This is a genomic window from Brucella tritici (assembly GCF_902825325.1).
Taxonomy (GTDB): Bacteria; Pseudomonadota; Alphaproteobacteria; order Rhizobiales; family Rhizobiaceae; genus Brucella.
Genome location: NZ_CADEAR010000012.1, coordinates 1 through 113,946 on the forward strand (window position 1 = coordinate 1; position 113,946 = coordinate 113,946).

Genomic DNA, 113,946 nt, shown 5'->3' on the forward strand with positions numbered 1-113,946 from the left:
CGTACAGGCGGCTATCGACAAAGCGGAGCCGGGCGATGTCGTCCGGCTTCTGAAAGGCAAGCACAATGGCGCGGTTATGATCGACCGCGCCATTGAACTGACTGGCGAACCGGGCGCCGTTGTAGACGGACTTGGCTCGGGCAATGCCATAACGGTCAGCGCACCAGACGCTATCGTGCGCGGGCTGGAAGTGCGCGGCTCGGGCGATAATATGCCCGACCTCAATTCCGGGATTTTCGTGGCAAAAACCGCCACGGGCGCACGCGTCGAGAACAATCGCCTTATCGATAATCTCTACGGGATTTATTTGCACGGCGCTGCAAATTCCATCGCAAGTGGCAATGAGATCATTGGCCGTCGAGGCGTGCGCATGGCGCAAACCGGCAGTGGCGTTTCCATATGGAATGCCCCCGGTGCACAGGTTATCGGCAACGTCATTCGCTACGGGCGCGACGGCATCTATACCAATGCCAGCCGCAAAAACGTCTTCCGCGACAATGTGATGGAGGATGTCAGGTTCGCCGTCCATTACATGTACACGGACGACAGCCAGGTCGTCGGCAATGTTTCGCGCAACAATTCTGTCGGTTTCGCGATCATGTACACCAATCGCCTCAAGGTGATGGATAACCTGTCTGACGGTGATCGGGATCACGGCTTGTTGCTCAATTATGCAAACAGCTCGGTCATTTCCGGCAATCGCGTGATCGGGCGAATGCAATCGATAGACCGCTGGCTTGATGCCGGTGTTCAAAAAGCTGAACATGGCCTTCCGGCGGAAGACAAGACGGAGACGCTGGTGGGCGAGACCTCGCGGCTCGGCCCGGAAAAATGCGTGTTCATTTACAATGCCAACAAGAACAAGTTCACCGAGAACAGTTTCGAGAACTGCAGCATAGGCATTCACTTTACCGCCGGTTCAGAGGGCAATGCCATGAGCGGCAATGCCTTCATCAATAACCGCAATCAGGTGAAATATGTTGGCACGCGCAACCTTGACTGGTCGGTCAATGGGCGTGGCAATTACTGGAGCGACAATCCGGCCTTCGATCTCAATGGCGATGGTATCGCTGACAGCCCTTACCGACCCAATGATCTGATCGACAAGGTTTTGTGGACTGCGCCACAGGCAAAAATTCTCATCAATAGTCCGGCAATCGAGACTATCCGCTGGGCGCAGACCCAGTTCCCGGCGCTTCTGCCGGGCGGTGTTGTCGATAGCCATCCCCTAATGAAGCCGCCGCATCCGGCCGATCCGGCGAAAGGAAAACCAAATGACTGAGACTGTCATTCTTGATCAGGTCACGAAGTCCTATGGCGGGTTCAACGCTATAAGCGATGCGAGTTTCAGCCTTCACGCTGGAGAAAGCATCGCGCTGGTCGGCCATAATGGAGCAGGTAAGACCACGATGATAAAGCTCATGCTTGGGCTGATCCGTCCAACCAAGGGTGCGGTTCGTGTGCTGGGTGAGGACCCGGCGACGGGTGCTTTTGCCGCCAGATTGCGCCTTGGTTATCTGCCTGAGCACGTCTCTTTCAATCTGGCGCTGACGGGCGCGGAAACGCTTGGCTTCTATGCGCGGCTCAAGAGAATGCCGGTTGCTCAAAATATTGAGCTGCTCGAGCGCGTTGGTCTCGCCCATGCTGCGAACAGGCGGGTTGGCACCTATTCGAAAGGGATGCGCCAGCGACTGGGGCTTGCTCAGGCATTGCTTGGGCAACCATCCGTTCTGCTGCTAGACGAACCGACAACTGGTCTCGATCCCGCCTTGCGCCAGAGCTTCTATGAAGTTCTCGAAGAACTGCGGAGCAAAGGTACGACAATCCTCATGTCGTCCCATGCATTGACCGAACTGGAAACCAAGGTCGGGCGCGTCATCATCGCGAACAAGGGCAAGATCATTGCCGATGGCTCCATCGATACGTTGCGCCGGATTTCACAACTGCCGCTTCGCATACGCGTGCAGACGCCGGACGTCTCCCGGTTGCCTTCGACAACCGCCAATGCAGCATTGCGCTGGCATCGTCTCGGCCCGGATATCTTCGAAACAGAAGCTCCGACGGAAGGCAAGATGGCGCTTGTTCGCGAAATCGTGGCCATGAATGACAATCTGACGGAACTCGATCTTGTTCCGCCGACGCTGGACGAACTGTACGCCCATTTTCTCAATGCCGGAGAAGCGGCTCGCGCGGAGGCAGCGGAATGAACAATATTCTCATTATTGCTTCCAAGGAAATACAGGAAGGCCTGCGCAATCGCTGGGTTCTGGCGACCACGTTACTGCTTGCAGCATTGGCTCTGAGCATGACTTTTCTCGGTAGCGCACCCACTGGCAGTTCTGTTGCAGCAAGCAGGTTGGACGTGGTGATCGTTAGCCTCTCCAGCCTGACCATCTTCCTCATTCCTCTCATTGCTCTTCTCATTTCGCATGATGCAATCGTCGGTGAGATGGAACGCGGCACGATGTTGCTGCTTCTAAGCTATCCGATAAGCCGGATTCAGCTGGTTCTGGGCAAGTTCATCGGCCAGCTTGCCATTCTCGCTTTCGCGACATTGTTTGGTTACGGCGTGGCGGCTGTAGCGCTGATCGTGACCGGATCTGGCGTGGATGCGGGGAGCTGGCTCTCGTTATTGAAACTCATCGTCTCGTCGGTCCTGCTGGGAGCGGTGTTCATCGCCATCGGCTTTCTCGCAAGTACGCTGGTGCGGGAGCGGAGCACGGCAGCAGGTATCGCCATCGGCGTCTGGCTGTTTTTCGTGCTGATCTATGACGCAGCACTTCTTGCTCTGCTGGTTTTCGATCAGGGCCGTATTGTTGGCGGTGGCATACTCAACAGTCTGCTTCTTCTCAATCCAGCCGATTCCTACCGGCTTCTCAATTTCGGTCTCGGACAGGCCGGATCTCTGACCGGCATGGGTGGTATAGCCGGTAACGCTACGCTCTCGGCTCCGGCACTGACACTGGCGCTCGGTCTTTGGGTCATGCTGCCGTTGTCCCTTTCCATGTTGGTTTTCTCGAGGAAAGAATTATGAAACGCGCTTTGTTTCTGGCCCCTCTGTTTCTTGTTTTGCTTGCCGGATGTTCTCCAGATGAAAAGAAAGATGCCGTCATTGCTCCTTTCGCCCTGACAGAAAGCGCTATGGGCCGCTATTGCGGGATGAATGTTCTGGAACATCCTGGCCCCAAGGGCCAGATCATTCTCGAACCAGCAAATGAGGCGGTATGGTTCTCCTCCGCCCGCGACACACTCGCCTTTACAATGCTGCCCGAAGAGCCGAAGGGGATTGCAGCAATCTACGTTTCGGACATGGCGAAAGCGCCAAGCTGGGAGGAGCCGGGAGCGGAAAACTGGGTCGATGCACATAAGGCATTTTTCGTGATTGAAAGCGCTGCTGTGGGTGGAATGGGGGCACAGGAGGCCGTGCCGTTTTCAACACGGGAAGCAGCAGAGAAGTTCATCGCGGAAAAGGGTGGGCGTATCAGCACTTTCACCGAAATGCCGGAGAGTTACGTTCTCGGTGGACAGTCTGTACAGACCACCGATCTTGGAGCCGAAAGCCATGCGCATTGAAAGGGGACGGCGTGTCAGTCGCCGCCTGGTACTTGCTGGCGGTGCGGCTGGAGTAATGCTCTACGCTATTCCAAAAAGTGCAGCTTCACTTGAGCTTCCCGAGCCCATCGTCTGGCGCGGCCAGGCGATGGGAGCGCCTGCCAAGATCATACTCTATCATCCTGATCGTTCGACCGCCGAACGCCTGCTACGTGCAACTGCTCAAGAGGCGGAAAGGCTGGAGAACATCTTCAGCCTATATCGTACAGATTCAGAACTCACCAAACTTAATCGCAATGGGGCGCTGGCATCGCCTTCGCCCGATCTGATTGAGGTCTTGCGTATCTGTCATGAATGCTGGCAGGCCAGCGATGGCCTTTTCGATCCGACGGTACAGCCCCTTTGGAACTGTCTGAAGAAGCATTTTTCACAAGAACATCCGTCTGCTGACGGACCATCGCGACAGCTTTGGGATGAAGCGCTGGCAAAGGTCGGGTTCGGTCACGTTCTCTTTGATGAGAACCGGATTGCCTTCTCCAAGCCGTCAATGGCTCTGACCCTGAACGGTATTGTTCAGGGCTACGTCACCGACCGTGTGACGGCTTTGTTGCAAAGGGAAGGGGTCAAACATGCGCTGGTCGATATGGGGGAGTATCGCGCGCTTGGCTCGGGGCCGGACGGCACGGCATGGCGCATTGGCATCGCCGATCTCGAAGCCGGAGCTAGAACCGAAGAACATGTCGATATCCGCGACCAGGCGCTCGCGACGTCCAGCTTCAGCGGGTTTCAATTCGAAGAATCCGGACGCTTCAACCATTTGCTCAACCCAAAGACCGGATTTTCAGCAGCACTTTATGGTTGGTTGACTGTTGTGGCACGCGATGCAGCGAGAGCGGACGCCTGGGCAACCGCATTCAGTTTGATGGATGAGAATCAGATCAAGGCGACCATTCTCGGCCAAGCGGAGATGTCCGTCATTGCGCAGAAACGCTCAGGCGAAAGACTAGTTTTCGGCTCGTAGCATACCGCCCGCCTGGATGGGCGGTTCGGTCATGGCTGCGTTTATGGCCCGCCGCCGCAGATGCCGAACAAAAAGGACTGCGGCGAAAGCAGTTGACCTATCTGACGGTTTCAAATGCCCCTTAGCTCCCTAAGAAAGGCCATTATACATCACTGCATGTTCCTACTGCGCAGAGATTATCGGGAATTACTGGTCCATCCGCTAACAGTCGCACAATTTGTCTCCGCATCGTGCGTTTGATGGTTTTCTCGAAGTCCTTGGTCAGTCTGCGACACCGTCCCAGCCATGCAAATGTGCGTTCGACAACCCATCGACGCGGGAGTAGTTGGAAACCTTCAGCGCGATCAGACCGCTTGACGATTTCCAGTGTAAACTTCCCGACCTTTTCCAGCCTGCCTTTGAGCTTTGGTCCTGCGTATCCGCCGTCAGCAAAGATATGCCGCAACCACGGCCAAGGTTTGAGAATGGTTTTCAAGACATCTGGCGCGCCGTCTCTGTCCTGAATGCCCGCAGAATGGATCACGAGACCAACCATCAGGCCGAGAGTATCAACCACAATATGACGTTTGCGACCGTTGATCTTCTTCCCCGCATCAAAACCTCGTATTCCGCCGCTTTCCGTGGTTTTCACCGACTGGCTATCGATCACACCAGCCGTGGGGCTGGGCTGCTTGTCGGCCTGTTCACGCGCAATCATCACAAGTGTGTTGTTGATGGTCCGCAGCATGCCATCATCTCTCCAGCGGTAGAAATATTTCTGCACCGTGGAGAATGGTGGGAATTCAGTAGGCAAAAGCCGCCACGCACCACCCGAAGAAGCTATATAAAGAAGCGCGTTCACCACTTCTCGCAGGTTTGTCTTTCGAGGGCGACCGAGATGTCGTGGCAAAGGCATCAGCGGTTCGAGCACAGACCATTCCGCATCCGTTAAATCGCTTGCATAACGCGAATTGCGACGCTCATACTGTCGGCGAGCGGTTTCAGTCCAGGCCATCGTGATCTCCATCGTATGTCAGAAATCCGATTGAATCATAACCTGCTGAAATCGCTCAACCCTTTTTGGAACAGGCTCTTACAGATAGCGCTGGTCGCCGCCAGTTTCGGCGTCCCACACGGCGCGAGCGCTCAGGATAAGACCGAATCTGAAAGGAATCTCGAAGCTTTTCCGGCAGCCCCATCCGGTTCCTACCGTTATGTCATCCATCTTCCCCCGCTTGAGAAGGAACAGGATGCCAAAGTCGAGATTATCGCAGGACGCAACGCAACGGTGGACTGCAATATCAGCTGGTTCGGCGGAAGTTTGACCCCTGGCACCGTCGAGGGGTGGGGATTTGACTATTTCACTTTGACAGCAAGCGATCGCATGTCAGGCACGCTGATGGCTTGTCCGGAGGACAGCAAGCGGACTGATTTCGTTCCGGTTCGCGGCGAAAATTTCATGCTGCGCTACAACAGCCGGCTTCCAATCGTCATCTATGCGAAAGATGGCCTCGAAATCCGCTACAGGATCTGGAAGCCGTCCAACGAAACGCACAACGCGCAACGCGGATAGCCCGCGCCGCAAAGTTACTTTGATTGACGATATAATGCCCGGATGCAGAGAATCCGGGCATTATTTCTATCCAGTTTACTGGCTGAAGTTTCGCCCATCGGCGCGTTTTGCGAAACGCAGAACGGTGAAGCCGGCCAGTCCGGCAATGAGCGAGCCAATCAATATCCCGATCTTCGCTTCGTTCTGGAGCAGCACGTCATCGAAAGCCAGAAGAGAGATGAACAGGCTCATAGTGAAGCCGATGCCGCATAGAAGCGTCGTTCCGAGCATTTGCGGCCAGCTTGCCCCGGCAGGCAGATCAACGATTCCACTTTTCACCAAAAGCAGCACCGCGCCGAAAATACCGACGAGCTTGCCGATGGCCAGACCGGCAGCTACGCCCAAGGTCACTGGCGCGAAGAGTGCTTCCATGCCAAGGCCGGAAAAGCTGACACCCGCATTGGCGAAGCCGAATATGGGTACGATGACGAACGAAACCGGCTTGATAAGGCTGTGCTCGAGCAGATGCAGCGGGCTTTCGGAGACGGTCGCTTCAGGCTTTGCGGGGGTGCGCTTGATCGGAATGGTCAGCGCAAGCAAAACGCCTGCAATGGTGGCGTGAACGCCGGAGCGATAGGTGAAGAACCACAGTGCAAGACCGAGCAGCAGATAAGGCGTCAGGCGCTTCACGCCGCTGAGGTTCAATGCGATCAGGGCGGCGACGACTGCCGCAGCCAGTCCCAGATTCATCAGGGAAACACCGGTTGTATAAAACAGGCCGATAACGATCACCGCGCCGAGGTCGTCAATGATGGCAAGGGCAGCGAGAAACACTTTCAGAGAGGTGGGAACTCTTGGCCCCAGCAGCGAAATGACGCCAAGCGCAAATGCGATATCGGTTGCAGCCGGGATAGCCCAGCCGTGGGAAGCGCCGCTATTGAGGTTGAAGGAAAGATAAACCAGAGCCGGTACTGCCATACCCGCCGCAGCAGCTACGCCCGGCAGGATGCGGCGGGGCCAGGACGAGAGATGGCCATCAACCATCTCGCGCTTGATCTCCAGTCCGACCATCAGGAAGAATATCGCCATCAGCGCATCATTGACCCAATGCTGGACAGAAAGTGGTCCAAGATAGGCATGAAGAGCGCCGAAATAGGCTTCGGAAAGCTGCGAGTTGGCTACGAGCAATGCTGCTATAGCTGAAGCTATAAGCAGCAAGCCGCCTGAAGACTCGCTATCAAGAAAATTGCGAATAGTATTGTGAATGCGACCAGCCATGGCAGCTCCCTGACAGAAACAGTTAAAAACAGTCTCCGTATTCAGGGTAGTCCCTGGGCGCACGCAGCACACGCCATAAGGCCAAGATAGCGACAAATTCCGCAGTTTCAAGTCGCTTTGTGAAGTTATCATTCGATTGTTGAATAGGATTGCAATTTATTTAATCGTGTCAATTATCATTTCTATTTCGTTGGTTTTAATATGAAATAATTTTCCTGTAACATCTTATCTGAATTAAATATTACAATAGATACTCGGAATTGAGCCTAAAGTAATCTGCATTTTTTATCTACATTATAGATCGTTTCAGAGGGTATACACAGAGTTGGAAGGAATGCTTGACAAGCCGCGCCCGGCTTTCCATGCTCGGCAACACAATTTGAACAAAATCAATCAGGGAACGGAGAGCAGATATGACAATGGGAAAGTTTACCCGGCGTGGTGTGGTTGCTGCATTTGCAGGCATCGTTGCCGTAGGGGCCAGTATTGCCTTTGCGCAGGCTCCGGCCTTCTTTCGCATCGGCACCGGAGGGACAGCGGGCACCTATTACCCGATTGGCGGGTTGATCGCCAACGCGATTTCCGGAGCAGGGGATAAGGGCGTTCCCGGTCTGGTGGCTACGGCGGTTTCGTCGAACGGTTCGGTGGCTAATATCAACGCTATCCAGTCAGGATCGCTCGAATCTGGCTTCACCCAGTCGGACGTGGCTTACTGGGCGCATACCGGCACCGGTCTTTATGACGGCAAGGGCAAGGTCGAGGATCTGCGCCTGATTGCCACCCTTTATCCTGAAACCATTCATCTGGTCGCTCGTAAAGGGGCTGATATCAAATCCGTTGCCGACCTCAAGGGAAAGCGCGTTTCCATCGATGAGCCGGGATCGGGTACGATCGTTGATGCCCGCATCGTGTTGGAAGCATACGGATTGAGCGAAAGTGACATCAAGGCCGAACATCTGAAGCCGGGTCCTGCGGGAGAACGTCTGAAGGATGGCGCACTCGACGCCTATTTCTTCGTTGGCGGATATCCGACCGGCGCGATCTCGGAGCTGGCCACATCGAACGGCATTTCGCTGGTTCCGATTTCCGGTCCTGAAGCGCAGAAGATTCTCGAAAAATATTCGTTCTTCTCGAAGGATGCCGTGCCAGCCGACACCTATAAGGACGTAGGCGAAACCGAAACGCTGGCGGTTGCAGCACAGTGGGTTACGAACGCCAAGCAGCCGGATGAACTCGTCTACAACATCACCAAGACCCTGTTTAACGAGGACAGCAGAAAGGCACTTGATGCCGGGCACGCAAAAGGCAAGCTCATCAAGCTTGATACGGCGACGACCAGTCTCGGCATTCCGCTGCATCCCGGTGCAGAACGCTTCTACAAGGAAGCTGGCGTTCTGAAATAGGTTGTCCATTCCGGTTCTGATGAAAAATGCACGGGGCTTCAGCAGAACTCCGTGCATTTGCTTCCAGTCCGAATAAAGCATCTTTCAGGTGTATAATTTTGTTAAAACAAATGGTTAGAGCGATTATTTGATTCAAATGGATCAGCTTGCGCTCTGAGTGGAGAGGGCCCTATGGTGAGCGAGCAAGAGGCGAAAACTTCGCCCATGGAACTGGACGAAGCCAAAGCGCGCGAGCTTGAGGAAAAGTTCGACTCCGAGATTCGCTTTCGCCCACTAGGACCGCTCGCGGCACGCATTGTCGGCGCGCTGCTGATCATACTTTCCATCTTCCACTATTACACGGCGGGCTTTGGCCTTCTCTCGGAAATGGTGCATCGCGGCATTCACCTTTCCTTCGTGCTCGGTCTGGTCTTTCTTGTTTTCCCGTTCTCCCGCAAGGGTTACGATCAGCCCACCACATCGTCATGGTTGAGGCCGCTTGGCATTTCCGTCATCGACTGGGCGCTGGCGATCATAGCGGTCGTGTCCGTCGCCCACGTTCCAATGATACCGCTCGATGATCTTGCCTTTCGCGTTGGTAATCCGACGACGACAGATGTTGTCCTCGGCGGTCTTCTCATTCTGGTTCTGCTGGAAGCGACGCGACGGTCGGTCGGCTGGCCACTGCCGATCATATCAATCCTGTTCATGCTCTACGCCATTTTCGGGCAGCATATGCCGGGCATTCTCGTCCATCCCGGCGCGACCGTCAGCCAGCTTGTCGATCATCTTTATCTGACGACACAGGGCATCTACGGTATCGCTCTTGGTGTGGTGGCAACGTATGTTTTCCATTTCGTGCTGTTTGGCGTTTTTGCAACCCGCATCGGTCTCGGTCAGCTATTTCTGGATTGCGCGGCTTGGGTAGCAGGCCGTTTTGCTGGCGGTCCGGCAAAAGTCTCCATTTTCGGCTCCGCATTGTTCGGCATGATTTCAGGCTCGTCGGTCGCCAATACGGTGACCGTCGGTTCGCTGACCATTCCGGCGATGATCCGGCTTGGTTACAAGCGCCACTTTGCCGCCGCCGTGGAGTCAGCATCATCAACAGGCGGGCAGATCACGCCGCCGATCATGGGGGCAGCCGCGTTCCTGATGATCGAATTCCTGAACCTGCCTTACACAACCATTATTCTGGCGGCTATCGTGCCAGCCTTCATGCATTTCTTCGGCGTTCTGATGCAGGTCCATTTCGAAGCCAAGCGCAATGGTTTGCGCGGCATGACGAAGGAAGAGCTGCCTGACCTGAAGGAAGCTTTCAAGCGTGACTGGCCGACTGTCATTCCATTGATTGTGCTGATCGGCGTTCTGCTGTCGGGCTATACGCCTTATCTGGCTGCATTCTGGGGCATTACGCTCTGTATCGCAGTGGGATTGCTCAATCCGCGCAAGCGCATGTCGATAGGCGAGATTTTTGACGGACTGCGCGATGGCGCCAAATATGCGCTCGCCGTGGGCGCTGCTGCGGCGACTGTCGGCATTATCGTCGGCGTGGTGACGCTCACAGGCGTCGGCTTCAAGATTTCCTATATCGTGACCTCGACAGCAGGGCAGCTCGCGACATATTTCGGTACCATTCTGCCCGCTGCATGGTTTGGCCCGCAAACACTGACGCTGCTTTTCACGCTCATAATGACGGGGATAGTCTGTATTCTGATGGGCTGTGGCATTCCAACGACCGCCAACTACATCATCATGGCTACGATTGCCGCGCCCGCGCTGGGGCTGTTGGGGGTTGAGCCGATCGTAGCTCACTTCTTCGTCTTCTATTACGGGGTGTTGGCGGATATCACACCGCCTGTCGCGCTCGCGGCCTATGCGGCGGCGGGTATGGCGGGCGCCGATCCGTTCAAGACCGGCAATACGGCCTTCCGGCTCGGTCTCGGCAAGGTACTTGTGCCATTTGTCTTCGTATTCTCTCCGTCGCTTCTGTTGGTCACATCTGACTTCAATTGGCCGGATTTCTTCGTGGCATTCCTCGGTTGTGCCATCGGCATCACAGCACTGGGTGCTGCACTGTCGGGCTTTTTACTGGTGCGTACGAAAGCCTGGGAAAATATCCTGATGATCGTCGCCGCGGTTTTGCTGGTTGCCCCGGAGATTTATTCGTCGCTTCTGGGACTGGTGTTGCTGGTGCCGGTTGTGGTTCGCCATCTTTCGTCGGTGCGACAACCTCAACCTGCCTGAAGCGCATCCCGAAACGTGTGAAACGGTTTCCGGGTTGCGCGAGAAACAATAGCGGCTGCCATGCACTTCGCACTCTTGTCGGACAGGCTTGGTAGCCCGCCCGATTCACCCGGTCATCATTCGATAGATTGCCGGTAGAGCGACGGGCAGTTTCGACAGCTTGGCGACGAGTGCATAGTTTCTCCGGCCGAAAAGTGCTGGAAGATAGGCGCTTGCCTCCCGGTCGACCGTCACGGCAAAGACGTTGACGCCTGTGGCGCGCGCTTCGCTGACTGCCCTGCGGCTGTCCTCAAGCGCGAACCGGCCTTCATAGTGATCGACATCGTTCGGCTTGCCGTCTGTCAGAACCAGCAGAAGCTTCTTTCGGTTCGGCTGTTCGGCAAGCTTTGCCGTTGAGTGGCGAATGGCGGCTCCCATGCGTGTGTAGAAGCCCGGCTTCAGCGCCGCAATCCGGTGTTCTACGGCAGAACCGAAGGTTTCGTCGAAGTCCTTCACGGTTTCAACCCGCACCCATGAGCGGCGGCGTGAGGTGAATGTCTGGATGGAGCAGCGGTCGCCACAGGCGGCGATGCCGTTAGCAAGAACCAGAAGCGCTTCCTTTTCCACATCCAGCACGCGTCGATTGTCGATCCATGCATCGGTGGATAGGGAGACATCGACCAGAATGGTGACCGCAAGGTCGTTTGCCTTGGGCCGGCTCATCAGGTGCACATGGTCGCTGCCCTGTCCTCCGGCGGCAAAGTCGCATCGTGAACGCACCACGGCATCAAGATCGAGATCGTTGCCATCAAGCTGCGCCCGCATCAATTCGCGGCCCGGCCGCAGTATCTCGAACTGGCGGCGCACCCGACGCACCAGGCTTTGCGCTTCGTCATCCAATTCCATAGCTTCTTCACGGCCCTGTGCTGGTCCTGCCAGAACACTGCAATGGTCGGGAAGATAAACACCTTTCCGGTAATCCCATTCCGGATAGGTCAGTTTGGCGGTAAGAGCCGTTCGGTCGACGGCTTCGGGCGGCAGGTCGAGATCGAAACGGAAACGGGCGGCGGGTCTGCCCTTGCGCTCGCCCAATGTCAAATCATCAAGCTCATCGGCGGATTTTGCGTTCTGCTCGTCGCTATCGTCCGTTGGCCTGTCGACGCTCACCATTTCTGCCATGGCAAGGATTTTCTCGAAGCGATTGAGAATGAACGGGCTTCTGTCGGCCAGTTTCGGGTCCTGCTTCTCGCGGTTGGCAATCTGCCGCCCGGTTTCGACACCTTCCGCCTTGCTGTTGAGCACCGGCTGGTCGTCGCTGTCACGCGGTGCAGTTTCCTCGCGCCTTATCAATTCCGGCCAAAGCGGGACGGGCAGGGCGGGCAGATAGCCTGCGGGGGCGCAATGCGGGAAGATTGTAGCGAGACTGTCATCCGGCAGTCCTGCGCCCTGTTTCAGAAGCGCCAGAATGCGCTCTTCCACTTGCTGTTCAAGACCATAGAGCGAGCGTTTGGGACGTACAGCCAGCATCGCTTCGCACAGGCGCGCATAACGTTTCTGAAGGCCGGGAAATACCCGGCAAGTCTTCGCAACCGTATCCGATGCCAGTGCAAGGGCTGCAAGGTTGCGGCGCAAAGGGTCACGGGGAAGCTCATTCACTTCGGTCGGCATGACTGCCATATAACCCGCAAGCCAGACATAGAGATCGTAATTGAGCGTGCGATCGGGGAAAAGCGCGATCTCCGGCGGCAGCATCAATGTCGCTTCGTCCCGCAACGGCTGGCTAAGCTTCTCTTCGCCCAAAGCCATGCGCTGCCGCAATCCCAGCCTGTGCCCGGAAGTTCGGGCACGGGCCGGGGCAATCTGTACGGCAACATCGCCACCAAAACCACGAAAGCAGATGGCGAGTTTCTGGCGAATATCGCCAAGCTGCACGGCGTGCTGGGGATAATGCGGCCACGATCCGGTCTTGCCGATCAGGCGATGCCAGGCCCGGCCAACGGTTTCTTCCAGTTCCAGAAAGTCCAGCATTGTGCGTCCGCCTATTTCAGCATTGCATCGGCAACTTCAATCAAAGCGGCTTTGACATCCGGCTCATCGGTCAGCGGCTCGATCATCGCGGCGCGTGCGGCTTCGCGTTGCGACATGCCTGCGTCGATCAGCGTGGCGCAGTAGACCAGCAGACGGGTTGAAACGCCTTCCTCCAGATCGTGGCCTTTCAGCCCGCGCAGCCGGTGAGCCAGCGCCACCAGTGGCGCAACCTTTGGAGCCGCAAGGCCGCTTTCATCGCTGACCACCGCGATTTCCTGTTCCTTGGGCAGAAAGTCGAACTCGATGGCGACGAAGCGCTGGCGCGTGCTTGGCTTCAGGGATTTCAACAGGTTCTGGTAACCCGGATTATAAGATACGACGAGCATGAAGCCGTCAGGCGCTTCGAGCAGTTCGCCGGTGCGTTCCAATGGCAGAAGGCGGCGGTCGTCGGTCAGCGTATGCAGAACCACGGCCACGTCCTTGCGCGCCTCGACGATCTCGTCGAGATAGCAAATGCCGCCTTCGCGTACGGCGCGGGTCAGGGGGCCATCGACCCATATGGTATCGCCGCCTTTCAGCAGGTAGCGCCCGGTCAGATCAGCAGCCGCCAGATCGTCATGGCAGGAAACTGTCGAGAGCGGCAGGCCGAGTTTTGCGGCCATATGGCTTACAAACCGCGTCTTGCCGCAACCGGTCGGTCCTTTGAGAAGCAATGGCAGCTTGCGCGTCCAGGCCATTTCGAAGAGCGCGCATTCATTGCCGGACGGGCTGTATGGTGGGATCGAGACATCGGCATTTTCTACATTTCTGAGAATGGGGTTCATGGCCGTTTTCCTTTGTATCATGCAATGAAGCCCCGCCATGAGGCGGGGCCTGGTGTCGATCATTCAGCGGGTTGAACGAAGCCGGAGGTGTTTTCGCGGCGTTCCTTGCCTGGAACCAGGACGGCCCAGATGAACATGAAGGCCGAAATCACCACCACGACGCCGGAGCCGAGGCGTATCCAGTAGAACAGCGCCAACTGGTCCTGCACGACCATGAAGCTCTCACCCAGAACACGTTGCAGATGGGTCTGGACAACACCTGCGAATGTGAGCGCAAAGGTCATCACGGACATGGCCGTGCACATGGCCCAGAAGCTCACCATGGAGAGCATCTGGTTATACGGCGCCCGTCCACGCAGTTCGGGGATCGCATAGGCCATGACTGCGAGATTGAGCATGACATAGGCGCCGAAGAAGGCGAGGTGCCCGTGGGCGGCGGTAAGCTGCGTGCCGTGGGTGTAGTAGTTGACCGACGACAGCGTGTGCAGGAAGCCCCATACGCCCGCCCCGAAGAAGGCCATGACCGAACAACCGATGGACCAGAGAAGAGCCGCACGGTTTGGATGTTTGCGACCGGCTTTCCATGTCATCACGAAGGTAAAGATCACCATGGTGAAGAACGGAGCGACTTCCAGTGTCGAGAACAGCGAACCGATCCACTGCCAGTAGCCCGGTGCGCCGATCCAGTAATAATGGTGACCTGTTCCGAGAATGCCGGAAAACAGCGCCAGACCGACGATGACATAGAGCCACTTTTCGACGACTTCGCGGTCGATGCCGTTCAGCTTTATCATCAGGAAGGCGAGGATCGACGCCATGATGAGTTCCCACACACCTTCAACCCACAGATGGATGACGTACCACCAGTAAAGCTTGTCGAGCGCGAGATTGATCGGATTATAGAAGGCGAACAGGAAGAACAGGGCAAGGCCCCACAGGCCGAACAGAAGAATGTTGGTCACCGTGGTCTTGCGGCCCTTGAGCGCCGTCAGCGTGATGTTGAACAGGAAGATCAGGCAGACGACAACGATGCCGACCTTGATGATGAATGGCTGTTCGAGAAATTCACGCCCCTCGTGAATATGGAACAGATAGCCGACAACGGCGACACCGGCCGCCACGAAGAACAGCCAGAACTGGATGACGGCGAGTTTGGTGCTGTAAAGCTCGGTTTCCGTTTCTTCCGGCAGCAGATAATAAGTCGAACCCATGAAGCCCATCAGCAGCCAGACGACCAGCGCATTGGTGTGGATCATGCGAACGATGTTGAAGGGCAGCAGCTCGGAGAGCGTATTGGGCAGAACATAGATCGTACCAGCGAGAACGCCGAATGCGACCTGCGCGATGAACAGCACGAGCGCTCCATAAAAATAGAGCATCGCGACCTTTTGGCTTTCATATTTCATATTGTGTAACTCCGTTCATCCCGCGCTCAGCCGGCCTCGTTGGGCGGCCAGTCCTGCGTCTTGATGCGGCTGGTCCATTCAAGGAAATCAGCCAGATCGTTGAGTTCCTGTTCGCTCAGGTTGAACTGGGGCATCTGGCGACGCCCTTCGATCCCGGTAGGTTGTGCCTGCATCCACGCTTTCATCGTTTCGCGTGCGCCTTCGGGGTCTTCTTCGCCGCCCCAGCGCTTCCAGACATTGCCAAGCTCGGGTGCAAAATAGGCCCCTTCGCCAAGCAGCGTGTGGCAGTTGATGCAGGAGTTTTTCTCCCAGATGTGCTTGCCGCGGGCGACCGAGGCCGTCAGCGTGGATTCATCCGTGGAAGTTGTTTTCATGTAGTAGTGACTGTGCGCCGTCAGCCCCACGAAGATCGCGAAAAAGAAAATAGACCCGCCATAGAAGACGTTTCGTGCGCCGGTCTTGGTTAGGCGTTCTGCCATCCCTTCGTCCTTTCATCTGCCGGGGGACAAGCCCCGGCAACAAATCCCCCCGTCAATAATGCGGCTGGTCGATCCCCTCGCCAGCATCACGGGACAGGACTGTTCTATCGGTCGGGGGAAAGGCTTCTTTGCGATTTGGCAAACACCAACACGGTTGTTCAAAGGAGAACGCGAACAACGATGGAACGTGTCAGGGCAAGCGCCAGCAGAAGGGCAGGCCAGGCCAGCAAAGCGGGCTTCAATGTGCCGCTGGTTCCGCGCATTTCCATAAAATCGAGGATGACGAACCAGCCTTTTGCAAAAGCGAGAATCAACACGATGATTATGGCTGCGAACATTCCGGCGCTGGTGCTTGCGATGAATGCACCGCTTAGAGCGAGGAGAATCAGAATGATGAATGTGCGGATCAGGGAAGAGTGGTTGCGATCAGACACTGCGGGCCTCAAGCGAGATAAAGAACAGGGAACATCACCAGCCATACAAGGTCGATGGCGTGCCAGAGTGTCGTAATCAGCAGAATATTCGAGCGTGTCGGTCGCCATGCGACGAGAGCAAGCACGACAGAGCCGAACGCCACATGCATCAGGTGAAAACCTGTCAGGAGAAAATAAAGCTCGAAGAACGAGCCTGCGCTTTCATCGCTCGCAAACTGGATTTCATGCGAATATTCGATGAGCTTGATCGCAACAAACACGAGGCCGAAAAAGGCAGCATATAAAAGCGGTCGGCGAGCCTGATTGATATCGTTGCGCCTGCGCACGGCTATTGCTGCCTGCCAGCCGCTCATCAGCAGCACGACGGTGTTGGTTGCAGCGAGACCGGGGCTCAGATGCGCACGTAATTGCGCGACGCCTTCTACATTGACGATCGACATCACCATGAACGCGATCAGCAGGATCGCGAAGGCAACGAGTTCGCTCCAAACGAGAATCCAGAGCAGAAGATCGTCTTCCGCGCGATCCCCTGAATTCATTGCAGCTATGGACAAATCTTCGGTTCCAGACATGGCACATGCCTAGCGCCCGCAGTTCGGGCTTTCTTTGCGTTTTGACAAAGAAGAAATGCACTGGCGGCGACATTGTATCCCCGACAAAGCAAAGGAAATTTCAATGACGGATGCACAGATCGGACTCATGGTCGCGACACCGGCGATCATCGGCTTTTCGCTGGTTCTCTACCGTATGGGAGCGTTGCAGGGCGCGGGCACGCTATCCGCCGTTGCTGCATCCATCGTGATTGCAGCCGTTCTTTTCTTGGGTCAGTAGGTTGGGAAAAGAGCGATGGACACGCCGCCAGTCTTGCATGCCACTGATATCAGTCGCCTTGAGGCCCACCATCACGACCTGCTGGAACTATGCCTGCAGTTGGAAGAAATCGCCGATGACCTCGAAACCGGCGCTTCAATGCAGGAGTATCGGCGAATCGCCATGCTCATTCCCCGCCTAGTGGGTGAAACCCATGCGCTGGAAGAAGAGGTTCTTTTCCCCGATTTCAGCCGACAGGCTCATTCCCATTTTGCCACCGCCATCATCGAACGATTGAAGGCCGAACATCGTTGTGACCGGCTGGCCGCCGAGGAGTTGTCGCAGACATTGATGGCTATTGCAGAAGGTCGTTGCAGCCTCGCTCGTGACACGATCTCATACATGGTGCGCGGCTTTATGGAGAGCGTGCGTCGTCATATTCTGTCGGAAAAGCTGATGATAGAGGCATTGCTGGCAGCGAAATCCGAAGAACGGGAAGTTTTCGGATAGCAAAACGACGCTATCCGAATCTCTTTGGAAGAAAACCAGATTATCCAGTTGTTTTTATTGTATTTTGATTGTCTTGTGCAGAGCGTTTTCCGCTTGGAAATTCCGGCTTTTTACTGAGTTTATTGCTCGCCGTCGGCAAGTCGCCTCACACCCGACATATTGAGAACGGTCAGTTTCTGGCGACCGCCGCGTACAAACCCCAGTGCCTCCCAGCCGGTGAGAATGCGTGACACTGTATGCAGCGTCGTCCCGGTCATTTCGGCAATATCCTGTTTCGTGATCGGAAAATCGATCCGGATGCCGTCATCTTCTTTCCGTCCGGCCTGACGCGCAAGGCGCAGCACCGTGTGTGCGACACGCCGTTCCACTTCTTCCGTCGACATTTCACGGATACGCGTATGGGCTTCTTCCAGCCTTTTGCCGATTGTCTGGATGGCATTCATTGCCAGACCGGGATTCTGCTCGACAAAATAGTCCCAAAGCTCAGTCGGCCAGGCCAACACGATGCTTTCTGCGACGGCGATCGCTGTTCCGGGGTAGTCGCTTCTTTGCAGGGCTTTGGCAAATCCGAAAAGATCACCCGGATGCACCATGCGGACAATGATCTGCTGCCCGTCCGGCGTTACCTGATTGACCTTCAATCGCCCATGCAGGAGGAGGTAGAATAGAACGGCTTCATCGCCCTGTTCGAAAATCGCCTCTCCCGGAGGAACACGCTTTGTAGTTGCATACGAAACGAGTTTGTCGAGTTCGCCATCACTCATTTTGGCGAACAAGGACAGTTTCCTGACAAGTCCGCGATCTATCATGGACATTGCGTTTCTCACACTCCAAAATCCTGCATCTACTTTAGCACAGCAAAGCAGGCTTGGAATTGTTTTCGGGGCCGGGGATCGGGCATTCACAGCTAATCCCTCATGCGCCGATGTTCTGGATGCGCTTCCACACCACAGCATACCAGCGGTTGTCGCGAACCAGCCGGAAACCGAGATTGTCGGGCGGAACGCCGACGCTGCATCCTCCGGTTTTCGGGTTGCGAATGAACGAGCTCATTGCAGCGCGGTGCTTGCCATTGACGACGTAAACGCCGCACGAAGGTGTTTCTGCAATCTGTTTGCCATAGGCATCGATATTGACGCGACGGTGGCAGGTCTGGGTCCATTCCCACACGTTGCCAGCGATATCGGCCACGCCCAGTTCATTGACACCGAAAGCACCGGCAGGGCGTCTGGCAGGGTTTCTGTCCTGCTTGCGGGCACTTTGTTTTTCATAATCTCTCAGCCAACGCAGCGCGGGATTGGCAGCAGAATCGTCATCGACGCCAAGGGCGTCGTCAGGAAAGCGTGAGCCTGCGGCGAATGCCCACTGTTCGTCTGTTGGCAGATGCCAGATTTCGCCGGTTTTGCGTGAAAGCCAGTCGGCATAGGCCTGCGCATCATCATAGCTGACGCCGACGATGGGGCCATCGGCTGCGGATGCATCATGATTGTGCGGCAAGGTCTCGGCAGGCTGACAGTCGCCATCGGCGACGCAGTGCGCGTATTCGGTCGTACTGACCTGATACTTCATGATCTCGAATGCCCGTTGCAGCTTGCGGGTCATCAACGGGGCATCGACGGGATAATTGTTCTTCTGAAAGTCGCCATCCGCCCGATAAGTCATAGTGCGCGGCGCGAGAACAATCATCTCGGGACCGACAGGTGATGCGCCCGATATTGCGTGGTTCGAACGCCCGACGGCGTCAACGACAAACAACCCCGCGACGACTGCCAGCACGACCGCCGGAACGGCTACGGCAAGCTCACGCAGGCGCTTTTTTCCTTTGCCTTCGTTCATCGGATATCAAGGGACCGCAGCCATATGGGAGGCAAATGGATGCAGCCCCGAGCCTTTCTTCGTAAAGCACGATTCAGGGAAGGTTTGCCGAAGGCACCCTGGGAGTTGAGGCGCCTACAAACATTTGCTTTACGTGCCGGATGGCGCGAGAACCGATGTCATCAGATCGTCGTTCCATTCACCCGTGACCTTGAAATGAGCCGCAGCGCCGAGTTCAAAGGCCTCGATCAGATTATGGTTCACATAGGCATAGATGCCGGGCTGCTGGAACGTATAGAAAGCTGCTCCGGCCGCGCCGCCCGGAATGAACCAGGTTTCCTGATCGACATCCGGCGGCGTGTTGAACTTGCCGGTCGACCAGACATAGTCCCCGTGGCCCCCGATCAGATGCGGTCTCGTATCGCGGTTGGCCTGCGAATGGACGATCAGGACTTTCTCGCCGACCGCCGCCGTCATGGCCTTGTCGCCGGTCAGTGCTCCAACAGCGCCGTTGAACACGACATGGGTTGGGGTGAGGGTGCGCATGACCTTGACCGTGTCTTCATAAGCGTCACCGGGCGCATCATATTTCTTGAACTTCCCGTCCTCGTCACGCGGCACATAGAAATCCTGTTCGCCGACATAATAAATTTTGTCATAGGTCAGGGCTTTTCCCTTGCCGTCATGCAATCCCTCGCGCGGCAGCACCATAATGGCACCATTCATGCCCGATACCACGTGCCATGGAACCATTCCGGGAGGTGCGCAGTGGTAGACGAAGACGCCGGGCTTGGTCGCCTTGAAGCGCAGGATGGTCTTCTCACCCGGATTGATTTCGGTCAGCCCGCCGCCGCCCAATGCACCTGTTGCCGCGTGGAAATCGATATTATGCATCAGCGTGTTGGTTTCAGGGTTGATGAGGGTCAGTTCGACATAATCGTCCTGATGCACGACCATGAGCGGTCCCGGAACGGTGCCGTTGAATGCCATGGCGTGAACTTCGGTTCCCGCATCATCAATGACGATCTTCTTTTCCTCGATCACCATGGTGAATTCGACCACCTTTGGTCCGCCTTCTGCAACCTGACTGTGGGCATGCACGAAGGGAGGGGCCACCAACTCCACTTTCTGGCGCGGGAGTGCCGCTATTTCTGCCGCACTTGCCTTCCTCACCGCGCCTTGTCCCCAAGCGGATGTGGTTGCCAGAACCGGCGCAAGCGCCCCGGCGAGGGCGGCTCCTGCCAATATGCTGCGGCGGCTGATTTGCATCTGGTCGACCATCGATACTCTCCTTTACGATAGGACCGAGCATTTCCTGCTCTGTCATGCCGACTATAGAAAGAGACGCTTTGGTGGTCCTTGACTGCGATCAAGGTGGCGCAGAAAGTTGAGTAATAATTATTATTTAATATCAATCACTTAATATATTTAATTGATGTATGTTTCCCTTTGTTTGCGCTGGAACAAAGGGGTTTGGCCAAAAGAGAAACCAGCGAACAGATTGGCACTGTTCGCTGGTTTCCCTGATGCGGATATGTGCGGGAGATCAATCTCCAAACCGAGCCTGCACCTCAGGCATCGCCATCTCCGGAATCCACTCCGGTTCATAGGTCAGTTCGACATTCACAGCATGAACGCCTTCAACAGATTCGGCGCTCGCACGAACGGCATCGGTCAGATAACCGGCAGCCGGACAACCGGGTGTCGTCGTTGTCATGCTGATATCGACATTCCCGCCTTCACGAATGTCGATACTGTAGATCATGCCAAGGTCAACGAGATTGAACCCAAGTTCGGGGTCGAGCACCAGACGCAGGTTTTCGATGATCTGTGTCTCCATCCGGGCATGTGTTTCGTGTTGCATGACGACTACCTCGCGTCTCCGACGCGGATCATGATACGATAGGCAGCCCCGGTCTCATCGAAGTTGCCGACCCATTCATGACCGCGGTTTTCCAATTCGGGAAAGAGGAACAACGGCTCGCGGTGCAGCAATGCGAACAGGACCGTACCCGCAGACATATCTTCCACTTCGGCAAGAATGCGCACCATCGGTTCCGGTGGCTGCATGTCCGAACAATCAAGATAGCGCGATGGTTCAGGCCAGACATCCGGCGATACGACATTGTCCGAGAACCGCAGTTCCGGCGTGGCATCCATCACCGGACTGAACAGGACTTGCCAGTCACCATTATCCAGAGGCTCTGCCTTTGCAGAAAAGCCTTTTCGCTCCATGACACTGAAAAGCGGCGCCGGTTTGAACGGGGCGATCAGCAGGAGGCTTTGTCCCGGCGAAAGACCATCGACTGCTTCCATGATGGCATTGAAGGGTTCCACGCCGCCCTTGATCAGCGGGCGTACGTCCAGCACATGGTGCGTGATGTCCTGAACTGAGAGTGTCATTTCGATCTCCTGAGAATTGGTTCACCGGCATAGATGAGATGCGGCAGGGTTGCCCCTTTTGGCAGGCGTAGGCCGTTCGGTACATCAAGAAGCCGCCGGGCGCGAAAGAAGTGCACGATCAATGCAAGGATCGCCATGAGATTCAGCATAATGGCCAAACGAAATACGGTTGGATATTCGGCAATCAAAGCCAGCGTCGCGACTGCAACGCCAATATAATAAAGAGCGAACCACTGTCGTGCGCGGCGTTCGCTGACCATATCCTGCACACGTGGTGTCGGTGCACGCCCCATGACGGGGCCATAACATTCGAGCCAGGTCAGAAACGGTACGATCTTGTAGAGTTGGGCAAGGCTGAGGCCGGTCAGCCAACCGAAGGTAAACAGATAGACAAGGGCTGCAATCATCGCATCGGTGGCGCCCGTCCAGAAGAGGGCAATTGCCAGAAGAATTGAAAGCCCAAGCGCGATGAAGGCTGGAATGCTGGCGGCGCTGTTCAATTCTATCGTCTTGCGTTTGCGCTGCCGGTAGATCGTCTGGATATCGACGATATAGAGCGCGATGCAGGCGATGCCGGGAATGAGGGCCGCTGTCACGGCTATCTCGATTGCCCCCATTTCCAAGGCGACAACAACGATTCCGATTGCGAGGATGGTCAGGGCAGCAGCGCCTTCCCACCAGATAATTCTGGTTGTCTGCCGCGCAGCATCGGGGGACAGCATGAACATTGTCAGCAATCTGTAGCTCACGCCCATAGCCGTGAAAGTCATCCAGCCGCCAAGGCCAAGTGCGACGTGAACCGGCAATGCCGCACCGGCAATATCGAGCAGAACGGCTTGCTCCGTGAAGCCGGACAGCACGAAGGTGAAAATACTGCCAAGCAGTGCTGTTATCAGAAGACAACAGATGCCTGCCGCAACAAACCGTGCGGGCAGGGTGATCGGGCGAGCAAGCCAGAGCGTCATGCCCAATATTGCGAAAATGACGGAAAATCCGCAGGTCAACAGGATGCCGGAGACCGGGAGCAGCCATGCCGGATTTTCCGTCATTCCGGCCATGCCTGCAAAGCCAACGAGCAGACCGGAAAGTCCTGCTACCAGCAGAAGCAAGGCGGGGAGGCTTGCCCGGCTTCCCCACAGGGATCTGTTGACCAGAACCGGCACGAATTGCAGAAGTGCGCCACTCATAAGCAGTGCAAGCCATCCTATACAGATGGCGTGCACGATTATAAGTGTTTCAGCCGCGCGAATGCCGTGACCGGGATAGCCGAAACCGCCCGCCATCAAGGCAAGTCCAAAGACGAGGAAAGCCAGCGAAGCGGCAAAGTAGGAGAGGGTCCAACGGGAAAGCGTCGCGCCGATCATCTCAGTTCGTCCCGGACGTTGTGCCTATAAGACTTCAGTGATTGCCGCAGGTACACTCATGGTCAGCGCCATGATGGCCTTTCCGGCGACCGATCTCGACCCGCCATAACGGACCAGTTTCCTTGTAGACCCACGAGAATGCGCCCGGATTACGGGTTTCAAGCTGGTGGCGCAGCGGTACGGGATCGTGATCGTTGACGATTTCCAGCGCTTCGCCGGGTTCAAGCGAATCGATCATCGAGAAGATCGTCGCATGCCGCGAAATCGGCGGTATGGTGCGGACATCGATTACGGGGGATAGTGAGACAGGTTCTGCCGACATCATATTGTTCCGTGGCTGTCAGGCTTCGAAGCATGATGATGACAGCCGCATCATCATTCGAGCCATTCTAGAGTGACAGGCGCAAACCGGATTTGTTGTATCTCAAAGAAGATCGGAAATTTCTGGCAGATATTCATTCAATCGACGAAGCGGGGGCGGCATCTTCTGCTGACCAGCCCCGCGCTTCATTGTCGAAACAACATTACTGGTTGATTTCGGGCTCAACGAGCTTTTTCAATTTCTCCAGGGATTCCTGCCAGCCGAGATAGCAGGCTTCAGCGGGAATGATATCAGGCACACCTTGCTGTTCGATGTTGATTTCCGTTCCGACCGAAACGGCTTTCAGGGTTATCGTGACTTTCATTTCGCCGGGCAGGTTCGGGTCGTCGAAACTGTCCGTATAGACCAGCCGTTCTCCCGGAACGAGTTCGACATATGTGCCGCCGAAAGAATGGCTGTGGCCGGTCGTGAAATTCCGGAACGACATTTTGTGTTTGCCGCCGACCTTTGCGTCCAGCTCGTGGACGGTGCAGGTGAAGCCATATGGCGGTAGCCAGCTGGCTACGGCATCCGGCTCGATAAATGCGCGATAAACCTTCTCCGGCTTGGTGGCGAAGACACGGTGCAGGCGAATAGTGCTGGGCATGGTTTCCTCCCTTTGTCGGTTTTCAGTTCAGTGGGTGTTGGCAGGCTTTTTGAAAAGCAGGCTTATATATCGCTTGAGATGGTCGACGCTTTCGACCGCATGCAGCGGGTCGCCGCTTGCCTTGGCGATGATAAAAGCGCCCTGAATGACCGCCTGCGTATGAAGAGCAAGGCTTTCAGCGGTGAAATCACCTGCAACCGCATAGCGCTCCATCGCGGCCGCGATATCCGGGACAAGCGTGTCCGCATGGCTTGAAATGCTGTCCCAGCAGGCATTCCGGATCACGGAATTGGTCTCATAGACTTCCTGCGTCATGGTGCCGACGAGACAGGTGAAGTCAGGCAGTTCGCCTTGAACGAGCTGCTTCCGCAACTCGACATAGGCCAGCACGCGCTCAAGCGGGTCTTCAGGAGCATGATAGGCGGCATCGGCAAAGAGCGCGCCTGTCGTTTCCGACCAGTAGTTCGCGGCGGCAACCGCGAGGTCTTCCTTGCTGGAAAAATGATGAAAGAAAGCGCCCTTTGACAGGGATGCCTTCGTGCAGATGTCATCGACCGTCGTTGCGGTGTAACCCTTGGTGCGAATAACGCTCAACGCTGCATCAAGCAGGTTGGAACGGGTCTGCGGGTTCTGTCTACGTGCCATGATCTTGCTCCTGATCAAAACAATACCAACCGGTTGGTATGAAATCAAGCAACTAATTGGAGTTTGCTAGTTGCCGTAAGGCGCGGCTTTCGGAAGGCGCGATGTGGATGATTCTGAAAATTGCTTCGATTCCGGGGGGCTGGCCGGGTTTGTGGATAAGTTTGATGTCATTGAAAAAGCCCGGAAATCGGGCGTTCGACAGCAAAATCGAAAATTCTTATTCTTTCTTCGTGACCCTTGCTTGACACTTGTTCGAGAACCCCTTAAACGACCGCTCACACCGGACGGAAACGCCGGTGCGACGCAGCCGCAAGGTTGCCGAGAAATGCGCGGGTGTAGCTCAGTTGGTTAGAGTGCCGGCCTGTCACGCCGGAGGTCGCGGGTTCGAGCCCCGTCACTCGCGCCACTTTCCTCTCAACAAATCAATAGATTGAACGTTGACACGAAAGTGGCGCCTACCGCCATTTTTACTTTTTCTCAAGCCAGAATTGCTGATCGTGAAAGGGCATTGAAATGCCCTGTGAATGATTTTTACAATATTCCAATTCTTCTCCAAACACGCGCTTGACACTTGTTCGAGAACCCCTTAAACGACCGCTCACACCGGACGGAAACGCCGGTGCGACGCAGCCGCAAGGTTGCCGAGAAATGCGCGGGTGTAGCTCAGTTGGTTAGAGTGCCGGCCTGTCACGCCGGAGGTCGCGGGTTCGAGCCCCGTCACTCGCGCCACTTTCCTTTCAACAAATCGATAGATTGAACGTTGACACGAAAGTGGCGCCCACCGCCTGTTTTACGGTGCCGTCTTCTCTTCAAAAAACTTCATGGGAATTGCCGGGGCGCAGCCGCTTCGCCGAACCGTATGTCTGCTATTTGGAAAATTGCTTCCAGGACAGATAGGCGACCGACAGAATGATCGCTGCAATGACGAGAAGATCGCCGCTGGCGAGCAGGTAATGGCTCATGCGTGACCTCCTTGTGATGCTTCGGCCGACATATGTTTCATGATAGCCGGGGCGAATGCGATCTGAAGGCATGGCTTCGCAAAGCTTTCAGCATTTGGAACGTTTCCATTCCAACTTTACCCGTAAATGAGAACGGAATTTTCACTCGCGGACGGTCGGCCCTCTGGAGTGGTTCGCATTGCAAAAAGCCAATGGCAGCGCCAATGCATTGCCATGGAGCGAATTTCCTGTTTTCAATCGCGTGGATCGGATGACAGGAACGGATCGCTGCGACGATGACCCGACACGCTTATCTTGCTGTGCTTGCAACGTTCTTGATTCTTGCCGGGTGTGGCTCGCCCCGCGCCGTGCTGTGGCACGGGCCGCATTCAAGCCCGCAATCGGTGGCCGCAGCGCAAGCCGCCATCGTCAAGCCTGCGAAGCCGGCGGCGGTGGTTCCCATCTATGTGGCGACGAGCCGCCAGCGCTCGGATAATTTCTCGCAGCCGTATAATTCAAAGCGCTCTGACACGCTGAACTTTGCGCAGGTCGATGTCGGCATTCCGGCGGCTCATGTCAAAGGGCAGGTCGAGTCGACCGGCTACAAGCCTGATCCCGCCAAAAATTTCGCTGCGACCGCATTCCAGCCTTACGACAATGCAGAACAGTTTCTCGCACAATTAAATGCAGCGCTTGCGAAGCAGGGACCGAAGGACAAGGAAATCCTGATCTTCGTGCATGGCTACAACAATAATTTTGCCGACAGCACATTCCGCACTGCGCAGTTTGTCCATGATTACAAGATGAAGTCGGTGGCGGTCGAATATGCCTGGCCGTCGGGCGGCGATCTTGGGCTTTATGTCTATGATCGTGATAGCGCGGACTTCGCACGTGACGGTCTGGCACGATTGCTGCAGCTTGTCGCCCGCAGCAAGGCTGAGCGCATCGTTCTTGTCGGTCACTCCATGGGCAGTTTCGTCACCATGGAGGCCTTGAGGACCCTGTCGCTGCGCGGCGAAAAGAATGTGCTGCGCCGCATCAGTGCGCTGTTGCTCGCCGCACCGGACATTGATCTCGACGTCTTCGAAAAGCAGATCAAGGATATCGATCCCATGCCGCATCCGACAGCGGTGATGACATCGCGCAGCGATCGTGCGCTTGGTGTCTCATCCTTCATCACTGGCGGCCATGCGCGGGTAGGGGACGGCACCAGCATTCCGACGCTTCAGAAATATGGAATCGCGGTGATAGACGCGACCGACTTGGATGGCGGCGAACATAATGTCTTTGCCTCCTCGCCATCGCTCATGGCTTTGGTTAGCGACGGCACTCTGTCGCTGGGCGCTTTGAACGGACAGGAAAACCAGACGACGGGACAGGCGGTGCTGGCAGACGGTGCTTCCGCAATCAAGGGCGCCGCTTCGCTTGTGCTTTATCTGCCGGGCAGGCTGGTTGGGGCAGGGGCTTCGGCTGCTCCATGAGTTCATTTTAAAGCGAGTGCTGAAACCCACAACTTTCATTGCCAGGTTGCAGGCAATTGATTCTCGCTGCAATTGCCAGTGGATTGAATTTGACGTTTGATATCTGCCCGATATCAACCTCGTTTCAAACGTCAAATTCCAAAAAATTCACTGGATATATAGAGTGGCCAGTGGTCGTTTTGATTCCGCCATTTGCTCGACGCTCATATCCGGCGGATGCAAATGTCGGAATCAGACCACTTGGCCGACCAGTCCGTGCGACTTTTCCTCACGAAATTATGATCTTTTCATGTTATAGGGGTTTTCAGTGGGATAAGCGGGCTTGATGCCATAGCTTGTTAAGCATCTTGGCTCGTCTTTGCCCAATAGATCATGCCGGAGGGGTTGCGCTTGCGCACGTGCTGCGATAACCGTCCCGGCGAAAAGCGCTTAGTTCGCACGGCATGCCTTTTGAAGCTGCTTGGGGCGACGAGGTTGCACAGATGCAATGTGTCGCATGGTCGTCAGCTCCAAAAAGCTTATGACAGGCGGCGCAGCCTCGTATTCAAGCCGGATAAAGGACCATGAACGAGCTTTTAAGTTCCTACCTGCCGATCGTCATCTTTCTCGGCATTGCGATGGTAATTGGTGTAGCCCTCCTGGTTGCGCCGTTTCTTGTCGCCTATAGACAGCCCGACCCCGAAAAGCTTTCTGCTTACGAGTGCGGCTTCAATGCCTTCGATGACGCCCGTATGAAGTTCGACATCCGTTTCTATCTGGTGTCGATTCTCTTCATCATCTTCGACCTGGAAGTCGCCTTCCTTTTCCCATGGGCTGTGTCCTTTGGTGAAATCGGCTGGTTCGGCTTTGCGTCGATGATGGTGTTCCTTGGCGTTCTGACCATCGGCTTCATTTATGAATGGAAGAAGGGAGCGCTGGAATGGGATTGACCTCAGCCAACACAACGCTCGTGGCTCCGCAGCCGAAGGGCATTCTTGACCCGCGCACGGGCAAGCCTGTCGGTTCCGACGATGCATTCTTCAACGATCTGAACAGCGAGCTTTCCGACAAGGGGTTCATCGTCACATCTGCTGACGCTCTGATTACCTGGGCGCGTACCGGCTCGTTGATGTGGATGACCTTCGGTCTCGCATGCTGCGCCGTGGAAATGATGCACATTTCCATGCCGCGCTACGATGCCGAACGTTTCGGTATTGCACCGCGCGCATCACCGCGTCAGTCCGACGTGATGATCGTTGCCGGCACGCTGACCAACAAGATGGCGCCTGCTCTTCGTAAGGTCTACGACCAGATGCCGGAGCCGCGTTACGTTATCTCGATGGGTTCCTGCGCCAATGGCGGCGGCTATTACCACTATTCCTATTCGGTGGTGCGTGGCTGCGATCGCGTGGTTCCGGTCGACATTTACGTTCCGGGCTGCCCTCCGACTGCTGAAGCGCTGCTTTATGGCATTCTTATGCTTCAGAAAAAAATCCGTCGCACGGGTACGATTGAGCGCTGAGCCGTTATCGACCGGTTCGCGCAAGACAAGTTTTGTTAGGGTTCGACTGTCTGCCATCCCCTGAAAAGGGGCTCCCAATGGCAAGCCGGTGTGAGTTCTAAAGAAGGAAGTTAGGAAAATGAGCGAAGAAGCTCTCGGTGAACTTTCCGGCTATATCAAGGAACGCCTCGGCGACGCGATCGAAGAGGCGAAACTTGCTTATGGCGAGTTGACGCTTTCGGTTCCGGCTGCGAGCATCATCAGCGTTCTGACTTTCCTGCGTGACGACGTGCAGTGCCAGTTCGTCAACCTGACGGATATTTCGGGCGTCGACTATCCGCAGCGCGCCAAGCGTTTCGATGTCGTCTACCAGTTGATGTCTCCACGCCAGAACCAGCGCATCCGCGTCAAGGTTCAGGCTGATGAAGATACGCTGGTGCCTTCCGCAGTGCCGGTCTTCGTCGGTGCCGAATGGTTTGAGCGCGAAACCTACGACATGTACGGCGTTCTGTTCTCCGGCCATCCGGACCTGCGCCGCATCCTGACCGACTACGGTTTCGAGGGTCATCCGCTGCGCAAGGACTTCCCGCTCACCGGCTTCGTTGAAGTTCGTTACAACGACGAGCTGAAGCGTGTCGTTTACGAGCCTGTGCAACTGCGCCAGGAATTCCGCAATTTCGATTTTCTCTCGCCATGGGAAGGAACGGATTACGTTCTGCCGGGCGATGAGAAAGCAAAGACGAACTGAGCGACAGGAAGCTGAACATGGCTGAGACTCAGGTCCGCAATTTCAATATCAACTTCGGTCCGCAGCACCCTGCCGCGCACGGCGTGCTGCGTCTGGTGCTTGAACTCGACGGTGAAGTCGTCGAGCGCGTCGATCCGCATATCGGTCTGCTGCATCGCGGCACCGAAAAGCTGATGGAAGCCAAGACCTATCTTCAGGCTGTGCCTTATCTCGACCGCCTCGATTACGTGGCGCCGATGAATCAGGAGCACGCCTATGCGCTTGCCGTCGAACGCCTGCTGGGCATCGATGTGCCGAAGCGCGGTCAGGTTATCCGCGTTCTCTATTCGGAAATCGGCCGTATCCTGAACCATCTTCTCAACGTGACCACGCAGGCCATGGACGTTGGCGCACTGACGCCGCCGCTCTGGGGCTTCGAAGAGCGCGAAAAGCTGATGGTGTTCTACGAACGCGCTTGTGGCGCGCGTATGCACGCAGCCTATTTCCGTCCGGGTGGCGTCCATCAGGACCTGCCGGATCAGCTCGTTGAAGACATCGGCAAATGGATCGATCCGTTCTTCAATACACTCAACAATCTTGATGACCTCATCACGCCAAACCGTATTTTCAAGCAGCGTAACGTCGATATCGGTGTCGTGAAGCTGGAAGATGCATGGGCATGGGGCTTCTCGGGCGTCATGGTTCGTGGTTCGGGCGCTGCATGGGATCTGCGCAAATCGCAGCCTTACGAGTGCTACAACGAGATGGAATTCGACATTCCGATCGGCAAGAACGGCGACTGCTATGATCGCTACCTGATCCGCATGGAAGAAATGCGCCAGTCGGCACGCATCATGCGCCAGTGCGTTGATCTTCTGCTCGGCAAGGAGCGCGTCGGCCCGGTTTCCAATGCCGACAACAAGATCGTGCCGCCGAAGCGCGGCGAGATGAAGCGCTCAATGGAAGCGCTCATCCACCACTTCAAGCTTTATACGGAAGGCTATCACGTGCCTGCCGGTGAAGTTTACGCAGCAGTTGAAGCCCCGAAGGGCGAATTTGGCGTCTTCCTCGTGTCGGACGGCTCCAACAAGCCTTATCGCTGCAAGCTGCGCGCTCCGGGCTTTGCCCATCTTCAAGCCATGGATTTCCTGTGCCGCGGCCATATGCTGGCTGACGTGTCGGCAATTCTTGGCTCGCTCGATATCGTGTTTGGTGAGGTTGACCGCTGATGTCCGTTCGCCGTCTCGCAGATGATGCCGTCCAGCCAGCCGCTTTCGCGTTCAACGCGGAAAATCAGGCCTGGGCGCACAAGACGATCGCAAAATTCCCTGAAGGCCGCCAGCAGTCGGCTGTTATTCCGTTGCTCATGCGTGCGCAGGAGCAGGACGGCTGGGTCACGAAGGCAGCTATCGAACATGTCGCAGGCATGCTCGAAATGCCGCTGATCCGCGTTCTGGAAGTCGCGACTTTCTATACGCAGTTCCAGCTTAAGCCGGTTGGCACGCGCGCTCACATTCAGGTTTGCGGCACCACGCCATGCATGTTGCGTGGTTCGGAAGCGCTGATGGATGTCTGCCGTCACAAGATCAACCACGACCCGTTCGAGCTCAATGCCGACGGAACCCTGTCGTGGGAAGAAGTGGAATGCCAGGGCGCTTGCGCCAATGCACCGATGGTCATGATCTTCAAGGACGCCTATGAAGATCTGACGCCGGAGCGTCTTGCCGAGATCATCGACGCTTTTGAAGCTGGCAAGGGCGACACCGTCAAGCCGGGTCCGCAGATCGACCGCGTGACGTCCGAGCCGCTCAGCGGCCTGACCGCTCTGACCGAAGATCTCGACTACAAGAAGGTCGGTCTTGAGACCCGCAAGGCATCCGATGCCGCCGCAGCCAAGGCGAAGGCCGAAGCAGAAGCAAAGGCCAAGGCGGAAGCCGCTGCAAAAGCAGCCGAGGAAGCGAAGAACGTCGCTCCGTCCAATGCTGCAAAGCCTGTGACCAACGCACCTGAAACCGATCCGGCGCTCAAGACGCCTTCGGATGTCAAGGTGTCGAAGGCTGCCGAGAAGGCTGCTTCGGTCGAAGCCAAGCAAAACTTCAAGCTCGACGATGCCAATCGTCCGGTTTCTATCGAGCGCCCGGAAGCGGTTGACGATCTGAAGCTGATCTCCGGCGTTGGCCCGAAGATCGAGGAAACCCTGCATGAGCTGGGTATCTTCACCTTCAAGCAGGTCGCTTCCTGGAAGAAGGCTGAGCGCGAATGGGTCGACGGCTATCTCAGCTTCCACGGTCGCATCGAGCGTGAAGACTGGGTGAAGCAAGCCAAGGCTTTGGCCAAGGGCGGCGTCGAGGAATACATCAAGGTATTCGGAAAGAAGCCGGTATGATGACTTCGATATTGGCAAACACGAACGGAAACAGGTGAGACATGCTGGCTGATAAAGATCGCATCTTCACCAATATTTACGGCTTCAAGGATCAGTCCCTGAAGGGTGCCATGGCGCGCGGCCATTGGGACAACACCAAGGGTCTGATCGAAAAGGGCCGTGACTGGATCATCGACGAGATGAAGGCTTCGGGTCTGCGTGGCCGTGGCGGCGCTGGCTTCCCGACGGGTCTCAAGTGGTCGTTCATGCCGAAGCAGAGCGACGGTCGCCCGCATTATCTGGTCGTCAATGCCGACGAATCCGAGCCGGGCACCTGCAAGGACCGCGAAATTCTGCGCCACGATCCGCATACGCTGATCGAAGGCTGCCTGATCGCCGGTTGCGCCATGGGCGCACACACCGCCTATATTTATATTCGCGGCGAGTTCATGCGTGAGCGTGAAGCCCTTCAGGCTGCAATCGACGAGTGCTACGAAGCCGGTCTGCTCGGCAAGGGCAACAAGTGCGGCTGGGATATGGATGTTCTCGTATCCCACGGCGCTGGCGCTTACATCTGCGGTGAAGAAACGGCTCTGCTCGAAAGCCTTGAAGGCAAGAAGGGCCAGCCGCGTCTGAAGCCTCCATTCCCTGCGAATATGGGCCTTTATGGCTGCCCGACGACCGTGAATAACGTGGAATCGATTGCGGTTGCGCCGACGATCCTGCGTCGTGGTGCAGCATGGTTCTCGTCCATCGGACGCCCGAACAATGTCGGCACCAAGCTGTTCCAGATCTCGGGCCACGTGAACACGCCTTGCGTCGTGGAGGAAGGCCTTGGCATTCCGTTCCGCGATCTGATCGAAAAGCATGGCGGCGGCATTCGCGGCGGCTGGGACAATCTGCTTGCGGTCATTCCCGGCGGTGCATCGTGCCCTGTCATCAAGGCTGAGGACATGATGGATGCCATCATGGATTTCGACGGAATGCGCGACAAGAAATCGTCGTTCGGCACCGGCGGCCTGATCGTCATGGACAAGTCCACCGACATCATCAAGGCGATTGCCCGTCTGGCAGCGTTCTTCAAGCATGAGAGCTGCGGCCAGTGCACGCCGTGCCGTGAAGGCACCGGCTGGATGTGGCGCGTGATGGAACGCATGGTCAAGGGTAACGCGCAGAAGCGTGAAATCGACATGCTGTTCGACGTGACCAAGCAGATTGAAGGTCACACGATCTGCGCGCTCGGCGATGCTGCTGCATGGCCAATTCAGGGCCTGATCCGCAATTTCCGTCCGGAAATTGAAAAGCGCATTGATGATTATACACGCAACGCCGTTCAGAGCCGCAATATCCGTCTGGAAGCAGCGGAATAAGGCTTAACGAGTTGCAAGCGGTTTGAAGAAGACTGCTCGAAAGTTTGAGATCTGGAAGATGCGGCATAAGCCGCAGGTTTGGATAAGCGATGGCAAAGATCAAGGTTGACGGCACAGAGATCGAAGTACCCGATCACTATACGCTCCTTCAGGCTGCCGAAGCCGCGGGCGCGGAAGTGCCACGTTTCTGTTTCCACGAACGGCTTTCCATCGCCGGAAACTGCCGTATGTGTCTGGTTGAAGTAAAGGGCGGACCGCCGAAGCCGGCGGCATCCTGCGCCATGGGCGTGCGCGATCTGCGTCCCGGCCCGAATGGCGAAGCGCCTGAAATCTTCACCAACACACCGATGGTCAAGAAGGCCCGCGAAGGCGTGATGGAGTTCCTGCTTATCAACCATCCGCTGGATTGCCCGATCTGCGATCAGGGCGGCGAGTGCGATCTGCAGGATCAGGCAATGGCCTTCGGCACCGACGGTTCCCGCTATCGCGAGAACAAGCGTGCTGTTGAAAACAAATATATCGGCCCGCTCGTCAAGACGGTGATGACGCGTTGCATTCACTGCACGCGCTGCGTCCGCTTCACGACGGAAGTTGCAGGCATTTCCGAACTCGGCCTCATCGGTCGTGGCGAAGACGCCGAGATCACCACCTATCTCGAACGCGCCATGACGTCGGAACTGCAGGGCAACGTTATCGATCTTTGCCCGGTTGGCGCTCTGACCTCACGTCCTTATGCGTTCCAGGCCCGTCCGTGGGAACTGAACAAGACCGAAACCATCGACGTGATGGATGCGGTCGGCTCGAACATCCGCGTTGACACCCGTGGCCGCGAAGTGATGCGCGTCATGCCGCGTGTCAATGAAGCGGTGAACGAAGAGTGGATTTCCGACAAGACCCGCTTCATCTGGGATGGCCTGCGCACCCAGCGCCTCGACCGCCCATATGTTCGCAAGGATGGCCGTCTGGTCGCAGCATCGTGGCCGGAAGCTTTTGCCGCTATCGCCGCCAAGGTTTCTGCAACCTCTGCCGACAAGATTGGCGCTGTTGCAGGCGATCTGGCTTCGGTTGAAGAAATCTATGCGCTGAAGGGCCTGATGGCTTCGCTCGGCACCGCCAATATCGACAGCCGCCAGGATGGCGCTGCACTCGATCCGGCTCTGGGGCGCGCAACCTATCTCTTCAACTCCACGATCGAAGGCATTGAAAACGCTGATGCTCTGCTCATCATCGGTTCCAATCCGCGCGTTGAAGCTGCCGTTCTGAACGCACGTATTCGCAAGCGCCAGCGCATGGGCCATTTCCCGGTCGCCCTGATCGGCGAACAGGCTGAACTGCGCTACGAATATGAATATCTGGGTGCTGGCGCTGAAACACTCGCCGCCGTTGCTGCTGGCAAGAACGCTTTCCGCGATGTGCTGGCCAAGGCTGAACGTCCGCTGATCATCATCGGTCAGGGCGCGCTCACCGGTGAGAATGGTGCTGCGGTTCTGTCGACCGCCGCCAAGCTCGCTCAGGATGTCGGCGCGATCAAGGATGAGTGGAACGGCTTCTCCGTTCTGCACGCTGCTGCTTCGCGCGTTGGCGCTCTGGATCTCGGCTTCGTGCCGGGTGAGGGCGGCAAGGTGGCTGGCGACATGCTGGGCAATCTGGATGTCGTGTTCCTGCTCGGTGCAGACGAACTCGACATGACCAAAAAGGGTTCGAGCTTCGTCGTTTACATCGGCACGCACGGCGATGCCGGCGCACATGCTGCCGACGTTATCCTGCCGGGCGCCGCCTACACGGAAAAGTCGGGCACCTGGCTCAACACCGAAGGTCGCGTGCAGCTTGGCAGCCGCGCCGGTTTCGCACCGGGCGAGGCAAAGGAAGACTGGGCAATCCTGCGCGCTCTTTCCGACAGCCTTGGCAAGCGCCTGCCGTTCGATTCGATGCAGCAGCTTCGCGCCAAGCTCTATGCGGACTATCCGCATATGCTGGCCATCGACACCATCACGCCTGCTTCCGCCGACGATCTCGTCGCGCTGGCAGCGAAAGCATCCAACCTGGGCGGCGGCGCTGCGTTCGTCTCTCCGGTCAAGGACTTCTACCTGACGAACCCAATTGCGCGCGCTTCCGCCGTCATGGCCGAATGCTCGGCGCTCGCGGCTGGCGGCTTCCAGCAGGCTGCCGAGTAAGCGAGAGAGAGACGGAACAATGGAAGGTATTTTTGCAGCTTACGTCTTGCCCGCGCTTATCATAGCGCTGAAGTCGGTCGTTCTGCTCGTCGTATTGCTGATCGTCGTCGCTTACCTGCTTTACGCAGATCGCAAGATCTGGGCAGCAGTACAGCTTCGTCGCGGCCCGAACGTTGTCGGTCCCTGGGGTCTGTTCCAGGCTTTTGCTGACTTGTTGAAGTTCGTCTTCAAGGAACCGATCATTCCGTCTGGCGCAAACAAGGGTGTTTTCCTCCTTGCGCCTTTCGTTTCCGCCGTTCTCGCAATGGCAACCTGGGCGGTCATTCCGGTCAATGAAGGCTGGGCCATCGCCAACATCAATGTCGGCATTCTCTATATCTTCGCCATTTCTTCGCTCGAAGTTTACGGCGTGATCATGGGCGGCTGGGCATCGAACTCGAAATATCCGTTCCTCGGTGCGCTTCGTTCCGCTGCGCAGATGGTTTCCTACGAAGTCTCCATCGGCTTCGTGATCGTCACGGTTCTGCTGACGGTTGGCTCGCTCAACCTCACCGACATTGTGCTTTCGCAGAATACCGGCCTCGGTACCATGCTTGGCCTGCCGGCTTCGTTCCTCGACTGGAACTGGCTCTGCCTGTTCCCGATGTTCGTGATCTTCTTCATTTCGGCACTTGCTGAAACGAACCGTCCGCCATTCGATCTGGTCGAAGCTGAATCCGAACTCGTGGCCGGTCACATGATCGAATATTCGTCCACGCCGTTCCTTCTGTTCTTCCTCGGCGAATATGTGGCGATCACGCTGATGTGCGCCCTGATGACGACCCTCTTCCTTGGCGGCTGGCTGCCTCCGGTGGACGTGTGGTTCCTCAACTGGGTTCCGGGCATCATCTGGTTCATGCTGAAGCTTTGCTTCTGCTTCTTCCTCTTCGCAATGGTGAAGGCTTTCGTTCCGCGTTATCGCTACGACCAGCTGATGCGCCTTGGCTGGAAAGTGTTCCTGCCGATCTCGCTCTTCATGGTTGTCGCAACCGCGACCTTCCTCAAAGTCTTCGGTCTGGCGTAAGGAGTAATAACTATGGCTTCATTCGCTCAAGCAGCCAAATCGCTCCTGCTCAAGGAATTCGTCGGCGCGTTCTTTCTTTCCATGCGCCAGTTCTTCGCGCCCAAGGCGACGTTGAACTACCCGCATGAAAAGGGCCCGGTTTCGCCGCGCTTCCGTGGAGAGCACGCACTGCGCCGTTACCCGAACGGTGAAGAACGCTGCATCGCCTGCAAGCTTTGCGAAGCGATCTGCCCGGCGCAGGCCATCACCATCGAGGCCGGTCCGCGCCGCAATGACGGCACTCGCCGCACGGTGCGTTACGATATCGATATGGTGAAGTGCATCTATTGCGGTTTCTGCCAGGAAGCATGCCCGGTGGATGCCATCGTGGAAGGTCCGAATTTCGAATTCGCGACCGAAACCCGCGAAGAACTCTACTACGACAAGGACAAGCTCCTTGCCAATGGCGACCGTTGGGAACGCGAAATCGCGCGCAATATCGCGATGGATGCGCCATATCGCTGATTGGTTTTGCTGAAACCTCGTTTCGGCATCCGGTTTGAAAAGCGGCAACAGGAAGGGGCGGCCCATCTTGTTGCTGGAATTTAAGTTTCGCGATTATTCGCGGCAAACAAAGACTAAAGCGAGCGAGGCAATAAGGCTTTGCTCACGGAAAGGTGTTGGGGGATCCCCATGCTGACAGGTATTGCGGCAGCGTTCTTCTATCTGTTCGCCTTCATCATGATCGCCAGCGCGTTCATGGTGATTGCGGCACGCAACCCCGTGCATTCGGTGCTGTTTCTGATCCTCACATTCTTCAATGCGGCAGCTCTGTTTCTGCTGACCGGGGCCGAGTTCCTCGCCATGATCCTGCTCGTCGTTTACGTCGGAGCAGTGGCGGTTCTCTTCCTCTTCGTCGTCATGATGCTGGATGTGGATTTCTCCGAGCTGAAGCGCGGCGCATTGCAATATGCACCGGTCGGCGCTCTCGTCGGCCTCATTTTGCTCGGCGAACTGATCTTCGTGTTCGCAAGCAACATGTTTGCGCCGAAGCTGGGGCAGGGCGCTGTGCCAATCCCGAATATCGCCGAGCGGTCCAATACCGCTGCTCTGGGCGACATTCTCTACACCGACTTCGTCTTCTACTTCCAGGTTGCTGGTCTCGTCCTTCTGGTCGCGATGATCGGCGCCATCGTTCTGACGCTGCGGCACAAGCCGAATGTCAAGCGCCAGTCCATCCCGACCCAGGTAGCTCGCACGCCGGAAACGGCGATCGAGATCAAGAAGGTCGAAACGGGCAAAGGCATCTGAGGATAAGCATATGGAAATCGGTATCTCCCATTATCTCACCGTTTCGGCCATCCTGTTTACGCTTGGCGTCTTCGGCATCTTCCTGAACCGCAAGAACGTCATCGTTATCCTGATGTCGATCGAATTGATCCTTCTGTCGGTCAATCTCAATTTCGTGGCGTTCTCCAGCCAGCTCGGCGACATGGTCGGGCAGGTCTTCGCCCTTTTCGTTCTGACTGTTGCGGCTGCTGAAGCGGCCATCGGTCTGGCAATTCTCGTTGTTTTCTTCCGTAATCGCGGTTCCATCGCGGTGGAAGACGTCAATGTTATGAAAGGTTGACGGGCAAATGCTCTACTACGCGATCGTCTTCCTTCCGCTTCTCGGCTTCCTGATTGCCGGTCTCTTCGGCAATCAGATCGGAGCCAAGGCGAGCGAATACATCACTTCCGGTTTCATGGTCATCGTCGCGATCCTGTCCTGGGTCGTGTTTTTCCAGATTCCGCTCGGCCACGACGCAGAAACCGTCCGCATCCCGGTTCTTCACTGGGTGACGTCGGGCACGCTTTCCTTCGACTGGGCATTGCGCATCGATACGCTCACCGGCGTCATGCTGGTGGTGGTGAACTCGGTGTCGGCTCTCGTGCACATCTATTCCATTGGATATATGCACCACGATCCGCACCGTCCGCGCTTCTTCGCCTATCTGTCGCTGTTCACCTTCGCCATGCTCATGCTGGTCACGTCGGACAATCTGGTCCAGATGTTCTTCGGCTGGGAAGGCGTGGGTCTGGCTTCCTACCTCCTGATCGGTTTCTGGTTCCAGAAGCCTTCGGCCAATGCCGCCGCCATGAAGGCGTTCGTCGTCAACCGCGTTGGTGACTTCGGCTTCCTGCTCGGCATCTTCGGTGTGTTCGCGCTGTTCCAGTCTGTCGACTACAACACGATCTTCGCTGCCGCAGCCAATTATCTGCCGGCTGAAGGCGCTGCCGATGCCAATCAGGTCGTTCTGAACTTCCTCGGCTACCAGCTCGACAAGCAGGGCGCGATCACAATCACCTGCCTGCTGCTTTTCATGGGCGCGATGGGCAAGTCGGCGCAGTTCCTGCTGCACACCTGGCTTCCGGACGCCATGGAAGGCCCGACCCCGGTTTCGGCGCTCATTCACGCCGCTACCATGGTTACCGCGGGCGTGTTCATGGTCGCCCGCATGTCGCCGATCTTTGAACTGTCGCAGACCGCACTTCTGGTCGTGACGATCATCGGCGCAACCACTGCCTTCTTTGCAGCAACGGTCGCTCTCGTGCAGAACGACATCAAGCGCGTGATCGCCTATTCGACCTGTTCGCAGCTCGGCTATATGTTTGCGGCACTCGGCGTCGGCGCTTATGGCGCGGCTGTGTTCCACCTGTTCACGCACGCTTTCTTCAAGGCGCTTCTGTTCCTTTGCGCCGGCTCGGTTATACATGCCGTTTCGGAAGAGCAGGACATGCGTCGCATGGGCGGCCTGCGCAAGCTGATCCCGATCACCTACTGGATGATGGTCATCGGTACGGTTGCCATTACGGGCCTCGGTATTCCGGGCACGATCATCGGCACCGCCGGTTTCTTCTCCAAGGATGCGATCATCGAATCCGTCTTCGCTTCGCACAGTGCTGCCAGCGGCTACGCTTCGACGCTTCTCATCGTTGCAGCGCTCTTCACGAGCTTCTATTCATGGCGCCTGATTTTCATGACCTTCTACGGCAAGCCGCGCGCTTCCGCCGAAGTCATGCATCACGTCCATGAATCGCCGGCTGTCATGTTCGTTCCGCTGCTGATCCTCGGCGTTGGTGCACTCTTTGCCGGTGTCGTGTTCAAGGAACTCTTCTTCGGCCATGAATATGCCGAATTCTGGAAGGGTGCGCTGTTTACCTCGGCTGCCAACCAGATCCTTGAGGAATACCACCATGTTCCTCTGTGGGTTAAGCTGTCGCCGTTCATTTCGATGGTTCTCGGCTTCATCGTCGCCTGGATCTTCTACATCCGCTCGCCGGAAACGCCGAAGGCGCTGGCTGCCCGTCACCGTGGCCTCTACCAGTTCCTTCTCAACAAGTGGTACTTCGACGAACTGTACGATTTCCTCTTCGTACGTCCGGCTCGTTGGCTTGGCCGCTTGTTCTGGAAGGGTGGCGACGGCTGGCTTATTGACGGCTTCGGCCCGGATGGCATCTCGGCTCGCGTGCTCGATGTCACCAACCGTGTCGTCAAGATGCAGTCCGGATACCTTTATCACTACGCATTCGCGATGCTGATCGGCGTCGCCGCGCTCGTCACTTGGATGATGCTCGGGAGCTCTTTCTGATGACCGACTGGCCAATTCTCTCAACGGTCACGTTTCTGCCGCTCGTCGGCGCGTTACTGATCCTTCTGATCAAGGACGACAGCGAGGCTTCGCGTCGCAATATCCGCAACGTCGCTTTGCTGACGACGATATTCGTCTTCATCCTGTCGCTCGTCGTCTGGGCAGGGTTCGATAATTCGAACTCTGGTTTCCAGATGGTCGAGCAGGTCGACTGGATGGGTGGCGGCATTAGCTATCACATGGGCGTGGACGGTATCTCCGTCCTGTTCGTGGTGCTTTCCGCTTTCCTCATGCCCTTCTGCATTCTCGCAAGCTGGGTGTCGGTGGAAAAGCGCGTCAAGGAATACATGATCGCGTTCCTCATTCTGGAAACGCTGATGATCGGCGTGTTCTGCGCGCTCGACCTGTTCCTGTTCTACGTGTTCTTCGAAGCAAGCCTTATCCCGATGTTCATCATCATCGGCGTGTGGGGCGGCAAGCGTCGCGTCTATGCAAGCTTGAAGTTCTTCCTTTATACGCTTCTGGGCTCCGTGCTGATGCTCATCGCCATCATGGCCATGTACTGGCAGGCTGGTACGATGAATATCGTCGAGTTGCTGAAGTACGACTTCCCTGCGGGGATGCAGACATGGCTATGGCTCGCCTTCTTCGCGTCCTTTGCGGTCAAGATGCCGATGTGGCCGGTCCATACCTGGTTGCCGGACGCGCACGTTGAAGCGCCGACGGCAGGCTCGGTCATTCTGGCCGGTATTCTCCTGAAGCTCGGCGGTTACGGTTTCATCCGTTTCTCGCTGCCGATGTTCCCTCTGGCTTCGGCTGACTTCGCACCCTTCATCTTCGCGCTGTCGGTCATCGCGATCATCTACACCTCGCTCGTCGCGATGGTGCAGGAAGACATGAAGAAGCTGATCGCCTATTCGTCGGTTGCGCACATGGCCTATGTGACCATGGGTATTTTTGCAGCCAATGAGCAGGGTATCCAGGGCGCCATCTTCCAGATGTTGTCGCACGGCATCGTGTCGGCTGCGCTCTTCCTCTGCGTCGGCGTGATCTATGATCGTATGCATACCCGTGAGATTGCTGCGTTTGGCGGTCTGGTGAACAACATGCCGAAATATGCGGTGGCCTTCCTCATCTTCACGATGGCGAATGTCGGCCTGCCGGGTACTTCGGGCTTCATCGGTGAATTCCTGACGCTGTTCGGTGTGTTCCGGGTCAATACCTGGGTGGCACTGTTCGCAACCACGGGCGTCATCCTCTCGGCGGCTTATGCGCTCTGGCTCTACCGTCAGGTAGTGTTCGGCGCATTGACCAAGGAAAGCCTGAAGGCGCTCCTCGACTTGAGCCCGCGTGAGAAGATCATTCTCTACCCGCTTGTGGCGCTCACCATCTTCTTCGGTGTGTATCCGACCCCGGTCTTCAATGTGACCGCCGGTGCCGTGAACGCCCTGGTCCAACATTACGACGCAGCACTCGCGGGCACCGCGAGCGCCGTGCTGGCACAGTAAGAAATAAAGGCGTAGGTCATGCAGACTGATCTGATAGCTCATCTGACCCTTGCAGCACCGGAGGTTCTCCTTGCTGTAGGCGCCTTGGCACTGCTCATGATTGGCGTGTTCTCCGGCGAACGGGCGACCACGCTCGTCAACGGATTATCCGTCGCGGTGCTTATTGCGGCGCTGGCATTGGTTGTCCTTTTCCCGACGAACGGCGCCGCATTCGGCGGTGCCATCGTCATTGACAGCTTCAGCCGCTTCATGAAGGTGCTGACGCTGATCGGCTCCATCGTGACGCTGATCATGTCGGTTGGTTTCGCCAAGGCAGAGAAGTTCGACAAGTTCGAATTCCCGGTCCTGATCGTAATTTCCACGCTCGGCATGCTGCTGATGGTTTCAGCATCCAACATGCTGTCGCTTTATCTCGGCCTCGAACTGCAATCGCTGGCGCTTTACGTTCTGGCAGCGTTCAACCGCGATAGCGTCCGTTCGACGGAAGCTGGCCTGAAATACTTCGTTCTCGGTTCGCTTTCCTCGGGCATGCTGCTTTACGGTATTTCGCTCGTCTACGGTTACACCGGCCATATCGGCTTTACCGAAATCGCCCAGGCCGTCTCCGGCGGTCAGCGTGAACTCGGTCTGGTGTTCGGTCTCGTCTTCATTCTGGCCGGTCTGGCATTCAAGATTTCTGCCGTTCCGTTTCACATGTGGACGCCGGACGTCTATGAAGGTGCACCGACCCCGGTAACGGCATTCTTTGCCGCCGCTCCGAAGATGGCCGCCATGGCGCTCATCATCCGCGTCGTCTCGGAAGCCTTTGCTCCGGTCACCCATGACTGGCAGCAGGTCGTGATCTTCATCGCGCTTGCCTCGATGATCCTCGGCGCCTTCGCCGCTATCGGCCAGCGCAACATCAAGCGCCTGATGGCTTATTCCTCGATCAGCCATATGGGCTATGCGCTCGTTGGTCTGGCCGCCGGAACGGTGATCGGCGTGAAGGGTGTGATGATCTACATGGCAATCTACCTCGCCATGACGCTCGGCACCTTCGCGTTCATTCTCGCAATGCGCACCAAGGACGGCAATGTGGAGAGCATTGAAGATCTGGCTGGTCTGTCCCGCACCAATCCGGTGCTGGCAACGATCATGACCATCTTCCTGTTCTCGCTCGCCGGTATCCCGCCGCTCGCTGGCTTCTTCGGCAAGTGGTACACCTTCCTTGCTGCCGTTGAAGCGGGTCTCTATCCGCTTGCCATCATCGGTATCGTGGCTTCGGTCGTGGGCGCGTTCTATTACCTGCGCATGATCAAGATCATGTGGTTCGATGAGCCGACGGGTGGTTTCGTTCCGGTCGCAGGCGAGCTTCGTCTCGTTCTCGGCGTAACGGGTGCCTTCGTGCTCTTCTACGTCTTCCTTGCTGGCCCGATCGGCGGATTTGCCGAAGCCGCAGCCAAGACGTTTTTCTAAAGCATGTCTCCCAAAAGTGGGAACCGCCTTCGCGGGGAAATCAGTTCACTGGACTGATTTCTGGTCCCGCTACGATAGGATGAAGACATGCGTAGGAATATAATGAGAGAGCAAAAGGCGGAAGCATAAATGAGTTTTGCGCTTTCGCCTGTTGCGGCAAATGAGGGCTACCGTCTCGAAGCTTTCGAGACGGTAGGGTCCACCAATGCGGTTGCTCTCGAACGGGCAGCCAGCGGTGATCCGGGCAAGCTCTGGCTTGTTACGAAGAGACAGGAAAGCGGTCGCGGAAGACGGGGCCGTGCCTGGTCTACGCCGGAAGGCAATCTTGCCTCCACGCTGCTTCTTGTTGAATCCTATGAAATGAAAATGGCGGCAACGCTTGGTTTTGTTGCCGGTCTGTCGCTCGCCGATGCACTTGATGCGGTATTCGCTGCAACGGGGCCTGCCGTGCCGCCGACAATCGGCCTCAAATGGCCGAACGATGTCCTGCTCAATGGCGCCAAACTCACCGGCATCCTGCTGGAGTCTTCTATTCTGGCGAAGAATTTGTTCGCCGTTGCCATCGGTATCGGGACCAATGTGGTCGCCTTTCCCGATGATCTGCCTTATGCAGCAACGTCGTTGCAAGCTCTTGGCAGCAAATGCGACGCCGAGACATTGTTTGCAGCCCTGTCGGATGCATGGTCGGTCAATTATCGCGTCTGGAATGAAGGGCGTGGACTTGATGACATTCGCAAGCGCTGGCTGCAGCGCGCGCATGGCCTTGGCCAGCACGTTACCATGCAGGTTGAAGGCCGCATTGTCGAAGGTCGTTTTGAGACAATCGATGAGGCGTGCCGTTTTGTTATTCGTGAAGATGAAGGTTCGCGGGTTGCAGTAACGGCTGGCGATGTCTATTTCGGAACTGCTGCAACAATACGCATATAATTGCTTTGTTTTGTCTTACTAGTGGATTGAATTTGACGTTTGATACCTGTCCGATATAAATCTCGTTTCAAACGTCAAAATCGAAAAATCCACTAGATTCATAAAGTTACTAGTGGTCTTTTTGCTTCCGACATTTGCTCAGCGCTCATATCCGAGGGATGCTAATGTCGGAATCAGATCACTAGGGTTGCAACTGGACAACTTTAGGTCCAGTTGATGCCGCAAGGCGGGATTAATCACAGAGGAAATTTCATGGCCCGATCCAATACTACTGAACTCGTCTTTCTGCCGCTTGGCGGCGTAGGCGAAATCGGCATGAATTTGGCTATGTACGGCTTTGGTCCAGCGGATAACCGTGAATGGCTGGTCGTGGATATGGGCGTGAGCTTTGCGGGGCCTGAACAGCCGGGCGCCGATCTTATCCTGCCGGATATCCGCTATCTTGAAGCTGAAAAGCATAATCTGCGCGGTATCGTCATCACCCATGCGCATGAAGACCATTTCGGTGCTTTGCTCGATCTGTGGCCGCGCCTGAAGGTTCCGGTCTATGCGACGCCGTTCACTGCCGGTCTGCTCGAAGCCAAGCGGCAGTCGGAGGACGGCGCGCCCGAGATTCCGATCACGATCTACAAGGCAGGCGAGAAATTCGAAGTCGGCCCGTTCAAGGTCGAGGCTGTCGCGGTAACGCACTCTATTCCCGAGCCGGTTTCTCTGGCTATCACGACGCCGCTCGGCACGGTCGTGCACACGGGTGACTGGAAGATGGACCCGGAACCGTCGCTTGGACCGGTTATCGACGAGGCTCGTTTCCGTGCTATCGGTGATGCAGGCGTTCTGGCGCTGATCTGCGACTCCACCAATGCTTTGCGCGAAGGCGAGTCTCCTTCCGAACGTCAGGTGGGCGAGAGCCTGCGCGAGTTGATTGAAAATGCGCGTGGCCGCGTGGCCATCACCACTTTCTCTTCCAATGTCGGTCGTATCCGGTCGATTACGGAAGCAGCACGCGATGCAGGCCGTCAGGTGCTGGTGGTCGGTCGTTCGATGAAACGCGCCATCTCGGTTGCAACCGAACTTGGCTATATGGAAGGCTTGCCGGAATATCTCAGCGAAGAGGATTACGGCTATATTCCACGCGAAAACGTGGTGATGATCCTCACCGGAAGCCAGGGCGAACCGCGCGCGGCACTCGCCAAGCTGGCACGTGACGAAATGCGCAGCCTCGCGCTGACGGCGGGCGATACGGTCATCTACTCATCGCGCGCCATTCCGGGCAATGAAAAGTCCATTCTCGACATCAAGAACCGCCTGATCGATCGCGGCATCAAGATCATTGGTGATGAGGATGCACTGGTCCATGTCTCGGGCCATCCACGGCGCAGCGAATTGCGTCGCATGTATTCCTGGGTTCGCCCGCAAATTCTGGTGCCGGTGCACGGCGAAGCCGCCCATCTGGTTGCTCAAGGCTCGCTTGGCGCGATGGAAGGCATCGAGCAGGTCGCGCAGGTGCGTGATGGCGACATGCTGCGTCTGGCGCCCGGCAAGGCCGAGATTATCGATGAAGCGCCGGTTGGCCGCATCTACAAGGACGGCAAGCTGATCGGTGACGAGGAAGAAATCGGCATGGTCGAGCGCCGCAAGCTTGCCTATGTCGGTCATGTCGCCGTTTCGGTGCTGCTGGACCGTGAACACAAGATCATCGATGAGCCCGATCTCGTAACTTTCGGCGTGCCGGAAGAAAACGCGCAGGGCGACCTGTTGGAAGACATCCTGCTGGATGCGGCCATCGAGGCCATCGACAGCATTCCGCGCGTTCGCCGCAAGGATATCGAGATCGTTCGGGAATCCGTTCGCCGTGCAGTTCGCGCTGCGGCAAATGAGGCATGGGGCAAAAAGCCGGTAGTGACCGTATTCGTGAATAGGATACGGTAGTCATACGGATTGCAGAATGACCGGCATGGGAGGTGCTGATGCTCGAACGCTTGAACCACGTGGCGATTGCCGTTCCGGATATTGATGCCGCGGCAGCGCTTTATCGCGGCAAGCTCGGTGCGAATGTCACCGAGCCGCAGGCATTGCCCGAACATGGCGTAACCGTGGTTTTCATCGACGTCGGCAACACCAAGATCGAATTGCTGGAGCCATTGGGCGAGGGCTCTCCCATCGCGGCATTTCTGGAAAAGAACCCCTCCGGCGGGATGCATCATCTCTGTTACGAGGTTGCGGACATTATTGCCGCTCGTGATCGCCTCAAGGCGGAAGGTGCGCGTATCCTCGGGGATGGCGAGCCGAAGACCGGCGCCCACGGCAAGCCGGTTCTGTTCCTGCATCCCAAGGATTTCAACGGCACGCTGATCGAACTGGAAGAGGTGTAATCATGTCGCTGGTTTCAGGAATCGCGATCTATTTCATCATCTGGTGGACGACGCTGTTTGCTCTCTTGCCTGTCGGCTTGCGCACGCAGGCCGAAGAAAATGAAGTGACTTTGGGCACAGTGGCCAGCGCTCCGGCCAAGCCGCGTATCGGCCGGGCATTTCTGCGGACAACTATCGTCGCAACGCTCATCTTCCTGCTCTATTATTATATGACGCAGATCAGCGGTTTCGGCCTCGACGATATTCCGCATTTCTTCCCGGATCTGACCTGAAATTTCAGGTTCAGTTCAATGTGAATTTTGAGGCTGCCTAAAAAATAGGCAGCCTTTCTTTTGTATAAAGAAAAGTGGACATGCCTATCATGGGTTGTGCCAGATATTGAGCCAATTCGGGTAACGTATTGAATTCCCGACACGGCACAACCCGGCGTCATTTGTGACAGTGATGCCTTTGCGTATGCAATGTTCTTCATATAAATCGATTTATACTTAAACGAAATTTAATACTTGGATGCGCTGAGGGCACTGCGATAAATCCCACAAAATCAATGTGTTATTGCAGCCTATAAAATAGCGGAAATGCGGAAAGCACGAGGGTTCTGCAAGTGCAAAAAAAAAGCAAGGCTTTCGCCTTGCTAATCAAATACGCGTTCGATCCGTTTCCATTTGACTGGCGGCTGCGAAAGTCGCGCCTGGATCCATCCTCCCAAGACTTTGACCGCGTGAAACCAACGGTTTTATTCCGTTGTTGCTCTTATGATGAAAAAAATAGCGAACTGCACAGCTTTTGTCACGAAAAATCTTCTGTGGCGTCATATTTCTTTCGCAAATTTTCCTCAGTGAGAGTGATATATCTGTAATATATTGAAATTGAATGTGAATCTGGAGGCCGTATTTCGCAACTCTGGTTCTTTCGGCGGGCCATTATGGTTGTGGATGGGGAAATCCGCTGCCGTGAAAGCTTTTCCAGGCGGGTTTCCAACCGGTGTATAACCCGGTAAGAAACCGAGGAATATGCTTAATTTTTGCCTGATTCTTGAAGCACTCAGGCAGTCCCTCTTGATTGGTGGTTACGATGCGTCTGTCGCGGTATTTTTTGCCTATTCTGAAGGAAAACCCCAAGGAGGCGGAAATCGTCTCCCACAGGCTGATGCTGCGTTCGGGCATGATCCGTCAACAGTCAGCCGGCATCTATGCCTGGCTGCCGCTCGGTCTCAAGGTTCTCAACAAGGTTTGCGATATCATTCGCGAAGAGCAGAACCGCGCGGGCGCCAATGAAATCCTGATGCCGACCATCCAGTCCGCCGATCTGTGGCGCGAAAGCGGTCGCTACGATGCCTATGGCAAGGAAATGTTGCGCATTCAGGACCGTCAGGAGCGCGATATGCTCTTCGGCCCGACCAATGAGGAAATGGTCACCGACATTTTCCGCTCCTATGTGCGCTCCTACAAGGACCTGCCGCTCAATCTCTATCACATCCAGTGGAAGTTCCGCGACGAAGTCCGCCCGCGTTTCGGCGTGATGCGTTCGCGTGAGTTCCTGATGAAGGACGCCTATTCGTTCGACCTCGACTATGAGGGCGCGAAAATGGCTTACTACCGCATGTTCGTGTCTTATCTGCGTACTTTCGCCCGCGTTGGGTTGCAGGCGATCCCGATGCGCGCCGATACGGGACCGATTGGCGGTGACCTCAGCCACGAATTCATCATTCTGGCCGAAACCGGCGAAAGCCAGGTTTTCTGCGACAAGGCCTATCTTGATCTCGCCGTGCCGGGCGCGGACACCGATTTCCGCAACGATGCGCAACTGACCGATATCGTCAATCGCTGGACGACGCCTTATGCGGCGACCGACGAAATGCATGACGAGGCCGACTGGGCCAAGGTGAAGCCGGAAGATCAGGTTTCGGCACGCGGCATCGAAGTGGGCCATATCTTCCATTTCGGCACGAAATATTCCGAACCGATGGGCGCGAAAGTGCAGGGCCCGGATGGCAAGGAACATCTGGTGTCGATGGGTTCCTACGGCATCGGTCCGTCGCGCCTCGTCGCGGCTGCTATCGAAGCCTTCCACGATGACGCAGGCATCATCTGGCCGAAGGCCATCGCGCCGTTCGGTGCCGGTATCGTCAACATGAAGCCGGGCGACGAAGGCTGCGACGCTGTAAGCGAGAAGATCTACGAAGCGCTGACCAATGCAGGCGTCGATCCTCTGCTCGATGACACGGATGACCGTCCGGGTGCAAAGTTTGCCACGATGGACCTGATCGGCCTGCCGACGCAGGTGATCGTTGGCCCGCGTGGCGTCGCTGCCGGTGAAGTCGAAATCAAGGATCGCAAGACCGGCGAACGCCAGAACCTGAGCGTTGAAGCTGCGATCAACCTGTTGACGGCAGAAGCATGAGCAACGCGGCGGCAGCAAAATCCGAGGATCAGGCAAAGGCAGCCCAAAAGGCACCGAAGTCAGGTCCATTCTCGGCTTTCGAACGGATGATCGCATGGCGATATCTGCGAGCGCGCCGCCGCGAGACTTTTATCTCGGTCATTGCCGGGTTTTCTTTCACCGGCATCATGCTTGGCGTGGCGACCCTCATCATCGTCATGGCGGTGATGAACGGCTTCCGTGCCGAGCTTCTTTCGCGAATTCTGGGCATTAACGGCCATCTCATCATGCAGCCGATTGATCGTCCTCTGGATGATTATGCCAGCCTTATCAAGCGGATCGACGGTATTTCCGGCATCAAGTTCGCCATCCCCGTGGTGGAAGGGCAGGCGCTTGTTCAGGGGAATATCGGCGCTGGAACAGGTGCATTGGTGCGCGGTCTTCGGGAAGAGGATCTCGACAAGCTCAAGCTCGTCTCCGGCAATATTCGTCAGGGTACACTGAAGGGCTTCGATCAGGGCGGCGGCGTCGCCATCGGAACCCGTATGGCGGAAAATCTCGGCCTTTCCATTGGCGATACGCTGCGGGTGATTTCGCCGGATGGCGATGTGACCCCGTTTGGCGTCAATCCGCGCGTGAAGGCCTATCCGATTGTCGCGATCTTCGAGATCGGCATGTCGGAATATGACTCATCAATTGTCATGATGCCACTTTCCGAGGCGCAGCTCTTCTTCAATCAGGAAGGCAAGGTGCAATCGCTGGAAATCTTTGTCGATAATCCCGACAAGGTGGATGCGATGCGCGCGCCTGTTGAAGAGGCAGCGGGACGCCAGCTCTCGCTTGTCGACTGGCGCCAGCGTAACCAGACTTTCTTCTCGGCGCTGGAAGTCGAGCGCAATGTCATGTTCATGATCCTGACGCTGATCGTGCTCGTTGCGGCGCTGAACATCATTTCCGGCCTCATCATGCTGGTGAAGGACAAGGGGCACGATATTGCGATCCTGCGAACCATGGGGGCCACCCGTGGCGCGGTGATGCGCATATTCCTGATGACGGGCGCCGCCATCGGCGTCACCGGCACGGTGGCTGGTGTCGTTCTGGGCGTTGTCGTCTGCCTCAATGTCGAGCGCCTGCGGGAGTTCTTCTCGTGGCTCTCGGGAACCACGCTCTTCAATCCGGAACTTTACTTCCTGAGCCAGTTGCCTGCGAAGATGGACCCCGGTGAAACCATCTCTGTTATCGTCATGGCTCTGGTGCTTTCATTCATCGCCACCATTTTTCCAGCCTGGCGCGCTGCCAAGCTCGATCCGGTTGAAGCATTGAGGTACGAATAAATGGCGGCTGAAATCATCATGCGGCTGGAGCGTGTCGGCCGCGCCTATAAGGAAGCCGACCGCGAACTGGTCATTCTGAAAGATGCCGATTTCACGCTCCGCCGTGGCGAAATGGTTGCGCTTGTTGCGCCATCGGGCGCGGGCAAGTCGACATTGCTGCACACGGCGGGCCTGCTGGAACGCCCCGATAACGGCGAGGTTTTCCTTGACGGACGCGCCTGTAGCAAATTGTCCGATGACGAGCGCACGGCTGTGCGCCGCAACGATGTCGGTTTCGTGTATCAGTTCCACCATCTCCTGCCGGAATTTTCCGCGCTGGAGAATGTGATGATGCCGCAGATGATCCGCGGCCTGCCCAGGAAAGCCGCAGCAGAGCGTGCACAGCAGCTTCTTGAATATATGAAGATCGGCAAGCGCGCTTCGCATCGCCCATCGGAACTTTCCGGCGGCGAGCAACAGCGCGTCGCGATTGCCCGCGCCGTTGCCAACGCGCCGCTTGTTCTTCTGGCGGACGAGCCGACCGGCAACCTAGATCCGACGACATCATCTTATGTCTTCGGCGCTCTGGAAGCGCTCGTGCGTCAGTCGGGGCTTGCGGCCCTGATCGCGACGCACAATCATGAACTTGCCCGCCGGATGGACCGGCGCGTCACGCTGAAGGATGGCAAGGTCGTCGACCTGTAAGCCTTCCAGGTCATAGTAGCACCTTATCCTGAGGAGCCGCCAAAGGCGGCGTCTCGAAGGGCGAGACGCAGTTCCGCTGCCTGCGCGTTCCGGTCTGCTAACAGGACTGGCGCTCCCCCAATTTGTTCTGACGCGCGTTTGATCGGGCGGTATAGTCCTGTGGGACTATATTCCCGTACAAGTGTCTTGGCGTCCGGGGTGGTCTTGTAAGCGCTCCCAGCACCTTATCCTGAGGAGCTGCCAAAGGCGGCGTCTCGAAGGGCAAGGTGCGTCTCTGCCTGAACATGGCGCTTTCGTTCCCCGCTCACGCAGCCAACCTCTACGGTTGTATATTCACCATTCGTAAACCCTAAAATGAATGCTGCGTCAGAACGGGTGTTGACTTTGGAACAAAAATAGAACAAAAAATAAACATACGTGAACACAGAGGAGTTTCCAACATGACCGATCTCGTCCACGACGTTCTGTCTTTCATTTCGGTAAGCCTGTTCATTGCAACTTTCGCCATCTGGGTGAGTGCGATCTGAAGGAGATAGTGCATGTCTCCCAAAAGTGGGAACCAGTTTTGGGGCAAAGACATGCGTGAAGAGATAGAGCATCTCCGATGATTTCGGAAAAACTGGAGATGCTCTGGCCGGTTCCTGTGAACCCGCTACAAGGTGGCGATAGTCTTACTGGACATCGCCATATCATTCCCCGAAACTGATGCTATCAGGCGACAGAGTCGCCAGCCGCGTTGAACCATGTGTGGTTCATCCTGCAAGCAATGTGCTATCAGGCGGCTACTGCATCGGCCCGAAGATCTGAATCGGTTTTCGGAAAGCGCGATGCGTGGATTTAGAGCGCCGGATGTATGTCCATCCGGGCGGCTCGGCAGATGATCGGGGTCGATGGAATGAGTGGTGCAGCAGCAGGCAATGCAGCAAAAGACGGTGCTTTGACGCCACGTTTTGTGCATCTGCGGGTACACTCGGCCTATTCCTTGCTGGAAGGCGCATTGCCGCTCGGCAAGATCATCAAACAGGCGATTGCCGATGAGGCGCCGGCTATCGCGGTTACCGACACCAACAATCTGTTTGGTGCGCTCGAATTTGCGCAGAAGGCATCGAAAGATGGTCTGCAACCCATCATCGGTTGTCAGGTCGATATTGCCTTCGGCGATCACAATGATAATGGCCGCAGCGTCAATCGCCGGGTCGCGCTGGACCTTGCTTCAATCGTGCTGCTCGCGGCAACGGAAGAGGGCTATGCGAATATCGTGCGGCTCGTCAGCCGCGCCTTTATGGAGACGCCCGCGGGCGATCCAGTGCATATCGACGCGAGCTGGCTCCCGCCATTGTCGAAAGACGTCATTATTCTTTCCGGCGGCGCACTGGGGCCAATCGGTCGTGCTTTTGCCGCCGACCGCCCTGACAGGGCAGAGACGCGACTTGCATTCCTGCGGGAAACCTTTGGTGACCGGCTTTATGTCGAGTTGCAGCGCCAGGCAGGTTACGACCGTGCGCTGGAAGCCAAGACGGTTGCGCTTGCCTATGAGATGGATCTGCCTCTGGTGGCTACCAATGAGGCTTTCTTTCTCAAGGCGGAAGATTTCGAAGCTCACGATGCGCTTCTTGCCATTGCGGAAGGCCAGATTCTTTCAAACGATGACCGCCGCCGTCTGACGCCGGACCATCATCTGAAAAGCCGTGCGGAAATGACGGCACTCTTTGCCGACTTGCCGGAAGCGCTCGACAACACGGTCGAAATTGCGGAGCGCTGCAGTTGGTACACGCAGACCCGTGCGCCGATCCTGCCACGGTTTACTGGTGAATCCGATGATCCGGAAGCCGCCGTTCAGGAAGAAGCTGATGAGCTTGCCCGGCAGGCGCGCGAAGGCCTGAAGATGCGCCTGGAGACCATCGGTCTCGCAGAAGGCTACACGACAGAACAATATGCCGAACGCCTCGAATATGAGATCGGCATCATCACCCGCATGAAATTCCCGGGTTACTTCCTGATCGTTGCCGACTTTATCAAATGGGCCAAAGCCCATGGCATTCCGGTCGGGCCGGGCCGTGGCTCGGGTGCCGGTTCGCTTGTCGCTTATGCGCTGACGATTACCGACGTCGATCCTTTGCGATTCTCACTGCTTTTCGAACGCTTCCTCAACCCGGATCGCGTTTCGATGCCCGACTTTGATATCGATTTCTGTCAGGACCGCCGTGAAGAGGTGATCCGCTATGTGCAGGGAAAGTACGGACGCGATCAGGTAGCCCAGATCATCACGTTCGGAACCCTGCAGGCGCGCGCCGTATTGCGCGATGTCGGTCGCGTTCTGGAAATGCCTTACGGGCAGGTTGATCGTCTCTGCAAGCTGGTGCCGCAGAACCCGGCCAATCCGGTATCACTGGCGCAGGCCATCGAAACCGAGCCGAAGATCAATGAGGAGCGTGAGAAGGAGCCGGTGGTCGGACGGCTGCTCGATATGGCGCTCAAGCTCGAAGGGCTTTACCGCCACGCCTCGACCCATGCCGCCGGTATCGTGATCGGTGACCGTCCGCTGTCGGAACTGGTCCCCATGTATCGCGATCCGCGTTCCGATATGCCGGTTACGCAGTTCAACATGAAATGGGTCGAGCAGGCGGGACTGGTCAAGTTCGACTTTCTTGGTCTCAAGACGCTGACCGTTCTTGAAACGGCGGTCAAACTTGTGGCGCGCAAGGGCATTGAAATTGATCTGTCCCATGTGCCGCTCGATGATGAACTGACCTATGAAATGCTGTCGCGCGGCGAAACCGTCGGCGTGTTCCAGGTGGAAAGTGCCGGTATGCGCAAGGCGCTGCTCGGCATGCGTCCGGACCGGATCGAAGATATTATTGCGCTTGTCGCGCTCTATCGTCCTGGTCCGATGGAGAACATCCCGACATATAATGCGCGCAAGAACGGTGAGGAAGAGATCGCCTCCATTCACCCGAAGATCGATCACCTGATCAAGGAAACGCAGGGCGTTATCGTCTATCAGGAACAGGTGATGCAGATCGCGCAGGTGCTTTCCGGCTATTCGCTCGGTGAAGCTGACCTTTTGCGCCGCGCCATGGGCAAGAAGATCCGCGAGGAAATGGACAAGCAGCGTGTCCGCTTCGTGGATGGCGCGATCGAAGGCGGTGTCGACAAGGCACAGGCCAACATGATCTTCGACCTGCTGGCGAAGTTCGCTGACTACGGCTTCAACAAGTCGCACGCTGCCGCTTATGCCATCGTGTCCTATCAGACAGCCTATATGAAGGCGCATTATCCGGTTGAGTTCATCGCCGCGTCGATGAGCTACGATATGTCGAACACCGACAAGCTCAACGATTTCCGCCGCGAGGCGAACCGTCTGGGCATTGAGGTCGTGCCGCCTTCGGTGATGACTTCCTTCCGTCCGTTTGAAGTCGGCGAAAAGCAGATTTTCTATTCGCTTGCCGCCATCAAGGGCGTTGGCGAAGCCGCAGTCGATCATATTGTCGATGTGCGTGCCGAGAAACCTTTTGAAAGCCTTGAGGATTTTTGCGAGCGGGTCGATCCGCGTATCGTCAACCGGCGCGTGCTGGAAAGTCTCATCAATGCCGGGGCGATGGATTGTTTCGGTCGTGAGCGCCCAGCCATGAGTGCAGGCATGGACCGCATCATGGGCTTTGCCCAGCGCACGCAGGAAAATGCCGCAAGCGGCCAGTCCGATATTTTCGGCCTGTCAGGCGCGCCGAAGGAAACGCTTATCCTGCCGCAGGCCGCTCCCTGGCTGCCATCGGAAATGCTGCACCGCGAGTTTCAGGCGGTTGGCTTCTATCTGTCGGCCCATCCTCTTGATGAATATCGTGATGTGCTGAACCGCATGCGTGTTCAAAGCTGGGCGGATTTTTCCGCAGCCGTGAAACGTGGCGCCAATGCCGGTCGTCTGGCGGGCACCGTGACTGCCCGTCAGGAACGCAAGACCCGCACCGGCAACAAGATGGGCATTGTGCAATTGTCTGATGCCAGCGGCCAGTTCGAAGCGGTGCTGTTTTCTGAAGGGCTTGCGCAATATCGCGATCTTCTGGAGAGCGGCAAGTCGGTGGTAATCACCGTTCAGGCGGAAAATCGCCCCGAAGGTATCGGCTTGCGCATCCAGACGGTGCAGTCCCTGGAAGACGAAGCCTGCCGTATGCAGAAGGCGTTGCGGCTTTATCTGCGCTCCGCTGATGCGGTTCGTCATATCGCTCCGCATTTCAACACGCGCGGCGATGGGCAGGTGAGTCTCATCGTCATCAAGGATAACGGCCAGCGTGAAGTCGAGATCGAGCTGCCGCATCGCTATCGCGTCAGTCCGCAAATTGCCAGCGCCATGAAAGCCATTCAGGGCGTCGTGGACGTGGAACTGGTTTGAGTGAGAGCGCATCCCGAAAAGTGTGAAACAGTTTTCGGAAAAGATGCGCGCGCTAATTAAGGCAAAGCGGGGGCTGGCCTGTTTCGCGGTCTTTTTGTGCGAAAAGCCGGTGGTGATGCGCGTATTTCACCACCGGTTTTGCGGCGAACGCCTGTCAAAAACATGGCGTTTTTGTGATTGGTATCAATAGGCGGCTGTGAAACGCACGCGAATATGCTGGCCTCTTTCTGCCTCATCCAGAATTGCAACTGCCAGATCAGCAACTGAAATCTTGCTTTCACCCTTGTCGTCGAAAACCGGTTCGTCGCCGCCAAGGCGATATTTTCCGGTGCGTTCGCCCGGCTGAAGAATGATCGCTGGCGACACGAATGACCATTCCAGCTCATTCTCGCCACGCAGGTCTTCGAGCGCCTGACGGGCACCGAGCGCGCCTTCCTTCCATTCGGCGGGGAATTCCGGTGAATCGACCAACTGATTGCCATTGACCGAAAGGCTGCCGGCGCCGCCAACTGCTATGAGGCGCTTGATCCCAGCCTTTTTGGTCGCTTCGGTGATGGAACGACTGCCATTGATGTGGTTTTCGCGGATATTCTTGTCGCTCCAACCCGGATTATAGGCGGAAATCACGATGTCATGTCCCGCAAGCTGCTTTGCAAGCGCGTCGGTATCGAACACATCGACCTTTACCGCCGTCACATTGGGCAGTTTTTCAACTTTCTCCGGATGGCGAACAAGCGCTGTAACCTGGTCGCCGCGTGCAGCGGCTTCCTTGAGGATTGCAGCGCCGACAAAACCTGTTGCGCCGATCAGTGCGATCTTGGTCATGGCATTCTCCTTTTCGACCTTCTCGTATCAAACGAAATAAGGTATGTTTCATAATCAGGTTATTTCTGATAACCACATATGTGATGCCATCAAGCTTGTGAAGAACGCACTTTTACATGTGCAGGATACGTGGAAGTAACCGCCATAAAGGCAAGTGTTCAGGGCAGCTCCCGCTAATGTGGAACCATCGTATCGTTCTATCTCTTCGTTTTTAAATGCTATTTGACGAGAACTACTTCGCACTTTTGCCGGAATTGCTCTGGCTGTAACGATGGAGAAGAACGCCGGTCTGCAACTGGCTGTCCTGGAGAAACAAGATGACCATACCGACACGCCCAGATGGCAAGACGCCTTTGCTTTCGTCGACGCCTGCTTTCGAAACCGATGCGGACGGTGGCTGTCCGATCCGCGAAGTGCTGGACCGGGTGGGCGACACATGGAGCATTCTTGTTATTTTCAATCTTCAGGAAGGCTCGATGCGTTTCAATGCTTTACGCCGAACCATTGAAGGTATTTCTCAACGCATGCTGACCGTTACGCTGCGGTCGCTGGAACGGGATGGCCTCGTGTCCCGGCATGTTCGCCCGACATCTCCGCCCGAGGTGGAATATTCGCTGACGGAACTTGGACATTCTCTGGCGGTGCCTATCGACGTGCTGGGGCAATGGGCCGTCAGGAATCGCGATTTGCTTCGCGACGCGCGATCACGTTTTGATGGAGGCGTCGAATAGAAAGGAACCGGCCTCACTCCATTTGCGTTTGACTTTCAAACAGGAGAAAGTCTGATGCCCGCAAAATCCCAGGCCCAACAGAAGGCCGCCGGTGCTGCACTTGCTGCCAAGCGCGGTGAAATCAAGAAAAGCGAACTCTTCGGTGCGGCGAAGGAAATGTTTGAATCGATGACCGAGAAGGAACTGGAAGAGTTTGCCGAAACCAAGCGCAAAGGCTTGCCGGAACATGTAGACGACAAGAAAAAGCACTGAACAGAATTGGCGAGCGCCACCGGGCACTCGCCGCAAAGGTCAGGTTGTTTACTTGTCCGCTTTGTTCGGAGCCAGTTCGATTGCCTTCAGCTTGCCATCGGTGATACCGCAGCGCAGCATGATGCTGTCCCATTTTGTTGACGCACCCTTGTTGCGCGCTTCGCCGGGAACCGAGATGACAGCGGAAACCTTGCGTGGGTCACTGGTGCTGAATTTCGAAGATTTATCATTGGTTTCAGCCGCGGAAATGTCATCCTTGGTGAAGCCGAGACGGTCATATTTCTTGCTTTTCTTGACGTAATCATAGGCACTGGCAATGCAGTCGGCAACTTGCGGAGCTGCCTGCTGATCCTTCACGAGCGTCTGGTAGTTGCCCGTAAAATCCTTCGTCCTTTTCGGAACGGCATCGGCATGGGCCGCAGCGGAAAAGCCAAGTGCGAAAATTGCGGAAACAATAAATTTGGTCGATTTCATGCCCCATGTCCTTCTGGAAACCCGTCATTCACCAGCGAGTGACGGGATTGAATCGATAATGAAATTGAGATTACTGCTGCGATTCTGATTTTTTTATGAATTTCCAACGCTTACGACGATATCCTACTGGCAGATACGTGCAAGACAGGATTTGCCGTGACACCCCTGATCGAGGTGCATGTTGGTGCGATGGGCGGCATCGCCTTCCGGGCCGATGACAGTCATGAAAAGCTTGCAGCTTGCGCTATGTACCGCGCGCCAGAAAGCCTTCTCCTTGTCGGAGCCGTTCCATCCGCTTTCCAGTTCCGTCTTGCTGCCGTCCGAAATTTTGAACGACATGATGTCGAGCGCATTGGCGAAAGCATGTTCGGAAACCCGTCCTGTGGAAGCGCCGTTGACCTTCCGGCACTGGTAATCCGAGCCGGTGCCGATTTCCGAGATTTTCAAATCCGGACCGTAAACTTCCTTGGCGGCTTTGGTTACCTCGCTGCTCCACTCAGCCAGCGTGACGGCCATAGCGCAATTTGTAGTGACGGCATTGGCGAATTTCAAAGGATTGTCCTTGCCAATGGCGGATAGGGACAATGGAGAGTGGGCGCCGCATTGCTCGCCATCCTCGATTGGAGGTAACAGCTTGCCCTCAACATCGCCGGAGATCAGTGCCGGGCAGGATACCTGATAGATACGCTCGTCCTTTTCCGGCTTTGGCTGCTGTTCAGGGCCAGGTTTCGATTCTTGCGGTTTCTCATCCGTCGGCTTTGGATTACCAGCCGGTTTTGGCGGCTCTGCCTGTGTCGGAGTGGAAGGAGCAGGCTTGTCCAGCGGTTGCTTTTCGGGCTCTGCTTCCGGCTTTTCCGTTGGAACGGGTGGAGTTTCCGGTTGCGGAGCCTTGTTTGCGGCATCCTCCGGGCGCGGAGCAGGCGTCGGAACGGGGATTATGAGGCCGGGAACGGGTTTGCTCTCGGTTTTTGCCGGGGCACTTTCCCGCTGTTTGGTTGTCTGCTGTTTCGGAGCAGATTTCTTCTGGCTGCGCTTTGCCGCCGGGCGTTGGCGATGTTGTTTTGCCTTTTGGGCGTCCTGCTTCAGGATGCGTTCGATGAAAGTTTGCGCCTGTGCCTCATCGGAACCGATGCCGGAAAAACACGGCGTCGCAACAAGGCTGAGCGCAATCAGAGTGGTGAATGCACCCTTGCCGGGCAGGAAAAAAGACAAAGCCATTGATGCCTCATGAATAGCAGTTCCGTCATGCCTAATGTTGAAACAGGCTGTGGCGTTCCTTCACGCTTGATGGCAGGTCGTAGCAAATGGTAGGGAACAGGCGTTGCAGACCGGTTTTTCAGGCTTTTTCGGCTGCTTGAGCTTGACAAGATAACGGCTGCATGACTAAAAGCCGCCCATCGCTGGCGCGTTTCGTGCCGGCGTTTCATTTGACGTGTCCCGTGGATGAAGATTGCGCTCGCGCGCTTCATCCTGTCAGTCCTCTAAAACGGAGGGCAGAGGAGGGCGCGTTTCCTCCAGCGCCTCCGGGCGCTATAACCTTTTGAAGGAAATGCGATGAGCAAGCGCGAATCCGCTAAGTACAAAATTGATCGCCGTCTTGGCGAAAATATCTGGGGCCGTCCGAAGTCCCCTGTAAACCGTCGTGAATATGGTCCGGGCCAGCACGGCCAGCGCCGCAAGGGCAAGCTGTCGGACTTCGGTGTACAGCTCCGCGCAAAGCAGAAGCTCAAGGGCTTCTACGGCGACATCTCCGAAAAGCAGTTCCGCAAGACCTACGAAGAAGCCGCTCGCCGCAAGGGCGACACCGGTGAAAACCTGATCGGTCTGCTGGAATCGCGTCTGGATGCAGTTGTGTACCGCGCCAAGTTCGTTCCGACGATCTTCGCTGCCCGCCAGTTCATCAACCACGGCCACGTGAATGTGAACGGTCGCCGCGTCAACGTTCAGTCCTACCGCCTGAAGGTTGGTGACGTTGTTGAAGTTCGCGAAAAGTCGAAGCAGCTGGTTATCGTTCTCGAAGCTGTTCAGCTCGCAGAACGTGATGTTCCGGATTACATCGAAGTCGACCACAACAAGCTGGTTGCGACGTACTCCCGCGTTCCGACCCTGACGGACGTGCCTTACGCCGTTCAGATGGAACCGAACCTCGTCGTCGAATTCTATTCGCGTTAATTCCAGGCGCGCTCTGGCGCGCTGGATATATGCCGAAATCGAAAAGCCGCGCTGTACATGCAGCGCGGCTTTTTCTTTTCCAGCAAAAGTGCGAAGCGGTTTTGCGTCTTTCGCAAACAAATGTTGTTTCGCGGTTTTCCCCACCGCCAGTTTTCGCTATTAAGCCTTCAACATCTTCAATCGTTTTTTCGGGAAGCATTATGAACGCTTTCGATCCAGATATCGCAGAAGACGCAGGCAGCGACGGCTGCCACCCGCTTTTTCGCGATGTGCCGACCACGGTCGAGTTCAACAAGCTGCGCAAACGTCTTTTGCGCCTGACGCGGCAGGCTATCGAGGATTTCTCGATGGTGAAGCCCGGCGAGCGCTGGATGGTTTGCCTTTCAGGCGGCAAGGATTCCTATGGCCTGCTCGCGCTGCTGCTCGATCTCAAATGGCGCGGCCTGCTGCCGGTCGAGTTGCTGGCGGTCAATCTGGATCAGGGACAGCCGAACTTTCCCAAGCACATTCTGCCGGATTTCCTGAACCGGTATGAAATCGAGCATCGTATCGAATATCAGGATACCTATTCGATCGTCACCGACAAGCTGCCTGAAACCAGCACCTATTGCTCGCTCTGCTCGCGTTTGCGCCGTGGGAATCTCTATCGCATCGCGCGTGAAGAGGGCTGTTCGGCAATCGTTCTTGGCCATCACCGCGAAGATATTCTCGAAACCTTCTTCATGAACCTGTTTCACGGCGGGCGTCTGGCTGCAATGCCGCCGAAGCTGCTGAACGACGAAGGAGACCTGATGGTGTTCCGCCCGCTGGCCTATGCCGCGGAAGACGACCTTGAGAAGTTTGCGACCGCAATGCAGTTTCCGATCATCCCATGCGATCTGTGTGGCAGTCAGGAAGGGCTGCAGCGCAACGCGATGAAAGCCATGTTGACCGACATCGAAAAGCGTATGCCGGGGCGCAAGGACACGATGATCCGCGCCATGACGAATGTGCGTCCGAGCCATTTGCTGGATCGCAAACTGTTCGATTTTGCAGGACTGATGCTGAATGGCGAGGGAGAGGATGACCATGCGGTTTGATGAAGGACAGATGGACTGGCTGGCCGATTTGCTGGCAGATGCGGCGCGTCAGGAAATCATGCCCCGTTTTCGTAGGCTGGACGTCAGTGATATCCGGCAGAAGACGTCACCCGCCGATCTGGTAACGGAAGCGGATGTGAATGCTGAACGGTTCATCACCGCCAAGCTCAAGGAACGCTTTGCCGATGCGGTGATCGTCGGTGAGGAAGCCTGCTCGGACAATCCGGCTTTGCTGACCGGCCTTGATGATGCGGAGCTTGCCTTCACCATCGATCCGGTCGATGGCACTTTCAATTTTGCATCCGGCGTTCCGCTCTTTGGTGTCATGCTTGCGGTCGTGTCGAAAGGTGAAACCGTTGCCGGTATCATTCACGACCCCGTCGGCAATGACTGGATCATGGCTTCAAAAGGCGGCGGAAGCTACATCCGTCACGCCAATGGAGATCTGAACAAGGTCAACGTTGCCGAACCGGCCTCAATTGACCAGATGACCGGCGCGATTTCGTGGCAATATACGGCTGAGCCGGTACGGTCGCGTCTGGCGCGCAATCATACAAAGTTTCTGTCGCAGATCGGCTATCGCTGTGCAGCGCACGAATATCGCATCCTCGCCACCGGCGGGGCGCATTTTGTGGTCTACAACAAGCTGATGCCGTGGGACCATCTGCCGGGCGCACTGATCCATCAGGAAGCTGGCGGTTATCTCGCCCGATGGGATGGAAGCGATTATCTGCCGTCTCACACTGGCGGGGGCATTCTGGCCGCGCCGAGCAAGGATAGCTGGCAGTCCATTCAGACGGCGCTCTGGGAAGAATAACGCCGTTGGAGTAATGTCCGATATGAAAAGGCCCGCTACATCGGCGGGCCTTTCCTGTTTTGTATGGCAAAATTGATCAGATCACATGTTCGGCGGGTGGGTTTTGGACCCTGAACAACCGGCCGCGTTCGGCTATCAGAACGCAGCCGAGGGCGACAAATCCGAGCACGCAATAGCCGGTTGCAACTGGCGTGGTCGTGCCGTCAAAGGCCTGACCGATAATTGCGCCCAATGCCGCGCCGATCACCGTTTGTGCAAAGCCAAGAACGGAGGAGGCCGTTCCGGCAACTTCGCCCAGCGGCTCCATCGCCAGCGCATTGAAATTGGCGGTCACGAGGCTGAACGAGAACATGATTATCATGTAAATCGCCATCAGGAACGGGAAGGGAACAGGGTTTTCCAGCGTGACGGAAAGCACCATCCACAAAAGGCTGAAGCTGGTGAAGACAAGCAACATGGTTTGGGAAATTCGCCGCATGCCGTAGCGACCGACCAGGCGCGAGTTCAAAAACGAGGCAAGCGCCAGTGTCATGGCGACAGCAGCGAAAGCCAGCGGGAACAACGCTCCGAGCTTGTAAATATCGACGAAAATCTGCTGCGCCGAGTTGATATATCCGAACAACGCGCCGAGGATGAACGATGTGCCCAGCATGTAGAACAGGGCGACGCGGTTCGAAAGCACGATACCGAAGCCACCGATCACGCTCTTGACCGTGAGCGGGCGCCGGTTGGTGGCGGGCAAGGTTTCGGGCAAGCGAAGGAAAGCCCAGATACCGACGATAAGCGCCATCAGGGCCATCGACAGGAAAATCAGGTGCCATTCGCCGAAAAGCATGATGAGCTGGCCGGTTGCAGGTGCAACGACTGGCAGGATCATGAAAACCATCATGACGAGTGACATGACTTCGGCCATCTGGCGACCGGCGAACTTGTCGCGCACGACAGAGACGGCGATTACGCGCGTTCCCGCAGCGCCCAGTCCCTGCAACACGCGCAGGATGATAAGCGTCGTGAAATCGGTGACGATGGCTGATCCCAAAGCCGCCAGAATGTAAATGACGAGTCCGCCGAACAGCGGCAGCCTGCGGCCGAAGCGATCGCTCAACGGGCCGTAGAAAAGTTGTGAAACGCCAAAACCGAGCAGATAGGCAGTGATGACGAACTGGACGTGGTTTTCCGACTGCACACCGAGGCTTGCGCCGATCTGCGGCAGGCCGGGCAGCATGATATCGACCGCCAGCGCGTTGATGGCCATGATCGCTGCGATGAGCGCAATGAATTCGCCGCGTCCACGCATGGAGGTCTTCTGGTCCGACGAACCGTTCTTGATGTCGAGCGGCATGACTGGCATTCCCTGGCAAAGTGGCGCATCGCGTCTGAAAGACACGATACGAAAGACAAAATTTAGAAAGCAGAAGCAGACAGATGGAATTCTGTCTTTGTAGCATCTAGAGCATTTCCGGCAAAAGTGCGAAGCGGTTTTGCGTAGGATAATGCGACGAAAAAATACTTAGAGCGGTTCCAGCGACTCCGTTTTAACCGGAACCGCTCTAGCAAATGCAAAAGGCGCCGCAGAACGGCGCCTTTGGAAAAAGGTGAGGCTAAAGCCGTATAACCGGCAATTAATCCTCAAGCAGCCTTGGTGGCAATACCCTTATCGGTAAAAAGTGCCTGCAATTCGCTCGATTGGAACATTTCGCGCACGATATCGCAGCCGCCGACGAATTCGCCCTTTACGTAAAGCTGAGGAATGGTTGGCCAGCTCGAATATTCCTTGATGCCTTGGCGCAGCTCGTCCGAGGACAGAACGTTGACGCCCTTATATTCCACACCGAGATAGTCGAGGATCTGGACGACCTGACCGGAGAAACCGCACTGCGGGAAACCCGGCGTGCCCTTCATGAAAAGCACGACGTCGTTGGTCTTCACTTCATTCGCGATGAAATCGTTGATGCCGGTCATTTGCGGTCCTTTCCAAGCATAATCCCGAAAAGTCGCCTGACTTTTCGGACAGGATTATGCGCTAAACAAATACGTCGAGGCAAATTTCGACGCAAACAGGGAGGTCTTCCCCAATATAGTCATTTGAATGCTGGTAACCACCCCGTTGGGGTGAATGCAAGTCAAATGCTCAAGAAATCCGTATAAAGGGGAGCTGCATCTTGCCGCAGCGGGGTTCGCTGCTCGAATGGGGCTCCCCTGGAACGGGCTTCCGTTATTCCGGTACGCTTGTCTGCAGGGCAAGCGCGTGAAGCACACCGCCCATATTACCCTTCAGCGCATCATAGACCATCTGGTGCTGCTGCACGCGGGACTTGCCACGGAAACTTTCCGCGACAACCTCGGCGGCATAATGGTCTCCGTCTCCGGCAAGGTCGCGGATCGTCACCTTTGCGTCGGGAATCCCCTCGCGTATCAGTTTTTCGATCTCATGTGCGTCCATAGCCATGCAAAATCTCCCGCCGTTTCCGGCTTCTTCTTATCATTTTGTCGAATCGTAACGCACCATCGTGGAACGTCAACTAACATCTGTCTAACGCTTAAATAGCCGACAAGCAAACCGCCCGGACAGGCTTTCCATCCGGGCGGTAAAAGATATCAACGATGCGAAACCAGGTCAGTTATCACTGGCCGGTTCGCCACTCATAAAGCCGGGGAACCAGCCTTCAAACGTGCCGGTCAGATCGGCAACGCCGACATTGACCAGATCGCCAATCTTCAGGCGGTCGCCGCCAACCGTGCCGAGCACGCGGAACGGGACGCCGGCGCCTTCTGCATTGAGGGCAATGAGTTTTGCCATTTCCGCCGTAGCCGCGACGACATAACGCGCCTGATCTTCACCGAAAAGGACCGCGTGCGGCAGACCATCACCGGCATCAAGTTCTGCACCCTTGCCGGACTTGATCGCCATTTCCGCGACGGTAATCGCCAGACCGCCATCGGAAAGGTCATGGCAGGCCGTAACCTGGCCGTTGCGGATGGCCGAACGAACAAATTCGCCGTTACGCTTTTCAAGTGCCAGATCGACTGTCGGGGCAGGGCCATCGGCACGGTCGAACAGATCGCGCAGGTAAACCGACTGGCCGAGATGTGTGCCGTCGCCGCCAAGCAGAACCAGCGTGTCACCGTCCTGCATGCCGCCGATCTTGGCGGTCTGTGTCCAGTCGGGGATGAGTCCTACGCCTGCAATGGTCGGCGTTGGCAAGATGGCCTGACCGTTGGTTTCGTTATAGAGCGAGACATTGCCCGAAACGATCGGGAAATCGAGCGCGCGGCAGGCTTCACCGATGCCTTCAATGGCCTTGACGAGCTGGCCCATTATTTCCGGCTTTTCAGGGTTGCCGAAGTTCAGGTTGTCGGTCGATGCCAGCGGCTCTGCGCCAGTCGCCGTGATGTTGCGCCAGCATTCGGCCACAGCTTGCTTGCCGCCTTCGAACGGATCGGCTTCGCAATAGCGCGGGGTCACGTCGGATGAGAAGGCGAGCGCCTTGGTTTCATGACCCTCGACGCGGATTACACCGGCGTCGCCGCCCGGAACCTGCAGCGAATTGCCCTGAATGAGCGTATCATACTGTTCATAGACCCAGCGACGCGACGAAAGATCGGGCGAACCGATGAGCTTGAGAAGGGCTGCCGAATAGTCTTCCACCTGCGGCACATTGCTGGCCGGGAGCGGCGCGTGCTTGCCCGGCTCCATCCATGGACGATCATATTCCGGCGCTTCGTCGCCCAGATCCTTGATCGGCAGGTTGGCGACTTCCTCGCCCTGATGAATAACGCGGAAACGCAGATCGTCGGTCGTCTTGCCGACGATGGCGAAGTCGAGACCCCATTTGCGGAAAATGGCCTGCGCTTGCGTCTCCTTCTCGGGCTTCAGAACCATGAGCATGCGCTCCTGGCTTTCCGACAGCATCATCTCATAGGCCGTCATGTTCTCTTCGCGGACGGGAACATGGTCGAGAATGAGTTCAATGCCAAGGTCACCCTTTGCGCCCATTTCGACAGCCGAACAGGTGAGGCCAGCCGCACCCATATCCTGAATGGCGATAACCGCGCCGGAGGCCATCAGCTCAAGGCAGGCTTCAAGCAGGCACTTTTCGGTAAATGGATCGCCGACCTGAACGGTAGGGCGCTTTTCTTCAATCGACTCGTCGAATTCAGCGGATGCCATGGTCGCGCCGCCGACACCGTCGCGGCCCGTCTTGGCGCCCAGATAGACAACCGGCAGGCCTACGCCCTTGGCTTCCGACAGGAAGATGCCATCATGCTTGGCAAGACCGGCAGCAAAGGCATTGACGAGGATATTGCCGTTATAGCGCTTGTCGAAGTTCACTTCGCCACCAACGGTCGGCACGCCGAAGGCATTGCCATAGCCGCCGACGCCCGACACGACGCCGGATACCAGGTGACGGGTCTTCGGATGATCGGGTTCGCCAAAGCGGAGCGCATTCATCGCCGCAACGGGACGCGCGCCCATGGTGAACACGTCGCGCAAAATGCCGCCGACACCGGTCGCTGCACCCTGATAGGGCTCGATGTAGGATGGGTGGTTGTGACTTTCCATCTTGAAGACGACGCAATCGCCATCGCCGATGTCCACCACACCTGCGTTTTCACCGGGACCCTGAATAACGCGCGGTCCGGTTGTCGGAAGCGTGCGAAGCCATTTCTTGGAGGACTTGTACGAGCAATGCTCGTTCCACATCGCCGAGAAAATTCCGAGCTCTGTGAAGGTGGGCTCGCGTCCGATCAGTTCAAGAATGCGCTGATACTCGTCCGGCTTAAGACCATGCGCTTCGATCAATTCCGGCGTGATGTCTCGCGTATTGGAAATAGTCATGGAAATGGGGAACCCCGTCGCAGGCTGCGGCGTCCGACGCCCTGTGCCTAAGGGACGGTCGCCTAAGGTTTCAAGGCGCCTCTTTAACCTATGTTTTCACGAAGTGCGACAGGAAAATACCGCTTTTCCAGCCCTTCATCGAATATCCATAATAATCGCACGCAAGCGCACACGGTCAGACACTCCCTTCATATCCTGCCTGTTCGTTTTCAAGCAGGCGACGGAGCGTCAGAAAGCAGTTTTCGACGACACTGCGATCAGCCGGAGACGAGAAGGCAACGCGGACCCTGTGATAAATCTGATCGACACGTCCGGCCTTGAACTCATCTTCATCGTCGATCAGGATTCCGCTTTCATAGGCGGCCGCCTTGAACGTGCCTGAAAGCCACGGCTCGGGCAGTCCCATCCACAGAAACGGAACTGTCGGGCGGGATACGAAATCGAAACCGTCGAAGATTTCTCTCGCCATTTTTTCGCGAATGACCGTTTCTTCGCGACATTTGCTGTGAATGGCGTCTGCTTCACCTGACAACACAAGCTGAGCGCCGGTTTCGGCGAGCAAAAACGCTGCGCCGCCCGTGACCATTTTGTGCGTTACCTTCACACGTTGGGCGCAATGCGCAGGGCAGGCGACCCAGCCGCTGCGTATCCCTGCGGCAACGGCCTTCGACAGACCAGAGACGACAAAGGTGCGTTCAGGCGCAAAACTTGCCAAGGGTGGATTCTGGTTGTCGCACATGACGCCATAGATATCGTCTTCGATAAGCCAGACATTGTAACGCCTTGCGATGTCGGCGATTGCGCGACGCCGTTCTTCAGGCATGACGGATAATGTCGGATTGTGCAGCGTCGGCATCAGAAACGCGAGGGTGGGATGTTGCTGGCGGCAGGCCCGTTCGAATTCTTCCGGGATCAGACCATATTCATCCAGACCGGCCTGAATGGTACGGCGCCCGAGAAGGCGCACGGAGCGGCTGATCTGCGCATAAGTCAGATTTTCGAACAGGATGCGATCACCAGGATTCGTGAAGGCTGTGATGATTGCGATGCTCGCAGCCTGCGCGCCATTGGTAACGACAATACTGTCGAGGTCTGGCCGCCAGTCAGCCCGCGAAAGCCATTTCTGCCCGGCTTCCAGCCAGTGCTGCGGGAAGTAGCGCGAATAGCTCGCAATATCCTGCGGGAAATCCCGGTGAATTTCGGCATTGATTTTGGCCAGAATTTCGTGCTGGCCGACATCCGGCGCGGCAGTCGTGTCGAAACGTATTTTCCCGGATGGGACGTCAGCAGGCTTTGTGCCAGCGATGCCAGAGGCGGCGAGCGCATTGTCTGCCGGTTCTTCACCCAGGACATAGGTTCCTCGCCCGACTTCACCCGTCACGAGACCGCGTTCATGGGCCAAGGCATAAGCACGACCGATTGTACCGATTGTCACCTTCAAGTCGAAAGCGAGATTGCGTTGCGGGGGAAGTTTGGCACCCGCAGGCAAACCGCCGTTGCCGATAGCCTCTTCGATGGCATCGGCAAGCTGCAGATAGAACGGGCCGGATTTACCGGCAAGGTCTGGAATCCAATTTGTCATGGTGACAACTTATAAATTGTACCTATTACCAAGTCAATTATAGAGTCAATTCGTCGCTACTTGGTGACAATGCAGACATCGAGCTAAACATAAGGTTTGCCTCCACTGCTGCCCAGCTCCCAACTGGCCCAACTGGCCCAACTGGCAATGAAATGGACCGAGCCAATGTTCTACTTTAGACCGCAGACCGAGACAATAGATACAATTCTTCCTGTGCCCATTGCAGATAGCATCACGGATTTGCCGAAAGGATTACAGGTTAATCTGACAACGGCCTCCCAGCCACAAATTGGATATGTAAACCGCTTTTTAGACTGGGTATCTTATCGAATGATGCTGCGACGCAGCCGGATAGCCTTGGGGGAGCTGACCGATGATCAGTTGCGCGACATTGGACTACAGCGCGACGAAGCGGAGCGCGAAGCGCGCAAGGTGCGTTTTCACTTGCGTTGAGATGCGTCGCGGAAAGCTGTTTTCCGCGACAGCTTGATTACTGGCAGCCGCTCTGACCTGAAGCCCAGCGGTTGACGTCGGCGGCGATCCTGCCGCCGTGGCCTTCCTGCATCATCGGGCCGAAGGCTTCGACGCGAGCCGGATTGCCTTGCGCCTGCACGACGAGCAGCGGGCGTAAGGCCGGATTACGGGCAGGAACGACCAGAATGCGCGGGCGTCCGGTGAAGGAGTTCAGTTCCGGTGCGAGTGAGTAACCGCGGAAATCCTTGTCCTTGGATTTGAACCAGCAGCTATTTGCTGCCAGCGCAATGCGCTCCATGGTAGGCAGTGCCGCCTTGCTGGCGTCGACGGCGATGGGCCCCGTGGGCTTGCTGGAAGTGCAGGCTGCAAGCAATGCAATGGCCGGGAGGGCCAGAAGAGCGAAAGTCTTGGTCTTCAAGGAGGGGCTCCGATAGTGCGTGCCTTCAAAAAGGCACGCATGAGAGGTGGGGGAAATAAGCAGGTTCAAGCTAGTGGTCTGATTCCGACATTTGCGTCTCTTTGATACAGGTGCCGAGCAAATGTCGGAATCGCAAAGACCACTAGCAACTTTATGTATCTAGTGGATTTTTCGAATTTGACGTTTGAAACAGCATCTCATTCAGTCGGCATTCAAACGTCAAATTCAATCCACTAGTTGCGGCATGAAAGCCTTCAGGCCGTCGCTCATCTCGTTCCAGATGCGCTCAAAAACCGGATGCTGTTTTGCCTTGGCGGCATATGCATCAAACTTTGGGAACTCGTCCAGCAAATCCGCTTTGCCCGAGAGCTTCTTCAACGGTTCCATCAGAAAACGTACCGGCAAGATCCAGCAATCCGCAAGTGTCGGTTCGTCTCCGGCGGCATAGGCTTTGTCTGAAAGACGGCTTTCGACCACCTTCAGGCCGGTATGCATCTTTTCGAACAGGCGTTCGATGCTTGCATCGTCGCGCTCGGGTTTGCTCAAAAGGATAAAAAGCTTCATCGCGGGGCCAAGCACGTCCAGTTCCGTCACGCGGGCGAGGAGACGAATAAGCGCGCGCTCGCGCGGCGTGCCGGGCAGCACGGACGTTTCTGGAAAGTGATCTTCGAGATATTCGGCGATCACCGCTCCCTCGAACAGTGTTTCACCGGAACTGGTAATCAGCACGGGTACGCGGCGAAGCGGCGTTACATTGCCGAAATCGGCCGGAAAAGGGTAGGGTAGGCTCACTGGCTTGAAAGGCAGGTCCTTCAGGTAAAGAACTCCGCGGACAAAGGCCGAGTAAGGGGAAAGAGGTCTGGAATAAAGCTGCATGAATTAAGTTCCCCTGATTCGTTATCGCTAAAATGTGCGAGGCATTTCCAGCAAAAATGTGAACGCTCTTGCATGGATAGCGCATGAAACAAATATGGGGCGATCCCGACGTTTTCTCTTCCGTTGGAACCCTCCCGAAGCCAAGCTGCCACGAAAATAGATGCTTTGCCAGTGCAGTTTTGCGGCGAAACAAGCGCAACAAAAAAGGCGGCTCGATTGAAGCCGCCTTTTCCGTTTATCTGTCTGCAAGCTTACGCAGCAATGCCCAATGCGCCTGCGAAGAGCGCCCGACCGTCATCGCCGCCATGCGCGGCTTCGATCAGGTTTTCCGGATGCGGCATCATGCCGAGCACATTGCCGCGTGCATTGACGATACCGGCGATGTCGTTGACCGATCCGTTCGGATTGGTGCCTTCGGCATAGCGGAACACAACCTGGCCTTCACCTTCGATACGCTTCAGCGTTTCGGCATCGGCGAAATAATTGCCGTCATGATGCGCGACCGGGCAGCGGATGATCTGGCCCGGCTTGTAGCCGCGCGTGAACGACGTGTTGGCGTTGGTTACTTCGAGCTTCACTTCGCGGCAGACGAACTTCAGCGAAGCATTGCGCATCAATGCGCCCGGTAGAAGTCCGGCTTCGACGAGAATCTGGAAACCGTTGCACACGCCCATGACCATGACGCCTTTTTCGGCCTTCTCGCGAACGGCCTGCATCACCGGCATACGGGCTGCAATTGCGCCGCAACGCAGATAGTCACCATAGGAGAAGCCGCCCGGAATCAGGATAAGGTCCACATCGTCGGGAATGCTCGTATCGGTCTGCCAGACGGTCACCGGCGCCTGACCGGTGATCTTGGTGAGCGCTGCGATCATGTCGCGATCGCGATTGAGACCGGGAAGAAGAATGACTGCGGATTTCATGGCGTCTGCTTCCTTTGTTAGGCTCAGGCGATGGCGATGGAATAGTCTTCGATCACCGTGTTGGCGAGCAGCTTTTCGCACATGGCCTTCAGGTCGGCTTCGGCCTTGCTCTTGTCGGAGCCATTCAGTTCGAGGTCGAAAACCTTGCCCTGACGGGCCGAGTTGACGCCATCAAAACCGAGGCTGCCGAGCGCGCCGACGATTGCCTTGCCCTGCGGGTCGAGAACGCCGTTTTTCAGTGTAACGGTGACGCGTGCCTTGATCACTCTGTAGTTCCTGCAATTCTAGAACGAATGAAACAGCCCGGAAGGCTTAATTGGGCATGATCCGAAAACCGTGTCGACTGTCAGGATCATGCCCTTCCGGGCTGGGCGGATCATTTTACTTTACAAGCGTGGGGCCAGCCGGGCGCGGCGTGTCGTTCTCGTTCATGATGCCGAGACGGCGAGCCACTTCCTGATAGGCCTCGACCAGTCCGCCCATGTCGCGGCGGAAACGGTCCTTGTCGAGCTTGTCATTGGTGGTGATATCCCAAAGACGTGCAGAGTCCGGAGAAATTTCATCGGCGACGACGATGCGCATCATGTCGCCTTCCCAGAGACGTCCGCATTCCATCTTGAAGTCGACAAGCTGGATGCCGATGCCGAGGAACAGACCGGTCAGGAAGTCGTTGACGCGAATGGCGAGCGCCATGATGTCGTCGATTTCCGGCGGGCTTGCCCAGCCGAAAGCCGTTATATGCTCTTCGGTGACCATTGGGTCGTCGAGCGCGTCAGCCTTGTAATAGAACTCGATGATCGAGCGCGGCAGCACGGTGCCTTCTTCAAGGCCAAGACGCTTGGCAAGCGAACCGGCAGCGACATTGCGCACAACCACTTCAAGCGGAATGATTTCCACTTCCTTGATCAGCTGCTCACGCATGTTGAGGCGACGGATAAAGTGCGTTGGAATGCCAATGCGGTTGAGCTGGGTAAAAATATGCTCGGAAATGCGGTTGTTCAGCACGCCTTTTCCGTCGATGACTTCATGCTTCTTTGCATTGAAAGCGGTTGCATCATCTTTGAAAAATTGGACGAGCGTACCGGGTTCAGGGCCTTCATAAAGAATCTTGGCCTTGCCCTCGTAAATACGGCGGCGACGGTTCATGGCTTTTCTCGGATTTCCATATTTATGGTGATCGGCTCTAAGCCGCTATTCTCGCGGGCTACCTATAGCAATTGTGGGCTTTTAACAATCCTGCTTTGTGCCCGTTCCCCCGTTTTCGCTGTTTCTGATGCAAGTTTATGCATGAGTCGCAAGAAAGTAGTCTTTAGCTCTTGTATAATCTTGCGCCCCTTGCCAGCTTTAGGCAAGAGAACGGATGACGATCTCTTCTAACTTGTAAGTCTGGGAGCTTTATGAATGACCACTGGCATGGATGATCGCCGCGACGCTTTTGAAAAGAAATTCGCGCTTGATGCGGAACTGCGCTTCAAGGCAGAGGCACGCCGCAACAAGCTTCTGGGACTCTGGGCTGCTGACCAGCTTGGCAAGAAGGATGCGGATGCCGAAGCCTATGCCAAGGAAGTCGTTGCCGCTGACTTCGAGGAAGCTGGCGATGAGGATGTTTTCCGCAAAATTCGCGCCGACTTCGATGCGGCGAGCGTTAGCGTAAACGATGAAGCAATCCGCGAAAAGATGTTCGCTTTCCTTGAGGAAGCCGTTCGTCAGGTGAAGCAGGATTGATTATGGTTCGGGGCGGAAGGCCAGCTCGTGGTCTGATTCCGACATTTGCATCTAGCAATTCCGCCCCGATCCTTTTGAAATGAAGGAAATTCGAATGTCGTTGTCGTCGCGCCTTCGCGCCGGGGAAACAGTGCTTTCCGCATGGTCCTCCCTTCCTGAACCCCTGACGGTCGAAATTCTCGCCCATAGCGCCTTCGATGCCGTAACGCTCGACATGCAACATGGCGGCCATGACGAGGCGAGTGTTCTTCGCTCTCTCGGCCTCATCCTGAACGCTGGTAAGCCGCCGGTCGTGCGTGTTCCTGTCGGACGTTTCGACATGGCGAGCCGTGCGCTGGATTTTGGCGCGCAGGCGGTCATCGCTCCGATGATTAATTCGGTCGAGGATGCCCGCAGGTTTGCGGCCGCCATGAAATATCCGCCGGTGGGCGAGCGTTCATGGGGCGTGTTCCGGGCCAATTCGGATTACGGTGCGCCGGGTTCCAACGATTATCTGACGACCGCAAATCACGACACACTTGCCTTCGCGATGATCGAAACGCGCGATGCCTATGATGCGCTGGATGCCATTCTGGATGTTCGCGGCATCGACGGTGTTTTCGTGGGACCGGCTGATTTCTCCATTGCGTGGAGCAACGGGCGTGAGGCAAATCCGAATTCGGATGCGATTGTGGAACCTATCGGTAATATTGCCCGCAAGGCCGCTGCGGCAGGAAAGATCGCCGGTATTTATTCACCGTCACCGGAGTTTGCGCGTCGCTACATTCCGCTTGGTTTCCGCTTCCTGACGCTCAGCAACGATGGCGGTTATATCCGGCTCGCAGCAGAAACGCTGACCAAAGCGGTTCGCGACTAATTTCGTTGCAAGATATTGAACAAGAAAAGGCGGGCTAATGACCCGCCTTTTTCATGCAGTATGAGTAAACATCAGTGATGCTTGGGCGCTTGTAGCTGCGTCATGAACTCGGCGAACACCATCGAGCCTTCCGGCCACGGTCCATGCCCGGATTCCGAGTTGATATGCCCGGATTCGCCAGCGTCGATCAGCATTGCACCCCAGTCCTTCACGACATCTTCGGCAGCTTTAAAGCTGGAGAAGGGATCGTTGCGGCTGACCACGGTGATCGTGGGGAATGGCAGGCGTTCACGCGGGTAGGGGCCGAACGTCATCAGATGTTTGGGGCGGATTTTGTCGTTTGAAACGTCCGGAGGCGCCACGAAAAAGGCTCCGGCCACCTTGTGCTGAAAATGCGGCAAGGCATGAACCGCAGTTGCAACACCGAGCGAATGCGCGACGAGAACAATCGGCCTGGTTGCTGCATTGGCAGCCTTGACGACTTCACCGATCCAGTCTTCGCGAACAGGCTTGGTCCACTCGGCCTGCTCGACACGCCGCGCCGTCGAGAGTTTACTCTCCCAACGGGTCTGCCAGTGGTCGGGGCCGGAATTGGTATAGCCGGGGATGATGAGGATATCTGCGTCTTTGACTTTCATGGCTTCCCATTTAGAGAGGCTTGGTAACTTCTTCAAGCCGTGCGTGTTGTATGCTTTGCAAAGAAGGCATGCGAATGATGAACAGCCTGTTCGCTGATCGCGATCTTGTGAAACACGCTCCAAATGGCGATGTTTAGGCAAGATTTGAAATGCGACGGAGATAATGAGATGGCAATCAGCAGACGTAAGATCCTCGGCGCTGCCGGGACTGCTGTCATGGCCAACATTCTTCCTGTTCGTGCAGAAATGCCGTCGAAGGAGGGCGACATGACACAGCATTTGAGAGCAAGGGCAGTCGAAACGGAACGTCCGGTTGCTCCGCTTCCATTCGCAATGACCACGCCTATGCGTGTGGCACGTGTTGGCCTGAGGGCGCGCGATGCCGAAACATTGGCTGAATATTATCGCGATGTCGTGGGCTTGCGCGAGATGACCCGCCGTGGCGCGTCGATTGTGCTCGGCGCCGGTGACCGCGAACTGATGGAAATTGAGCAGTTTTCGGCTGCCAAACCGGACGATCCGCGCAGCGCTGGTTTGTATCACACCGCATTTCTGCTGCCGACCCGTGGCGATCTCGCGCGCTGGTCGCGCCGCGCCATCGATAAGCAATTGCCGGTCAGCGGTGCATCGGATCATAAGGTGAGCGAAGCCATCTATCTGACCGACCCCGAGGGTAACGGCATCGAAATCTATTCAGACCGTCCGAACAATGAGTGGCAATGGAATGGCAACCGCGTTGCCATGAGCACTGATCCGCTCGATGTCGGAAATCTGCTCGATGTCATCAAGCGCGAGGGCGGAGAATGGGACGGCGCACCGCAGAACACCGTGGTTGGTCACGTTCATCTGCGCGTCGGCAATGCCCATGAAGCTGAAACCTTCTGGCACAATGAACTCGGCCTCGAAACAGTTCAAACCTATGGTGACCGGGCTGTGTTCATGTCCACCGGGCGCTACCATCACCATATCGCTGCCAATGCCTGGCAGAGTGCCGGTGCTGGCAAGCGTGACGGGGATCGGACCGGCCTCGGCTGGGTTGAGCTGGAAGACACGCGTGGCGGCAATAATAGCACCTTCGTGGACCCATGGGGCAACGTGGTCAATACGATCAAGACCAAGGCGTAAACCAGCCCATCTCTGGAATGTAAAAAAGCCCCATGTTTTCATAAATATGGGGCTTTTTCGGATTCAAATTATGAACCAATTAAAAGGGGGGGCGCAGATTTTGGTTATGACGTGCCGAAAATCGTGGCTTGCGAGAACCGGAGCGCAGCGTACCTGAGGTACGTGAGCACCGGAAGCGCAGTAAGACGCGATTTGCAGGCCGTCAGAGCCGAAATCTCAACCGAAGACGCGCTTGAAAATCGTGTCTACATGCTTGGTGTGGTAGCCAAGATCGAACTTTTCGCGGATCTGGTCTTCGGAAAGAGCCGCGCGCACTTCTGTGTCGGCCAGCAGTTCCTCAAGGAAGTCGGCACCCTGTTCCCAGACCTTCATGGCATTGCGCTGCACCAGACGATAAGCGTCTTCACGCGACACGCCTGCCTGCGTCAGTGCCAGCAGAACGCGCTGCGAATGCACGAGACCGCGGAACTTGTTCATGTTCTTGAGCATGTTGTCCGGATAGATCACCAGCTTTTCGATCACGCCAGCCAGACGGTTGAGCGCGAAGTCGAGGGTGATGGTGGTGTCCGGGCCAATCGCACGTTCGACGCTGGAATGCGAAATATCGCGTTCGTGCCAGAGAGCCACGTTTTCCATCGCAGGCGTTACCGACATGCGCACCAGACGGGCGAGACCGGTCAGGTTTTCGGTCAGAACCGGATTGCGCTTGTGCGGCATGGCGGACGAACCCTTCTGGCCCGGCGAGAAGAATTCTTCTGCTTCCAGAACTTCCGTACGCTGCATGTGGCGGATTTCGATGGCGATATTTTCCATCGAAGAGGCAATAACGCCGAGCGTTGCAAAGAACATTGCATGGCGGTCGCGCGGGATCACCTGCGTCGAAACCGGCTCTGCTTCGAGGCCGAGCTTGGCGCAGACATATTCTTCCACACGCGGGTCGATATTGGCGAATGTGCCGACTGCACCGGAAATAGCGCCGGTTGCGATTTCCTCGCGCGCCGCAACGAGGCGGGCGCGGCCACGCGCCATCTCGGCATAGAAGCGCGCAAAGGTGAGGCCCATCGTCGTCGGTTCTGCGTGGATGCCATGGCTGCGGCCGATGCGGACCGTATCCTTGTGTTCAAAAGCACGCTTCTTCAGGGCTTCCAGAACGCGGTCCATGTCGGCAAGCAGCAGATCGGCAGCGCGTACAAGCTGGACGTTGAGCGTGGTGTCGAGTACGTCCGACGACGTCATGCCCTGATGCACGAAGCGGCTGTCCGGGCCGATGAATTCAGCCAGATGCGTCAGGAAGGCAATGACGTCATGCTTCGTGACGGCCTCGATTTCGTCGATACGGGCGACGTCGAACTGCGCCACGCTACCCTTTTCCCAGATGGTCTTTGCCGCTTCCTTCGGGATGACGCCGAGTTGCGCCAGCGCCTCGCAGGCATAGGCTTCGATCTCGAACCAGATGCGGAACTTCGTTTCGGGCGACCAGATGGCGACCATTTCAGGCCGGGAGTAGCGCGGGATCATGGGTGCATCCTGTAGAAAGTGAAAGTTTAACGATTGCGGGCAGCTTCAGCCGCGGCACGAATGGCGTCGATATTGGCGCGGTAGCTCTCGACCGAATTGCCCTTGTAAACCGCAGAACCGGCCACGAGAATGTTGGCGCCAGCGGCAACGACCGAGCCTGCGGTTTCCGGCGTGATGCCGCCATCGACTTCGATATCGATAGGGCGGTCGCCAACCATTTCGCGGACGCGCTTGATCTTGTCGAGCATCGGCGCGATGAACTTCTGACCGCCAAAACCGGGATTGACGGTCATGACGAGGACGAGATCGACATCTTCGATAACGTTGGTCAGCGCCTCGACGGGCGTTGCCGGGTTAAGCGCCAGACCGGCCTTTTTGCCGAGAGCGCGGATCGACTGCAGCGAACGGTGCGTGTGCGGGCCGGCTTCGGCGTGAATTGTGATGAGATCGCAACCGGCATCGGCAAAGGGTGCCAGATAGGGATCACACGGCGCAATCATCAGATGCGCATCGAAGAATGCCTTGGTGCGCGGGCGGATCGCCTTCACCACTTGCGGGCCGAAAGTGATGTTCGGCACAAAATGCCCATCCATGACGTCGATATGCACCCAGTCGGCACCGGCTTCCAGCACGGCATCGACTTCTTCGCCAAGACGAGCGAAGTCGGCGGAAAGGATGGACGGGGCGATGGCGATGGGGCGCATATGTGATCTCCGTAACTTTGGCCAGCCCCTAACACATGAGGGGCAAGAATCCTATCCCCAGCGCTTGTGGAACCACATCCACTGACCGGGATATTCGCGTACCCATGTTTCGACGGTATCGTTCAGAAGCTGCGCTGTTGCAGCCACATCGATCTCGCCCTTGTCGTCGCGCGGCAGCTCCATGCGTTCATAAAGCTCAAGACGATAGCGTCCGCCGGGCAGGCGGATACAGCGTGCCGGATAGACGTCGCAATCATATTGCCGCGCAAGCTTGGCCAATAGCGGATTGGTCTTCACCGGGCGATTGAAGAAAGAGGAAGGCACGCCGCGGCGGAACTTCTGATCCACCAGCATGCCGACATTGCCGCCTTCATCGAGGATATGCGCAAGCGACCATGCCGCACCGGCTTTCGACGGCACCAGATGACCCATATTGGTGCGACGGGCCTTCAGAACCTTGTCGGCGATATAGGGATTGTTCGGCGGACGGAAGAGGGCTGTGACGTTCAGGCCGAAGGTTGCGGCGCAGATCGGCAAAAGCTCGAAATTGCCGGTATGGGCGGTGAGGAAGATATGCGGCTTCTTCTCGTCGCGCAGGCGTTCGAAAATCGGAATGCCTTCCACTTCGACCAGTCCCGGTTTCGTGGAATAGGGATCGAAATCGAAAACAGCATCGAGGAAGATATATTCCGCGAAGAGGCGCGCCATCGAATCCCACATTTCGCGGGCGATGTCTTCGATTTCCGCGTCGGTTTTCTCAGGATAGGCCTGACGCAGATTATCAGTGGCAACCTTGTGGCGCGGCGTCAGCGGCCCGACCAGACGGGCCACTTTGGCGGAAAAGCTGATCGCTGCCTTTGCCGGGAAAAGGCGCAGCAGGCCAAGCAGCAGAAAGACGGCCTGCGCCCAGAGCCAGTAGTTGAACTGCTTCAGCTTGTGGGTCCAGCGGAAGAGCAGAAGTTTCAGCTTGAACATCATGGACGTGGGCGACTCAGTCGATCTCGAGAATGATCTTGCCGAAGACGTCGCGGCCTTCCATGCGCTTCAGCGCCGTGTCGATATCGTTGAAGCCGACCACAGTGTCGATGACCGGATGCACGATGCCGCGCGCCATTTTCTGCATGGCGTCGGCCATATTCTCCATACGGCAGCCGAAGGAACCCAGAATCTTGAGCTGCTGCTGGAAGAGCTGCATCAGGTTCATGCTCGTGGAAACGCCGGAGGTCGAGCCACAGGTGACGAGACGCGCGCCGCGCTTCATGCAGAGCATGGACCCGGCCCATGTGTCTGCGCCGACATGCTCGAACACCACGTCCACACCCTTCTTCTTGGTGAGCTTGCGCACCACGCCCTCGAAGCGGTCTTCACGGTAATTGATGACATGATCGGCACCGAGGGCCTTGGCCTTCTCGATCTTGTCGTCGGAACCGACTGTGGTGATGACGGTGCAGCCCATCTTCTTGGCAAGCTGGATGGCAGCCGAACCGATGCCGGAACCGCCAGCCTGTACGAGTACGGTTTCACCGGGCTCCAGCTTGGCATTGTCGAACAGCATATGCTCGACCGTACCGAAGGTTACAGGCGCGACGGCGGCGCCGATGGCGTCCACACTGGGAGGTGCCGGAACGAGCAGGCGGGCAGGCAGGTTCACAGCCTCGCAGGCAAAGCCGTCGAGATGGAAACCATGTACACCGCCGACATGCTCGCACAGATTGTCACGGCCTTCGCGGCAGGCGCGGCAAAGCCCGCAGGTGCGCGCGCCATAGATTGAGACGAGCTGGCCGGGCAAGAGATTGGAAACGCCCGGACCGACGGCATCCACAACGCCTGAAGCTTCCGCACCGATAACCAGCGGCATCTTGCGCTTGGCAAACGCCATGCCGCGCCAGCCCCACACATCGATGTGGTTGAGCGCGACGGCCTTGATCCGCACTGTCACTTCGCCAATGCCGGGGGCTGGCGGCGGTGCGATATCTGTAATTTCAAGGCGGCGATCATCGAGAAGCTGCAAGGCGCGCATGAAGTAATCCTTTTCAAGACATAATCCCGGAAACGGCGAACCGTCCGGGATCATGGGAAAATTCGTATTTGCCGGACCGATTAATTCGGATTTGCCGCCAAAACAAGGCTCGTATTCTGTCCGCCGAAACCGAACGAGTTGGAAAGCACGGCAGAAACCTCGGCCTGACGCTTCACATTCGGCACGACATCAAGCGGAATAGCCGGGTCCGGATTGTCGTAATTGATGGTCGGCGGCAGCGTGCCTGTCTGGATCGTCAGAAGCGAGAAGACGGCTTCAATGGCACCCGCAGCGGTCAGCGTATGGCCGATCATCGACTTGTTGGACGAAACCGGAATGGAGGCAAGCCTGTCGCCGAATACGGTCGAAAGCGCCAGATATTCCATCTTGTCGTTTTCGGGCGTCGAGGTGCCGTGGGCGTTGATATAGGAAATCTGCTCTTCGGTCAGACCGGCATCGGCCAGCGCAGCGCGCACCGTGCCGATGGCAGGCGAGGCATCCGGCTTGGAGCGTGTGCGATGGAAATCATCAGCCTTTTCGCCACAACCGGCGAGAATGCCCAGAACCTTGGCGCCGCGTGCTACGGCGCTTTCGAGTGATTCCATCACCAGCGCACCGGAACCTTCCGACATGGCAAAGCCGTCGCGGTCCTTGGAGAATGGCTTGGAAGCCTTTTCCGGCTTGTCGTTCTGCGTGGAAAGGGCCGATAGCAGCGAGAAGCGGATCAGGGCTTCGGCAGAGACGGAACCGTCAGTTCCGATGGAAAGAACGCGATCACTTTCGCCGCGACGGATGGCTTCGACACCAAGCTGGATCGCCGTCGCACCCGAAGCACAAGCGGTTGAAAGCGTGATCGGCAGGCCGCGTGTGCCGAAAGCTTCCGACAGGCGTTCTGCGATATAGCCGAACTGGGTCGTGTTGAAGAGGTCATCCTGACGCGCACGACGGCAGGCTTCCAGCAGAAGCTGATAGCTTGCCGGGCCTTCATTCTTCACGGTTGCATCAAGCGCAAACCGGCTTTTCCAGTCCAGTTCGACCGGAGGAGCTGCCAGAAAAAGCGGACCGCCGAAATCGGTAGACGAAAGGCCGGATTGTGCGAGGGCTTCTTCACCGGCGAGCCGGGCCAGCGCTTCCGAGAGTGCCGATGCACCTACATCGCTTTCGGCCAGGAAATCGACTGTTCCAGAAAAGCGCGTATTGAGATTGTCGGTTGGAAAGCGGGTGATGGCATGGATACCCGATTTCCCGCCGGTCAACGCAGCCCAGTTGTCTTCCTTGCCCTGACCGAGCGAGGAAACCACGCCAGCGCCGGTAATGGCGACAATGGGACGGCCGAGATGGTCTGTATATTTCGTCATCTTATACTCTCACCAGCTTTGCTGCGCCTTCGGCACGTGTAGCGCCAACTACGGTGACAATTGCTTCGCTGATCGGGCCTACGGCATCCTTTTCGGATGCATCCAGCGGTGCAAAAGCCTCGCCCTTCCAGACAGATATGGCTGCAAGTGCCACTGCCAGCGGGAACTGCGCTTCGCGCATATGACCGGTCAGGCCGGAAATGCCGCGATAGGTTGCCGACAGACCGTCCAGTGCTGTTTTCTCCGCATCGGTCGCTTCATGGGCGCCGGAAGCACCCGAAACAACGTAGGACGGGTCCTTGCCGCCATTGGCTGCAAGGATGAGTTCGCGGATCGTGTTGGCGAGGTCGGCACTTTCGCGTCGAATCTGCGCACTTTCGATGCCGGTCACTTCCGCATAGGCGCGCGCGCCGCGCTTGGCCGCGTGGTCAGCGCTTTCCAGAACAAGGAATACGCCGCCGGAACCGGAAACCATGCCGCCGCCTGCAGAACCATCACGCTGCCAGAGCGAAGCCCAGCCATCATGCTTGAGCAATCCGCCAAGCTCGTGACCGAGAATCATGTCGAAATGTTCGGCATTGTAGGAGCCACCGACCAGCGCATGGGTGCTCTGACCGGTGCGGATGCGCGCGGCTGCGGTCTCGATGGCCGAAAGGCCGGAACCTTCTTCGCCCATGAAGGTGCGCGAAGAACCGGTCACCTTGTGGACGATCGAAATATTGCCTGCGAGCAGGTTGGAGAGCTGGGCCAGAAACAGCGTCGGGCGCAATTCGGTCGAGAGTTTCTCGTTCAGCATGACGCCGCGATCGTTACGGGTGCGGCCTTCATCCAGAATCTGCATATCGACGGTGATATCGCGTTCGCCGCCACCGGCACCCACGACCATATCCATGGTCGCGCAAAGCGCCTCGTCGTCCTTCATGCCTGCATCTTGCAGAGCAAGCCCCGCGGCATAGGTGCCAAGGCGCTGCCAGGTTTCCATCTGGCGCTGATCGCCACGCTTTGGAATCTGCAGGCTCCAGTCCACTTCACCCAATGGATGAACAGTGTAGGGTGCAAAGGCTTCCTTTTCGAGGCGCGGTTCAGTGCCAGCCTTAGAGAAAGCGTTCCAATGCACATCGACCCCTTCGCCAAGCGAGGAGATGATGCCGATACCTGTGATGACGACTTTATTGTTCTGCATGGGTCCCGTTTGTCCGTCGATGCTGAGACTGCTCTGACAAGCGAAAAGTTCGCACTACCAGAAACGGAATCAGGGCGAACATTTCTGTCCACCCCTCAATACCGCCATATAATGTGCCGGGTCAGCCTTTTTTGGCTGCAACCAGCTCGTCGATTTTCGCGCAGAGATTCTTGAGCACGAAATATTCTTCGGTTGGAACCTTGCCTTCGTTGACTTCCTGGGTCCACTGCTCAAGCGGAATCTTGATGCCGAAAGCCTTGTCGATAGCGAAGACGATGTCGAGGAAGTCGAGGCTGTCGATGCCCAGATCGTCGATGGTGTGGCTATCTGGCGTGATGGTGTCACGGTCGATTTCACTGGTTTCGGCGATGATGTCGGCGACTTTGTCAAAAGTAGAGGACAAGTTTCGATTCCTTTATTCATGGCGGTGCCACAGTTGGCACGCATCTGACTGTTTGCGCGTATCTAGCGTTTTTCCGGTGATAGGGAAAGTCATATTACTTTCATAAGCACCGAGCTTTCAAAAGCGCATATAAGGCGCGCAACGCGCGAAGCGCAACATAAAGACAAACTCTAGTGGTCTGATTCCGACATTTGCATCCCTCGGATATGAGCGCTGAGCAAATGTCGGAAGCAAAAAGACCACTAGTAACTTTATGAATCTAGTGGATTTTTCGATTTTGACGTTTGAAACGGGATTCATATCGGACGGGTATCAAACGTAAAATTCAATCCACTAGTTTTGGAAATATTCTCAAAACTGAGTTGTTGCGGCAGGCTCAAGGTTCGTTTCTGACCCGCCTGACAAAGTACCAAAGACCAACCACAGCACAAGCAATCATCACAATTGCCAGAGCGTATTGCACTGGGCTATTCCCCGATGCAATTGCCACCACACCCGATGCCACGCTCCCCATTGTCCCCAAAGCTTCCGGATGCTTCAAAACAGATGTGACGGCAATGTCGCTCTGACGGGCCTTGGGTGCGATATCCTTCACCGGTTCTGCCATGTGGGTGACTGGCGACTTTGCGGCGAGCGCCAGAGCACGAGAACGCACGCGCTCGACGCGGGCAAGCCAGCCTTTTCCAAAGGTCGATGCTGTGGACAAGCCTTGCAGCCAGGATGCGCGTGCGTCGCACAATGCATCGATGACCTCTTCAGCGGACCGCATATTGGCGGCTTCAACCGTCTGTGCGCCAATTATCCCGTCTTCGGGCATATCCAGAATGCCTTGCAGCATCCTTGCCGCGCGTGCTGGACCTGAATTGACCGAAAAATCGAACAGGGCGTAGTCAATGCCGGAGGGCAGATTATCTCCGTCGATCTTGTTCCAGAATTGCGCCTGATAGATTTCAGTCGCAGTTGCCTGTGTCATTTCCCGTATATCTTCAGGCGACGCCTGATGTCCGTCCCACGCAGACAGGGTTGCGATGGTGATACCCATATTGGTCGCACCGCCGGGATCGGCAGGATTGTCTGCGTATCCGCCTTCTTCACTAAAAATATAAGGCATGACTTTCTGGAAATTCGATTTCATTGAAAAGCCTCTAATTTAGTATTTCGTGATAATAATCAGCAATTTATGACCCAGAATATCATTGGTTCTTGCAAAGAAAATAGTGTGAAAACTACTTGTTCGTGGGCTCGATCAGGATTGGCTAAAAATCATTATTTGATCACGATGTATCTTGCGTCCCGCACAATGATACGGCTTCATGAGCATCTCATCGCTGCATCATGTACAGGCAGGCAAAAGTGAATTCGGAAATCTTTGGATATGCACCGGACGGGCAGGCGGTTCACCGGCTCACGATCTCCAACGGCCCGCTGACGGCCAGGATCATAAATTGGGGCGCGGCCATTCAGGATCTGCGCATGGAGGGCCATGCGGCTCCATTGGTGATCGGCTATCGCGACTTTGCCGACTATCCGGCCCATTCACCGCATCTGGGCGCGATTGCAGGTCGTTCGGCCAATCGCATCCGCAACGCCCGGTTTGATCTGGACGGAACGACCTACGAGGTGGAGCCGAATTTTCAGGGGATTCATAACCTGCACGGCGGCAGCAAGGGGCTTGGCAACCGTGTCTGGAAGATCACCGGAAACGGTCCGGATTTCGTGACGCTTGCGACAGTGGCGCCTGACGGAGAGATGGGCTTTCCCGGCAACCTGAATGTAAGCTGCACCTATATGCTCACAGGCGATGGGACGCTCATCGTGCGGCTGGAGGCAGTGACCGACAAGCCAACGGTCTGTAATTTGCTACATCACAGCTACTTCAATCTGGATGATGGCGGCGAGGGCGATATCCTCGATCATCAGCTCAAGATCGAAGCCGATGCCTATATGCCCGTCGACGACGCTCTCATTCCGGACGGACGCGTTCTGCCGGTCAAAGAAACGCCATATGATTTCCGGGAATTCCGTCCGATTCGCTTCGAGGAAAACGGCAGTCAGGTCGAATATGACAGCAATTTCTGCATGACCGCAGCGCGGGGACCATTACGCCCATGCGCGTCGGTCAAGGGCGCTCGTTCCGGTATTCGCCTCGACGTTTCCACGACGGAGCCGGGTGTTCAGTTCTATGCAGGCAATACCATGGCCAATGACTGTATTGGCCTGATGGGCAAGCCCTACGGAAAACATGCAGGATTCTGCCTTGAGCCGCAGGTCTGGCCGGGATCGCTGGAATATTCCTATTTCCCGCAGGCAATATTACGTCCGGGCGAGATTTACGCCCAGACCAGCCATTTCAGCTTTTCACGCGAAAAATAATCAATCAGCAAAAGCGGCGCGTGCGGTTTCCATCGGAGCGAGCGCGCCGCGTATCTCGACCACACGCGCTGCAACCAGATGCGCCTTGCGGGCGGCTTCCACCGGAGAAAGCCCGTTCAGACGTGCAGCAAGATAGGCACCGTTAAAACTGTCGCCAGCGCCGGTAGTGTCCACGGCTTGCGCCACGACGGACGGTACAAGCGTCCTTTCATCGCCAGAGACGACCAGAGCTGGTTCCGTGCCGTCCTTGACGACGATTTCTTTCACGCCGAGTGCGGCAAGGCGATCTGCACAGGTGCTGGCATCCTTGTCGCCAAAGAGCGCCTGTTCGTCGGGGAATGTAGGCAGGGCGATATCCGCGATGCGCATGGCTTCGCTGATGATCTCCTGCGCAACTTTCCGGTCTGGCCAGAGCTGGTGGCGGAAATTCGGGTCGAATGCGATTCGCGAACCGGCTGCACGGCATTCCCGCAGGACGTCGAAAAACGTCTCGCGATGCTCAGGCAGGATGATGGCGATCGAAATGCCCGAAAAATAGATGATGTCACGGCCGGTCAGGCTTTTTTCCAGGGCTGCGCGGTCGCTGGCCAGACGCCGTGCCGCGGCGTCGCTCCGCCAATAGGTGAAGGAGCGCTCCGCACCGTTAAGCGTGATTGCGTAAAGGCCGGGGTGAAGTCCGTCGATGATGGGGCTGTGCGCGATGCCGATACCGTTCGACGTCAAGAACACGCGCTGCTTCTGCGAAAAGCTGTCTTCGCCGAAAGCGGTAACGTACTCGACAGGGTAGGATTTTTCCGTCAGCGCCCGCATGTACCAGGCAGTGTTCAGCGTATCGCCCGCAAAACCCATGCGCCATTGATCGCCTTCATTGCCAGAAAGCTCGATCATGCATTCGCCGATAGACGCAAATCCGCCCATGTCAGTCTCCTCACTTCCAATGGGGCTAACGCCTATACTAATTTGCCGCTATGTAAAATTGGTTTGTGGGTACTGTCATGTGGCCTTTATCGACTTGCCACATTCATTGTGTAAGCATCCGCCGACCGCATCGCCCTCAAAATCGGGATAGCTTTTTAAAAGCACGATGCATTACCTGATATTTTGGAGTTCTGCTGACGTTGTGTAGCGAACCTCGCCTAAGGATTTGACATGCGTTATGCGATTTATTTCACGCCGCCATCCAGTGATGCGCTTCTTAAGGTTGCCGCAAACTGGCTCGGACGCAATGCGTTCAGCGGCGGGCCGGTCAAGATGCCAGCGATTCGCTCGCTCGCGACCGACGAAATCTCCAAGCTGACGGAAGAGCCGCGCCGTTATGGCTTTCATGCGACGATGAAGGCTCCCTTCCGGCTGGATGAAGAACACACCGAAAACGACCTGCTTTCCGCATTGATGCATTTCGCATCGTCGGCATCGCCGGTCGTTATTCCCCGTCTGAAACTGCACGCAATTGGCCCGTTCTTCGCTCTCGTGCCGGAAGAGCCGGTTGCCGAGCTGAACCAGCTTGCCAATGATGTTGTGGTTGCCTTCGACCGGTTTCGCGCACCGCTCACCGAGGCGGAAATTGCAAAGCGGCGACCGGAGCGTCTCAGCGAGACACAGCGCCACAATATCGAACGCTGGGGCTATCCTTATGTTTTCGACGAGTTCCGCTTTCATATGACTCTGACCGGCCCGGTGGAGGAGAAGGACCGCGCTCGCGTGGAGCGGACGCTGGACGAATTTTTCACGCCGCTGCTGGATGACGCCGTAGAGGTTGCGAATCTCGCTCTGTTCGTGGAACCTGAGAAAGGGGCTCCTTTCGAGATTCATTCGCTGCATCCTCTGACAGGCGGCAAGATAGCGTCTGCTCGGGCCTCACGAGCGGTTGGGAGGCCGTAAGCAATGGGAAATGAAACGGTTCTGCGCAATGCCCGCATCGTGCTCTCCGACGATGTCGTTCTCGGTTCCCTGAAGCTTGTTGACGGCAGGATCGCCGATATCTCCGCTGGCGCATCCAGTGTCGGCGAGGATATGGAAGGCGACTTCCTGACACCCGGACTGGTGGAACTGCACACAGATCACCTCGAAGGACACTATGCGCCGCGCCCGAAGGTGCGCTGGAACCCGATTGCCGCCGTGCAGGCGCATGACGCACAGATTGCCGCTTCCGGGATAACGACCGTTTTCGATGCGTTGCGCATTGGCTTTGATGACGACGCCGAGACGGGCATTGACGATATGCGCAAGCTATCGTCGGCAATTGCAGAAGGCCGCGATGCGGGCCGTCTGCGCGCCGACCATTTCCTGCATTTGCGTTGCGAGGTTTCGGCGCCGGACTGCCTTCCGGCCTTCGAACAGTTTGGCAATCAGGCGCTGGTCAGGCTGGTGTCGCTGATGGATCACGCGCCGGGGCAGCGGCAGTTTACGGATATCGAAACCTACAAGACCTATTTCATCCGCAAGCTGAAATTCTCGGAAGAAGAATTCCGGCTCTATTGCGAGCGGCGTATCGGGCAGTCCCAGCAATATTCCGCGCCGACACGCAAGGCGATTGCCGAATTGTGCCACCAGCGCGGCGTTATTCTGGCAAGCCACGATGATGCGACGCCAGAGCATGTCGCGGAAGCAAAGGCGCAGGGAATAAGGGTCGCGGAATTTCCCACGACACACACGGCAGCGAAGGCATCAAAAGAATCCGGGATGTCGGTGCTTATGGGAGCGCCGAACGTCGTACGCGGCGGTTCACATTCGGGAAATGTGTCCGCGCGCGAACTGGCGGAGGCCGGAAATCTCGACATCATATCGTCGGACTATATTCCGGCCAGCATGATGCAATCGGCGTTCTTTCTCGCTGATGTCGCCGAAAACATCTCGCTGCCGCAAGCCATTCGTCTGGTTTCCGCCAACCCTGCCAAAGCGGTAGGGCTGGATGATCGCGGAGAGATCGTTGCCGGCAAGCGGGCTGATCTGGTCCGGGTGCAGATTGCTGATCACGTTCCGATCATCCGCACCGTCTGGCGAGAGGGACGGCGGGTTATTTAGCGCATAATCTTGATCGTCCTCGTTTGGCACCGGTCGGATTATGCTCTAACCTACCGAGATTGGCGTGGTCGGTTCCAGCGCCAGTCTGCCATCATCCAGAATGTCGAGCTGCAGTGAGCGATAACTGTCAATGCTCAGATGGGATGTCTTTGGGGAATGCGGGTGCGTTGCGGTGACTACGACAACGCTCGCACCGGCAGTTTCTCCTGCAACGATACCGGCTGGCGCATCCTCGAACACAAGGCAATTATGCGGATCGAAACCAAGTCGTTTCGCGCCAAGCTGGAAACATTCGGGGCTTGGCTTGCCACGCTCCACATCTTCGGCAGAAACGATGGTCTTCGGCATCGGCAGTCCTGCTGCGGCGACGCGACGGGTAGCAAGTTCAAGTGGTGCCGAGGTCACGATTGCCCAACGGTCTTGCGGCAATGAACTGAGGAAGTCATATGCGCCGTCAATAGGTGCAATGCCGTCCAGATCCGCCATTTCGGCCTGAAGCAATATCTCCGCCTCGCGGATCGGGTCCACGCCCGGCAGAGCAAGACGGCGGACGGTTTCAACTGCCCGGACACCATGGATCGTCGGCAGGAATGTGACTGGATCAATGCCATGGCGTATGGCCCATTCGCTCCACACACGTTCGGTCGCTTCGATGGAACTCAATATCGTGCCGTCCATGTCGAACAGAAACGCATCGAATGATTTGCCGAAAGGGGAAAAGGAGGTCACGTCGAATTTCCTTTAACTACGCAGATGAGAATCGGGAGAATGCTTCTGTGATCGATCATAATGTTTATTGGGTGAGAAGACAGTCTTTGGAGCAGATACTGTTCCCGCATCGGGTATGAAAATTAGCTTCGGCTCACTATATTGAGGGGCGACTGCAATATTGGCGAAACTTGATCATTTCGATCAATTGTGGCTTTTGGCACCCTTCCGAATTTAAATAAATGCCGAAAGCGCCGATTGCGACTGAATCGCATTCTCAGGATTGTTGTATAAATGACTGAAATAAAATCAAAAAAACGCAACTATCCGGATGTGCGCTTTGCCGTTGCGCCCATGATTGACTGGTCGGACAGACATTGCCGGTATTTTCACCGGCTCTTTTCCAGGCATGCATTGCTCTACACTGAAATGGTCGTGGCGGATGCCATCATTCACGGCCCACGCGACCGGTTGCTGGGTTTCGACACCGCTGAACATCCTGTGGCGCTGCAGTTAGGCGGTTCCGATCCGGTGAAGCTGAAAGAAGCTGCGAACATCGGCGCCGATTACGGCTATGACGAAATCAATCTCAATGTCGGTTGCCCGTCGGATCGCGTGCAGTCAGGTACATTCGGAGCCTGCCTCATGCAGACCCCGGATGTGGTGGCGCGTTGCGTCTCTGCAATGAAAGAGGCCGTTTCCGTGCCCGTTACCGTCAAATGCCGTATTGGCGTTGACGATCAGGATGTGGAAGTTGCACTCGATACTTTGGCCGATCTGACACTTGACGCTGGTGCTGATGCGCTTTGGGTCCACGCTCGTAAGGCCTGGCTGAAAGGATTGTCGCCCAAGGAGAACCGCGAGATTCCACCGCTCGACTATGATCGCGTCTATCGCCTCAAGGCGCGGCTTGGCGATATTTTCGTCGGCATAAACGGCGGGATCAATACGCTTGATGAAGCAGAGCAGCACTTGCAGGCCACCGATGCGGTGATGCTCGGTCGTGCCGCTTATCATAATCCCGAGATTCTGGCAGAGGTGGATGCGCGCCTTTATGGAGGCGGACAGGCAGTTACCTCGATCGCTGATATCATCGGTGAAATGTGCGCCTATACTGATCGTCATATCGCAGCAGGCGGCAGGCTTTCGCATGTGAGCCGACATATGGTCGGGCTTTTTACCGGGCAGCCGGGTGCACGGCGCTGGCGGCAAATCCTTTCGACGGATGCCACCAAGCCGGGCGCAAACAGTGATGTGCTGCGTCAGGCCTATGCCGTCGTGACTGAAGCGGCAGCAGAAGCTGCTTAGAACACGTTTCGATCTGATTAGATCAGATTGATGCTCTAAGCATTTGTTTTGACAGGAATCTTATCCGAAAACCGTTTCACACTTTTCGGGCTGCGCTCTAATCAATCAGAATAAGCTGGTCCCCGCGGACAGTGAATCCGCCGAGTGTTTGCAGGAAGTTCATACCGAGCAGGCTGCCGGTCATCAGGCCTTCCTTGGTCACCATGGCGCGCACATTCTGGCGCTCGATATCGCCAATCTGCAATGTGGCAATGTTGATGACTGCTGCACTTGCCGTACCATTGGCCGTCATGATCGGAACGGAATAGTTGAGCGAAGCCGTGTCTATGCCTGCGCGCTCTGCATCTTGCTGGGACAGGACGACTGAAGATGCGCCGGTATCGACCAGAAAGTGAACACGTTCACCGTTCACGCGCCCATTGACCTCGAAATGACCATTCGCAGCCTTTGCAAGCGTGACGGTTAAAGTGCCATCGGCATTACGGCCTGAAATAGGGCTTCCGGGGATCAGCCCGGCCGTGACCCGGCTCGCGACGTCCTGCAGCTCATAACGATACTGATAACCTGCAACGAGGCCGAGAATAATCACGGCCCACATGGCCATATTGCGCGCAAAGTCAGTCAGCTTGATCCCGGAGCCTAGCAGACCGGCAGCAAGCACGACGCCCCATATGCCCAGATAGGCTGCGCGGGCAAACACGTCATTGTCCATGCCAAGCGTTGAGCCGCTGTCATTGTTGGACATCAGCAGCAGGACAACAATCGCGACAGCAGCAATAATGAGCCAGAAAAAGCGCCCCATCAGCCAATTCTCTTTTCTACAATAATCTCGTGCCTGTCGGCGAGAAGCGACCAGACGGCCATTCGCTCTTCCGCACTCATGCTGGACCAGCGTGCGATCTCATCTAGCGTCCGGGCACAGCCGAGGCAGAAGCCGGTTTCCGTATCTATCGTGCAAACCAATATGCACGGGGATTCAATGGTTGTCGTGTCCATGAAATGCAATGTGGTTGCATCAAAGGGCCATGACAAGCCCGGCGAGAACGGCAACTGCACCGATCTGCTGTGCTGCGCCCAATGTGTCACCGGTTTGTCCGCCGATTTTTGCGATGCAAAGTCTGGCAAAGCCGACAAGCAGAACAGTCGCCAGCACAAGCGCATTGATGAGCGAGAGAAATCCGCCCGCTGGTATGAGCGTGAAGACAAGAAAGAGCAGTCCGATCCCGACACCGCAAACAACGGTCTCCCATTGCGGCTGGCCAACGCTGTCGGACAGCCCGCCGGGACGCGCGGAGGGCAGAGCGTGCCAGAATGCCAGCATGGCTGCGCGGCTTGCCGCTTCGCCGCCGATCAGCGCAAGAGCTGCATAGCCTGCACCTGCACGGTCGATGATCGCCATCAATAGAGCCGCCTTCAAACCCACGAAGACAATCAGCGTCAGCGCCGCGAAAGTTCCGATGCGGGAATCTTTCATGATATCCAGCCGGCGATCCACGGAAGATGCGCCGAAGAAGCCGTCAGCAGTATCACCCAGGCCGTCTTCATGGAGTGCGCCGGTCATCGCCGCCAGGGTGCCAATTGCGAGCAGCGCGCAGGCAAGGGGCGAGAGGTTCATTTTATAGGCCACGAAAAGCACAGCGCCTGCCAGCAGGCCCAGCACCGCTCCTGCGAGCGGAAAGGCACGGGCATTGCGCGGCAACGAATCATCACCATCCTCGAACCATCTCTGCGGAAGCGGCAGGCGGCTTAGAAAGCCCAGACTCCGGATCGTGTCGCCAATGAGACTATTTCGCTGCAAGTGACTGTTCCACTTTGTTTCCCGAAACGGATTTCCGCGATAATTCGCCTCAATGTTGCTTCAACTCAAAGAGGTGATTTGAAAATTCGCGTCAGTGCTTATAGGACGAGCCCAACGAATTTACACCTCCCATCATCGATTGGACTAAACTTATGAGCGCCAGCGGCCTACCTTTTGACGATTTCCGAGAATTGATCCGAAATCTGCCGGGTCCCGACCTGGGAGCGGAAAGGGCCGTTCGCGAGCGTGAGGCTACACTGACCAAGCCCGCCGGTTCGCTCGGACGCATGGAAGAGATCGTGGCATGGCTCGCTGCATGGACCGGCAAGCGCACACCGCAGATCAATCGCCCGCTGGTGGCGGTGTTTGCTGGCAATCACGGGGTTACGGCCAAGAACATCACCCCGTTTCCGCCAAGCGTCACGGCGCAGATGGTCGAGAATTTTGCTGCCGGTGGCGCAGCCATCAACCAGATCTGCATTGCCAATGATCTCGGGCTGAAGGTTTTTGATCTGGCGCTGGAACACCCGACCGGGGACATTACCGAAGAACCTGCCATGGATGAGCGCACTTGCGCCGCGACCATGGCTTTCGGCATGGAAGCGATTGCCGGTGGAACCGATCTCTTGTGCATCGGCGAAATGGGTATCGGTAACACCACGATTGCCGCAGCAATTGCGCTGGCGCTCTTCGGTGGTACAGCGGAAGACTGGGTCGGGCCGGGCACGGGTTCAACGGGTGAGTTGCTTGAGCGCAAGCTTGCCGCCGTTCGTCAGGCCGTCGCTCTCCATCAGGCGCATCTCCAGGACCCGCTGGAAGTGTTGAGCCGTCTCGGCGGTCGCGAAATCGCAGCCATGGCTGGCGCAATTCTGGCCGCGCGCATGGAGAAAATCCCGGTCATCGTCGACGGTTTTGTGGCAAGTGCTGCCGCAGCGGTTCTCTATGCCGCCAACCCGGAAGCAATAGATCATTGCCTGTTCGGCCATGTTTCCGCCGAACCAGGCCATCGCAAGCTTCTTGAGAAGATGGGCAAGGAACCGCTTCTTGATATGGGAATGCGCCTTGGCGAAGGCACAGGTGCGGCGCTCGCAGCCGGTATCGTCAAGGCGGCGGCACTGTGCCATAGTGGCATGGCGACGTTCGAACAGGCTGGAATATCCGGCTCGAAATAATGGTCGCGAGATCATCGAAAAGCCCGCCATTTGGCGGGCTTTTCTTTTAAATCAAAGCTTTAAAAGCGTTAGTTGTTATCTTTGTCGAGCACCATGTAGTCGAGCGGCAGTTCGGTGGTGTACTTGATCTGCTCCATGGCGAAGGACGAAGACACGTCGCGAATTTCGATCTTGCTGATGAGGCGCTTATAGAAGGCGTCATAAGCGCCGATGTCCGGCACAGCCACGCGAAGCAAATAATCCACGTCACCGCTCATGCGGTAGAATTCGATGACTTCAGGGAATTCCTGAACCACTTCGGAGAAGCGCTTGAGCCATTCATGGCTGTGGGAGCTTGTGCGCACCGACACGAACACCGTCACCCGCGCATTGACGCGGATCGGATCGAGAATGGCGACACGGCGCTTGATGACGCCATCTTCTTCGAGTTTCTGGATGCGGCGCCAGCATGGCGTCGTGGAAAGGCCAACTTTCTTGGCAACGTCTGCCACTGCAAGTGTCGCGTCTTCCTGCAATAAGCGCAGTATCTTCCTGTCGAGCCTGTCCATGCGTTTCCGTTCCCGGTTTTAGAAATCGTTTCCCGAACTGTGCGAATAGGTGAAACGTCATACCTTATGGTTCGCAATGATCCGAAGTTACAGGAAAAATATTCTGATGAAAACGAATGGAATAAAAATTATTTATCGTCTTGGATGAGGTCTCGCACTTTTGCCTGAAGAACAGGCACAACTTCAGCATCAAACCATGGATTTCGCTTGAGCCACCCACTGTTGCGCCAGGATGGGTGCGGCAAGGGCAGGGCGATTCGACCCGCCTGATTGGGTGTTTCGATGAAATGCCGCCAGTTCCTGACGGTTTCAGTGAGATTACGGCCCCGATAGCCGGGCAGGTGATAGGCCAGGGCGTATTGTCCGACCACCAGCACGAATTCCAGTTGCGGCATTGCCGCGAAAACACGGTCATGCCAGGTCTGCCGACATTCGCGGCGCGGCGGAAGATCACCACCATGCTTGTCATAGCCGGGAAAGCAGAAGCCCATCGGGACGATGGCAAAGCGTGATGGATCATAAAATTCCTCGCGCGACACGCCGAGCCATTGCCGCAGGCGATCCCCGGACGGATCGTTGAACGGCAGGGAAGTGTTGTGCACGCGAATGCCGGGAGCCTGACCGCAAATGGCAATTCTCGCTGTATCCGAGACGATGCAGACGGGATTGGGCTCATGCGGCAAGGGCGGCAGAAATTCTGGTGTGTCGCGACAGATACGACAGGCCCGGATCGAGCGGCTGAGTTCGTCCAGCTTTTCCATGAATTGTATCAGCGAATTCCATCAGTTTCGGGGCAGGATCATTTCAATAAAAGTCCGAATATGCTCCCTTATATAGGTAATGGCATCGCTGATTACAGCCAACAGCGATTTGCTGTCCGATTGCTGTACAGTTTCCTCATTGCGATGTTCCTTGCGCCATCGGGATGGCTGCTCGAACTGCCCGGCCCATATGCCGCGCCGGTTGCTGCGGGCGTCTCTTTCCTCGCGCTGATAATCGCCATAGGAAACGGCCCAGCCCTGCTCAACCATCCAGCGGTTGAGATCGGTTTCACCGAGATAACAGCGCGCCAGATCACGGCTATACTGATCTCGTCCTTCCGTCTCGCACCGAATCGAGGACCTGCCGATTCTGCCTCGCAATATGTTGCGAGCTTCTCTGCCGCAATCGTAAGTGCTTCCGGCTCGCACACATTGCTGTTGCATCTCCGGCGCATCGATACCCTTGAGACGTATATGTTTCTTGCCAAGGACCACGGTGTCGCCGTCGATCACATAGACCGAACCGTTCAATGCTTCTTTTGGAGCGGATGGCATCGGCAGGTAGACGATGAGTGTAACGAGAATTGAAAAAAGCAATAGAGTCAATAAGATGCCGCGAAAACTTATACTATTGCTTTTGCGGGCAGACCGGTAGGGACGTCTGTAAGGACGACGGTATTTGCTCATAGGTGGCTTCCCGATTCCCTAGCGTCTCTGATTTTGCGGCAGACTGCGAACTCTTATCCTTTGCGTCAACAAGAGCAGATTGTTGATCGGAACAACAGTCAGTTTGTTGTCAATTAGCAACAGTCTTTACCGTTGCTTTAGGTTAGAAAGAGCTCAGGCACATTTTGCCCATTTCCCGCCACAAACAGGCGTCACCGATCATGGAAAGGCAGAAGCCACCAAAGTATTGAGAGCTATCAAGCTCCAGCAGGATAGGCAGGAATGACGAAGGGCGCGTTGTTGCACGGCAAACGGATTGGGAACAGGATCAACCCTGTTCGTACGCCCTTTATTCTTTCCAATGATGGTAAGGCTTTTTTCGGCCAAGATCGGGTCTCAGTCTTGACGAAAACAGCGTGCATTCTGTCCCCTATGAATGTTTCCTCCACTGAGTGTGAAAGACCAGCGTTGTGATGCGTATCCGCAGTTTTTCATATAGCGCCCTTGCTATGGCTCTCGGTTTGGCCATTGCCTGTAATAGCGCCTTTGCTTTCGACCTTAATGACGATTCCGAAAAGTCGAGAAGCCCGTTTGAACTCTTCAAGTTCGGCTTCTCCGCATACAAGAACGGTCACAAGGACGAGGCGATCAAGGCGCTGCGCTATGCTGCGGATCGCGGCCATCAGGGCGCAAAGTGGAAACTGGCCCGCATGTATGCCGATGGCGATGGCGTGCCGGAAAACGATTACGAAGCCTACAAGATTTTCGAAAAGATCGTTCGCGAGGGCTCGGAACCGGGGTCGGAAAACGACTCTTATGTGGCTGACGCTCTCGTGGCGCTTGCAGGTTATGTGAAGCGCGGCATTCCGGGCTCGCCGGTCAATGCAAATCCGGGCATGGCGCGCAATCTCTATGTGCAGGCCGCATCCAATTTCGGTGATTCAGCGGCCCAGTTCGAGCTTGGCAAGATGCTGCTCGATGGCGACGGCGGAGAACGCAATTCCGTGCAGGCCGCACGCTGGTTCCAGCTTGCCGCCAAGAAAGGCAATGCCGGTGCACAGGCCATGCTTGGCAATATGCTGTTTCAGGCAGGCAAGACCGTTCGCGGCCTTGCCATGATGACGGCGGCATTCGAGCGCTGCCCGACCGAGGATTGCCCATGGATACGCGATATGCAGGAACAGGCATTCTCGATTGCCGGTGAAGCAGATCGTCGTAATGCGATCGCACTCTCCAGTGACTATGCCACCAAAGGCGATTTCTGATCTTCGCCTAGAATTAGCCTCAGACTGAAAGCGTTATCGTCACCGGTACATGGTCGGACGGCTTTTCCCAGGCACGGACGTGCTTTTCCACATCACTTGATATGAAACGATTGGCCGCCTCTGGCGACAGCATCATATGGTCGATGCGGATGCCGTTGTTTTTCTGCCAGGCACCGGCCTGATAATCCCAGAACGAGTAAATCCCGGTGTCGTCGGTTGACGCACGGATTGCATCGGTAAAGCCCAGATTTTCAAGCCTGCGGAATGCCTGGCGCGATTGTGGCTTGAAGAGCGCGTCGCCAACCCACTGCTCGGGATTTTTGGCGTCGTACGGCTCGGGGATGACGTTGTAGTCACCGGCAAGCACCAGAGGTTCTTCCAGGGCAAGGCGGTCTTTCGCCCACAGTTCAAGCCGCTGCATCCACGAAAGCTTGTAGGGAAACTTTTCGGTATCTACCGGATTGCCGTTCGGCAGATAAAGCGAAACGACGCGGACAACGCCCTTGTCCGTCGAGTAGACGCCTTCGATGAAACGTGCCTGCTCATCACCATCGTCGCCGGGAAGGCCGCGATTGACCTCATCCGGTGATTTCCTGGACAGAAGCGCGACGCCGTTGAAGCCTTTCTGGCCATGTGTTTCCACATGATAGCCGAGCGCTTCAATCTCCAGACGCGGAAACTGGTCATCGACCGACTTGATTTCCTGCAGGCAGGCGATGTCGGGCGAGGACTCCTTCAGCCAATGCTGGAGGTTTTCGATACGGGCTTTGACGCCGTTGATGTTCCAGGTCGCGATTTTCATAACCCTATGATTATGCGCTTGGGGAGGTGAGGGCAAGCAGGGCGCAATCGCGCGTCACAGCTTTTCATCGCCCACAATTTCGATATCCGAGAAAAATTCGGCCCAAGACTATTTGTATTGGCGGTTTTGCATTCCTATTTGCTCTGGACAGGAGCCAAACAGGAGATATTCGAATGTTCGACGCCAAGAAACTTCTCGAACAGTTTCTGGGATCACAAGTACCCGGTACGTCGGGAAGTGTCCGCGACAAGGCCGGGCAGGTGACAGACCTGGCAAAGAAGAACCCGCTTGCAACGGGTGCCATCGCCGCAGCCATTCTTGGCACGAAGACCGGACGCAAGCTCGCGGGCAATGTGGCGACAGTGGGTGGCATTGCTGCCATCGCCGGATTGGGATATCTCGCCTACAAGAATTATAAGTCCGGTCAGGCACCGCAGGAAGCTGAACAGCCGGTTGCGAAAGAGCCTGAACTGCTTCCGCCGCCTCCGGCCGATTCTCCGTTCCACCCGCAATCTCCAGCCATGAGCAACAGTTTTGCGCTGACACTTGTGCAGGCGATGATTGCTGCCGCCAAAGCCGATGGCCATATTGATGATGCGGAGCGGGCTCGCATCATGGAGAAGGTGAAGATTTCTGGTCTCGACGATGAAGCGGAAGCCTTCCTTGAGAAGGAGCTTGCCGATCCCGTCGATCTCAATGTTCTGGTTTCAGCCGCACAGACGGAAGAGCAGAAGGTCGAGCTTTATACGGCGTCGCGCCTTGCGATAGACCCCGATAACAGGGCTGAACGCGGATATCTGGATATGCTGGCTGGTCGTCTCGGCCTGCCGGATGCCCTGGTGGACCATATCGAAGCGACGGTCGCTTCGGTAAAGGTTTAAGGCTGGTTGTTTCCCGGCAGCCATAAAAAAAACCGGCCGCCACATGGCAGCCGGTTTTAATTTTTTTCGTGCGTGCCAGTCAGATGGCGAAGCTGGTTCCGCAGCCGCAGGCCGAAGTGGCGTTCGGATTGCGGATCTGGAACGACTGTCCCATCAGATCATCGACGAAATCGATTTCCGAGCCATCCATATAGGGAACTGAAATGGAATCGATCAGCACCTTGGCGCCGAGCTTCTCGATGACGATGTCGTCGTCGGTCTGCTCATCAACCAGATCGTATTTATAGGAGAAGCCGGAACACCCGCCGCCTTCGACCGAAACGCGAAGGGCAGTCTTTCCCGGTTCCGATCCGAGAATCTTGGCGATCCGCTTTGCTGCGGAATCTGAAACGGTAATGCCTGTCATCTGCCTTGTTCCGTTTGCAATTACGAATATCGAACCGGACGATTTTTCCAGATTTCCGATAGCCGCATACTTGCCTTCATGATTAGCTGATAGCTATGAACGCGAACTGCGGAAGTCAATGTCTGTACCCGGTCCGCACCAGTTTTGTGTAATCATATTACAGTGAAGGATGCATCGCAATGTCGCTGGAAGGAATAGGCTTTGGTTATCGCGAACGCGCGCCCTATGCCTGTGATCCTGCACGAAGCCGTGGACGTCTGGTACCAGAGCCGGAAAGCCCAACCCGTACACCGTTTCAGCGCGACCGCGACCGTATCATCCATTCCACGGCGTTCCGTCGTCTGAAACATAAGACGCAGGTTTTCATCGCTCATGAAGGCGATCATCACCGCACACGTCTTACGCACACGATAGAAGTTGCCCAGATTGCGCGTGCCTTGGCTCGCGCATTACGGCTCGATGAAGATCTGGCCGAGGCGGTGGCGCTTGTCCACGATTTTGGCCACACACCCTTCGGTCATACCGGGGAGGAAGCGCTCAACGAGCGCATGAAGCCATTTGGTGGGTTCGATCACAATGCGCAGTCGCTCAGGATCGTGACCAAGCTCGAACATCGATATGCAGATTTCGACGGGCTTAATCTCTCGTGGGAAACGCTGGAGGGGTTGGTCAAGCACAACGGGCCTCTGTTGGGCGCGTTTGCGACGCATCCGGATGTTGCTGTTCCATTGCCGATTCTCGATTTCAATGAACGCTATGATCTGGAGCTCACGCGGTTCGCCAGTCTGGAAGCGCAATGTGCGGCCATTGCCGACGATATTGCCTATAATGCCCATGATATTGATGACGGTCTGCGGGCAGGGCTTTTGAGCCTTGAAGCTCTTGACGAAGTACCGTTGACGAAGCGCCTGCTCGATCTCGTGCGGACACGTTATCCGGATCTTGATCCCGTGCGAACCGGACATGAACTGGTGCGCAGGCAGATCACCATCATGGTGGAAGATGTGATCGAAGAGGCCCAACGTCGTCTGGCAGCGGCAAAGCCGCAGAGCGTGGAAGATGTGCACGGCCAGTCGCATGCACTGGTGGCGTTTTCCGATGCCATGCGCATCGACGAAAAGGTGTTGAAGCGGTTTCTGTTCAAGAACCTCTATTTCCACGACAGCGTCGTGGTGCGCAGGCATGCTGCCGACAAGATATTGCAGGACCTCTTTGATACCTGTTTCGCCAACTCCTCGATCTTGCCGCCAGAGTGGCAATCGGGCTGCGAGACGCTGGATGAGGCGGCTCGGGCGCGGCGGGTTGCCGACTATCTGGCGGGGATGACTGACAATTATGCCGTGCGAGAACACCGACGATTGTTTGACCACACACCCGATTTAGCTTAATCGGGGCCAAACGAAGCGGCATCTATCGGAAAATTGACTGGATTCCGCACTTTTTTGAACGAGCCGACACCGGAAAAGCAGGACTAAAAGCCCGGCGTAAGCCTGACAGGACAGACCATGAATATCTTTGCAGATTTCGACGCACGTATAAAAAAGACGTTGCAAGATATTGATCTGAAACCGAAAGACGGTGGCGAACTTGATCTTTCGCGCATCGGTGTCGAGCCGCCGCGAGATGCTTCCCATGGTGATATTGCCACCAATGCTGCGATGGTGCTTTCCAAGGCTGTCGGCCAGAACCCACGTGAGCTCGCCGGTCGTATCGCCGAGGCCCTTGCCGCAGACGAAGATGTCGAAACTGTCGATGTCGCCGGTCCGGGCTTCATCAATCTGCGTCTGAAGGCTACCTACTGGCAGCGCGAACTTTCCGCGATGCTGAACGAAGGCACGGATTTCGGTCGCTCGAAGCTTGGCACAGGATCGAAGGTCAATGTCGAATATGTTTCGGCAAACCCCACCGGCCCGATGCATGTCGGTCATTGCCGTGGCGCAGTCGTCGGCGATGTGTTGGCCAATCTGCTGAAATTCGCTGGCTATGATGTGGTCAAGGAATATTACATCAACGACGCCGGTGCGCAGATCGATGTGCTGGCACGATCCGTCATGCTGCGCTACCGCGAAGCACTCGGCGAAAATATCGGCGAAATTCCGTCTGGTCTTTATCCCGGAGACTATCTCGTTCCGGTCGGGCAGGAACTTGCCAAGGAGTTTGGCACGAAGCTTCTGGAAATGCCGGAAGCCGAAGCACTTGCTCTCGTAAAGGATCGCACGATCGATGCCATGATGGCGATGATCCGCGCCGATCTGGATGCGCTCAATGTGCACCATGATGTGTTCTTCTCCGAGCGCAAGCTGCATGTCGATCACGCACGGGCGATTCGCAATGCAATCAACGATCTGACGCTCAAGGGCCATGTCTATAAGGGCAAGCTGCCGCCGCCAAAGGGGCAGTTGCCGGAAGACTGGGAAGATCGCGAGCAGACCTTGTTCCGTTCGACGGAAGTGGGTGACGATATCGATCGTCCTTTGATGAAGTCTGACGGGGCTTTCACTTATTTTGCGGGCGACGTGGCATACTTCAAGGACAAGTACGACCGCGGCTTCAACGAGATGATCTATGTACTGGGCGCCGACCATGGCGGTTACGTCAAGCGTCTGGAAGCGGTCGCAAGAGCTGTTTCCGACGGCAAGGCCAAGCTGACGGTGCTGCTCTGCCAGTTGGTCAAGCTCTTCCGCGATGGCGAACCTGTGCGCATGTCGAAGCGGTCAGGTGAGTTTATCACGCTGCGCGATGTGGTGGACGAAGTCGGTCGTGACCCGGTTCGCTTCATGATGCTTTACCGGAAGAACGATGCGCCGCTGGACTTTGATTTTGCCAAGGTGACGGAGCAGTCCAAGGATAATCCCGTCTTCTACGTGCAATATGCTTCCGCACGTTGCCATTCGGTTTTCCGTCAGGCTGCGGACCAGCTTGGTCTCGCTGGTCTCGACCGAGTCGGCATGGCTGCGCATTTCGACAAGCTGACCGACGAAAGCGAAATTGCACTCGTTCGCAAGCTGGCCGAATATCCGCGTCTGATCGAGGCTGCAGCCGTTCATCAGGAGCCGCATCGGCTTGCTTTCTACCTTTATGACCTCGCCAGCGCGTTCCATTCGCAGTGGAATAGAGGCACAGAGAACCCGGACTTACGTTTTATTAAGGTTAACGATCCAGACTTGTCATTAGCCAGGCTAGGGCTGGTACAGGTTGTTTCCGATGTGCTGACTTCCGGATTGACGATAATCGGTGCGGATGCTCCAACGGAAATGCGCTAGAGTATAGTTCGAAGGTGAATGCCGTTTGAGACGGATTATACTCGAAGAATGGTCTCCGCAGTGTGCGGGCCGCGCTATGCGGTTCGAGATGAGTTCGGAGATCAGGCGGCTGTCACAAAGCTTTTCAGGTCGAAAGACTGATTGAAGGCAAAAGTTGGCAAGTCGAACAGGTGGAAGGCCATAATGAACGCAAGTCATTGGTCTTCCTTCTGGCGCAGGAAACTTCCGTCAACTTTTGCCCACATTGCCTCGCTAAAAAGCAATGTATGGAGACGTCTTGCGACGTCCAGGGTTTGAGTTAGGAACACGCCATGACGGACAGCAGTGCAAATCCCCGTAATTACGGCGAGCGTCCGTTGCACGAAGACGATCCACTGATGGAACTGTCACGGATCATGGACTTCGGCACGCCTGCTGATGACAACGTCGCTTGGAATGAGCGCCGACCTAGTTACTTTGAAGACAACCGGACAGAGCCGGGCTTCGATCCATCACTGGATCTGGAGCGCGAATTGCTCGGTGACTTCAATGATTATTCTCAGCCTACGGACCAGTCACAGTTCGCAGCGACGCCCACGCACGATGATTCTCATCTGTTGGATGAACCTCTGATTCATGAGGAAGAACTTGCTTCGGCTCTGGAAGACGAGCTTGATCTTCAAATGGATGAAGATGAGCAGGCGCCGGAATTGGAAGCGCCCTCATTCGAAGCACTTGAGTTTGAAGAAGCTGATCGTAGCGAACCGGTGCCGCAATTCGACTACAGCGATTATTCGGCTGCGCGCGATTCGAACGATGAGAGCTATGCCGCATCATCATCGGTCTATGTTCGCCGGGAGACTGTCGAACCGCTTCATATCGATCAGACCGATTACGATCCGACGATCTATCAGCCAGCCATTGAGCCGCATGAAGAGGCTTATCAGCCTGCGCGCGATCATGACTGGAACGTTCAGGCTGTCGAGCCAGCAGAGCAGTCCTATGCTGCCGTCACAGCGCCGGTCTCGCTTGAGGACGAACTGGAAAATCTCCTGTTCGGTGACGAGCCGCAGCCGGTGTCTCACGACGAAACCCACTTTTCCCAAGTCGCGTCCCATGTCGCGCCTGCAGAGGAACCCTACGTCCACCACGACGTGGTGCCCGTGCAGAATATCGGATATCAGGACGAGCAGGAGCTGGAAGACCTGCATTTCGACGATTTGCGACTTGATGAGCCAGCTTATGATGCCGCGCCACAGGCGGCTGCGGCTGTCGAAACCTACGCCGCTCAGCCTCAGGTTGTGCCTGCGGGGTATCCGTACTATACGCGGAGCAATTTCTCCTCAGGCGTTGCAGGGCAGGACACGGTAGCAACCGCGCCGCAGGCTGATTTCGCACCTGTTGCGGTTTCAGCGCCTTCGCTTGATGACGAGGACGATTTCTCTTTCGAAGACGACTTTTCCTTCGATGTTGAGGAAACAGCCGCCGCAATCGCTGCCGAAGGCACGGAAGACGATCTTTCGGAGCTGGATGAAATCAGCCTTTCGGAAGATGATTTTGGTTTTGAAACGTCTGGCGATGTTTCCAGCATTCAGGACGAGAATGTTTTCAGCGAAGATGATTTCTTCACGGAAGACGATCTCGATCTGAGCTCGGAACCTGTAGAAGAAGCCACCGCCTATGCACATGCGGTACGCTCCGACGACGATTACCGCTCGTCTCCGGCTTCATTCTCGCAGTTTGGCAGTACTCATGCGGCTGCGGTCAGCGCGCCTGCGCCCGAAGTCGAAACCTTGAGCGTGGCCGAAGAAAAAGTCGAGCAGACGCATTCCCTCGATTTGCCGGAAATCAATTACGGCGAAGAAGAAACCAATGCCGGACTGACTGATCTCGAAGCGGAATTCGCCGAGGTCTTCAATACGGTCGGTGTGGATGAAACGGCTAAAACCGACGCGCAGAGCGAAGCTGACAGGGCTTTTGAGGACATATTCCGCGAAAGCGCTTCGAGCTATCTGCCAAACTCCGGTGCCAGCCTCGGTGCTGCCGTGGGCGCTGCCGCAATGGGCGTTGGTGCTGCCGCTGCTGCGGGGGCATATGGCCGCTCGCAGGCAACGGCCCAGGCGCCAGCGCAGTCAAAAGCCTCCAATCCATTGGGCAATGAAGACGACTTCTACAATCATTGGGCAGCCCAGGGCGCACAGACCCTTGAAGGCGGCGACTATGGCGAACGCGCTGCGATGCAGGCGGAAGACGATCTTGGCAGCGCCGCCGAGGCCTATCGCAATCGTCCGGTTCGTGGCCGTCGCGGCCTCATTCTGGCCAGCGTGGCCGGTGTGGCGGTGCTTCTTGGCGGGATCGGCTATCATTTCCTCGGAGGAAGCGGCTCCGGTGAACCGGTTGTGATTCGCGCCGACAATCAGCCGATCAAGATGCAGCCGGAAAATCCGGGCGGTGCCACAGTGCCGAACCAGGACAAGGCGGTTTATGATCGCGTTGCGGGTACGCTGCCGAATAATCCGGAACAAAAGTCCCTGATTACTTCCGGTGAAGAGCCGGTGGATATTTCCGGTACTGATGACAGCGAGAACATGGCGGACAATACGCCAGACGAGCAGCCCGTAGCGAACAATGCCCCGGTCGAGAATCAGAACGCGAACCACAATGCGCCGTTGGTCCAGCCGCGCGAAGTGGAAACCATGATCGTTCGCCCGGATGGTTCTATCGTCCAGCCTTCTTCGGCACCGGAGGAAACCGCTTCGCAACTGCCTCCGGCAAACAATACTGCTCAGCCGGTGGCTCCTGCCGGTGGCGATGAAATCGCTGCGCTGGCCGCTGGCAATGCACCTGCAGAACCGGATGCGCAAACACCTGCACCGGCTCATCAGGCACAACAGCCTCAGCCGGCCGCGGAAGCGCCGCGTCTTCCTGTCCGTGCTCCGGTGGTGCCATCACGGCCTGCTGAACAGCCGGTCAACATCGTCGGCAATGTTCCGCAGCGCACGCAGGCCCCGGCTGCTGCCAATCCTGCTCCAGCTCCGGCAGCGTCGCAGGTTGCGTCGGCAGCAGGTGCAGGCGGTTATTTCATTCAGATTGCGTCACAGCCATCAGCCGAGCTGGCACAGAAGTCCTATGCCAACATGGCCCAGAAGTATGGCAGCGTGATCGGTGGCCGCAGCGTCGACATCAAGCGTGCCGACATTCCGGGCAAGGGCACCTACTATCGTGTCCGCGTTCAGGGCGGCTCCAAGGAAGATGCATCGGCACTTTGCGGACGCCTCAAGTCCGCTGGCGGCAGCTGCTTTGTGACGCAGTGATTTGTCGGACATTGATTATTGAAAGGGCGGCCTCGGTCGCCCTTTTTCATGGGTGCGCCGAGCATGGCGCGTGGTGCGCAATCACCGTTTGACCGGGATGGTATCCGGTCGATGACTTGGAGGTGAAAGTCCTCTACGGGCCCTGGTGATGGGAACCGTTAGCCGAACAGCAAGGGCGTCGTCGTGAGGCGGGGTCTGAAGGAAGCTGTAAGCAAAGTGCCGGCCTGACGAACAGGAAGCGCATAAGAGGCAGTCGCATCAGGGCAAGGGGGCCCATTTACCCAAAGCCCGATATTCACCTGGATGATGCGGCTGTAGATGCGACAGGTATATGGCATGAAGGTCACGCGTCTTACCTCGGGAGGTCTGTTGCCTCGCCACCGGCAACGGTGTGCTACCGCGGCTGAGAAGCGACGGGACAGGGCGGCAGAAGTCAGCAGATGCCGTAGTAGCCGGGACCATCTGGTGAAGGGTTGAACATGAAGTGTCGGATGGAGAACGGTCTTTCGATGACGACAGCAGATGCAGACAATGGGGCCGAAATTCCCCATGCCCATGCGGAAGGTAGTGGCCGGAAGCCGCGAGAGGATGCCTTGGGCGCATCAAACGTCACGGCAGGACCGTCCACCTCACAACCGAAGGCAGCGATGCAACTGATGGAAATGATCATCAGTCGCGAAAACATGATGGCGGCCTTACACCGGGTGGTGTCGAACAAGGGAGCGGCGGGCATCGACAAGATGAGCGTTGGCGACCTGAAGCAGCATCTGGTATCGCATTGGCCGCGCATTAGGGAAGACCTTTTGGCGGGGCGGTATGAGCCAGCGCCGGTGCGCGGGGTTGAAATCCCCAAGCCCGGTGGCGGGAACCGCCTTCTTGGCATTCCCACGGTTCTCGACCGGCTCATCCAGCAGGCGATACATCAGGTGCTGATGCCGATCTTCGACCCAGACTTCTCCAATTCCTCTTTCGGCTTTCGGCCGGAGCGGAGTGCCCATGATGCGATCCTTGCCGCGCGGTCCCATGTGGCCGACGGTTACCGCGTTGTGGTCGATCTTGACCTGGAGAAGTTCTTCGACCGGGTAAACCACGATATGCTGATGGCACGAGTGGCGCGCAAGGTTTACGACAAACGGGTGCTGCGGTTGATCCGCCGCTATCTGCAAGCCGGGTTGATGATGGGCGGGATGACGACAATGCGAAGCGAGGGAACGCCGCAGGGCGGTCCGCTGTCTCCGCTATTATCAAACGTCTTGCTCGACGATCTGGACAAGGAACTGGAACAGCGCGGACATCGCTTCTGCCGCTACGCCGACGACTGTAATATCTATGTGCGGTCAATGCGTGCCGGTCAACGGGTGATGGCTTCGCTCACCACCTTCCTTGAAAAGAGGCTGAAGCTGAAGGTCAACGCCACCAAGAGCGCTGTTGATCGTCCATGTAACCGGGTCTTTCTGGGCTACTCAATGACGGCTCACCGTATGCCCCGCCTTAAGGTGGCGGTACAAAGTGTGAAACGTCTTCGTGGTAAACTGAAAGCCCAGTTCCGGGCTGGGCGTGGCCGGGCCATTGACGTCATCATCAAGGAACTTGTGCCGATCCTGCGCGGTTGGACAGCCTACTTCAAGCTGGCCGATGTGAAGGGGACGTTTGAGGAACTGGATGGATGGGTTCACCGCAAACTGCGGGCGACCCTGTGGCGGCAATGGGCGAAACCAGCCGCGTGCGCAAGAAACCTGATGCAACGGGGCATCAAGAAGGAGCGTGCATGGATAAGTGCCAGCAATGGCCGGGGACCATGGTGGAATGCAAGAACCCCGCACATGCACGAAGCCTTACCCAATGCCTACTTCACCAAGCTCGGGCTGATCTCGTTCCTGAAGGAACATCGACGCCTACACTACGCTTCATGAACCGCCGTATACGGAACCGTACGTACGGTGGTGTGGGGGGAGGGCCTAAAATGCCCTCCTACCCGATTCGGTTCATCGTTTTACATGACAATCCCGAGGCGACCTGCCAGATCCTGGATATATTGCCATGCAACACGTCCCGAACGGTTTCCGCGTGTCGTGGACCATTCCAACGCTTCGGCGTGCATCTTGGCCGGATCGTAAGCCAGCTTAAAATAGGCCGCATAGCCGTCGACCATGGCGAGATAATCGTCCTGGCTGCATTTGTGGAAGCCAAGCCAGAGACCGAAACGGTCTGAAAGCGATACTTTTTCCTCAATGGCTTCCGAAGGATTGATTGCCGTCGAGCGCTCATTGTCGATCATGTCACGCGGCATCAGATGACGCCGGTTCGACGTCGCATAGAAGATCACATTGCCGGGGCGACCTTCCACGCCGCCTTCAAGCGCGGCCTTGAGCGATTTGTAGGACGTATCGTCATGATCGAAGGAAAGGTCGTCGCAGAATAGGATGAAGCGATAGTCCGTTTCCTTGATGAGGTTCATCAATGTTGGAAGGCTATCGATATCCTCGCGATGAATTTCGATCAGCTTGAGCGGAGTGCGGTCCGGCATTTCTGCGTTCACGCTGGCCTGCGCAGCCTTGACGAGCGAGGATTTGCCCATGCCGCGCGCTCCCCAGAGCAGCACATTATTGGCTGGAAATCCCTTTGCGAAGCGGCGGGTATTGTCTACGAGCTGGTCACGTACCAAATCTACGCCACGGATCAGTGCGATATCCACTCGGTTAACATGGCTGACCGGATCCAGGGTCAGTCGTTCGGGAGCCCAGACAAAGCAGTCTGCGGCATCAAGATCGGGTGTTTTGGCTTCCGGCGGCGCAATGCGTTCCAGAGCGGCGATCAAACGGTCCAGTTTCTGGCTGAGTATGTCTTCGGTCGTCATTTCATGCCCCTGATGATAGGGGTAACGGCTTAACATGTCACAGCGGAGGCGAAAAGTGTGCGACCTTGGCGCAGGCGAGGTCATCGCCGGTTGCATTTGGCGCGCTAACCATTGTAATGCCGATAATAATTTGTCTTCGAGACTTCAGAGGAGTTCCTAATGTTCGTAACACCGGCTTTCGCTCAGGCATCCGGCGGCGCTGTTGGACCAGATATGCTCATGAGCATTCTGCCGTTCATCCTGATCTTCGTGATCATGTACTTCCTTATTATCCGCCCGCAGCGGACCCAGATGAAGAAGCGTCAGGAAATGCTGACCCAGGTTCGTCGCGGCGATACCGTCGTGACCGGCGGCGGCATTGTCGGCAAGGTACAGAAGGTTGTTGACGACAACGAACTTGAAGTCGAAATCGCTGAAGGCGTTCGCATTCGCGTCATGCGCAGCACGCTGATGGATGTTCGCGTGAAGGGCGAACCCGTCGCCGACAACAAGAACAAGTAATTCTTTTTACGACACGCAGGCCCCGGTAAGATTTCCATAACCGGGGCCTGCGCATTATTCGGTATGCGCTAATATACGATGCGTGTGCCACGACGCCGGAGAGCGGTTCGCAACAGGTGAACTCCGGCATGCTCTATCCAAGCTGATACGGAATTGCTGCTCTATGCTCTATTTTTCACGCTGGAAATCTGCCCTGATCTGGCTCGCGGTTCTCGTGAGTTTTATCATCGCATCCCCTAACTTTTTCTCGCGTGAAACGTTGGCGAAGCTGCCAAATTTCCTGCCGAAGCAGCAGATCGCCCTCGGGCTTGATCTCTCCGGCGGCTCTCGTCTGGTTCTGCAAGTGCAGAATGCGGGACGAGGGGACCTCGAGCGCACAGCCAATATTATGCGGCAGCGCCTGGAGGAGCTTGGTTATGGCAAACCTCTTGTTGAAGCGGAAAACCGCAATCAGATTCGGGTCGAAGTTCCCGGCGTTTATGACGCGCAGCTTCTGAAAGACATTCTCAGCGTTCGCGGCGACTTCTCTTTCCGGGCTGTAGACAGCACCATGTCGCCGGATGACGCCATTCGTGGCACACCACCGGCTGACAGTGAAATCATTTATTCCTATGACGATCCGCCGGTCGGCTATCTCGTCAAGAAGCAGCCGATTCTGACTGGCGCCAATGTGACTGACGCCAAGGCGACGCTGTCGGACGACGATACTGAGCCTCTCATCACACTGACGTTGGACGATGCAGGCCGCAAAAGCCTTGCCGAAGCAACATCGCATCTGGTTGGTGGTAGCTTTGCTATCGTCGTTGACAACCAGATCGTTTCCGCGCCCGCTGTCGATGAGAAGCTCGACACCAACGAGCTGCAGATTTCAGGTGCTTTCGATCTTCAGGCCGCCAACAACATGGCGGTTGTGCTGCGGTCCGGTGCGCTGCCACAGAACGTAACGGTTCTGGAAGAACGTACGATCGCATCGGCTTTGGGCGAAGACTATGCCAGCGCTGCCGCATTGGCGGCATTGCTTGCGGCACTGCTCGTCGGCCTGTTTATGGTCTTGTCCTACGGAATCCTTGGTGTGATCGCCATGATCGCACTGGCCGTCAACATCATCATCCTGACAGCCATACTTTCGCTGATCGGCGCTTCGATCAGTCTCGCCAGCATTGCCGGTCTGGTGCTCACGATCGGCTTGGCCGTTGACGCCCACATCCTGATTTATGAGCGCGTGCGCGAAGATCGCCGCAAAGGCTATTCTGTTGTTCAGGCGATGGAATCCGGCTTCTATCGCGCTCTTTCGACCATCATCGACGCAAACCTAACCACACTTATTGCAGCGCTTGTTCTGTTCCTGCTCGGATCGGGAACGGTTCATGGCTTCGCGCTGACGGTGGCGGTTGGTATCGGCACCACGCTTTTCACGACGCTTACCTTCACTCGCCTGCTGATCGCGCAGTGGGTGCGCACGGCCAAGCCGAAGGAAGTGCCGAAGCGTCGTCTGAAACTGGTTCCGACTGTAACGCACATTCCGTTCATGCGTCTGCAATTCGTGACGCTCGGCATCTCGGTACTGGCCTGCGCCATCGTGGTCGCATTGTTCGTCAATATCGGCTTCAACTACGGCATTGATTTCCGTGGCGGCTCGATGGTCGAGTTGCAGGCCCGTAGCGGCGACGCCAACCTTGAGGATATCACCGAGCGCCTTACCGAACTCAACATCGAAAGCGCCCGTGTCCTGCCGGCAAAGTCCCCGCGCTCTGCCCTTGTCATTATAGGCAGTCAGGAAGTTGGCGACGATGCCGAACAAACCGTCGCCGTGAAACTGCGTGGAGAGTTCGAGCAGGATTATTCGTTCCAGCGCGTCGAAGTCGTTGGCCCGACAGTTTCGGAACAGCTTTCCCGCGCCGGTATTCTGGCGGTTATTCTGTCACTGATCGGCATCTTTATCTACGTATGGGTTCGGTTCCGCTGGCAACTCGCGCTTGGCGCGGTGCTGTCGACCTTGCACGACGTTATCATCCTTGCGGGCATGTTCATCGTGTTTCGCATGGAGTTCAATCTGTGGAGCGTCGCGGCAATCCTGACGATCATTGGTTACTCGTTGAATGATACGGTCGTGATTTACGACCGCGTGCGCGAGAATCTGCGGGTCTATAAAAGCGCACCATTGCCTGCCATCATCGATGCCTCGATCAACCAGACACTGTCGCGTACCTTGCTGACGTCCTTTGTGACATTTCTGGCGCATATTCCGCTCTATGCCTTCGGTGGCGCGGATATCCGCAGCTTTGCGCTGGCGCTCAGTGTTGGTATTATTGTTGCAAGCTATTCATCGATCTTCATCGCCGCTCCATTGCTGGTTCAGTTCGGCCTCAAGCCGCGCGGGCCGGATGAATCCAGCGATCAAATGGATGATGAACTGGCGCAATCGCTGAATTTGGAAAGCTGAAAATGGCCAAAGGGATAGAGATACGCGAGGCCCATTTTCCGGGCCGTGCTCCCATTGATGCCTATGGCGACGGCGGCTTCCGTTTTGCCGAAATGTCGCATCGCGGCTCCATTCTTTGCCTGCCTTCGGGCATTCACGGCTGGGAACCTACGACACCGCCGATACTGGGCAAAGCCGATCTCAAGATGATCCTTGAGCAGGCATCCGATATTGAAATTCTGCTGGTGGGCACAGGCATGGATCTGCGCCGTATTCCAGAAGACGTGCGCGCTATCCTGCGCGAACACCGCATTTCTTCTGATCCCATGAGTACAGGTGCCGCCGTTCGCACCTATAATGTGCTTCTGGCCGAAGATCGTGCGGTCGCGGCGGCGTTGATTGCTGTAGACTGACATCATGAACGAAAATGAGGCTCATTGCCTGGCGTTGCTACGCGAAGCTGACCGGGATCGCTACCTTTCAGTGCTTTATGCACCGGAGGATCGTCGCGGCGGTTTGGCTGCGTTGTATGCGTTTAATGCGGAAGTTGCGCGTATCCGTGATCTGGTCCACGAACCGCTACCGGGTGAAGTCCGGTTGCAATGGTGGCGCGATCTCATCAACGGCGAGGCGAGGGGTAGTGCAGAAGCGCATCCCGTTGCCGCAGCGCTGATCGGCACCATTGAAAAATATGAACTGCCGCGAACTGCTTTCGACAATTATTGCGAAGTGCGCATCTTCGATCTTTATGATGACCCGATGCCCAGCCGCAATGATCTGGAAGGTTATTGCGGTGAAACCGCATCGGCTATCATTCAGTTAGCCGGCTTTATACTGGACAGAGATGCCGCGCAGGCACAGACGGAAACAACCGGCCATGCTGGCGTGGCGCAGGCAGTGACAGGCCTGCTTCGCCTTATGCCTATTCACCGGCAGCGCGGGCAACTCTATGTTCCCGCTGATATGTTGCAGGCAGTCGGCGTGACGCGCGAGGCATTTATCGCTGGCGAAGACAAGGCTGCTGTCGAGCGCGTGATCAGCATCATGCTGGCTTTCGCGCGTGAACATCTGGCAATTTTCGAGAAGAATAAATCAGAGTTGCCGAAGAGCCTCGCTCCGGCGTTTCTGCCTTTGGCGCTGGCTCCAGCCTATCTGCGAGCAATCGAGCGCCTGGGCGCGCAGGCTGCGGAAAAGGTGGCGGACATTTCTGCCATTCGAAAGCAATGGCTCATGTTTAGAGCCAATTTCTGAGCAGGCAGAGCCGATGGGCTTTAGTTCAATCGAACGAAGCCCATCGCAATATCACTCAGCCGATCCTAGCCCCGAGCCCAGCCATTGACGGCAATCAGCCAGAGCACGTACGGAAAGCGCTTGCTTCTTGGCAACAGTCTTTTCCTTGCCGCGCAGACGCTTGCCTTCCGGCTTTGGAACATCGACCGGCGGGAACAGGCCGAAATTCACATTCATTGGCTGGAACGAACGCTTGCCCGGCTCATCGTCGGCAACGATGTGTCCACCTGTAATATGACCGAGCAGGGCGCCAAATGCAGTTGTTCCCGGCGGTGGCGTCGGCGTTTGCCCCAACTTTTCTGCTGCGGTGAAACGACCTGCCAGCAAGCCGATGGCTGATGATTCGACATAGCCTTCACAGCCTGTCACCTGACCGGCAAAGCGCAATGTTTCGCGTGATTTCAGGCGAAGCGTGCCGTCGAGCAGCACGGGAGAATTCAGGTATGTGTTGCGATGAAGACCACCGAGACGTGCGAATTCCGCATTTTCCAGGCCCGGAATCATCTTGAAGATGCCGGTCTGGGAGCCGTATTTCAGCTTCGTCTGGAAGCCGACCATATTGTAGAGCGTGCCGAGCGCATTGTCCTGGCGGAGCTGCACGACGGCATAAGCCTTTACAGTCGGATTATGGGCATTGGTGAGGCCCATCGGCTTCATCGGGCCATGACGCAAGGTTTCCGGCCCGCGTTCGGCCATCACTTCGATCGGCAGGCAACCATCGAAATAGGGTGTGCCTTCCCATTCCTTGAAGTCGGTCTTGTCGCCTTCGACCAATGCGGCCACGAACGCCTCATACTGTTCCTTGTCCATGGGGCAGTTGATATAGTCCTTTCCGGTGCCGCCGGGGCCAACCTTGTCATAGCGCGACTGGAACCAGCAGACATCCATATTGATCGAATCAAAATGGATGATCGGAGCAATGGCATCAAAGAAGGCCAGAGCATCAGCACCGGTCTGCGCCTGGATGGCTTCAGCCAGTGAAGGCGCGGTCAGAGGTCCGGTGGCAACGATGGTCGTTCCCCATTCCTCTGGCGGAAGACCGGTCACTTCTTCCCGAACAATTGTAATCAGTGGATGGGCTTCAAGCTTGGCAGTGACGGCCTGTGAAAAGCCTTCGCGGTCGACAGCCAATGCGCCACCGGCCGGGACCTGATGGGCATCGGCGCACGCCATGATGAGCGATCCGGCAAGGCGCATTTCGGCGTGAAGAACGCCGACGGCATTGGTTTCGGCATCATCCGAGCGGAAAGAGTTGGAACAGACGAGCTCGGCAAGCTGCTCGGTCTTGTGGGCATCGGTGCCGCGCACGGGACGCATTTCGTGCAATATGACGGGCACGCCCGCCTGCGCGAGCTGCCATGCAGCTTCAGAACCGGCAAGGCCGCCGCCGACGACGTGAACGGGAGAAAGATCGGATGTGTTTAACATGGGCCATTCCCTTATCGCCTTTGCTGAACGCCTTCAATGGAGAAGGCTCGCCAAGGATGGGAATCATGCCGCAAAAAGAAATGGCATCCGTCGCGGGAGGAGGAGCGACGGATGCCATTATGGTAAGACCGGCATTGGGAGGACGAGAACCGGCCTTGTTATCGCAAAACCTGGGAGGAGGATGGCTCTGCGATGAACCAGGTCTGGTGGGAGGAGGATCCAGACTTGGAGAAACTTTAAAGCTCGTTGAATTAGCGAGCCCTGGTCTTTAACGGGCTTTGGTCTGGCGAGCCACGAACGGGATGTCCGCGCGGGAGATGCCAAGATCGTTCAGCTCACGGGTGGAGAGCTGGCTGAGTTCATTGACGGTGTCGCGGTAACGGCGCCAGTTGTTGTAAGAGCGGAGGAGGTTCATCGTGCTATTCCTTCATCGTTGAGGAACTGGAGTTCTGTTCAATTCATCTCGTTTGTTGCCCATGATATAAGCTATTGTTTTCGCAGGTTGCAGACCCGAGTTTGCATAGCTGCTCTGCGGGTTCTGCACGACAGGTTAAATCGATTAGACTGGTTGGGCACAAAATTGCCGCAAAGCGATTTGATGCACTCTTTGCCGGCATCACAGTTTCCTATATGTTCTCAACCGCTTACGGTTGCGACAGCAACAACTGACAGAATGACCAGGAGCTAATTTGTCATTTTCCATTTCTGTTGAACGCCTGATCGAGAGATGGCAGCGGGACGGTCTGATCGATGCGGAAACAGCATCGAAACTGAATGCCGACCTTGAAAAACGCGCTTCGGTCTTCAGCCTCGGTTCTGTTCTAGCCGCGCTTGGCGGGCTGCTTCTCGGCGCAGCCGTTATCATGCTGGTTGCCGCGAACTGGCAGGAAATGCCACGCCTTATGCGCATCGGCCTTATATTCGTTCTGATATGGGTGAGCTATCTCGGTGGGGCCTGGCGGCAGTCTCGTGGTGACAAGTTGTTCCCGGCGACACTCTATATTGTAGGAGCTGCGTCATTTGGAGCAGGGCTGGCGCTTGTAGGGCAAATGTATCATTTGTCCGGCGATATCCACTCTGCCGCAATCTATTGGTCTGGCGGCGTTCTGGTTTCGGCTTTTCTTCTACGTGCGCCGGTACTGGCGGCGTTCGGCGCGGGTGTTGCCTGCTTTTATCTTTCGATCTATGTGTTTGATACCTCGTCCTATGACGATGTGACCTATCGCTGGATTGGCCCGTTGCTTTTGCTGTTC

Annotated in this window: 110 protein-coding genes and 2 tRNA genes (1 of these 112 only partly in view); 60 read left to right on the forward strand and 52 right to left on the reverse strand. The window is 56.4% G+C overall.

Going from position 1 to position 113,946, the window contains the following annotated elements:
• The 5 genes from HWX93_RS17000 to HWX93_RS17020 all read left to right on the forward strand — a co-directional run.
• The coding region (locus HWX93_RS17000) for a nitrous oxide reductase family maturation protein NosD (protein ID WP_176038053.1) at positions 1-1,282 on the forward strand (1,282 nt) is incomplete at its 5' end.
• Complete coding sequence (locus tag HWX93_RS17005) at positions 1,275-2,207, forward strand: ABC transporter ATP-binding protein (protein ID WP_176038054.1); 933 nt, start codon at positions 1,275-1,277, stop codon at positions 2,205-2,207. The genes HWX93_RS17000 and HWX93_RS17005, both read left to right, overlap by 8 nt.
• Complete coding sequence (locus tag HWX93_RS17010; protein WP_176038055.1) at positions 2,204-3,034, forward strand: ABC transporter permease; 831 nt, start codon at positions 2,204-2,206, stop codon at positions 3,032-3,034. The genes HWX93_RS17005 and HWX93_RS17010 overlap by 4 nt, the downstream gene beginning before the upstream one ends.
• Entirely contained in the window at positions 3,031-3,573 is a 543-nt protein-coding gene (locus tag HWX93_RS17015; protein WP_176038056.1) for a nitrous oxide reductase accessory protein NosL, read from the forward strand. The genes HWX93_RS17010 and HWX93_RS17015 overlap by 4 nt, the downstream gene beginning before the upstream one ends.
• The gene (locus tag HWX93_RS17020) at positions 3,563-4,573 is read left to right on the forward strand and encodes an FAD:protein FMN transferase (protein WP_176038057.1); all 1,011 of its coding nucleotides are present in this window, start codon (positions 3,563-3,565) and stop codon (positions 4,571-4,573) included. Before HWX93_RS17015 ends, HWX93_RS17020 begins: the two co-directional genes overlap by 11 nt.
• Positions 4,574-4,715: 142 nt before the next feature.
• Here HWX93_RS17020 and HWX93_RS17025 read toward each other — a convergent pair whose 3' ends face one another.
• Positions 4,716-5,579: an IS5 family transposase gene (locus HWX93_RS17025; RefSeq protein WP_328700185.1), complete on the reverse strand. Its 864-nt coding sequence runs from the start codon at positions 5,577-5,579 to the stop codon at positions 4,716-4,718.
• A gap of 18 nt (positions 5,580-5,597) precedes the next feature.
• On the opposite strand from HWX93_RS17025, the gene eco reads away from it, so the two are divergent.
• The gene (eco, locus tag HWX93_RS17030) at positions 5,598-6,125 is read left to right on the forward strand and encodes a serine protease inhibitor ecotin (RefSeq protein ID WP_235969129.1); all 528 of its coding nucleotides are present in this window, start codon (positions 5,598-5,600) and stop codon (positions 6,123-6,125) included.
• A gap of 75 nt (positions 6,126-6,200) precedes the next feature.
• On the opposite strand, the gene nhaA is transcribed toward eco, so the two are convergent.
• Positions 6,201-7,382 (reverse strand): Na+/H+ antiporter NhaA, encoded by a 1,182-nt coding sequence (nhaA, locus tag HWX93_RS17035; protein WP_176038058.1) that lies wholly within the window; start codon positions 7,380-7,382, stop codon positions 6,201-6,203.
• Positions 7,383-7,795: 413 nt separating this feature from the next.
• On the opposite strand from nhaA, the gene HWX93_RS17040 reads away from it, so the two are divergent.
• Both HWX93_RS17040 and HWX93_RS17045 read left to right on the forward strand, forming a co-directional pair.
• Complete coding sequence (locus HWX93_RS17040) at positions 7,796-8,785, forward strand: TAXI family TRAP transporter solute-binding subunit (protein ID WP_061345471.1); 990 nt, start codon at positions 7,796-7,798, stop codon at positions 8,783-8,785.
• A 171-nt stretch (positions 8,786-8,956) separates the two neighbouring features.
• Positions 8,957-11,008, forward strand: a complete 2,052-nt coding sequence (locus HWX93_RS17045; RefSeq protein WP_151677796.1) for a TRAP transporter permease — start codon at positions 8,957-8,959, stop codon at positions 11,006-11,008.
• Between the two features lie 105 nt (positions 11,009-11,113).
• Here the strand turns inward: HWX93_RS17045 and HWX93_RS17050 are convergent, their stop codons facing one another.
• The 6 genes from HWX93_RS17050 to HWX93_RS17075 all read right to left on the reverse strand — a co-directional run bounded on the left by HWX93_RS17050 (position 11,114) and on the right by HWX93_RS17075 (position 16,730).
• The gene (locus HWX93_RS17050) at positions 11,114-13,015 is read right to left on the reverse strand and encodes a nitric oxide reductase activation protein NorD (RefSeq protein ID WP_151651459.1); all 1,902 of its coding nucleotides are present in this window, start codon (positions 13,013-13,015) and stop codon (positions 11,114-11,116) included.
• A gap of 11 nt (positions 13,016-13,026) precedes the next feature.
• Positions 13,027-13,839, reverse strand: coding sequence for a CbbQ/NirQ/NorQ/GpvN family protein (locus tag HWX93_RS17055; protein ID WP_176038059.1), 813 nt, complete (start codon positions 13,837-13,839; stop codon positions 13,027-13,029).
• Positions 13,840-13,898: 59 nt separating this feature from the next.
• Positions 13,899-15,245 (reverse strand): nitric-oxide reductase large subunit, encoded by a 1,347-nt coding sequence (locus HWX93_RS17060; RefSeq protein WP_010660606.1) that lies wholly within the window; start codon positions 15,243-15,245, stop codon positions 13,899-13,901.
• Between the two features lie 26 nt (positions 15,246-15,271).
• Positions 15,272-15,724 carry a c-type cytochrome gene (locus HWX93_RS17065; protein WP_006466562.1) on the reverse strand — a complete coding sequence of 151 codons (453 nt, stop codon included), beginning with the start codon at positions 15,722-15,724 and terminating at the stop codon, positions 15,272-15,274.
• A gap of 158 nt (positions 15,725-15,882) precedes the next feature.
• Positions 15,883-16,158, reverse strand: coding sequence for a cytochrome C oxidase subunit IV family protein (locus tag HWX93_RS17070; RefSeq protein WP_176038060.1), 276 nt, complete (start codon positions 16,156-16,158; stop codon positions 15,883-15,885).
• Between the two features lie 8 nt (positions 16,159-16,166).
• Positions 16,167-16,730, reverse strand: a complete 564-nt coding sequence (locus HWX93_RS17075) for a cytochrome c oxidase subunit 3 family protein (RefSeq protein WP_176038061.1) — start codon at positions 16,728-16,730, stop codon at positions 16,167-16,169.
• Positions 16,731-16,833: 103 nt separating this feature from the next.
• Between HWX93_RS17075 and HWX93_RS17080 the strand changes: the two genes are divergently transcribed.
• Positions 16,834-16,989, forward strand: coding sequence for a hypothetical protein (locus HWX93_RS17080; RefSeq protein WP_010660610.1), 156 nt, complete (start codon positions 16,834-16,836; stop codon positions 16,987-16,989).
• A 15-nt stretch (positions 16,990-17,004) separates the two neighbouring features.
• Complete coding sequence (locus HWX93_RS17085) at positions 17,005-17,478, forward strand: hemerythrin domain-containing protein (RefSeq protein ID WP_151554688.1); 474 nt, start codon at positions 17,005-17,007, stop codon at positions 17,476-17,478.
• 119 nt (positions 17,479-17,597) lie between these two features.
• Here the strand turns inward: HWX93_RS17085 and HWX93_RS17090 are convergent, their stop codons facing one another.
• From HWX93_RS17090 to HWX93_RS17130, 9 genes are all read right to left on the reverse strand, one after another.
• The gene (locus HWX93_RS17090) at positions 17,598-18,293 is read right to left on the reverse strand and encodes a Crp/Fnr family transcriptional regulator (RefSeq protein WP_176038062.1); all 696 of its coding nucleotides are present in this window, start codon (positions 18,291-18,293) and stop codon (positions 17,598-17,600) included.
• Between the two features lie 100 nt (positions 18,294-18,393).
• Positions 18,394-19,314 (reverse strand): SUMF1/EgtB/PvdO family nonheme iron enzyme, encoded by a 921-nt coding sequence (locus HWX93_RS17095; protein ID WP_176038063.1) that lies wholly within the window; start codon positions 19,312-19,314, stop codon positions 18,394-18,396.
• 129 nt (positions 19,315-19,443) lie between these two features.
• A complete protein-coding gene (nirK, locus tag HWX93_RS17100) occupies positions 19,444-20,574 on the reverse strand; it encodes a copper-containing nitrite reductase (RefSeq protein WP_176038064.1) in 1,131 nt (376 codons plus the stop codon).
• Between the two features lie 265 nt (positions 20,575-20,839).
• The gene (locus HWX93_RS17105) at positions 20,840-21,157 is read right to left on the reverse strand and encodes a metal-sulfur cluster assembly factor (protein WP_151643195.1); all 318 of its coding nucleotides are present in this window, start codon (positions 21,155-21,157) and stop codon (positions 20,840-20,842) included.
• Positions 21,158-21,162: 5 nt separating this feature from the next.
• On the reverse strand, positions 21,163-21,696 hold the full coding sequence (locus HWX93_RS17110; protein WP_176038065.1) for a DUF2249 domain-containing protein: 534 nt from the start codon (positions 21,694-21,696) through the stop codon (positions 21,163-21,165).
• A complete protein-coding gene (locus HWX93_RS17115; RefSeq protein ID WP_176038066.1) occupies positions 21,693-23,060 on the reverse strand; it encodes a hypothetical protein in 1,368 nt (455 codons plus the stop codon). Before HWX93_RS17115 ends, HWX93_RS17110 begins: the two co-directional genes overlap by 4 nt.
• Before the next feature lie 34 nt (positions 23,061-23,094).
• Positions 23,095-23,382 (reverse strand): DUF2249 domain-containing protein, encoded by a 288-nt coding sequence (locus HWX93_RS17120; RefSeq protein WP_151554681.1) that lies wholly within the window; start codon positions 23,380-23,382, stop codon positions 23,095-23,097.
• 202 nt (positions 23,383-23,584) lie between these two features.
• The gene (locus HWX93_RS17125) at positions 23,585-24,028 is read right to left on the reverse strand and encodes an SRPBCC family protein (protein ID WP_151554680.1); all 444 of its coding nucleotides are present in this window, start codon (positions 24,026-24,028) and stop codon (positions 23,585-23,587) included.
• A gap of 27 nt (positions 24,029-24,055) precedes the next feature.
• Positions 24,056-24,673 (reverse strand): TetR/AcrR family transcriptional regulator, encoded by a 618-nt coding sequence (locus HWX93_RS17130; protein WP_176038067.1) that lies wholly within the window; start codon positions 24,671-24,673, stop codon positions 24,056-24,058.
• 329 nt (positions 24,674-25,002) lie between these two features.
• Between HWX93_RS17130 and HWX93_RS17135 the strand changes: the two genes are divergently transcribed.
• The 25 genes from HWX93_RS17135 to dnaE all read left to right on the forward strand — a co-directional run bounded on the left by HWX93_RS17135 (position 25,003) and on the right by dnaE (position 54,934).
• Positions 25,003-25,079: transfer RNA gene (locus tag HWX93_RS17135), tRNA-Asp, on the forward strand.
• 246 nt (positions 25,080-25,325) lie between these two features.
• Positions 25,326-25,402, forward strand: a tRNA-Asp gene (locus HWX93_RS17140).
• A 508-nt stretch (positions 25,403-25,910) separates the two neighbouring features.
• Entirely contained in the window at positions 25,911-27,095 is a 1,185-nt protein-coding gene (locus HWX93_RS17145; protein WP_176038068.1) for an alpha/beta hydrolase, read from the forward strand.
• Positions 27,096-27,658: 563 nt separating this feature from the next.
• Entirely contained in the window at positions 27,659-28,024 is a 366-nt protein-coding gene (locus tag HWX93_RS17150; RefSeq protein WP_006466588.1) for an NADH-quinone oxidoreductase subunit A, read from the forward strand.
• The gene (locus HWX93_RS17155; RefSeq protein WP_006466589.1) at positions 28,015-28,596 is read left to right on the forward strand and encodes a NuoB/complex I 20 kDa subunit family protein; all 582 of its coding nucleotides are present in this window, start codon (positions 28,015-28,017) and stop codon (positions 28,594-28,596) included. Before HWX93_RS17150 ends, HWX93_RS17155 begins: the two co-directional genes overlap by 10 nt.
• 118 nt (positions 28,597-28,714) lie before the next feature.
• The gene (locus tag HWX93_RS17160) at positions 28,715-29,323 is read left to right on the forward strand and encodes an NADH-quinone oxidoreductase subunit C (RefSeq protein ID WP_151554677.1); all 609 of its coding nucleotides are present in this window, start codon (positions 28,715-28,717) and stop codon (positions 29,321-29,323) included.
• A gap of 17 nt (positions 29,324-29,340) precedes the next feature.
• Positions 29,341-30,531, forward strand: coding sequence for an NADH-quinone oxidoreductase subunit D (locus tag HWX93_RS17165; protein WP_061345454.1), 1,191 nt, complete (start codon positions 29,341-29,343; stop codon positions 30,529-30,531).
• Complete coding sequence (locus tag HWX93_RS17170; protein ID WP_176038069.1) at positions 30,531-31,688, forward strand: NADH-quinone oxidoreductase subunit E; 1,158 nt, start codon at positions 30,531-30,533, stop codon at positions 31,686-31,688. The genes HWX93_RS17165 and HWX93_RS17170 overlap by 1 nt, the downstream gene beginning before the upstream one ends.
• A gap of 41 nt (positions 31,689-31,729) precedes the next feature.
• The gene (gene nuoF, locus HWX93_RS17175; RefSeq protein WP_061345452.1) at positions 31,730-33,037 is read left to right on the forward strand and encodes an NADH-quinone oxidoreductase subunit NuoF; all 1,308 of its coding nucleotides are present in this window, start codon (positions 31,730-31,732) and stop codon (positions 33,035-33,037) included.
• Positions 33,038-33,126: 89 nt separating this feature from the next.
• Positions 33,127-35,211 carry an NADH-quinone oxidoreductase subunit NuoG gene (gene nuoG, locus HWX93_RS17180; RefSeq protein WP_176038070.1) on the forward strand — a complete coding sequence of 695 codons (2,085 nt, stop codon included), beginning with the start codon at positions 33,127-33,129 and terminating at the stop codon, positions 35,209-35,211.
• Positions 35,212-35,230: 19 nt separating this feature from the next.
• Positions 35,231-36,274, forward strand: coding sequence for an NADH-quinone oxidoreductase subunit NuoH (nuoH, locus tag HWX93_RS17185; RefSeq protein ID WP_006466595.1), 1,044 nt, complete (start codon positions 35,231-35,233; stop codon positions 36,272-36,274).
• 12 nt (positions 36,275-36,286) lie between these two features.
• A complete protein-coding gene (gene nuoI, locus HWX93_RS17190; RefSeq protein WP_007874549.1) occupies positions 36,287-36,778 on the forward strand; it encodes an NADH-quinone oxidoreductase subunit NuoI in 492 nt (163 codons plus the stop codon).
• 168 nt (positions 36,779-36,946) lie between these two features.
• Positions 36,947-37,564, forward strand: a complete 618-nt coding sequence (locus HWX93_RS17195; RefSeq protein WP_012092259.1) for an NADH-quinone oxidoreductase subunit J — start codon at positions 36,947-36,949, stop codon at positions 37,562-37,564.
• 10 nt (positions 37,565-37,574) lie between these two features.
• Entirely contained in the window at positions 37,575-37,883 is a 309-nt protein-coding gene (nuoK, locus tag HWX93_RS17200) for an NADH-quinone oxidoreductase subunit NuoK (RefSeq protein WP_061345449.1), read from the forward strand.
• A gap of 7 nt (positions 37,884-37,890) precedes the next feature.
• On the forward strand, positions 37,891-39,885 hold the full coding sequence (gene nuoL, locus HWX93_RS17205; RefSeq protein WP_151554674.1) for an NADH-quinone oxidoreductase subunit L: 1,995 nt from the start codon (positions 37,891-37,893) through the stop codon (positions 39,883-39,885).
• Positions 39,885-41,393, forward strand: coding sequence for an NADH-quinone oxidoreductase subunit M (locus HWX93_RS17210; protein ID WP_151554673.1), 1,509 nt, complete (start codon positions 39,885-39,887; stop codon positions 41,391-41,393). The genes nuoL and HWX93_RS17210 overlap by 1 nt, the downstream gene beginning before the upstream one ends.
• Before the next feature lie 18 nt (positions 41,394-41,411).
• On the forward strand, positions 41,412-42,848 hold the full coding sequence (gene nuoN, locus HWX93_RS17215; protein ID WP_176038071.1) for an NADH-quinone oxidoreductase subunit NuoN: 1,437 nt from the start codon (positions 41,412-41,414) through the stop codon (positions 42,846-42,848).
• 129 nt (positions 42,849-42,977) lie between these two features.
• The gene (locus HWX93_RS17220; RefSeq protein WP_176038072.1) at positions 42,978-43,775 is read left to right on the forward strand and encodes a biotin--[acetyl-CoA-carboxylase] ligase; all 798 of its coding nucleotides are present in this window, start codon (positions 42,978-42,980) and stop codon (positions 43,773-43,775) included.
• Positions 43,776-44,027: 252 nt separating this feature from the next.
• Entirely contained in the window at positions 44,028-45,704 is a 1,677-nt protein-coding gene (locus tag HWX93_RS17225; protein WP_151554670.1) for a ribonuclease J, read from the forward strand.
• Positions 45,705-45,742: 38 nt separating this feature from the next.
• The gene (gene mce, locus HWX93_RS17230; RefSeq protein WP_151554669.1) at positions 45,743-46,147 is read left to right on the forward strand and encodes a methylmalonyl-CoA epimerase; all 405 of its coding nucleotides are present in this window, start codon (positions 45,743-45,745) and stop codon (positions 46,145-46,147) included.
• 2 nt (positions 46,148-46,149) lie between these two features.
• Entirely contained in the window at positions 46,150-46,419 is a 270-nt protein-coding gene (locus HWX93_RS17235) for a DUF1467 family protein (RefSeq protein WP_061345442.1), read from the forward strand.
• 802 nt (positions 46,420-47,221) lie between these two features.
• Complete coding sequence (gene proS, locus HWX93_RS17240; RefSeq protein ID WP_061345441.1) at positions 47,222-48,550, forward strand: proline--tRNA ligase; 1,329 nt, start codon at positions 47,222-47,224, stop codon at positions 48,548-48,550.
• Positions 48,547-49,863: a lipoprotein-releasing ABC transporter permease subunit gene (locus tag HWX93_RS17245; protein WP_151554668.1), complete on the forward strand. Its 1,317-nt coding sequence runs from the start codon at positions 48,547-48,549 to the stop codon at positions 49,861-49,863. The genes proS and HWX93_RS17245 overlap by 4 nt, the downstream gene beginning before the upstream one ends.
• Positions 49,864-50,547 carry an ABC transporter ATP-binding protein gene (locus HWX93_RS17250; RefSeq protein WP_061345439.1) on the forward strand — a complete coding sequence of 228 codons (684 nt, stop codon included), beginning with the start codon at positions 49,864-49,866 and terminating at the stop codon, positions 50,545-50,547.
• 895 nt (positions 50,548-51,442) lie between these two features.
• On the forward strand, positions 51,443-54,934 hold the full coding sequence (dnaE, locus tag HWX93_RS17255; RefSeq protein ID WP_176038073.1) for a DNA polymerase III subunit alpha: 3,492 nt from the start codon (positions 51,443-51,445) through the stop codon (positions 54,932-54,934).
• A gap of 183 nt (positions 54,935-55,117) precedes the next feature.
• On the opposite strand, the gene HWX93_RS17260 is transcribed toward dnaE, so the two are convergent.
• Entirely contained in the window at positions 55,118-55,759 is a 642-nt protein-coding gene (locus HWX93_RS17260; protein WP_176038074.1) for an NAD(P)-dependent oxidoreductase, read from the reverse strand.
• 317 nt (positions 55,760-56,076) lie between these two features.
• Between HWX93_RS17260 and HWX93_RS17265 the strand changes: the two genes are divergently transcribed.
• Both HWX93_RS17265 and HWX93_RS17270 read left to right on the forward strand, forming a co-directional pair.
• Complete coding sequence (locus HWX93_RS17265; RefSeq protein ID WP_061345436.1) at positions 56,077-56,490, forward strand: winged helix-turn-helix transcriptional regulator; 414 nt, start codon at positions 56,077-56,079, stop codon at positions 56,488-56,490.
• Positions 56,491-56,544: 54 nt separating this feature from the next.
• The gene (locus HWX93_RS17270) at positions 56,545-56,742 is read left to right on the forward strand and encodes a DUF3008 family protein (RefSeq protein ID WP_176038075.1); all 198 of its coding nucleotides are present in this window, start codon (positions 56,545-56,547) and stop codon (positions 56,740-56,742) included.
• A gap of 48 nt (positions 56,743-56,790) precedes the next feature.
• On the opposite strand, the gene bspC is transcribed toward HWX93_RS17270, so the two are convergent.
• On the reverse strand, positions 56,791-57,216 hold the full coding sequence (gene bspC / locus HWX93_RS17275; RefSeq protein WP_176038076.1) for a type IV secretion system effector BspC: 426 nt from the start codon (positions 57,214-57,216) through the stop codon (positions 56,791-56,793).
• Between the two features lie 123 nt (positions 57,217-57,339).
• Positions 57,340-58,434, reverse strand: a complete 1,095-nt coding sequence (locus HWX93_RS17280) for an extensin family protein (protein WP_176038077.1) — start codon at positions 58,432-58,434, stop codon at positions 57,340-57,342.
• Positions 58,435-58,770: 336 nt separating this feature from the next.
• Between HWX93_RS17280 and rpsD the strand changes: the two genes are divergently transcribed.
• The 3 genes from rpsD (at position 58,771) to HWX93_RS17295 (ending at position 61,284) form a co-directional block, all read left to right on the forward strand.
• Complete coding sequence (rpsD, locus tag HWX93_RS17285; RefSeq protein ID WP_061345432.1) at positions 58,771-59,388, forward strand: 30S ribosomal protein S4; 618 nt, start codon at positions 58,771-58,773, stop codon at positions 59,386-59,388.
• Positions 59,389-59,588: 200 nt separating this feature from the next.
• Positions 59,589-60,467 carry a tRNA 2-thiocytidine(32) synthetase TtcA gene (ttcA, locus tag HWX93_RS17290; protein WP_151557341.1) on the forward strand — a complete coding sequence of 293 codons (879 nt, stop codon included), beginning with the start codon at positions 59,589-59,591 and terminating at the stop codon, positions 60,465-60,467.
• Positions 60,457-61,284 carry an inositol monophosphatase family protein gene (locus HWX93_RS17295; RefSeq protein ID WP_176038078.1) on the forward strand — a complete coding sequence of 276 codons (828 nt, stop codon included), beginning with the start codon at positions 60,457-60,459 and terminating at the stop codon, positions 61,282-61,284. Before ttcA ends, HWX93_RS17295 begins: the two co-directional genes overlap by 11 nt.
• A gap of 76 nt (positions 61,285-61,360) precedes the next feature.
• Here HWX93_RS17295 and HWX93_RS17300 read toward each other — a convergent pair whose 3' ends face one another.
• The 5 genes from HWX93_RS17300 to HWX93_RS17320 all read right to left on the reverse strand — a co-directional run bounded on the left by HWX93_RS17300 (position 61,361) and on the right by HWX93_RS17320 (position 67,706).
• Positions 61,361-62,626, reverse strand: a complete 1,266-nt coding sequence (locus HWX93_RS17300; RefSeq protein ID WP_151557345.1) for a multidrug effflux MFS transporter — start codon at positions 62,624-62,626, stop codon at positions 61,361-61,363.
• Positions 62,627-62,913: 287 nt separating this feature from the next.
• Complete coding sequence (grxD, locus tag HWX93_RS17305) at positions 62,914-63,246, reverse strand: Grx4 family monothiol glutaredoxin (RefSeq protein ID WP_061345429.1); 333 nt, start codon at positions 63,244-63,246, stop codon at positions 62,914-62,916.
• Between the two features lie 253 nt (positions 63,247-63,499).
• Positions 63,500-63,733 (reverse strand): BolA/IbaG family iron-sulfur metabolism protein, encoded by a 234-nt coding sequence (locus HWX93_RS17310; RefSeq protein WP_006466620.1) that lies wholly within the window; start codon positions 63,731-63,733, stop codon positions 63,500-63,502.
• 168 nt (positions 63,734-63,901) lie between these two features.
• Positions 63,902-66,124 (reverse strand): phosphoribosylformylglycinamidine synthase subunit PurL, encoded by a 2,223-nt coding sequence (gene purL, locus HWX93_RS17315; protein WP_151557347.1) that lies wholly within the window; start codon positions 66,122-66,124, stop codon positions 63,902-63,904.
• 175 nt (positions 66,125-66,299) lie between these two features.
• On the reverse strand, positions 66,300-67,706 hold the full coding sequence (locus HWX93_RS17320; RefSeq protein WP_176038079.1) for a PLP-dependent aminotransferase family protein: 1,407 nt from the start codon (positions 67,704-67,706) through the stop codon (positions 66,300-66,302).
• A gap of 165 nt (positions 67,707-67,871) precedes the next feature.
• Between HWX93_RS17320 and HWX93_RS17325 the strand changes: the two genes are divergently transcribed.
• Positions 67,872-68,159 (forward strand): DUF1127 domain-containing protein, encoded by a 288-nt coding sequence (locus HWX93_RS17325; protein ID WP_235923368.1) that lies wholly within the window; start codon positions 67,872-67,874, stop codon positions 68,157-68,159.
• 37 nt (positions 68,160-68,196) lie between these two features.
• On the opposite strand, the gene HWX93_RS17330 is transcribed toward HWX93_RS17325, so the two are convergent.
• The 5 genes from HWX93_RS17330 to purC all read right to left on the reverse strand — a co-directional run bounded on the left by HWX93_RS17330 (position 68,197) and on the right by purC (position 71,543).
• Positions 68,197-68,598 (reverse strand): hypothetical protein, encoded by a 402-nt coding sequence (locus tag HWX93_RS17330; RefSeq protein ID WP_071631734.1) that lies wholly within the window; start codon positions 68,596-68,598, stop codon positions 68,197-68,199.
• A gap of 225 nt (positions 68,599-68,823) precedes the next feature.
• On the reverse strand, positions 68,824-69,474 hold the full coding sequence (locus HWX93_RS17335; RefSeq protein ID WP_176038080.1) for a glutathione S-transferase family protein: 651 nt from the start codon (positions 69,472-69,474) through the stop codon (positions 68,824-68,826).
• A 251-nt stretch (positions 69,475-69,725) separates the two neighbouring features.
• Positions 69,726-70,397, reverse strand: coding sequence for a phosphoribosylformylglycinamidine synthase subunit PurQ (purQ, locus tag HWX93_RS17340; protein WP_104754066.1), 672 nt, complete (start codon positions 70,395-70,397; stop codon positions 69,726-69,728).
• A 23-nt stretch (positions 70,398-70,420) separates the two neighbouring features.
• The gene (purS, locus tag HWX93_RS17345; protein WP_061345423.1) at positions 70,421-70,663 is read right to left on the reverse strand and encodes a phosphoribosylformylglycinamidine synthase subunit PurS; all 243 of its coding nucleotides are present in this window, start codon (positions 70,661-70,663) and stop codon (positions 70,421-70,423) included.
• A 115-nt stretch (positions 70,664-70,778) separates the two neighbouring features.
• Positions 70,779-71,543, reverse strand: coding sequence for a phosphoribosylaminoimidazolesuccinocarboxamide synthase (gene purC, locus HWX93_RS17350; protein WP_010661209.1), 765 nt, complete (start codon positions 71,541-71,543; stop codon positions 70,779-70,781).
• A gap of 255 nt (positions 71,544-71,798) precedes the next feature.
• On the opposite strand from purC, the gene HWX93_RS17355 reads away from it, so the two are divergent.
• The gene (locus tag HWX93_RS17355) at positions 71,799-72,122 is read left to right on the forward strand and encodes a DUF1476 domain-containing protein (protein ID WP_140019652.1); all 324 of its coding nucleotides are present in this window, start codon (positions 71,799-71,801) and stop codon (positions 72,120-72,122) included.
• Between the two features lie 88 nt (positions 72,123-72,210).
• Positions 72,211-72,978 carry an HpcH/HpaI aldolase family protein gene (locus tag HWX93_RS17360; RefSeq protein WP_176038087.1) on the forward strand — a complete coding sequence of 256 codons (768 nt, stop codon included), beginning with the start codon at positions 72,211-72,213 and terminating at the stop codon, positions 72,976-72,978.
• Positions 72,979-73,049: 71 nt separating this feature from the next.
• Here HWX93_RS17360 and HWX93_RS17365 read toward each other — a convergent pair whose 3' ends face one another.
• Positions 73,050-73,616: an alpha/beta hydrolase gene (locus HWX93_RS17365; protein ID WP_176038081.1), complete on the reverse strand. Its 567-nt coding sequence runs from the start codon at positions 73,614-73,616 to the stop codon at positions 73,050-73,052.
• Positions 73,617-73,784: 168 nt separating this feature from the next.
• Between HWX93_RS17365 and HWX93_RS17370 the strand changes: the two genes are divergently transcribed.
• Positions 73,785-74,741 (forward strand): VOC family protein, encoded by a 957-nt coding sequence (locus HWX93_RS17370; protein ID WP_419191044.1) that lies wholly within the window; start codon positions 73,785-73,787, stop codon positions 74,739-74,741.
• A gap of 216 nt (positions 74,742-74,957) precedes the next feature.
• On the opposite strand, the gene purB is transcribed toward HWX93_RS17370, so the two are convergent.
• The 8 genes from purB to HWX93_RS17410 all read right to left on the reverse strand — a co-directional run bounded on the left by purB (position 74,958) and on the right by HWX93_RS17410 (position 83,062).
• On the reverse strand, positions 74,958-76,259 hold the full coding sequence (gene purB / locus HWX93_RS17375) for an adenylosuccinate lyase (protein ID WP_176038082.1): 1,302 nt from the start codon (positions 76,257-76,259) through the stop codon (positions 74,958-74,960).
• 26 nt (positions 76,260-76,285) lie between these two features.
• A complete protein-coding gene (gene rpe / locus HWX93_RS17380) occupies positions 76,286-76,963 on the reverse strand; it encodes a ribulose-phosphate 3-epimerase (protein ID WP_061345418.1) in 678 nt (225 codons plus the stop codon).
• 51 nt (positions 76,964-77,014) lie between these two features.
• The gene (locus tag HWX93_RS17385) at positions 77,015-77,941 is read right to left on the reverse strand and encodes a lipid A biosynthesis lauroyl acyltransferase (protein ID WP_176038083.1); all 927 of its coding nucleotides are present in this window, start codon (positions 77,939-77,941) and stop codon (positions 77,015-77,017) included.
• A 13-nt stretch (positions 77,942-77,954) separates the two neighbouring features.
• Positions 77,955-78,983 (reverse strand): zinc-binding dehydrogenase, encoded by a 1,029-nt coding sequence (locus tag HWX93_RS17390; RefSeq protein WP_176038088.1) that lies wholly within the window; start codon positions 78,981-78,983, stop codon positions 77,955-77,957.
• An 80-nt stretch (positions 78,984-79,063) separates the two neighbouring features.
• The gene (locus HWX93_RS17395; RefSeq protein WP_151557358.1) at positions 79,064-80,341 is read right to left on the reverse strand and encodes a beta-ketoacyl-ACP synthase; all 1,278 of its coding nucleotides are present in this window, start codon (positions 80,339-80,341) and stop codon (positions 79,064-79,066) included.
• A gap of 1 nt (position 80,342) precedes the next feature.
• The gene (locus tag HWX93_RS17400) at positions 80,343-81,524 is read right to left on the reverse strand and encodes a beta-ketoacyl-ACP synthase (protein ID WP_151557360.1); all 1,182 of its coding nucleotides are present in this window, start codon (positions 81,522-81,524) and stop codon (positions 80,343-80,345) included.
• Between the two features lie 121 nt (positions 81,525-81,645).
• The gene (locus HWX93_RS17405; protein WP_006466638.1) at positions 81,646-81,927 is read right to left on the reverse strand and encodes an acyl carrier protein; all 282 of its coding nucleotides are present in this window, start codon (positions 81,925-81,927) and stop codon (positions 81,646-81,648) included.
• 376 nt (positions 81,928-82,303) lie between these two features.
• Positions 82,304-83,062: a glycoside hydrolase family 108 protein gene (locus HWX93_RS17410; RefSeq protein ID WP_151557362.1), complete on the reverse strand. Its 759-nt coding sequence runs from the start codon at positions 83,060-83,062 to the stop codon at positions 82,304-82,306.
• A gap of 218 nt (positions 83,063-83,280) precedes the next feature.
• Here HWX93_RS17410 and HWX93_RS17415 point away from each other — a divergent pair, with 218 nt between their 5' ends.
• On the forward strand, positions 83,281-84,300 hold the full coding sequence (locus tag HWX93_RS17415) for an aldose epimerase family protein (RefSeq protein WP_151557364.1): 1,020 nt from the start codon (positions 83,281-83,283) through the stop codon (positions 84,298-84,300).
• Here the strand turns inward: HWX93_RS17415 and HWX93_RS17420 are convergent, their stop codons facing one another.
• A complete protein-coding gene (locus HWX93_RS17420; protein WP_151557366.1) occupies positions 84,301-85,218 on the reverse strand; it encodes a sugar kinase in 918 nt (305 codons plus the stop codon).
• A 231-nt stretch (positions 85,219-85,449) separates the two neighbouring features.
• On the opposite strand from HWX93_RS17420, the gene HWX93_RS17425 reads away from it, so the two are divergent.
• Entirely contained in the window at positions 85,450-86,181 is a 732-nt protein-coding gene (locus tag HWX93_RS17425) for a DUF1045 domain-containing protein (protein ID WP_151557368.1), read from the forward strand.
• A 3-nt stretch (positions 86,182-86,184) separates the two neighbouring features.
• The gene (locus HWX93_RS17430; RefSeq protein ID WP_151557370.1) at positions 86,185-87,324 is read left to right on the forward strand and encodes an alpha-D-ribose 1-methylphosphonate 5-triphosphate diphosphatase; all 1,140 of its coding nucleotides are present in this window, start codon (positions 86,185-86,187) and stop codon (positions 87,322-87,324) included.
• A gap of 45 nt (positions 87,325-87,369) precedes the next feature.
• Here HWX93_RS17430 and HWX93_RS17435 read toward each other — a convergent pair whose 3' ends face one another.
• Positions 87,370-88,053 carry an HAD family hydrolase gene (locus tag HWX93_RS17435; RefSeq protein WP_151557372.1) on the reverse strand — a complete coding sequence of 228 codons (684 nt, stop codon included), beginning with the start codon at positions 88,051-88,053 and terminating at the stop codon, positions 87,370-87,372.
• A 273-nt stretch (positions 88,054-88,326) separates the two neighbouring features.
• Between HWX93_RS17435 and dusA the strand changes: the two genes are divergently transcribed.
• Positions 88,327-89,340 (forward strand): tRNA dihydrouridine(20/20a) synthase DusA, encoded by a 1,014-nt coding sequence (gene dusA / locus HWX93_RS17440; RefSeq protein ID WP_151557374.1) that lies wholly within the window; start codon positions 88,327-88,329, stop codon positions 89,338-89,340.
• 97 nt (positions 89,341-89,437) lie between these two features.
• On the opposite strand, the gene HWX93_RS17445 is transcribed toward dusA, so the two are convergent.
• From HWX93_RS17445 to HWX93_RS17455, 3 genes are read right to left on the reverse strand one after another with little or no spacing between them, the layout of a single operon-like run.
• Positions 89,438-90,142, reverse strand: a complete 705-nt coding sequence (locus HWX93_RS17445) for a TIGR02281 family clan AA aspartic protease (RefSeq protein WP_151557376.1) — start codon at positions 90,140-90,142, stop codon at positions 89,438-89,440.
• Positions 90,142-90,336, reverse strand: coding sequence for a DUF1289 domain-containing protein (locus HWX93_RS17450; protein WP_151557378.1), 195 nt, complete (start codon positions 90,334-90,336; stop codon positions 90,142-90,144). Before HWX93_RS17450 ends, HWX93_RS17445 begins: the two co-directional genes overlap by 1 nt.
• Positions 90,337-90,355: 19 nt before the next feature.
• Positions 90,356-91,138, reverse strand: a complete 783-nt coding sequence (locus HWX93_RS17455) for an adenosylcobinamide-GDP ribazoletransferase (RefSeq protein WP_151557380.1) — start codon at positions 91,136-91,138, stop codon at positions 90,356-90,358.
• A gap of 152 nt (positions 91,139-91,290) precedes the next feature.
• Between HWX93_RS17455 and cobT the strand changes: the two genes are divergently transcribed.
• Entirely contained in the window at positions 91,291-92,310 is a 1,020-nt protein-coding gene (cobT, locus tag HWX93_RS17460) for a nicotinate-nucleotide--dimethylbenzimidazole phosphoribosyltransferase (RefSeq protein WP_151557382.1), read from the forward strand.
• Between the two features lie 68 nt (positions 92,311-92,378).
• Here the strand turns inward: cobT and HWX93_RS17465 are convergent, their stop codons facing one another.
• From HWX93_RS17465 to HWX93_RS17475, 3 genes are all read right to left on the reverse strand, one after another.
• Entirely contained in the window at positions 92,379-92,858 is a 480-nt protein-coding gene (locus HWX93_RS17465) for an Lrp/AsnC family transcriptional regulator (protein WP_010661230.1), read from the reverse strand.
• A 128-nt stretch (positions 92,859-92,986) separates the two neighbouring features.
• The gene (locus HWX93_RS17470; RefSeq protein ID WP_151651452.1) at positions 92,987-93,628 is read right to left on the reverse strand and encodes a uracil-DNA glycosylase family protein; all 642 of its coding nucleotides are present in this window, start codon (positions 93,626-93,628) and stop codon (positions 92,987-92,989) included.
• A 12-nt stretch (positions 93,629-93,640) separates the two neighbouring features.
• Positions 93,641-94,306, reverse strand: a complete 666-nt coding sequence (locus HWX93_RS17475) for a thermonuclease family protein (protein WP_151557386.1) — start codon at positions 94,304-94,306, stop codon at positions 93,641-93,643.
• Positions 94,307-94,758: 452 nt separating this feature from the next.
• On the opposite strand from HWX93_RS17475, the gene HWX93_RS17480 reads away from it, so the two are divergent.
• Positions 94,759-95,550: a tetratricopeptide repeat protein gene (locus HWX93_RS17480; RefSeq protein WP_061346430.1), complete on the forward strand. Its 792-nt coding sequence runs from the start codon at positions 94,759-94,761 to the stop codon at positions 95,548-95,550.
• 19 nt (positions 95,551-95,569) lie between these two features.
• On the opposite strand, the gene xth is transcribed toward HWX93_RS17480, so the two are convergent.
• Entirely contained in the window at positions 95,570-96,352 is a 783-nt protein-coding gene (gene xth, locus HWX93_RS17485; RefSeq protein WP_151557388.1) for an exodeoxyribonuclease III, read from the reverse strand.
• A 173-nt stretch (positions 96,353-96,525) separates the two neighbouring features.
• On the opposite strand from xth, the gene HWX93_RS17490 reads away from it, so the two are divergent.
• A complete protein-coding gene (locus tag HWX93_RS17490) occupies positions 96,526-97,233 on the forward strand; it encodes a tellurite resistance TerB family protein (protein WP_151557390.1) in 708 nt (235 codons plus the stop codon).
• 79 nt (positions 97,234-97,312) lie between these two features.
• Here HWX93_RS17490 and erpA read toward each other — a convergent pair whose 3' ends face one another.
• The gene (gene erpA / locus HWX93_RS17495; RefSeq protein ID WP_006471759.1) at positions 97,313-97,639 is read right to left on the reverse strand and encodes an iron-sulfur cluster insertion protein ErpA; all 327 of its coding nucleotides are present in this window, start codon (positions 97,637-97,639) and stop codon (positions 97,313-97,315) included.
• Positions 97,640-97,818: 179 nt separating this feature from the next.
• Between erpA and HWX93_RS17500 the strand changes: the two genes are divergently transcribed.
• The 4 genes from HWX93_RS17500 to ltrA all read left to right on the forward strand — a co-directional run bounded on the left by HWX93_RS17500 (position 97,819) and on the right by ltrA (position 106,108).
• The gene (locus tag HWX93_RS17500; RefSeq protein WP_151557392.1) at positions 97,819-99,027 is read left to right on the forward strand and encodes a deoxyguanosinetriphosphate triphosphohydrolase; all 1,209 of its coding nucleotides are present in this window, start codon (positions 97,819-97,821) and stop codon (positions 99,025-99,027) included.
• Between the two features lie 117 nt (positions 99,028-99,144).
• Complete coding sequence (gene argS, locus HWX93_RS17505) at positions 99,145-100,902, forward strand: arginine--tRNA ligase (RefSeq protein WP_151651451.1); 1,758 nt, start codon at positions 99,145-99,147, stop codon at positions 100,900-100,902.
• A gap of 311 nt (positions 100,903-101,213) precedes the next feature.
• Complete coding sequence (locus HWX93_RS17510; protein ID WP_176038084.1) at positions 101,214-104,195, forward strand: SPOR domain-containing protein; 2,982 nt, start codon at positions 101,214-101,216, stop codon at positions 104,193-104,195.
• A gap of 509 nt (positions 104,196-104,704) precedes the next feature.
• Positions 104,705-106,108, forward strand: coding sequence for a group II intron reverse transcriptase/maturase (gene ltrA, locus HWX93_RS17515; RefSeq protein WP_139975403.1), 1,404 nt, complete (start codon positions 104,705-104,707; stop codon positions 106,106-106,108).
• A gap of 80 nt (positions 106,109-106,188) precedes the next feature.
• Here the strand turns inward: ltrA and HWX93_RS17520 are convergent, their stop codons facing one another.
• On the reverse strand, positions 106,189-107,052 hold the full coding sequence (locus tag HWX93_RS17520; RefSeq protein ID WP_151557996.1) for an ATP-binding protein: 864 nt from the start codon (positions 107,050-107,052) through the stop codon (positions 106,189-106,191).
• Positions 107,053-107,211: 159 nt separating this feature from the next.
• On the opposite strand from HWX93_RS17520, the gene yajC reads away from it, so the two are divergent.
• The 4 genes from yajC to HWX93_RS17540 all read left to right on the forward strand — a co-directional run bounded on the left by yajC (position 107,212) and on the right by HWX93_RS17540 (position 111,226).
• Positions 107,212-107,553, forward strand: a complete 342-nt coding sequence (gene yajC / locus HWX93_RS17525; protein WP_010661250.1) for a preprotein translocase subunit YajC — start codon at positions 107,212-107,214, stop codon at positions 107,551-107,553.
• Between the two features lie 163 nt (positions 107,554-107,716).
• Positions 107,717-109,996: a protein translocase subunit SecDF gene (gene secDF / locus HWX93_RS17530; RefSeq protein ID WP_235920557.1), complete on the forward strand. Its 2,280-nt coding sequence runs from the start codon at positions 107,717-107,719 to the stop codon at positions 109,994-109,996.
• 2 nt (positions 109,997-109,998) lie between these two features.
• Entirely contained in the window at positions 109,999-110,388 is a 390-nt protein-coding gene (locus HWX93_RS17535) for an Mth938-like domain-containing protein (RefSeq protein ID WP_151557994.1), read from the forward strand.
• A gap of 4 nt (positions 110,389-110,392) precedes the next feature.
• On the forward strand, positions 110,393-111,226 hold the full coding sequence (locus HWX93_RS17540) for a phytoene/squalene synthase family protein (RefSeq protein ID WP_151557992.1): 834 nt from the start codon (positions 110,393-110,395) through the stop codon (positions 111,224-111,226).
• Between the two features lie 51 nt (positions 111,227-111,277).
• On the opposite strand, the gene trmFO is transcribed toward HWX93_RS17540, so the two are convergent.
• Together trmFO and HWX93_RS17550 are read right to left on the reverse strand one after the other, a co-directional pair.
• Positions 111,278-112,693, reverse strand: a complete 1,416-nt coding sequence (gene trmFO, locus HWX93_RS17545) for a methylenetetrahydrofolate--tRNA-(uracil(54)-C(5))-methyltransferase (FADH(2)-oxidizing) TrmFO (protein WP_151557990.1) — start codon at positions 112,691-112,693, stop codon at positions 111,278-111,280.
• Between the two features lie 268 nt (positions 112,694-112,961).
• Positions 112,962-113,108: a DUF1127 domain-containing protein gene (locus HWX93_RS17550; protein ID WP_006466676.1), complete on the reverse strand. Its 147-nt coding sequence runs from the start codon at positions 113,106-113,108 to the stop codon at positions 112,962-112,964.
• Positions 113,109-113,382: 274 nt separating this feature from the next.
• Here HWX93_RS17550 and HWX93_RS17555 point away from each other — a divergent pair, with 274 nt between their 5' ends.
• Positions 113,383-113,946: the beginning of a DUF2157 domain-containing protein gene (locus HWX93_RS17555; protein WP_176038085.1), read on the forward strand. Its footprint extends 567 nt past the window's final position; only the first 564 of its 1,131 coding nucleotides appear in the window; the start codon lies at positions 113,383-113,385; its stop codon lies beyond the right edge, outside the window.

Coding starts and splice junctions, on each gene's coding strand:
- HWX93_RS17005 (WP_176038054.1), top strand. CDS start 1,275: ATGACTGAGACTGTCATTCTTGATCAGGTCACGAAGTCCTATGGCGGG.
- HWX93_RS17010 (WP_176038055.1), top strand. CDS start 2,204: ATGAACAATATTCTCATTATTGCTTCCAAGGAAATACAGGAAGGCCTG.
- HWX93_RS17015 (WP_176038056.1), top strand. CDS start 3,031: ATGAAACGCGCTTTGTTTCTGGCCCCTCTGTTTCTTGTTTTGCTTGCC.
- HWX93_RS17020 (WP_176038057.1), top strand. CDS start 3,563: ATGCGCATTGAAAGGGGACGGCGTGTCAGTCGCCGCCTGGTACTTGCT.
- HWX93_RS17025 (WP_328700185.1), bottom strand. CDS start 5,579: ATGGAGATCACGATGGCCTGGACTGAAACCGCTCGCCGACAGTATGAG.
- nhaA (WP_176038058.1), bottom strand. CDS start 7,382: ATGGCTGGTCGCATTCACAATACTATTCGCAATTTTCTTGATAGCGAG.
- HWX93_RS17040 (WP_061345471.1), top strand. CDS start 7,796: ATGACAATGGGAAAGTTTACCCGGCGTGGTGTGGTTGCTGCATTTGCA.
- HWX93_RS17045 (WP_151677796.1), top strand. CDS start 8,957: ATGGTGAGCGAGCAAGAGGCGAAAACTTCGCCCATGGAACTGGACGAA.
- HWX93_RS17050 (WP_151651459.1), bottom strand. CDS start 13,015: ATGCTGGACTTTCTGGAACTGGAAGAAACCGTTGGCCGGGCCTGGCAT.
- HWX93_RS17055 (WP_176038059.1), bottom strand. CDS start 13,839: ATGAACCCCATTCTCAGAAATGTAGAAAATGCCGATGTCTCGATCCCA.
- HWX93_RS17060 (WP_010660606.1), bottom strand. CDS start 15,245: ATGAAATATGAAAGCCAAAAGGTCGCGATGCTCTATTTTTATGGAGCG.
- HWX93_RS17065 (WP_006466562.1), bottom strand. CDS start 15,724: ATGGCAGAACGCCTAACCAAGACCGGCGCACGAAACGTCTTCTATGGC.
- HWX93_RS17075 (WP_176038061.1), bottom strand. CDS start 16,730: ATGTCTGGAACCGAAGATTTGTCCATAGCTGCAATGAATTCAGGGGAT.
- HWX93_RS17080 (WP_010660610.1), top strand. CDS start 16,834: ATGACGGATGCACAGATCGGACTCATGGTCGCGACACCGGCGATCATC.
- HWX93_RS17085 (WP_151554688.1), top strand. CDS start 17,005: ATGGACACGCCGCCAGTCTTGCATGCCACTGATATCAGTCGCCTTGAG.
- HWX93_RS17090 (WP_176038062.1), bottom strand. CDS start 18,293: ATGTCCATGATAGATCGCGGACTTGTCAGGAAACTGTCCTTGTTCGCC.
- HWX93_RS17095 (WP_176038063.1), bottom strand. CDS start 19,314: ATGAACGAAGGCAAAGGAAAAAAGCGCCTGCGTGAGCTTGCCGTAGCC.
- nirK (WP_176038064.1), bottom strand. CDS start 20,574: ATGGTCGACCAGATGCAAATCAGCCGCCGCAGCATATTGGCAGGAGCC.
- HWX93_RS17105 (WP_151643195.1), bottom strand. CDS start 21,157: ATGCAACACGAAACACATGCCCGGATGGAGACACAGATCATCGAAAAC.
- HWX93_RS17110 (WP_176038065.1), bottom strand. CDS start 21,696: ATGACACTCTCAGTTCAGGACATCACGCACCATGTGCTGGACGTACGC.
- HWX93_RS17115 (WP_176038066.1), bottom strand. CDS start 23,060: ATGATCGGCGCGACGCTTTCCCGTTGGACCCTCTCCTACTTTGCCGCT.
- HWX93_RS17120 (WP_151554681.1), bottom strand. CDS start 23,382: ATGTCGGCAGAACCTGTCTCACTATCCCCCGTAATCGATGTCCGCACC.
- HWX93_RS17125 (WP_151554680.1), bottom strand. CDS start 24,028: ATGCCCAGCACTATTCGCCTGCACCGTGTCTTCGCCACCAAGCCGGAG.
- HWX93_RS17130 (WP_176038067.1), bottom strand. CDS start 24,673: ATGGCACGTAGACAGAACCCGCAGACCCGTTCCAACCTGCTTGATGCA.
- HWX93_RS17145 (WP_176038068.1), top strand. CDS start 25,911: ATGACCCGACACGCTTATCTTGCTGTGCTTGCAACGTTCTTGATTCTT.
- HWX93_RS17150 (WP_006466588.1), top strand. CDS start 27,659: ATGAACGAGCTTTTAAGTTCCTACCTGCCGATCGTCATCTTTCTCGGC.
- HWX93_RS17155 (WP_006466589.1), top strand. CDS start 28,015: ATGGGATTGACCTCAGCCAACACAACGCTCGTGGCTCCGCAGCCGAAG.
- HWX93_RS17160 (WP_151554677.1), top strand. CDS start 28,715: ATGAGCGAAGAAGCTCTCGGTGAACTTTCCGGCTATATCAAGGAACGC.
- HWX93_RS17165 (WP_061345454.1), top strand. CDS start 29,341: ATGGCTGAGACTCAGGTCCGCAATTTCAATATCAACTTCGGTCCGCAG.
- HWX93_RS17170 (WP_176038069.1), top strand. CDS start 30,531: ATGTCCGTTCGCCGTCTCGCAGATGATGCCGTCCAGCCAGCCGCTTTC.
- nuoF (WP_061345452.1), top strand. CDS start 31,730: ATGCTGGCTGATAAAGATCGCATCTTCACCAATATTTACGGCTTCAAG.
- nuoG (WP_176038070.1), top strand. CDS start 33,127: ATGGCAAAGATCAAGGTTGACGGCACAGAGATCGAAGTACCCGATCAC.
- nuoH (WP_006466595.1), top strand. CDS start 35,231: ATGGAAGGTATTTTTGCAGCTTACGTCTTGCCCGCGCTTATCATAGCG.
- nuoI (WP_007874549.1), top strand. CDS start 36,287: ATGGCTTCATTCGCTCAAGCAGCCAAATCGCTCCTGCTCAAGGAATTC.
- HWX93_RS17195 (WP_012092259.1), top strand. CDS start 36,947: ATGCTGACAGGTATTGCGGCAGCGTTCTTCTATCTGTTCGCCTTCATC.
- nuoK (WP_061345449.1), top strand. CDS start 37,575: ATGGAAATCGGTATCTCCCATTATCTCACCGTTTCGGCCATCCTGTTT.
- nuoL (WP_151554674.1), top strand. CDS start 37,891: ATGCTCTACTACGCGATCGTCTTCCTTCCGCTTCTCGGCTTCCTGATT.
- HWX93_RS17210 (WP_151554673.1), top strand. CDS start 39,885: ATGACCGACTGGCCAATTCTCTCAACGGTCACGTTTCTGCCGCTCGTC.
- nuoN (WP_176038071.1), top strand. CDS start 41,412: ATGCAGACTGATCTGATAGCTCATCTGACCCTTGCAGCACCGGAGGTT.
- HWX93_RS17220 (WP_176038072.1), top strand. CDS start 42,978: ATGAGTTTTGCGCTTTCGCCTGTTGCGGCAAATGAGGGCTACCGTCTC.
- HWX93_RS17225 (WP_151554670.1), top strand. CDS start 44,028: ATGGCCCGATCCAATACTACTGAACTCGTCTTTCTGCCGCTTGGCGGC.
- mce (WP_151554669.1), top strand. CDS start 45,743: ATGCTCGAACGCTTGAACCACGTGGCGATTGCCGTTCCGGATATTGAT.
- HWX93_RS17235 (WP_061345442.1), top strand. CDS start 46,150: ATGTCGCTGGTTTCAGGAATCGCGATCTATTTCATCATCTGGTGGACG.
- proS (WP_061345441.1), top strand. CDS start 47,222: ATGCGTCTGTCGCGGTATTTTTTGCCTATTCTGAAGGAAAACCCCAAG.
- HWX93_RS17245 (WP_151554668.1), top strand. CDS start 48,547: ATGAGCAACGCGGCGGCAGCAAAATCCGAGGATCAGGCAAAGGCAGCC.
- HWX93_RS17250 (WP_061345439.1), top strand. CDS start 49,864: ATGGCGGCTGAAATCATCATGCGGCTGGAGCGTGTCGGCCGCGCCTAT.
- dnaE (WP_176038073.1), top strand. CDS start 51,443: ATGAGTGGTGCAGCAGCAGGCAATGCAGCAAAAGACGGTGCTTTGACG.
- HWX93_RS17260 (WP_176038074.1), bottom strand. CDS start 55,759: ATGACCAAGATCGCACTGATCGGCGCAACAGGTTTTGTCGGCGCTGCA.
- HWX93_RS17265 (WP_061345436.1), top strand. CDS start 56,077: ATGACCATACCGACACGCCCAGATGGCAAGACGCCTTTGCTTTCGTCG.
- HWX93_RS17270 (WP_176038075.1), top strand. CDS start 56,545: ATGCCCGCAAAATCCCAGGCCCAACAGAAGGCCGCCGGTGCTGCACTT.
- bspC (WP_176038076.1), bottom strand. CDS start 57,216: ATGAAATCGACCAAATTTATTGTTTCCGCAATTTTCGCACTTGGCTTT.
- HWX93_RS17280 (WP_176038077.1), bottom strand. CDS start 58,434: ATGGCTTTGTCTTTTTTCCTGCCCGGCAAGGGTGCATTCACCACTCTG.
- rpsD (WP_061345432.1), top strand. CDS start 58,771: ATGAGCAAGCGCGAATCCGCTAAGTACAAAATTGATCGCCGTCTTGGC.
- ttcA (WP_151557341.1), top strand. CDS start 59,589: ATGAACGCTTTCGATCCAGATATCGCAGAAGACGCAGGCAGCGACGGC.
- HWX93_RS17295 (WP_176038078.1), top strand. CDS start 60,457: ATGCGGTTTGATGAAGGACAGATGGACTGGCTGGCCGATTTGCTGGCA.
- HWX93_RS17300 (WP_151557345.1), bottom strand. CDS start 62,626: ATGCCGCTCGACATCAAGAACGGTTCGTCGGACCAGAAGACCTCCATG.
- grxD (WP_061345429.1), bottom strand. CDS start 63,246: ATGACCGGCATCAACGATTTCATCGCGAATGAAGTGAAGACCAACGAC.
- HWX93_RS17310 (WP_006466620.1), bottom strand. CDS start 63,733: ATGGCTATGGACGCACATGAGATCGAAAAACTGATACGCGAGGGGATT.
- purL (WP_151557347.1), bottom strand. CDS start 66,124: ATGACTATTTCCAATACGCGAGACATCACGCCGGAATTGATCGAAGCG.
- HWX93_RS17320 (WP_176038079.1), bottom strand. CDS start 67,706: ATGACAAATTGGATTCCAGACCTTGCCGGTAAATCCGGCCCGTTCTAT.
- HWX93_RS17325 (WP_235923368.1), top strand. CDS start 67,872: ATGTTCTACTTTAGACCGCAGACCGAGACAATAGATACAATTCTTCCT.
- HWX93_RS17335 (WP_176038080.1), bottom strand. CDS start 69,474: ATGCAGCTTTATTCCAGACCTCTTTCCCCTTACTCGGCCTTTGTCCGC.
- purQ (WP_104754066.1), bottom strand. CDS start 70,397: ATGAAATCCGCAGTCATTCTTCTTCCCGGTCTCAATCGCGATCGCGAC.
- purC (WP_010661209.1), bottom strand. CDS start 71,543: ATGAACCGTCGCCGCCGTATTTACGAGGGCAAGGCCAAGATTCTTTAT.
- HWX93_RS17355 (WP_140019652.1), top strand. CDS start 71,799: ATGACCACTGGCATGGATGATCGCCGCGACGCTTTTGAAAAGAAATTC.
- HWX93_RS17365 (WP_176038081.1), bottom strand. CDS start 73,616: ATGAAAGTCAAAGACGCAGATATCCTCATCATCCCCGGCTATACCAAT.
- HWX93_RS17370 (WP_419191044.1), top strand. CDS start 73,785: ATGGCAATCAGCAGACGTAAGATCCTCGGCGCTGCCGGGACTGCTGTC.
- purB (WP_176038082.1), bottom strand. CDS start 76,259: ATGATCCCGCGCTACTCCCGGCCTGAAATGGTCGCCATCTGGTCGCCC.
- rpe (WP_061345418.1), bottom strand. CDS start 76,963: ATGCGCCCCATCGCCATCGCCCCGTCCATCCTTTCCGCCGACTTCGCT.
- HWX93_RS17385 (WP_176038083.1), bottom strand. CDS start 77,941: ATGATGTTCAAGCTGAAACTTCTGCTCTTCCGCTGGACCCACAAGCTG.
- HWX93_RS17390 (WP_176038088.1), bottom strand. CDS start 78,983: ATGCGCGCCTTGCAGCTTCTCGATGATCGCCGCCTTGAAATTACAGAT.
- HWX93_RS17395 (WP_151557358.1), bottom strand. CDS start 80,341: ATGACGAAATATACAGACCATCTCGGCCGTCCCATTGTCGCCATTACC.
- HWX93_RS17400 (WP_151557360.1), bottom strand. CDS start 81,524: ATGCAGAACAATAAAGTCGTCATCACAGGTATCGGCATCATCTCCTCG.
- HWX93_RS17410 (WP_151557362.1), bottom strand. CDS start 83,062: ATGAAATCGAATTTCCAGAAAGTCATGCCTTATATTTTTAGTGAAGAA.
- HWX93_RS17420 (WP_151557366.1), bottom strand. CDS start 85,218: ATGGGCGGATTTGCGTCTATCGGCGAATGCATGATCGAGCTTTCTGGC.
- HWX93_RS17425 (WP_151557368.1), top strand. CDS start 85,450: ATGCGTTATGCGATTTATTTCACGCCGCCATCCAGTGATGCGCTTCTT.
- HWX93_RS17430 (WP_151557370.1), top strand. CDS start 86,185: ATGGGAAATGAAACGGTTCTGCGCAATGCCCGCATCGTGCTCTCCGAC.
- dusA (WP_151557374.1), top strand. CDS start 88,327: ATGACTGAAATAAAATCAAAAAAACGCAACTATCCGGATGTGCGCTTT.
- HWX93_RS17445 (WP_151557376.1), bottom strand. CDS start 90,142: ATGGGGCGCTTTTTCTGGCTCATTATTGCTGCTGTCGCGATTGTTGTC.
- HWX93_RS17450 (WP_151557378.1), bottom strand. CDS start 90,336: ATGGACACGACAACCATTGAATCCCCGTGCATATTGGTTTGCACGATA.
- cobT (WP_151557382.1), top strand. CDS start 91,291: ATGAGCGCCAGCGGCCTACCTTTTGACGATTTCCGAGAATTGATCCGA.
- HWX93_RS17465 (WP_010661230.1), bottom strand. CDS start 92,858: ATGGACAGGCTCGACAGGAAGATACTGCGCTTATTGCAGGAAGACGCG.
- HWX93_RS17475 (WP_151557386.1), bottom strand. CDS start 94,306: ATGAGCAAATACCGTCGTCCTTACAGACGTCCCTACCGGTCTGCCCGC.
- HWX93_RS17480 (WP_061346430.1), top strand. CDS start 94,759: ATGCGTATCCGCAGTTTTTCATATAGCGCCCTTGCTATGGCTCTCGGT.
- xth (WP_151557388.1), bottom strand. CDS start 96,352: ATGAAAATCGCGACCTGGAACATCAACGGCGTCAAAGCCCGTATCGAA.
- HWX93_RS17490 (WP_151557390.1), top strand. CDS start 96,526: ATGTTCGACGCCAAGAAACTTCTCGAACAGTTTCTGGGATCACAAGTA.
- erpA (WP_006471759.1), bottom strand. CDS start 97,639: ATGACAGGCATTACCGTTTCAGATTCCGCAGCAAAGCGGATCGCCAAG.
- HWX93_RS17500 (WP_151557392.1), top strand. CDS start 97,819: ATGTCGCTGGAAGGAATAGGCTTTGGTTATCGCGAACGCGCGCCCTAT.
- argS (WP_151651451.1), top strand. CDS start 99,145: ATGAATATCTTTGCAGATTTCGACGCACGTATAAAAAAGACGTTGCAA.
- HWX93_RS17510 (WP_176038084.1), top strand. CDS start 101,214: ATGACGGACAGCAGTGCAAATCCCCGTAATTACGGCGAGCGTCCGTTG.
- ltrA (WP_139975403.1), top strand. CDS start 104,705: ATGACGACAGCAGATGCAGACAATGGGGCCGAAATTCCCCATGCCCAT.
- HWX93_RS17520 (WP_151557996.1), bottom strand. CDS start 107,052: ATGACGACCGAAGACATACTCAGCCAGAAACTGGACCGTTTGATCGCC.
- yajC (WP_010661250.1), top strand. CDS start 107,212: ATGTTCGTAACACCGGCTTTCGCTCAGGCATCCGGCGGCGCTGTTGGA.
- secDF (WP_235920557.1), top strand. CDS start 107,717: ATGCTCTATTTTTCACGCTGGAAATCTGCCCTGATCTGGCTCGCGGTT.
- HWX93_RS17535 (WP_151557994.1), top strand. CDS start 109,999: ATGGCCAAAGGGATAGAGATACGCGAGGCCCATTTTCCGGGCCGTGCT.
- HWX93_RS17540 (WP_151557992.1), top strand. CDS start 110,393: ATGAACGAAAATGAGGCTCATTGCCTGGCGTTGCTACGCGAAGCTGAC.
- trmFO (WP_151557990.1), bottom strand. CDS start 112,693: ATGTTAAACACATCCGATCTTTCTCCCGTTCACGTCGTCGGCGGCGGC.
- HWX93_RS17550 (WP_006466676.1), bottom strand. CDS start 113,108: ATGAACCTCCTCCGCTCTTACAACAACTGGCGCCGTTACCGCGACACC.